116 protein-coding genes and 1 tRNA gene (2 of these 117 cut by a window edge) are annotated in these 111209 nt (G+C 67.1%); 46 read left to right on the top strand and 71 right to left on the bottom strand.

Translation table 11 applies throughout. The annotated features are described in order from the left end of the window. On the top strand, positions 1-1140 hold the 3' portion of the coding sequence (locus KUV65_RS00845; protein WP_222186975.1) for a hypothetical protein. Its footprint begins 468 nt before the window's first position; only the last 1140 of its 1608 coding nucleotides appear in the window; the start codon falls outside the window, past its left edge; it ends in the stop codon at positions 1138-1140. Positions 1141-1240: 100 nt separating this feature from the next. Further along, positions 1241-2131, top strand: coding sequence for a fructose bisphosphate aldolase (locus tag KUV65_RS00840; protein ID WP_261331557.1), 891 nt, complete (start codon positions 1241-1243; stop codon positions 2129-2131). A gap of 68 nt (positions 2132-2199) precedes the next feature. Here KUV65_RS00840 and KUV65_RS00835 read toward each other — a convergent pair whose 3' ends face one another. Together KUV65_RS00835 and KUV65_RS00830 are read right to left on the bottom strand one after the other, a co-directional pair. Next, positions 2200-2682 carry a bacterioferritin gene (locus tag KUV65_RS00835; RefSeq protein ID WP_222186974.1) on the bottom strand — a complete coding sequence of 161 codons (483 nt, stop codon included), beginning with the start codon at positions 2680-2682 and terminating at the stop codon, positions 2200-2202. Positions 2683-2769: 87 nt separating this feature from the next. After that, entirely contained in the window at positions 2770-2907 is a 138-nt protein-coding gene (locus KUV65_RS00830; RefSeq protein WP_222186973.1) for a hypothetical protein, read from the bottom strand. Positions 2908-3046: 139 nt separating this feature from the next. Here KUV65_RS00830 and KUV65_RS00825 point away from each other — a divergent pair, with 139 nt between their 5' ends. The 5 genes from KUV65_RS00825 (at position 3047) to KUV65_RS00805 (ending at position 7696) form a co-directional block, all read left to right on the top strand. Further along, a complete protein-coding gene (locus KUV65_RS00825; RefSeq protein WP_222186972.1) occupies positions 3047-3337 on the top strand; it encodes an FtsB family cell division protein in 291 nt (96 codons plus the stop codon). 163 nt (positions 3338-3500) lie between these two features. Further along, positions 3501-4523, top strand: coding sequence for a pyruvate dehydrogenase (acetyl-transferring) E1 component subunit alpha (gene pdhA, locus KUV65_RS00820; protein WP_222186971.1), 1023 nt, complete (start codon positions 3501-3503; stop codon positions 4521-4523). An 18-nt stretch (positions 4524-4541) separates the two neighbouring features. Next, positions 4542-5927 carry a pyruvate dehydrogenase complex E1 component subunit beta gene (locus KUV65_RS00815; RefSeq protein ID WP_222186970.1) on the top strand — a complete coding sequence of 462 codons (1386 nt, stop codon included), beginning with the start codon at positions 4542-4544 and terminating at the stop codon, positions 5925-5927. A 12-nt stretch (positions 5928-5939) separates the two neighbouring features. Further along, entirely contained in the window at positions 5940-7298 is a 1359-nt protein-coding gene (locus tag KUV65_RS00810) for a pyruvate dehydrogenase complex dihydrolipoamide acetyltransferase (protein ID WP_222186969.1), read from the top strand. 59 nt (positions 7299-7357) lie between these two features. Continuing rightward, the gene (locus KUV65_RS00805) at positions 7358-7696 is read left to right on the top strand and encodes a carboxymuconolactone decarboxylase family protein (RefSeq protein WP_222186968.1); all 339 of its coding nucleotides are present in this window, start codon (positions 7358-7360) and stop codon (positions 7694-7696) included. A 190-nt stretch (positions 7697-7886) separates the two neighbouring features. On the opposite strand, the gene KUV65_RS00800 is transcribed toward KUV65_RS00805, so the two are convergent. Continuing rightward, complete coding sequence (locus tag KUV65_RS00800) at positions 7887-8480, bottom strand: pseudouridine synthase (RefSeq protein WP_222186967.1); 594 nt, start codon at positions 8478-8480, stop codon at positions 7887-7889. Between the two features lie 80 nt (positions 8481-8560). Here KUV65_RS00800 and KUV65_RS00795 point away from each other — a divergent pair, with 80 nt between their 5' ends. Next, on the top strand, positions 8561-8797 hold the full coding sequence (locus tag KUV65_RS00795; RefSeq protein ID WP_222186966.1) for a DUF2798 domain-containing protein: 237 nt from the start codon (positions 8561-8563) through the stop codon (positions 8795-8797). A 77-nt stretch (positions 8798-8874) separates the two neighbouring features. On the opposite strand, the gene polA is transcribed toward KUV65_RS00795, so the two are convergent. Beyond that, positions 8875-11688 carry a DNA polymerase I gene (gene polA / locus KUV65_RS00790; RefSeq protein WP_222186965.1) on the bottom strand — a complete coding sequence of 938 codons (2814 nt, stop codon included), beginning with the start codon at positions 11686-11688 and terminating at the stop codon, positions 8875-8877. Positions 11689-11773: 85 nt separating this feature from the next. Next, positions 11774-11977, bottom strand: a complete 204-nt coding sequence (locus tag KUV65_RS00785) for a zinc-finger domain-containing protein (RefSeq protein WP_222186964.1) — start codon at positions 11975-11977, stop codon at positions 11774-11776. A 104-nt stretch (positions 11978-12081) separates the two neighbouring features. Here KUV65_RS00785 and KUV65_RS00780 point away from each other — a divergent pair, with 104 nt between their 5' ends. Beyond that, positions 12082-13029, top strand: coding sequence for an ABC transporter ATP-binding protein (locus KUV65_RS00780; RefSeq protein ID WP_222186962.1), 948 nt, complete (start codon positions 12082-12084; stop codon positions 13027-13029). Between the two features lie 145 nt (positions 13030-13174). On the opposite strand, the gene KUV65_RS00775 is transcribed toward KUV65_RS00780, so the two are convergent. Both KUV65_RS00775 and KUV65_RS00770 read right to left on the bottom strand, forming a co-directional pair. Then, positions 13175-13558, bottom strand: a complete 384-nt coding sequence (locus KUV65_RS00775) for a histidine triad nucleotide-binding protein (RefSeq protein WP_222186961.1) — start codon at positions 13556-13558, stop codon at positions 13175-13177. 13 nt (positions 13559-13571) lie between these two features. Then, a complete protein-coding gene (locus KUV65_RS00770) occupies positions 13572-15146 on the bottom strand; it encodes a DUF5928 domain-containing protein (RefSeq protein WP_222186959.1) in 1575 nt (524 codons plus the stop codon). Positions 15147-15319: 173 nt separating this feature from the next. Between KUV65_RS00770 and KUV65_RS00765 the strand changes: the two genes are divergently transcribed. The 3 genes from KUV65_RS00765 to KUV65_RS00755 all read left to right on the top strand — a co-directional run bounded on the left by KUV65_RS00765 (position 15320) and on the right by KUV65_RS00755 (position 18313). Then, positions 15320-16117: a sulfotransferase family protein gene (locus tag KUV65_RS00765; protein WP_222186958.1), complete on the top strand. Its 798-nt coding sequence runs from the start codon at positions 15320-15322 to the stop codon at positions 16115-16117. Between the two features lie 152 nt (positions 16118-16269). After that, positions 16270-17520, top strand: coding sequence for a tetratricopeptide repeat protein (locus KUV65_RS00760; RefSeq protein WP_222186956.1), 1251 nt, complete (start codon positions 16270-16272; stop codon positions 17518-17520). A gap of 1 nt (position 17521) precedes the next feature. Further along, a complete protein-coding gene (locus KUV65_RS00755; protein ID WP_222186955.1) occupies positions 17522-18313 on the top strand; it encodes a FecR family protein in 792 nt (263 codons plus the stop codon). A gap of 56 nt (positions 18314-18369) precedes the next feature. Here KUV65_RS00755 and KUV65_RS00750 read toward each other — a convergent pair whose 3' ends face one another. The 4 genes from KUV65_RS00750 to nth form a co-directional block, all read right to left on the bottom strand. Next, positions 18370-20574 (bottom strand): CHASE2 domain-containing protein, encoded by a 2205-nt coding sequence (locus KUV65_RS00750; RefSeq protein ID WP_222186954.1) that lies wholly within the window; start codon positions 20572-20574, stop codon positions 18370-18372. Positions 20575-20710: 136 nt separating this feature from the next. Further along, complete coding sequence (locus tag KUV65_RS00745; protein ID WP_222186953.1) at positions 20711-21457, bottom strand: Crp/Fnr family transcriptional regulator; 747 nt, start codon at positions 21455-21457, stop codon at positions 20711-20713. Positions 21458-21691: 234 nt separating this feature from the next. Next, positions 21692-22684 carry an adenosine kinase gene (locus KUV65_RS00740; RefSeq protein WP_222186951.1) on the bottom strand — a complete coding sequence of 331 codons (993 nt, stop codon included), beginning with the start codon at positions 22682-22684 and terminating at the stop codon, positions 21692-21694. Then, complete coding sequence (gene nth / locus KUV65_RS00735; protein WP_222186950.1) at positions 22681-23373, bottom strand: endonuclease III; 693 nt, start codon at positions 23371-23373, stop codon at positions 22681-22683. Before nth ends, KUV65_RS00740 begins: the two co-directional genes overlap by 4 nt. Before the next feature lie 110 nt (positions 23374-23483). Between nth and KUV65_RS00730 the strand changes: the two genes are divergently transcribed. The 3 genes from KUV65_RS00730 to KUV65_RS00720 all read left to right on the top strand — a co-directional run bounded on the left by KUV65_RS00730 (position 23484) and on the right by KUV65_RS00720 (position 26034). Then, positions 23484-24353 (top strand): methylated-DNA--[protein]-cysteine S-methyltransferase, encoded by an 870-nt coding sequence (locus tag KUV65_RS00730; protein WP_222186949.1) that lies wholly within the window; start codon positions 23484-23486, stop codon positions 24351-24353. Between the two features lie 145 nt (positions 24354-24498). Further along, positions 24499-25158 carry an OmpA family protein gene (locus KUV65_RS00725; protein WP_222186947.1) on the top strand — a complete coding sequence of 220 codons (660 nt, stop codon included), beginning with the start codon at positions 24499-24501 and terminating at the stop codon, positions 25156-25158. A gap of 105 nt (positions 25159-25263) precedes the next feature. After that, positions 25264-26034 carry a FadR/GntR family transcriptional regulator gene (locus KUV65_RS00720; RefSeq protein ID WP_222186946.1) on the top strand — a complete coding sequence of 257 codons (771 nt, stop codon included), beginning with the start codon at positions 25264-25266 and terminating at the stop codon, positions 26032-26034. A 59-nt stretch (positions 26035-26093) separates the two neighbouring features. Here the strand turns inward: KUV65_RS00720 and KUV65_RS00715 are convergent, their stop codons facing one another. Next, on the bottom strand, positions 26094-27314 hold the full coding sequence (locus tag KUV65_RS00715) for a mandelate racemase/muconate lactonizing enzyme family protein (RefSeq protein WP_222186944.1): 1221 nt from the start codon (positions 27312-27314) through the stop codon (positions 26094-26096). 98 nt (positions 27315-27412) lie between these two features. Continuing rightward, entirely contained in the window at positions 27413-28501 is a 1089-nt protein-coding gene (locus KUV65_RS00710; protein WP_308124470.1) for an alcohol dehydrogenase catalytic domain-containing protein, read from the bottom strand. 154 nt (positions 28502-28655) lie between these two features. On the opposite strand from KUV65_RS00710, the gene pcaD reads away from it, so the two are divergent. From pcaD to KUV65_RS00695, 3 genes are all read left to right on the top strand, one after another. After that, positions 28656-29459, top strand: a complete 804-nt coding sequence (gene pcaD / locus KUV65_RS00705; RefSeq protein WP_222186941.1) for a 3-oxoadipate enol-lactonase — start codon at positions 28656-28658, stop codon at positions 29457-29459. Continuing rightward, positions 29456-30499: a hypothetical protein gene (locus KUV65_RS00700; RefSeq protein ID WP_222186940.1), complete on the top strand. Its 1044-nt coding sequence runs from the start codon at positions 29456-29458 to the stop codon at positions 30497-30499. The genes pcaD and KUV65_RS00700 overlap by 4 nt, the downstream gene beginning before the upstream one ends. Positions 30500-30667: 168 nt before the next feature. Then, positions 30668-31885: a TCR/Tet family MFS transporter gene (locus KUV65_RS00695; RefSeq protein ID WP_222186939.1), complete on the top strand. Its 1218-nt coding sequence runs from the start codon at positions 30668-30670 to the stop codon at positions 31883-31885. A 150-nt stretch (positions 31886-32035) separates the two neighbouring features. Here the strand turns inward: KUV65_RS00695 and KUV65_RS00690 are convergent, their stop codons facing one another. The 3 genes from KUV65_RS00690 to KUV65_RS00680 are packed head-to-tail and all read right to left on the bottom strand — an operon-like array spanning position 32036 to position 34538. Continuing rightward, positions 32036-33019, bottom strand: coding sequence for a threonine ammonia-lyase (locus KUV65_RS00690; protein WP_222186938.1), 984 nt, complete (start codon positions 33017-33019; stop codon positions 32036-32038). Beyond that, the gene (locus KUV65_RS00685; protein ID WP_222186937.1) at positions 33016-33849 is read right to left on the bottom strand and encodes an alpha/beta fold hydrolase; all 834 of its coding nucleotides are present in this window, start codon (positions 33847-33849) and stop codon (positions 33016-33018) included. Before KUV65_RS00685 ends, KUV65_RS00690 begins: the two co-directional genes overlap by 4 nt. Then, on the bottom strand, positions 33849-34538 hold the full coding sequence (locus KUV65_RS00680; protein ID WP_222186936.1) for a haloacid dehalogenase type II: 690 nt from the start codon (positions 34536-34538) through the stop codon (positions 33849-33851). Before KUV65_RS00680 ends, KUV65_RS00685 begins: the two co-directional genes overlap by 1 nt. A 182-nt stretch (positions 34539-34720) precedes the next feature. On the opposite strand from KUV65_RS00680, the gene KUV65_RS00675 reads away from it, so the two are divergent. Further along, the gene (locus KUV65_RS00675; protein WP_222189521.1) at positions 34721-35149 is read left to right on the top strand and encodes an FKBP-type peptidyl-prolyl cis-trans isomerase; all 429 of its coding nucleotides are present in this window, start codon (positions 34721-34723) and stop codon (positions 35147-35149) included. A 136-nt stretch (positions 35150-35285) separates the two neighbouring features. Continuing rightward, on the top strand, positions 35286-35879 hold the full coding sequence (locus KUV65_RS00670) for a hypothetical protein (RefSeq protein WP_222186935.1): 594 nt from the start codon (positions 35286-35288) through the stop codon (positions 35877-35879). On the opposite strand, the gene KUV65_RS00665 is transcribed toward KUV65_RS00670, so the two are convergent. From KUV65_RS00665 to fabA, 5 genes are all read right to left on the bottom strand, one after another. After that, complete coding sequence (locus KUV65_RS00665) at positions 35876-36535, bottom strand: dimethylsulfonioproprionate lyase family protein (RefSeq protein ID WP_222186934.1); 660 nt, start codon at positions 36533-36535, stop codon at positions 35876-35878. The genes KUV65_RS00670 and KUV65_RS00665 overlap by 4 nt on opposite strands. A 45-nt stretch (positions 36536-36580) precedes the next feature. Further along, the gene (locus tag KUV65_RS00660) at positions 36581-37369 is read right to left on the bottom strand and encodes an enoyl-ACP reductase FabI (RefSeq protein WP_222186932.1); all 789 of its coding nucleotides are present in this window, start codon (positions 37367-37369) and stop codon (positions 36581-36583) included. Positions 37370-37376: 7 nt separating this feature from the next. Continuing rightward, positions 37377-38606: a beta-ketoacyl-ACP synthase II gene (locus KUV65_RS00655; RefSeq protein WP_222186931.1), complete on the bottom strand. Its 1230-nt coding sequence runs from the start codon at positions 38604-38606 to the stop codon at positions 37377-37379. 96 nt (positions 38607-38702) lie between these two features. After that, positions 38703-39401, bottom strand: coding sequence for a M50 family metallopeptidase (locus tag KUV65_RS00650; RefSeq protein WP_308124469.1), 699 nt, complete (start codon positions 39399-39401; stop codon positions 38703-38705). A gap of 64 nt (positions 39402-39465) precedes the next feature. Then, entirely contained in the window at positions 39466-39975 is a 510-nt protein-coding gene (gene fabA / locus KUV65_RS00645) for a bifunctional 3-hydroxydecanoyl-ACP dehydratase/trans-2-decenoyl-ACP isomerase (protein ID WP_222186928.1), read from the bottom strand. Between the two features lie 200 nt (positions 39976-40175). On the opposite strand from fabA, the gene irrA reads away from it, so the two are divergent. The 3 genes from irrA to KUV65_RS00630 all read left to right on the top strand — a co-directional run bounded on the left by irrA (position 40176) and on the right by KUV65_RS00630 (position 43338). Beyond that, a complete protein-coding gene (irrA, locus tag KUV65_RS00640) occupies positions 40176-40595 on the top strand; it encodes an iron response transcriptional regulator IrrA (protein ID WP_259552334.1) in 420 nt (139 codons plus the stop codon). 156 nt (positions 40596-40751) lie between these two features. Next, positions 40752-42572 (top strand): translational GTPase TypA, encoded by a 1821-nt coding sequence (gene typA, locus KUV65_RS00635; RefSeq protein WP_222186926.1) that lies wholly within the window; start codon positions 40752-40754, stop codon positions 42570-42572. Positions 42573-42633: 61 nt separating this feature from the next. Then, entirely contained in the window at positions 42634-43338 is a 705-nt protein-coding gene (locus KUV65_RS00630) for a hypothetical protein (protein WP_222186925.1), read from the top strand. 86 nt (positions 43339-43424) lie between these two features. Here KUV65_RS00630 and cysE read toward each other — a convergent pair whose 3' ends face one another. The 27 genes from cysE to KUV65_RS00495 form a co-directional block, all read right to left on the bottom strand. Beyond that, positions 43425-44243, bottom strand: a complete 819-nt coding sequence (cysE, locus tag KUV65_RS00625) for a serine O-acetyltransferase (protein WP_222186924.1) — start codon at positions 44241-44243, stop codon at positions 43425-43427. Between the two features lie 205 nt (positions 44244-44448). Then, positions 44449-45159 carry a DUF2793 domain-containing protein gene (locus KUV65_RS00620; RefSeq protein WP_222186923.1) on the bottom strand — a complete coding sequence of 237 codons (711 nt, stop codon included), beginning with the start codon at positions 45157-45159 and terminating at the stop codon, positions 44449-44451. Next, positions 45152-49462, bottom strand: coding sequence for a baseplate multidomain protein megatron (locus KUV65_RS00615; protein WP_222186922.1), 4311 nt, complete (start codon positions 49460-49462; stop codon positions 45152-45154). The genes KUV65_RS00620 and KUV65_RS00615 overlap by 8 nt, the downstream gene beginning before the upstream one ends. A gap of 3 nt (positions 49463-49465) precedes the next feature. Then, positions 49466-49906: an NlpC/P60 family protein gene (locus KUV65_RS00610; protein WP_222186921.1), complete on the bottom strand. Its 441-nt coding sequence runs from the start codon at positions 49904-49906 to the stop codon at positions 49466-49468. Further along, positions 49903-50790 (bottom strand): DUF2163 domain-containing protein, encoded by an 888-nt coding sequence (locus tag KUV65_RS00605; RefSeq protein WP_222186920.1) that lies wholly within the window; start codon positions 50788-50790, stop codon positions 49903-49905. Before KUV65_RS00605 ends, KUV65_RS00610 begins: the two co-directional genes overlap by 4 nt. Then, positions 50787-51419, bottom strand: a complete 633-nt coding sequence (locus KUV65_RS00600) for a DUF2460 domain-containing protein (RefSeq protein WP_222186919.1) — start codon at positions 51417-51419, stop codon at positions 50787-50789. The genes KUV65_RS00605 and KUV65_RS00600 overlap by 4 nt, the downstream gene beginning before the upstream one ends. Before the next feature lie 15 nt (positions 51420-51434). Then, a complete protein-coding gene (locus KUV65_RS00595) occupies positions 51435-52100 on the bottom strand; it encodes a phage tail tape measure protein (RefSeq protein ID WP_261331556.1) in 666 nt (221 codons plus the stop codon). After that, positions 52084-52311: a rcc01693 family protein gene (locus KUV65_RS00590; RefSeq protein ID WP_222186918.1), complete on the bottom strand. Its 228-nt coding sequence runs from the start codon at positions 52309-52311 to the stop codon at positions 52084-52086. Before KUV65_RS00590 ends, KUV65_RS00595 begins: the two co-directional genes overlap by 17 nt. Beyond that, positions 52308-52622 carry a gene transfer agent family protein gene (locus tag KUV65_RS00585; protein WP_222186917.1) on the bottom strand — a complete coding sequence of 105 codons (315 nt, stop codon included), beginning with the start codon at positions 52620-52622 and terminating at the stop codon, positions 52308-52310. Before KUV65_RS00585 ends, KUV65_RS00590 begins: the two co-directional genes overlap by 4 nt. Before the next feature lie 11 nt (positions 52623-52633). Further along, positions 52634-53047 carry a phage major tail protein, TP901-1 family gene (locus KUV65_RS00580; RefSeq protein WP_222186916.1) on the bottom strand — a complete coding sequence of 138 codons (414 nt, stop codon included), beginning with the start codon at positions 53045-53047 and terminating at the stop codon, positions 52634-52636. Between the two features lie 46 nt (positions 53048-53093). Then, the gene (locus KUV65_RS00575) at positions 53094-53498 is read right to left on the bottom strand and encodes a DUF3168 domain-containing protein (protein ID WP_222186915.1); all 405 of its coding nucleotides are present in this window, start codon (positions 53496-53498) and stop codon (positions 53094-53096) included. Then, entirely contained in the window at positions 53495-53824 is a 330-nt protein-coding gene (locus tag KUV65_RS00570; protein WP_222186914.1) for a phage head closure protein, read from the bottom strand. The genes KUV65_RS00575 and KUV65_RS00570 overlap by 4 nt, the downstream gene beginning before the upstream one ends. Continuing rightward, positions 53821-54417 (bottom strand): head-tail connector protein, encoded by a 597-nt coding sequence (locus KUV65_RS00565; RefSeq protein WP_222186913.1) that lies wholly within the window; start codon positions 54415-54417, stop codon positions 53821-53823. The genes KUV65_RS00570 and KUV65_RS00565 overlap by 4 nt, the downstream gene beginning before the upstream one ends. Positions 54418-54632: 215 nt before the next feature. Continuing rightward, positions 54633-55802 (bottom strand): phage major capsid protein, encoded by a 1170-nt coding sequence (locus tag KUV65_RS00560; RefSeq protein ID WP_222186912.1) that lies wholly within the window; start codon positions 55800-55802, stop codon positions 54633-54635. A gap of 25 nt (positions 55803-55827) precedes the next feature. Beyond that, positions 55828-56388: an HK97 family phage prohead protease gene (locus tag KUV65_RS00555; protein WP_222186911.1), complete on the bottom strand. Its 561-nt coding sequence runs from the start codon at positions 56386-56388 to the stop codon at positions 55828-55830. Between the two features lie 9 nt (positions 56389-56397). Then, on the bottom strand, positions 56398-56646 hold the full coding sequence (locus tag KUV65_RS00550; protein ID WP_025312495.1) for a GTA head formation protein, RCAP_rcc01685 family: 249 nt from the start codon (positions 56644-56646) through the stop codon (positions 56398-56400). Continuing rightward, entirely contained in the window at positions 56643-57806 is a 1164-nt protein-coding gene (locus tag KUV65_RS00545; protein WP_222186910.1) for a phage portal protein, read from the bottom strand. Before KUV65_RS00545 ends, KUV65_RS00550 begins: the two co-directional genes overlap by 4 nt. Positions 57807-57896: 90 nt before the next feature. Further along, on the bottom strand, positions 57897-59150 hold the full coding sequence (locus KUV65_RS00540) for a DNA-packaging protein (protein ID WP_261331635.1): 1254 nt from the start codon (positions 59148-59150) through the stop codon (positions 57897-57899). Between the two features lie 16 nt (positions 59151-59166). Further along, positions 59167-59523: a hypothetical protein gene (locus tag KUV65_RS00535; RefSeq protein ID WP_222186909.1), complete on the bottom strand. Its 357-nt coding sequence runs from the start codon at positions 59521-59523 to the stop codon at positions 59167-59169. A 311-nt stretch (positions 59524-59834) separates the two neighbouring features. Then, positions 59835-60992, bottom strand: a complete 1158-nt coding sequence (mltG, locus tag KUV65_RS00530; protein ID WP_222186908.1) for an endolytic transglycosylase MltG — start codon at positions 60990-60992, stop codon at positions 59835-59837. A 6-nt stretch (positions 60993-60998) separates the two neighbouring features. After that, positions 60999-62255 (bottom strand): beta-ketoacyl-ACP synthase II, encoded by a 1257-nt coding sequence (gene fabF, locus KUV65_RS00525; RefSeq protein WP_222186906.1) that lies wholly within the window; start codon positions 62253-62255, stop codon positions 60999-61001. Positions 62256-62437: 182 nt separating this feature from the next. After that, positions 62438-62671: an acyl carrier protein gene (locus tag KUV65_RS00520; RefSeq protein ID WP_222186905.1), complete on the bottom strand. Its 234-nt coding sequence runs from the start codon at positions 62669-62671 to the stop codon at positions 62438-62440. A gap of 211 nt (positions 62672-62882) precedes the next feature. Further along, positions 62883-63620, bottom strand: a complete 738-nt coding sequence (gene fabG, locus KUV65_RS00515; RefSeq protein WP_222186904.1) for a 3-oxoacyl-ACP reductase FabG — start codon at positions 63618-63620, stop codon at positions 62883-62885. 79 nt (positions 63621-63699) lie between these two features. Continuing rightward, positions 63700-64275: a hypothetical protein gene (locus KUV65_RS00510; RefSeq protein WP_222186902.1), complete on the bottom strand. Its 576-nt coding sequence runs from the start codon at positions 64273-64275 to the stop codon at positions 63700-63702. Then, positions 64268-65209, bottom strand: a complete 942-nt coding sequence (gene fabD, locus KUV65_RS00505; RefSeq protein ID WP_222186901.1) for an ACP S-malonyltransferase — start codon at positions 65207-65209, stop codon at positions 64268-64270. Before fabD ends, KUV65_RS00510 begins: the two co-directional genes overlap by 8 nt. Positions 65210-65318: 109 nt before the next feature. Continuing rightward, positions 65319-66305 (bottom strand): hypothetical protein, encoded by a 987-nt coding sequence (locus tag KUV65_RS00500; protein ID WP_222186900.1) that lies wholly within the window; start codon positions 66303-66305, stop codon positions 65319-65321. Between the two features lie 207 nt (positions 66306-66512). Further along, positions 66513-66716 carry a hypothetical protein gene (locus KUV65_RS00495; protein ID WP_222186898.1) on the bottom strand — a complete coding sequence of 68 codons (204 nt, stop codon included), beginning with the start codon at positions 66714-66716 and terminating at the stop codon, positions 66513-66515. A gap of 377 nt (positions 66717-67093) precedes the next feature. Here KUV65_RS00495 and rpsF point away from each other — a divergent pair, with 377 nt between their 5' ends. The 5 genes from rpsF to KUV65_RS00470 all read left to right on the top strand — a co-directional run bounded on the left by rpsF (position 67094) and on the right by KUV65_RS00470 (position 72007). Further along, positions 67094-67447, top strand: a complete 354-nt coding sequence (gene rpsF, locus KUV65_RS00490) for a 30S ribosomal protein S6 (protein ID WP_222186897.1) — start codon at positions 67094-67096, stop codon at positions 67445-67447. A gap of 15 nt (positions 67448-67462) precedes the next feature. Continuing rightward, positions 67463-67690, top strand: coding sequence for a 30S ribosomal protein S18 (gene rpsR, locus KUV65_RS00485; RefSeq protein ID WP_222186896.1), 228 nt, complete (start codon positions 67463-67465; stop codon positions 67688-67690). 12 nt (positions 67691-67702) lie between these two features. After that, complete coding sequence (gene rplI, locus KUV65_RS00480) at positions 67703-68332, top strand: 50S ribosomal protein L9 (protein WP_222186895.1); 630 nt, start codon at positions 67703-67705, stop codon at positions 68330-68332. Between the two features lie 617 nt (positions 68333-68949). Further along, a complete protein-coding gene (locus KUV65_RS00475) occupies positions 68950-70596 on the top strand; it encodes an Ig-like domain-containing protein (RefSeq protein WP_222186894.1) in 1647 nt (548 codons plus the stop codon). A 187-nt stretch (positions 70597-70783) separates the two neighbouring features. Further along, entirely contained in the window at positions 70784-72007 is a 1224-nt protein-coding gene (locus KUV65_RS00470) for a PQQ-dependent sugar dehydrogenase (RefSeq protein ID WP_261331555.1), read from the top strand. A 67-nt stretch (positions 72008-72074) separates the two neighbouring features. On the opposite strand, the gene KUV65_RS00465 is transcribed toward KUV65_RS00470, so the two are convergent. The 7 genes from KUV65_RS00465 to KUV65_RS00440 form a co-directional block, all read right to left on the bottom strand. Further along, on the bottom strand, positions 72075-72530 hold the full coding sequence (locus KUV65_RS00465) for a hypothetical protein (RefSeq protein WP_222186893.1): 456 nt from the start codon (positions 72528-72530) through the stop codon (positions 72075-72077). Positions 72531-72649: 119 nt separating this feature from the next. After that, complete coding sequence (locus KUV65_RS00460) at positions 72650-74593, bottom strand: hypothetical protein (RefSeq protein WP_222186891.1); 1944 nt, start codon at positions 74591-74593, stop codon at positions 72650-72652. A 385-nt stretch (positions 74594-74978) separates the two neighbouring features. Further along, positions 74979-75389, bottom strand: coding sequence for a hypothetical protein (locus KUV65_RS00455; RefSeq protein ID WP_222186890.1), 411 nt, complete (start codon positions 75387-75389; stop codon positions 74979-74981). 42 nt (positions 75390-75431) lie between these two features. Next, positions 75432-75566, bottom strand: coding sequence for a hypothetical protein (locus tag KUV65_RS18020; protein ID WP_261331554.1), 135 nt, complete (start codon positions 75564-75566; stop codon positions 75432-75434). A 263-nt stretch (positions 75567-75829) separates the two neighbouring features. Beyond that, entirely contained in the window at positions 75830-77158 is a 1329-nt protein-coding gene (tig, locus tag KUV65_RS00450) for a trigger factor (protein WP_222186888.1), read from the bottom strand. A gap of 137 nt (positions 77159-77295) precedes the next feature. Then, positions 77296-78231 (bottom strand): lysophospholipid acyltransferase family protein, encoded by a 936-nt coding sequence (locus KUV65_RS00445; RefSeq protein ID WP_222186887.1) that lies wholly within the window; start codon positions 78229-78231, stop codon positions 77296-77298. 122 nt (positions 78232-78353) lie between these two features. Beyond that, positions 78354-78438 (bottom strand) — tRNA-Leu (locus KUV65_RS00440). A 286-nt stretch (positions 78439-78724) separates the two neighbouring features. On the opposite strand from KUV65_RS00440, the gene KUV65_RS00435 reads away from it, so the two are divergent. Beyond that, entirely contained in the window at positions 78725-79252 is a 528-nt protein-coding gene (locus tag KUV65_RS00435; RefSeq protein ID WP_222186886.1) for a Hint domain-containing protein, read from the top strand. A gap of 6 nt (positions 79253-79258) precedes the next feature. Here the strand turns inward: KUV65_RS00435 and KUV65_RS00430 are convergent, their stop codons facing one another. Next, a complete protein-coding gene (locus tag KUV65_RS00430; RefSeq protein ID WP_222189516.1) occupies positions 79259-80776 on the bottom strand; it encodes an NAD(P)H-hydrate dehydratase in 1518 nt (505 codons plus the stop codon). Between the two features lie 218 nt (positions 80777-80994). Here KUV65_RS00430 and KUV65_RS00425 point away from each other — a divergent pair, with 218 nt between their 5' ends. After that, on the top strand, positions 80995-81333 hold the full coding sequence (locus KUV65_RS00425) for a P-II family nitrogen regulator (protein WP_222186883.1): 339 nt from the start codon (positions 80995-80997) through the stop codon (positions 81331-81333). A 100-nt stretch (positions 81334-81433) separates the two neighbouring features. Next, a complete protein-coding gene (glnA, locus tag KUV65_RS00420) occupies positions 81434-82840 on the top strand; it encodes a type I glutamate--ammonia ligase (RefSeq protein ID WP_222186882.1) in 1407 nt (468 codons plus the stop codon). A gap of 70 nt (positions 82841-82910) precedes the next feature. Here the strand turns inward: glnA and KUV65_RS00415 are convergent, their stop codons facing one another. From KUV65_RS00415 to KUV65_RS00360, 12 genes are all read right to left on the bottom strand, one after another. Continuing rightward, complete coding sequence (locus KUV65_RS00415) at positions 82911-83495, bottom strand: MliC family protein (protein WP_222186881.1); 585 nt, start codon at positions 83493-83495, stop codon at positions 82911-82913. An 86-nt stretch (positions 83496-83581) separates the two neighbouring features. Further along, on the bottom strand, positions 83582-83791 hold the full coding sequence (locus KUV65_RS00410; protein ID WP_222186880.1) for a hypothetical protein: 210 nt from the start codon (positions 83789-83791) through the stop codon (positions 83582-83584). Positions 83792-83897: 106 nt separating this feature from the next. Further along, the gene (gene scpB / locus KUV65_RS00405) at positions 83898-84584 is read right to left on the bottom strand and encodes an SMC-Scp complex subunit ScpB (RefSeq protein WP_222186879.1); all 687 of its coding nucleotides are present in this window, start codon (positions 84582-84584) and stop codon (positions 83898-83900) included. Next, complete coding sequence (locus tag KUV65_RS00400) at positions 84581-85378, bottom strand: segregation and condensation protein A (RefSeq protein ID WP_222186878.1); 798 nt, start codon at positions 85376-85378, stop codon at positions 84581-84583. The genes scpB and KUV65_RS00400 overlap by 4 nt, the downstream gene beginning before the upstream one ends. Continuing rightward, positions 85371-86375, bottom strand: coding sequence for a glycoside hydrolase family 3 N-terminal domain-containing protein (locus KUV65_RS00395; protein ID WP_222189515.1), 1005 nt, complete (start codon positions 86373-86375; stop codon positions 85371-85373). The genes KUV65_RS00400 and KUV65_RS00395 overlap by 8 nt, the downstream gene beginning before the upstream one ends. Positions 86376-86388: 13 nt before the next feature. Then, positions 86389-87471 carry an SPOR domain-containing protein gene (locus KUV65_RS00390; RefSeq protein ID WP_222186877.1) on the bottom strand — a complete coding sequence of 361 codons (1083 nt, stop codon included), beginning with the start codon at positions 87469-87471 and terminating at the stop codon, positions 86389-86391. A 99-nt stretch (positions 87472-87570) separates the two neighbouring features. Beyond that, positions 87571-89301 carry an arginine--tRNA ligase gene (gene argS / locus KUV65_RS00385; RefSeq protein ID WP_222186876.1) on the bottom strand — a complete coding sequence of 577 codons (1731 nt, stop codon included), beginning with the start codon at positions 89299-89301 and terminating at the stop codon, positions 87571-87573. Between the two features lie 89 nt (positions 89302-89390). Next, a complete protein-coding gene (locus tag KUV65_RS00380) occupies positions 89391-89738 on the bottom strand; it encodes a hypothetical protein (RefSeq protein ID WP_222186875.1) in 348 nt (115 codons plus the stop codon). After that, positions 89735-90178 carry a hypothetical protein gene (locus tag KUV65_RS00375; RefSeq protein WP_222186874.1) on the bottom strand — a complete coding sequence of 148 codons (444 nt, stop codon included), beginning with the start codon at positions 90176-90178 and terminating at the stop codon, positions 89735-89737. The genes KUV65_RS00380 and KUV65_RS00375 overlap by 4 nt, the downstream gene beginning before the upstream one ends. Before the next feature lie 59 nt (positions 90179-90237). Then, on the bottom strand, positions 90238-92094 hold the full coding sequence (locus KUV65_RS00370; protein ID WP_222186873.1) for a cation:proton antiporter: 1857 nt from the start codon (positions 92092-92094) through the stop codon (positions 90238-90240). A gap of 199 nt (positions 92095-92293) precedes the next feature. Next, entirely contained in the window at positions 92294-92641 is a 348-nt protein-coding gene (locus KUV65_RS00365; protein ID WP_222186872.1) for a hypothetical protein, read from the bottom strand. A 59-nt stretch (positions 92642-92700) separates the two neighbouring features. Next, positions 92701-93879: a deoxyguanosinetriphosphate triphosphohydrolase gene (locus tag KUV65_RS00360; protein ID WP_222186871.1), complete on the bottom strand. Its 1179-nt coding sequence runs from the start codon at positions 93877-93879 to the stop codon at positions 92701-92703. A 125-nt stretch (positions 93880-94004) separates the two neighbouring features. On the opposite strand from KUV65_RS00360, the gene KUV65_RS00355 reads away from it, so the two are divergent. Together KUV65_RS00355 and KUV65_RS00350 are read left to right on the top strand one after the other, a co-directional pair. Beyond that, complete coding sequence (locus KUV65_RS00355) at positions 94005-94343, top strand: HesB/IscA family protein (RefSeq protein WP_222186870.1); 339 nt, start codon at positions 94005-94007, stop codon at positions 94341-94343. Positions 94344-94420: 77 nt separating this feature from the next. Next, complete coding sequence (locus KUV65_RS00350; protein WP_222186869.1) at positions 94421-94822, top strand: SpoIIAA family protein; 402 nt, start codon at positions 94421-94423, stop codon at positions 94820-94822. 3 nt (positions 94823-94825) lie between these two features. Here KUV65_RS00350 and KUV65_RS00345 read toward each other — a convergent pair whose 3' ends face one another. Then, a complete protein-coding gene (locus KUV65_RS00345) occupies positions 94826-95182 on the bottom strand; it encodes a hypothetical protein (protein WP_222186868.1) in 357 nt (118 codons plus the stop codon). Positions 95183-95349: 167 nt separating this feature from the next. Here KUV65_RS00345 and xth point away from each other — a divergent pair, with 167 nt between their 5' ends. Beyond that, positions 95350-96132 carry an exodeoxyribonuclease III gene (gene xth, locus KUV65_RS00340; RefSeq protein ID WP_222186867.1) on the top strand — a complete coding sequence of 261 codons (783 nt, stop codon included), beginning with the start codon at positions 95350-95352 and terminating at the stop codon, positions 96130-96132. On the opposite strand, the gene KUV65_RS00335 is transcribed toward xth, so the two are convergent. Continuing rightward, the gene (locus tag KUV65_RS00335) at positions 96129-97139 is read right to left on the bottom strand and encodes an AbrB family transcriptional regulator (RefSeq protein ID WP_222186866.1); all 1011 of its coding nucleotides are present in this window, start codon (positions 97137-97139) and stop codon (positions 96129-96131) included. The genes xth and KUV65_RS00335 overlap by 4 nt on opposite strands. Before the next feature lie 537 nt (positions 97140-97676). Here KUV65_RS00335 and ugpB point away from each other — a divergent pair. The 11 genes from ugpB (at position 97677) to KUV65_RS00280 (ending at position 109048) form a co-directional block, all read left to right on the top strand. Then, positions 97677-98999 carry a sn-glycerol-3-phosphate ABC transporter substrate-binding protein UgpB gene (gene ugpB, locus KUV65_RS00330; RefSeq protein WP_222186865.1) on the top strand — a complete coding sequence of 441 codons (1323 nt, stop codon included), beginning with the start codon at positions 97677-97679 and terminating at the stop codon, positions 98997-98999. 79 nt (positions 99000-99078) lie between these two features. Then, a complete protein-coding gene (gene ugpA, locus KUV65_RS00325) occupies positions 99079-99960 on the top strand; it encodes a sn-glycerol-3-phosphate ABC transporter permease UgpA (RefSeq protein ID WP_222186864.1) in 882 nt (293 codons plus the stop codon). After that, positions 99960-100808, top strand: coding sequence for a sn-glycerol-3-phosphate ABC transporter permease UgpE (ugpE, locus tag KUV65_RS00320; RefSeq protein WP_222186863.1), 849 nt, complete (start codon positions 99960-99962; stop codon positions 100806-100808). Before ugpA ends, ugpE begins: the two co-directional genes overlap by 1 nt. 3 nt (positions 100809-100811) lie before the next feature. Next, positions 100812-101864, top strand: a complete 1053-nt coding sequence (locus KUV65_RS00315) for an ABC transporter ATP-binding protein (protein ID WP_222186862.1) — start codon at positions 100812-100814, stop codon at positions 101862-101864. 151 nt (positions 101865-102015) lie between these two features. Beyond that, positions 102016-102681, top strand: coding sequence for a Crp/Fnr family transcriptional regulator (locus KUV65_RS00310; protein WP_222186861.1), 666 nt, complete (start codon positions 102016-102018; stop codon positions 102679-102681). Positions 102682-102796: 115 nt separating this feature from the next. After that, complete coding sequence (locus tag KUV65_RS00305) at positions 102797-103282, top strand: YeeE/YedE family protein (protein ID WP_259552226.1); 486 nt, start codon at positions 102797-102799, stop codon at positions 103280-103282. A 14-nt stretch (positions 103283-103296) separates the two neighbouring features. Continuing rightward, positions 103297-103746, top strand: coding sequence for a DUF6691 family protein (locus tag KUV65_RS00300; RefSeq protein WP_222189514.1), 450 nt, complete (start codon positions 103297-103299; stop codon positions 103744-103746). A gap of 30 nt (positions 103747-103776) precedes the next feature. Then, positions 103777-104661: an MBL fold metallo-hydrolase gene (locus KUV65_RS00295; protein ID WP_222186859.1), complete on the top strand. Its 885-nt coding sequence runs from the start codon at positions 103777-103779 to the stop codon at positions 104659-104661. Between the two features lie 124 nt (positions 104662-104785). Next, on the top strand, positions 104786-106459 hold the full coding sequence (locus KUV65_RS00290; RefSeq protein ID WP_222186858.1) for a bifunctional protein tyrosine phosphatase family protein/NAD(P)/FAD-dependent oxidoreductase: 1674 nt from the start codon (positions 104786-104788) through the stop codon (positions 106457-106459). Positions 106460-106600: 141 nt separating this feature from the next. Then, a complete protein-coding gene (locus KUV65_RS00285; RefSeq protein ID WP_222186857.1) occupies positions 106601-108349 on the top strand; it encodes a SulP family inorganic anion transporter in 1749 nt (582 codons plus the stop codon). A 123-nt stretch (positions 108350-108472) separates the two neighbouring features. Beyond that, complete coding sequence (locus KUV65_RS00280; RefSeq protein WP_222186856.1) at positions 108473-109048, top strand: peroxidase-related enzyme; 576 nt, start codon at positions 108473-108475, stop codon at positions 109046-109048. A gap of 7 nt (positions 109049-109055) precedes the next feature. On the opposite strand, the gene KUV65_RS00275 is transcribed toward KUV65_RS00280, so the two are convergent. Then, positions 109056-110660, bottom strand: coding sequence for a tetratricopeptide repeat protein (locus KUV65_RS00275; RefSeq protein WP_222186855.1), 1605 nt, complete (start codon positions 110658-110660; stop codon positions 109056-109058). An 84-nt stretch (positions 110661-110744) separates the two neighbouring features. On the opposite strand from KUV65_RS00275, the gene KUV65_RS00270 reads away from it, so the two are divergent. Next, positions 110745-111209, top strand: partial view of a UbiA family prenyltransferase gene (locus KUV65_RS00270; RefSeq protein ID WP_222186854.1) — the 5' end (the start) only. Its footprint extends 1104 nt past the window's final position; 465 of the gene's 1569 nt are visible here — the first part of the coding sequence; the start codon lies at positions 110745-110747; its stop codon lies beyond the right edge, outside the window.

Here is a 111209-nt window from a genome sequence, read left to right as displayed (position 1 = left end):
GTCGAATACGTCACCCCGACGGGCGAAATGCTGATCGACGCGACGATGGCGCTGAACGGCGTCGGCGTGCTCGACCTGTCGGCGGCGGGCACCATCCTGCCCCGCCCCGGTGAGAACGGCATGCCCGGTGACCCGGCCATCCGGCTGACCCGCGCCGTGCTGAGCTTCCAGGATCGCGGCGGCTGGGACGCGGCGGGGGCCATCATGCCCCCTGCCCTGCGCCAGCCCGACGCGGTGGTGCAACTGGGCACCGAGGGGCTGATCGACGTACTGACCGAGGGCGGAACCCAGGCCATCGGCGCGGCGGAACGCGACTTCGTCGATGACCTGATGGCCGAGGTTGCGCGGTTCATGCAGGACCCGGGTGAACTCACGCTGGAGGCGGACCTGCCGGCGGGCGGGCTGACGATCGAGCCCGAGGCCTATGAAAAACCCGCGCGGCTGATCTCGCTGCTTGCGCTCGACGCGCGCAGTGCGCCGTCCGCCCGCTCCGCCCTGATCGACACCGCCCTTCTGTCCCGGCTGGGGGCCGAGGACCTGAGCGACGAGGAGCGCCTGACGCTGGGGGCGGCGTTGCTGTCCGGCGAAGGCGTGCCGCGCGCGCCCTCCCGTGCGCTGGACGTGCTGGCGCCGCTGGTGGCGTCCGGCGACCCGGCCTATGCCGAGGCGACATTGCTCTCGGCCCGCGCCATGGCCGACCGCGACCCGGTTCAGGCCTACGCGCTGGCCCTTCAGGCCTCGGGGGCGCCCGGCGTCGTCAGCCTGCTCGACGGGCTGGAGGCGCGGTTGACCACGCCCGAGGTGCTGGACCTGCAGGAGGGCAATGGCTGGACCGCCGAGACGCTGGCGGCGAACCTGCCCGAGGGGGGCGACCCGCGCGCCCTGCGGGATCTATCGGTTGCCTTCTTCACCGGCATGGACCGGCCCCGCAACTACGCCAACGCCTACCTCCTGGCGATCCTGGCCGAGGCGGCAGGCGATGTCGGCGCACCGCAGCTTCTGACCGAGATCACCGGCCGGTTCGAGGCCCGCGGCCCCGAGGTGCGGGCCGCCTGGGCCGCGCTTTCCTCTGACATCGAGGCGATCGCGCTATCCGCGTGGATCGAGGGCGATCTGGCAGGCCGATACCGCGTCGAATGACAAATCCGGCGCATGTTTGCGCCACCATGATTTACAGGCCATCGGCCCCGGCTTAGACCCGGGGGCGATCCCTTATCAACGACCAAGGAGTGCATGACAGATGGCCAGCGACGCGATGAAAGAACAGATGAAAACCGGTCAGGGCTTCATCGCCGCGCTTGACCAGTCGGGCGGCTCCACCCCCAAGGCGCTGCGGCTCTATGGCATCGAGGAAGACGCCTATTCCTCGGAAGACGAGATGTTCGACCTGATCCACGAGATGCGCGCGCGGATCGCAACGGCCCCCGCCTTCAACGGCGAGAAGGTCATCGGCGCGATCCTGTTCGAGATGACGATGGATCGCGAGATCGGCGGCATGCCCTCGGCCACCTATCTGTGGAAAGAGCGCGGCGTCGTCCCCTTCCTCAAGATCGACAAGGGGCTGGAGGACGAGGCCGATGGCGTGCGCCGGATGAAGCCGATCCCCGGCCTTGACGCGCTGCTCGACCGCGCCGTCGCCGCCGGCATCTTCGGCACCAAGGAACGCTCGGTCATCGATGCGGCCAACGCCAAGGGCATCGCCGACGTGGTGGCGCAGCAGTTCAAGCTGGGCGCCGAGGTGCTGGCCAAGGGCCTGGTGCCGATCATCGAACCCGAGGTGACGATCTCGATCCCCGACAAGGAGGCCGCCGAGGAGATCCTGCTGGCCGAGATCCAGAAGAACCTCGACAGCGTGCCGGACGGCCAGCAGGTGATGCTGAAGCTGACCCTGCCGACCCGGGCCAACCTCTACGCCCCGCTGATCGCACATCCCAAGGTGCTGCGTGTCGTGGCGCTGTCGGGCGGCTATGCCCGCGACGAGGCGAACGCGAAACTGGCCGAGAACACCGGCATGATCGCCAGCTTCAGCCGCGCCCTGACCGAAGGCCTTTCCGCGCAACAGTCCGACGAGAAGTTCAACGCCACCCTGTCCGACGCCATCGACGCGATCCACGCCGCCTCGATCACCTGAGGCGACGCCTGCGCGCAACGAAAAAGGCCGGGGCATGCCCCGGCCTTTCTGCACTCGGTCACGGCGTGTCAGCCCTCGGCATCGCCCGAGAAATAGGTCTGGATGAAGGTCGGCTCGCCCATCCGCTCCAGCAGGTCGAGTTGCTGGTCCAGCCAGCCCCAATGCCCTTCCTCGTCCATGACGATGGACTCGAACAGCATCCGGCTGCCGATATCGTTCGCCTCGAACGCCTCCTTCGCGGATTTCGAGTAGAACTCGATCGCCTCTTCCTCGTCCTTGCGGTCGGCCTCGAACATCTCTTTCAGGCTGTTGGCCTTCACCGGCTCGGCCGCGGGCACGACACGCGGCGTCCCGCCGAGATAGATGATCCGCTCGATGAACTTGCCGGCATGGCCCAGCTCTTCCTGCATCTCTTCGCGCATCTTCGCGGCCAGCTTGTCGAGGCCCCAATCCTCGAGCACATGCGCATGCAGCAGGTATTGCTGCGACGCGGTCAGTTCCATCGAAAGCGCCTGTTGCAGGGAGGCTATGCTGGATTGGTTGCGGGGCATGAGAAATCTCCTTTTGCGAAGTCGCGCCTGTCGTCTGCCTCAGACGTAAGGATTGGCTGACAGGCTGCAAGGGGGCGAATTGCCCGCTCAGTCACCGTCTCCCAGCCGGGAAATCAGGGGCGCCGGGTCGATCCCCGGCCGGCTGCCCGCGACAGGGCCGACGTCGCCCCGCGCGGGCGGCTGGTTCGTCACGCCATGTCCGGTCAGGTCGGTCCTCGCGTCCATGCGCGTCCCCCCCCTTGTCGCCTCAGGATCGCCGCGCGGTCACGGCCGCGTCAGGGGGGATTCCCATTTGATTCGGAATGTGCGATTCTCTGTCCCGAGCCACCCGACAGAGGCGGCCATCCGAGGCAGAAAGAAACCGATGCTGCGTTCCATCTCACCCACAGGGCTGATCCTGCCCGTGCTTCTGATCGTGGGGGCGTATTTCACCTTCACCGCGGTGCAGGGGAACCACGGGCTGTTTCGCCGTATCCAGATCGAAGCCGAGGTGGACCGCCTGTCGCTGGAGCTTGCCCGGCTGGAGGCCGAGACCGAGCGGATGGAAATCCTGACCCGGCGGCTGTCGGACGATTACCTCGATCTCGACCTGCTGGACGAGCGCGTGCGCGCCGTTCTGGGCTACGCTAGGCCTGACGAGCTGATCCTGCCCTGACCGTCCGGCCCCGCGCCTGACCTTGCGTCATTCGTCTGGCGCATGGCGGCCCTGCGTCGCTTTCGCGCCGTTGCGTCACCATGGGGGGTGCAATCGCGCGCGGCCTTTGCTAAGGATAGTTCAACGTTAAACTATTCCCGCCCAGAGGGAGGAGCCGAGGCCCATGGCGACCCGGAAAACAGCCGCAAAATCAACGTCAAAACCCAATGTCTCGGCCGATGAGCTCAAGACCTATTACCGCGAGATGCTGCTGATCCGGCGATTCGAGGAAAAGGCCGGCCAGCTTTACGGCATGGGCCTGATCGGGGGCTTCTGCCACCTCTATATCGGGCAGGAGGCCGTCGTGGTCGGGCTCGAAGCCGCGGCAGAGGACGGCGACAAGCGCGTCACCTCCTATCGCGACCACGGGCACATGCTGGCCTGCGGCATGGACCCCAAGGGCGTCATGGCCGAGTTGACAGGCCGCGAGGGCGGCTATTCCAAGGGCAAGGGCGGCTCGATGCACATGTTCTCGAAAGAGAAGCATTTCTACGGCGGCCATGGCATCGTCGGCGCACAGGTGCCGATCGGCGCCGGCCTCGCCTTCTCGGACATGTACAAGGGCAATGACCGCGTGACCTTCGCCTATTTCGGCGACGGCGCGGCCAACCAGGGCCAGGTGGCCGAGACCTACAACATGGCCGAGCTTTGGGACCTGCCGGTCATCTTCGTGATCGAGAACAACCAGTACGCCATGGGCACCTCGACCGCCCGCGCCTCGAAATCCCCCAACCTCTGGAAGCGGGGCGAGGCCTACGGTATCCAGGGCGAGGAAGTCGATGGCATGGACGTGCTGGCCGTGAAGGCCGCCGGCGAAAAGGCCGTCGCCCACTGCCGCGCAGGCAAGGGCCCCTACATCCTCGAAGTGAAGACCTACCGCTACCGCGGCCACTCCATGTCGGACCCGGCCAAGTACCGGACCCGCGAGGAGGTGCAGGAAATGCGCGAGAAGCGCGACGCCATCGAACATGTGCGCCAGCTTCTCTTGCAGGGCGATCACGCGACCGAAGACGACCTCAAGGCGATCGACAAAGAGATCAAGGAGATCGTCAACGAATCCGCCGAATTCTCGAAAGAAAGCCCCGAGCCCGCGCTCGAGGAGCTTTGGACCGACATCTACGCCGACGCGGCGCCGCAGAACGCCTGAGCGGGGGAGAACAAAAAGATGGCAACCGAAATCCTGATGCCCGCGCTGTCGCCGACCATGGAGGAAGGCACGCTCGCCAAATGGCTGGTGAAAGAGGGCGATACCGTTTCCGCCGGTGACATTCTTGCGGAAATCGAAACCGACAAGGCCACGATGGAATTCGAGGCCGTGGACGAGGGCGTGATCGGCAAGATCCTCGTCCCAGAGGGGACCGAAGGCGTGAAGGTCAACACCGCCATCGCCATCATCGGCGAAGAGGGTGAGGACATAAGCGACGCCTCTGCCGCCCCGGCCCAGAGCACCGCCGTGCCCACCGCGCTGGAAGGCGAGGAAGGCAAGCTGGCCGCCTCGTCGCCCGCGACCCCGGCGCAGGCTGCCGCGCCCATGGCCGACACCAGCCCCGATTGGCCGGCAGATGCCGAGATGAAAAAGCAGACCGTGCGCGAGGCGCTGCGCGATGCCATGGCCGAAGAGATGCGTCGCGACGACACCGTCTTCGTCATGGGCGAGGAAGTGGCCGAGTACCAGGGCGCCTACAAGGTGACCCAGGGCCTGCTGGACGAGTTCGGATCGAAGCGCGTCATCGACACGCCGATCACCGAGCACGGCTTCGCCGGTCTCGGCGTCGGCGCGGCCTTTGGCGGCCTGCGTCCCATCGTCGAGTTCATGACCTTCAACTTCGCCATGCAGGCGATCGACCAGATCATCAACTCGGCGGCCAAAACGCTCTACATGTCCGGCGGCCAGATGGGCGCGCCCATGGTGTTCCGCGGCCCCAACGGCGCCGCCGCGCGCGTCGGCGCCCAGCACAGCCAGGATTACGCCGCGTGGTATTCCCACATCCCCGGCCTCAAGGTGGTGCAGCCCTATTCCGCCGCCGACGCCAAGGGCCTGCTGAAAACCGCGATCCGCGACCCCAACCCGGTCATCTTCCTCGAAAACGAGATCCTCTACGGACGCTCCTTCGACGTGCCGCAGGTCGATGACCTGACCATCCCCTTCGGCAAGGCGCGCATCTGGCGCGAGGGGTCCGACGTGACCATCGTCAGCTTCGGCATCGGCATGACCTATGCGCTCGAAGCTGCCGACCAACTGGCCAAGGACGGGATCGAGGCCGAGGTGATCGACCTGCGCACCCTGCGCCCCATCGACTATGACACGGTCATCGCCTCGGTGATGAAGACCAACCGCTGCGTCACCGTCGAAGAGGGCTTCCCGGTCTGCTCCATCGGCAACCACATCGCGGCCTACGTGATGCAGAATGCCTTCGACTACCTCGATGCGCCGGTTCTGAACTGCACGGGCAAGGACGTGCCCATGCCCTATGCCGCGAACCTCGAAAAGCACGCCCTGACCTCGGTTCCCGAGGTGATCGAGGCCGTGCGCGCCGTGACCTATCGCTGAGGAGAGCCGGACATGCCCACAGAGATCCTGATGCCCGCCCTCTCCCCCACGATGGAGGAAGGCACGCTTGCCAAATGGCTGGTGAAAGAGGGGGACACCGTGTCCGCCGGCGATATCCTGGCCGAGATCGAAACCGACAAGGCCACGATGGAATTCGAGGCCGTGGACGAAGGCACCATTGGCAAGATCCTTGTCGCCGAAGGCAGCGAAGGGGTGAAGGTCAACAGCCCCATCGCCGTTCTTCTGGAAGAAGGTGAAAGCGCCGACGACATTGGCGATGCCGATGCCGCCGCGCCGTCAGCGCCGCAGGCGTCTGACGCGGGCAAGAAGGCGGCCGCCACCGGCGGCTCCGACGCGCCCGCCGCCCCCGCTCCTGCCGCAGCCGCCGCCACCCCGGCGCCCGCCGCGTCCACGGGCGGCGACGGGACCCGCATCTTCGCTTCGCCGCTGGCGCGCCGCATCGCCGCCGACAAGGGGCTCGACCTCGCCCAGATCAAGGGCTCCGGCCCGCGCGGCCGCATCGTCAAGGCCGATGTCGAGAACGCCCAAGCCGGCGCCGCCCCCGCCCCGGCACAAGCCGCCGCGTCCGAGGCCCCGGCTGCTGCCGCATCGAAACCCGCCGCTGCGGCGATGCCCACCGGCCCCGATGCCGCGCAGGTCATCAAGATGTACGAGGGCCGCGACTACGAAGAGGTCAAGCTCGACGGGATGCGCCGCACGGTCGCCTCGCGCCTGACCGAAGCCAAGCAGACCATCCCGCATTTTTACCTGCGCCGCGACATCAAGCTCGACGCGCTGCTCAAGTTCCGCAGCCAGCTCAACAAGCAGCTGGAAGCGCGCGGCGTGAAGCTGTCGGTCAACGACTTCATCATCAAGGCCTGTGCCCTGGCCCTGCAAGCCGTTCCGGCGGCCAATGCCGTCTGGGCCGGTGACCGGATGCTGAAGCTCAAGCCCTCGGATGTCGCCGTGGCCGTGGCGGTCGATGGCGGCCTCTTCACCCCGGTCCTGAAAGATGCCGAGATGAAATCGCTCTCGGCGCTTTCGGCCGAGATGAAGGATCTCGCCACCCGTGCCCGCGACCGCAAGCTGGCGCCCCATGAATATGTCGGCGGCTCCTTCGCGATCTCGAACCTCGGCATGTTCGGCGTCGACAATTTCGACGCGGTCATCAACCCGCCGCATGGCGCGATCCTCGCCGTCGGCGCGGGCGTGAAGAAACCCGTCGTGGGCGCGGATGGCGAACTGGCCGTGGCCACCGTCATGTCCGTGACCCTCTCGGTCGATCACCGGGTCATCGACGGCGCGCTCGGGGCGGAACTTTTGCAACAAATCGTGGACAACCTCGAGAACCCCATGGTCATGTTGGCCTGAGGGCGGGGTCATGCTGGCCCCCTCCTGACCAACCCGGAACCATGAGGGGGTGCAGACCCATGAACTGGAACGATGTCGTGGCCGAGGGCCAGGTTCACATCGAGGATTACTGCGGCAAGCAGGAAGAGGCCGCGAACGGGTTTTTCGCGTTGCACGAGGCGACGCTGAAACCCGGCGCGCTCGACACCAAGCACAAGGAACTGATGGCGCTGGCCATCGGGATCGCCAAGCAATGTGTCGATTGCATCGGCTTTCACACCAAGGCCGCGAAAGAGGCCGGGGCCAGCCGGGCCGAGATCGAGGAAACCGTTTCGGTCTGCGTCATGATGGGCGGCGGACCGTCGCTGATGTACGGCACCAAGGCGCTGGAAGCCTACGACCAGATGGACGGCGTATAAGGCCCCCGCCCCGCCGTGCCAGATTGTTCAAAATGCAGGGCTGATTTGCACACGCGTGGGTTGACAGTAAGGGCCGATCCGGGGCCATATATCGTCTCGGATACAACGGTATACGCGGCCCTGCCGGAGGAGACAGGGACGCGACCGGAAGGGGCAGAGCCGCACCAGGCCTGCCCCTTCTTCAATTCTTCTACATGATCTTGTCCGGCGTCACGTCGCGCCATGCGCCGGGGGCCAGCCCCTCCAGCGTGATGTCGCCCACCGACCAGCGGACCAGGCGCAGCACCGGCAGGCCGACATGCGCACACATACGCCGCACTTGCCGATTCTTTCCCTCGGTGATGGTCAGGCGCAGCCACGCATCGGGCACGGATTTGCGGAACCGCACCGGCGGGTCGCGCGGCCAGAGCCATGCGGGCTCGACCACCTGCTCGACCAACGCGGGGCGGGTCAACCCGTCCTTCAACTCGACCCCCGCGCGCAGGGCCTCCAGCGCCGCGTCGTCCGGCACGCCCTCGACCATCGCGAAATAGGTCTTGGGCGTGCGGGATCTGGGCGAGGTGATCCGCGCCTGCAACTTGCCGTCATTGGTCAGCAGCAGCAGCCCCTCGCTGTCACGATCAAGCCGGCCCGCCGGGTACATCCCCGGCATATCCAGATGCGCCGACAGGCCCGGCCAATGCCCATCGCCCGTGAACTGGCTCAGCACGTCCATCGGCTTGTTGAAGGCGACAAGACGCGTTGGCCCGGACGGGCGGCGCGGACGGGGACGCGGGCGGCTCATGCACAGGCCCCTGTGCAGGCTTGCTGATTGACGCCGCCAATCAGTTCGCGCATTTGCAGCCGAACACCAAAGGAGCCCCCATGATCCCCCATCGCTATGCCCATATCCTGTTCTCGTTCATCCTGTCCGGCCTGATGTCGGCCATCGTATCGGCCATCGCGACCTTCCGCACCGTCGGCCTCCCGGCCGATTTCCCATCGATCTGGTTCGGGTCCTGGCTGACCTCCTGGGCCATCGCCTTTCCCGCCGTCCTGATCGTGGCCCCCATCGCGCGGCGTCTCGTGGCGCTGCTGACGACCAGCCCGCAGCAGGGCTGAGGCGCATCGACCAAACCGCACCCCGCGTATGTACGGGGTGTGTACGCCTTGTGCACAGGGTGTGACATGGGCCGCGCCTAGTGCGCCTCGGCCCAGTTCGCCCCCTGCCCCGCATCGACGACCAGCGGCACGTCGAGATGGACCGCCGGGTGCGCCGCCCCCTCCATCACCTCGCGGGCGCGGTCGATCAGGGTGTCCACGGCCCCCTCGTCCACCTCGAAGATCAGTTCGTCATGCACCTGCAGCAGCATGGTCGCGGGCAGATCCGCGATGGCGTCGTCCATCCGGATCATGGCGCGGCGGATGATGTCGGCGGCCGTCCCCTGGATCGGCGCGTTGATCGCGGCCCGCGCGGCAAAACCGGCGGTCGGCCCCTTGGCCCCGATCTCGGGCGTGTTGATCTTCCGGCCAAAGAGCGTCTGCACGAACTTGTGCTCCTTCGCGAAGCTCTTGGTCGCGTCCATGTAATCCTTGATGCCGGGGAAGCGTTCGAAATACCGGTCGATGAAGCCCTGCGCCTCGGCCCGCGGGATGCGCAGGTTGCGCGCAAGGCCGAAGCCCGAGATCCCGTAGATCACGCCGAAATTGATCGCCTTGGCCTGCCGCCGCACGTCCGGCGTCATCTCGTCCAGCGGCACGCCGAACATCTCGGACGCGGTCGCGGCGTGAATGTCCTGCCCCTCGCGGAAGGCCTGTTTCAGCGCGTCGATCCCGGCGATATGGGCGAGAATCCGCAGCTCGATCTGCGAATAGTCGAGCGAGACCAGCACCTTGCCCGGCTCGGCGACAAAGGCCTCGCGGATGCGGCGCCCTTCCTCGGAGCGCACGGGAATATTCTGCAGGTTCGGATCGGTCGAGGCCAGCCGCCCCGTATTCGCCCCAGCGATCGAGTAGGAGGTATGCACCCGCCCCGTCTCGGGGTTGATGTGGTCCTGCAACGCGTCGGTATAGGTCGATTTCAGCTTGGACAGCTGCCGCCAGTCCAGCACCCGCGCGGGCAGGTCATGCTCGGTCGCCAGGTCCTCCAGCACATCGGCCGGGGTGGAATACTTGCCGGTCTTGCCCTTCTTGCCACCCTCGAGGCCCATCTTCTCGAACAGGATCTCGCCCAGTTGCGCGGGCGAGCCGACGTTGAACCGTTCGCCCGCTAGCTCGTGGATCTCGTCCTCCAGCGCGGCCATCTTCTGCGAGAAGGCGTTGGACATGCGCGACAGCGTGTCGCGGTCCACCTTGATGCCAGACCGTTCCATCCGCGCCAGAACCGGCACAAGCGGACGTTCCAGCGTCTCGTACACGGTCGTCACGTGCGTGCGGTGCAGTTGCGGCTTGAACAGCAGGCCAAGGCGCAGCGTCACGTCCGCATCCTCGGCGGCATAGGGCGCGGCCTTGTCGATCTCGACGCGGTCAAAGGTGATGGCCGACTTGCCCGAGCCGATCAGGTCCTTGATCGGGATGCAATGATGCGACAGGTAGCGCTCGGCCAGCGTGTCCATCCCGTGCCCATGCAGCCCTGCGTTCATCGCGTAGGACATCAGCATCGTGTCGTCGATGGGCGCGACGTCGATGCCGTAGCGCGCCAGCACCTTGACGTCATACTTGGCGTTCTGCGCCAGTTTCACCACCGCGTCGTTCTCCAACAGCGGCTTGAGCATCTCCAGCGCCTGGTCGAGGTCCATCTGCCCCTCGGCCAGCGCGTCGTCCGAGAAAAGGTCCCCGCCCGCCCCGCCGCCGCGATGCTGCAAGGGGATGTAGCAGGCCTTCCCCGGCTCCACGGCCAGCGAGACACCCACCAGCTCCGCCCGCATCTCGTTGAGCGACGTGGTTTCCGTGTCGAACGCCACCGTGCCGCGCGCATGGGCGGCGTCGATCCATTTCTGCAACGCCTCGGCGTCGCGGACGATCTCGTAGCCCTCGGGCTTGATCGGCGGGAACTCCGGCGCGCGCTCGGCCTCTTCGCCCGAGGCCGCCCCGCCGGGATCGGTGTCGGGGATGGTCGGCGGCTCGACGCCCATCTCCTCGGCGATGCGGCGGGTCAGCGTGCGGAACTCCATCTGCGACAGGAACTCCAACAGCTTGTCCGCCTCGGGTTCGCGCACCTCCAGATCATCGAGGGTCTCGTCCAGCGGCACCTGGTCATCCAGCGTAACCAGCTTCTTGGACAGCTCGATCTGGTCGCGCTTCTCGATCAGGGTCTGGCGGCGCTTGGGCTGCTTGATCTGCTCGGCGCTGTCGAGCAGCGTTTCCAGATCGCCGTATTCATTGATCAAAAGCGCGGCGGTCTTGATCCCGATCCCCGGCGCGCCGGGGATGTTGTCCACGCTGTCACCGGCCAAGGCCTGCACGTCGATCACACGGTCGGGGCCCACGCCGAACTTGGCCTCGACCCCCTCGGCATCGATGCGGGTGTTCTTCATCGCGTCGAACATCTCGACCCCGCCGCCCACCAGCTGCATCAGGTCCTTGTCCGACGAGATGATGGTCACGCGTCCGCCCGCCTCGCGCGCCTGGCGGGCCAGCGTGGCGATGATGTCATCGGCCTCGAACCCCTCCAACTCGATACAGGCGAGGTTGAAGGCCCGCGTCGCCTCGCGCGTCAGCGGGATCTGCGGACGCAGATCCTCGGGCATGGCGTCGCGATTGGCCTTGTATTGATCATAGAGGTCATTGCGAAACGTATGACTGCCCTTGTCGAAGATCACAGCGGCATGGGTCGGCGCATCGGGGCCGGTATTGGCCTCGATCATCTTGTGGATCATGTTGCAAAAGCCCGAGACCGCCCCGATGGGCAGCCCGTCGGATTTCCGCGTCAGCGGCGGCAGCGCGTGATAGGCCCGAAAGATAAAGGCCGACCCGTCCACCAGGTGCAGGTGATGTCCCTTGCCAAATGCCATGATCCCTCCGCGCGCGCCTCTTGCCCCGGTGTCCAAACGTCAGGGCGCGCCCCGCAACCGGGAAGGACCAGCGCCCCGGAAGGTGTCAGGCCTTTTGCCCGTCCTCGCCCAGCACCTTGTCGGCAAAATCGGCATGGACGAACAGCTTGTCGCAATAGCCGCACTCGACAAAGCCCTCGTCGCGATCCAGCGACAGCCAGACACGCGGGTGTCCCAGCGCGCCTTCGCCGCCGTCGCAGGATACGCGCCAGGCGTTCACGATCTCGGTTTCGGGGGCTTTGGGGGTCATGCTCGGTCGTCCTCCTGCTTGTCCCACGCGGGACCGCGCCTTAAGTCGCCACTCGGTATCGCAGCTTGCACGCGGCCCGACAAGGCCCGGAAAGGACCAACCGCATGACCGACACGCCAACCCGGAACGCCATCGAGATCCGCGGCCTGAAAAAGACCTACGCCGCCTCGGGCCGCGCGCCTGCGAAGGACGCGCTCAAGGGCGTCGACCTCGACGTGCCAGCGGGGTCCATCTTCGGCCTGCTGGGGCCGAACGGGGCGGGAAAATCGACGCTGATCAACATCATGGCGGGTCTGGTTCTGAAATCCTCGGGCACGGTGAAGATCTGGGGCTTCGACCAGGACGTGAACCCACGCCAGTCGCGCGCCGCCATCGGGGTCATGCCGCAGGAGTTGAACCTCGACCCGTTCTTCACCCCGCGCGCCGCGCTCGAAGTGCAGGCAGGCCTCTACGGCGTGCCGAAATCCGAGCGCCGCTCGGACGAAATTCTGGAACTCGTCGGCCTCGAGGACAAGGCCGAGGCCTATGCCCGCACGCTCTCGGGCGGCATGCGCCGCCGGCTCCTCCTCGGCAAGGCGCTGGTCCATGCGCCGCAGATCCTCGTCCTCGACGAACCCACCGCCGGCGTCGATATCGAGCTGCGCCAGATGCTCTGGCAGAATGTCCGCCGCCTCAACGAGACGGGCATGACCATCATCCTGACGACCCATTACCTGGAAGAAGCCGAGGAGATGTGCGACGAGATCGCCATCATCAACCACGGCGAAGTGATCGCGCGCGACCGAACCGAAGACCTGCTGGCCCGGATGGACCGCAAGACGCTGCTGATCTGGCCCGAGGGCGATCCGGGCGAGATCGCCCTGCCCGGGGGCGTCACGCTGGAGCGCCGCCGCGACGGCGCGCTCGCCTTCTCCTACCGCACGACCGACACCAAACCGGGCGCCATTCTCGACGCGCTGCGCGCCACCGGCGCCTCGATCCGCGACATCCGCACCGAGGATCCTGACCTCGAAGATGTCTTCGTGGCCCTGACCTCCAACCGCGCGGCCTGAAAACAGACCCGACCGCCCCTTCATCTTGGCTGAAAAACTCCGGGGTCCGGGGCAGCGCCCCGGAACCTGAGCCGTCCCGACCAGGGACGGCGAGGCAAGGACAACGCGGCGTCAGCCGCTCCTTTTCCCTGACGGGCGCGCGGCCTCAGCTTGCGCGGGCCAGCATCCGTCCCAGCGGGCGACCGGCCAGGATATGCAGGTGGTAATGCGGCACCTCCTGCACACCGTCGACGCCCGCGTTCGAGATCACCCGGAACCCGTCGCCGCCCGCGCCCGGGCAGATCCCCTTCTCGGCGCAGATGCGCGCCACGGTGCGGTGGAAATCCACGATCTCCGCCTCCGAGGCTTCGGCGCAGAAATGATCGAAGGTGACATAGGCCCCTTTCGGGATCACCAACACATGCACCGGCGCCTGCGGGGCGATGTCGTTGAAGGCCAGCGTGTGCTCGGTCTCCATCACCGTGTCATTCGGGATCTCGCCACGCAGGATTTTCGCAAAGATGTTCTGATCGTCATAGGCATAGGCCATCGGGGCGCCTCCTTCAGTCGGCAAAGAGATAAGGGGTTTCGGCCAGCGCAAGGCCGGTCTCGGCATCTATGTTGAACACATCCGACAACACGGCGGCATTCGCCTTGGCATCGCGGTCCTCGCGCACGCGCCAGTGGTCGCTGAACTCGGCCTCGCGGATGCGGATGGATTCGTATTGGAACTCGTGGCGCAGCGTCGGCAGCATGCGCTGGATCACGTCCGAGGGCGTATCGTCGGTGGCCAGCCCGACGCGGCGCGCATGGCCCACGAGGTACTGGTCATCGAAGGTGCATTGCAGCTCCAGCAAGCGTGTCGAGGCCCGGTCGGTCATGAAATCGCGCATCAGGTCGATATTCGCCGGGTCGAGGCAGATCATCAGCCGGTCCGTCTCGTAATAGTCGAAAAGCATGCGCATCAGGGCGCGGCGGTGGCGGTTGCGCTTTTCCAACGTGCGTTCGATTCCGCCCAGATGCGGCACCGGGCAGGAGGCCTCGTCGAACAGGTACTCCACCCCCGAGATCCCCACACGGTCCTCGGCGGCATGCAGCATGCGCTTGGCCACGTGCCATTTCTTGCACACGATCATCACCAGCTCGCGGTCCGGCCCGAGCGTGCTTTCCCGTTCCCAGAACCGCGTGCCAAAGCGACGGCCGATCCGCCCGCGCCCGGTCAGGAAGGCATGCAGCCTCGGCCCCTCGTCGCTGACCGCGAAATCCGTGCGGCCCGATTCCCACAACATCCCGAGACGCTCTTTCAGATGCGTCGCCTCGGGGCTGATCTTGCGGGCAAACAGGTAATTCTGGCTGACCAGCAGGTCATACTGGTCGTTGTAGAACGAGACCGGCATGCCGTAATCCGAGAACATCTTGAAGGTCAGCGTGCGGCTTTCGATCTCGCGCTCGGGCACGAGGTGGCGCACCAGGGTCTGGAAAAAGGTCTCGTCCGGAATCCAGGTCGTGCGGAAGAACCGCACCACGTCGCGCCGGGCCTTGCAGAATTCCAGAACCGCCTCGATCGTGCGCCGGCGCAGGCACCACCACTGGCTGCCGATCATCACCTGGATGTCGCGCGGGATGCGCCGTTCGAGGCCCAGTCGCTTCTGGATCTCGAACATGGTGTAGAAGCGCCATTTCTGCCTGCGCTCGTTGAACCAGTGCCGATAGACGAGCCGTTCGCGCTTGAACCCCGTCTTGATCCAGTCCGAATTGAAGAAATCGAAGCTTTCGATATAGTCGCGGTCGGCCGCGTCGAGAAAGCGATGGGCATAGGCCGCCGATTTCACCGACCCGCAATCGCCCGACAGCATGTAGAAATGGCTGGCGCGGGGAAAGGCCTCGACCGCCGCCTCGACCGCGTTCAGCGTGGCCTGCACAAGGCTCCACTCCCCCCAGCCGCACTTGATGCGCTTGGCGAAGGTGACGTTCTTGTTGTCCGACAGCGCCGCGGTGATCTGCGCAAACGCCTCGGCCTTGGCGCGTGCGTCGAAGTGGATCGACACGAAATCCCCCGTGGCCGTCAGCCGCTCGGCCTGACGAATGATCGACGGGGCGTCCTTGTGGCAAAGCAAAATGAAGGCGATTTTTGCCATTTCGGAAACGGTTAGCCTCAAACTTTCCTTATTGTTGTGCCATTACTAGCCGACGAAGATTGATAAAACACGACTTCTTTGCTTTTTTCGGGCACGCATCCTTGGCGGGATAACGACCCCGCCCAAAAGCGACAAGATACGAGGCACACAGAATGGGTTTTCCGGGCACCTGGATGACAACGAGCGAGAGCGTCGTCTATCGCGTCGTTCCCAAATGCGCCTGCTCGACCATCGGGCAAATCATGTATTTCACGGACAACGGCGCATTCTTCGACGGGGACATCCACGATGCCACCGAGGGGATGCACAAATGGGCCTTCGACGACAGCCAGCCGATCATCACACGGAACGTGAAGGCGCATGACTCCTTTGCCTTCACCTGCGTGCGCAATCCCTACACGCGCATCCTGTCGTCCTTTTTCGACAAGATCTGCGGTATCCAGCGCAATGGCCGCCGCTACCGTGGCAACCTCGTGCCGCTCCTGATCCAGAAATACGGGATCGAGGTGGGCGGCGACGACGGTAAGGGCGAGTTCGACCAGATCGCAAGCTTCCGCCGCTTCCTTCTGTTCGCCCGCGATACGATCCGCTGGCGCAAGCCGATGGACCCGGACATCCACTGGTCGGCCATGTCGGGGCATGTCGGCACCTTCGTGGCCAATGGCGGCAGGTACGACCACATCTTCTGGACGGAGAAGTTCAACGACGGCATGCAGACCGTGCTCGACAATATCGAGATGGCGTATCCGGTCGACCTCAAGGACGTGCCGCGCTTCAACGAAAGCGAAGGCCACGGGCCGAAACGCGCCCACCCGGTCGAGGAGTATTTCGACGATCTGTCGATGCACCTCGTCTACGAGATCTACAAACGCGATTTCGAGCTTTTCAAATACGACTTCGAGAATCCCGCGAACAAGATGCCCGTGGGAGAGATCGACCTCGACGAGGTGCACGCCAAGCTCGGCGATTGAGCCGCGCGCCCGCGCTGCCCCTCTACCGTTGCGTCAATGCCGCATTGCCGCGCCAAGCTGCCCCGGCGGACCAGCCCGGCGTTGCAATGCGCAGCGGCGCGGGCCTAGCTTGTCGGAATTGATTTCTTCTCGTTATTGGCAAGGGGCTCGGAATGTCCAATCCCACCAAGGCCGCCGCGCTCAGGGGAACCGTCGCCGCACTGGCCTGCGCCGCTGCCGTCGCGCTGACGTCTGCGCCGGCCACGGCCCAGACCACCAGCCTCGCCGCCCAACGCGACGCTGTCTTCGCACGAATGCTGGCCGATCCGGCGAACCGCGACCTGATGCGGGACTATGCGCGCCTTTCCGTCGAGATGCGCGAGTTCGAGGCCGCGGTCGCCACGCTGGAGCGCTTGGTCGATCTCGAACCGACCAACTCCGCGGCGCGCATGGAACTGGGCATCGCGTATTTCTCGCTCGGAAATTACGACCTCGCCGAATATCACCTTGCCGCAGCGCAGGCTGGCGGGGCGCTGACGCCCGCGCAAAGCGCGCAGGTCGCGCGCTACCGCGCGGAAAGCGCCGCCCGGGATGAGCCAAGCACATGGTCGGGCCATGTCGCGCTTGGCTATGCGTGGAACGACCAGGATTTCGGCGAGAACGAAGGGTTCTTCGGCACCGCCAGCCTCGATTGGCGGCTGGACCTCGGCGGTCCCTTCGTGGCGCAATGGGTGACCGAGGCCGAGTTGGCGACCTACGAGCCCGAAGCCGACGATTTCTTCTTCTCCGCCCTGTCACGCCAGGAGTTGCGCATCCGCACCGGCCCCGAGTTCCGCCTGACCGGCGACACCTACGGCCCGCGCCTGCAACCCTATTTCGAGCTTGGCGCGATCCGTTTCCCGGACGCATCGTTCCAGGATGAAGACCGCTTCATCGTCGGTGTCGCGTACCAGAACCCGCACAACGAGGTATGGACCACCTTTGCAGACCTGTCCTATGGCGAAGCGGAACTGATCGAGAGCGGCGGCGAATACACATTCCACGACCTCGAATTCGGCGTCGTCTACCGCCCGTCTCGCGACACGCGACTTCGCATGACACTGTCAGCCGGTGGCGAGGACTGGGATTTCGTCGATATTTCGACCACCGGCGCCCGGCTGGAAGCGCAGCACGAGTTCGACGCGCCATTCGATCTTTCCAGACGCTGGGTGGTCGGAAGTTTCCTGGACGTCGACTGGATCGACTCCGAGTTCAGCTTTAACGATTCCACCCGAATCATGACGGGTCTGATGGTGCGCACATTCTTCACCGATGCGCTCTACCTTGAAACCAGCGCCACGCACGGGATCACGGTCTTTGACACACCGTTCCTCGACGATGCCGAAGAAACCGTCGTCTCGATGATGGTCGGGTGGGAGTTCTGAGATGAGCATCTTCACACGCCTCACCCGCCCCGCCCTGACCGCAGCTTTCGCCGCTTCGCTGGCGCTTCCCGCAGTGGCGCAACAGATCGGCACGGTTGCCTCCTCCGAACCGACGCTGCGCGGCACGCCGCCGGGCGCCGCGACCCGCACCCTGGCGCTCGGCAGCGGCCTTGTCGCCGACGAGACGGTCCAGAGTTCCGCCACCGGGCGTGGCCAGCTTCTGTTCGCGGATCAATCCACCCTGTCGCTGGCACCCAATACGACCATCGTGCTGGACCGGTTCGTGTTCGACCCCATCCAGGGCGCGGGCGAGATGGGGCTGCAACTGACCGAAGGCGCGCTGCGTTTCATCGGCGGCGCGCTCAGCCGCGAGGAGCCCGCCACCATCGTCACGCCGTCGGCCACCATCGGCGTGCGCGGATCGTCGGTTCTCGTCTTCGCATCGGGGGGGACAACCTATGCCGTGTTCATCGCCGGCGAGCGCCTGTGCCTTGCCACCGCCTCGGGCGGGACGAGTTGCACCAGCCGTCAAGGCGGCGTTCTCGGGACCGAAGGATATCTTGGCGAGGTCGCGCCCGAGTTCCTGGCCTTCCTCCTGCAACTGATCGACGGCGCGCCGCGTGGTGGCAGCGGGTCGCCACTGGGAAGCGGCGTGAACGATCCCAACCCGTCCGACCGTGGCCCCGTTTCCACGGGGGGCGAGGAGTTCGACCTCGAGATCTTCGACGATGATTTCGACATCGACGTGATCATGGAATTCTTCGAAGGCGGCGGCTACTTCCTCGAAGGCTGATCGCCGGACCCGACCCAAGGAAAGCAACGCCCGCCATCCGGCGGGCGTTCGTCGTTTCAGCGTTTCGCCGTGGCCACCGCCTCGCCCGCCCAATCGGCTGGCGGCGGCGCGCGGTAGAACCCCTCGATCCGGTCGAGGTAGAGCCGCGCCAGCAGGGTCGTGTCGCAGAACGCGACCTGCATTTCGGCCAGCGCGGCAAAGCTTTCCTCGGCCCGCGCCCAGTTGCGCGCCAGGTAATCGCCGCGCGCCTCCTGCAGCGTGCGGGCAAAGGCCTCCACCTCCGCCGACCCGGCCGGCAGGATGGTCGAGACCTCGACCGCATTGGCGAACCCCTTGACCGCGATCAGGTCGAGCGGGATGGCCACCAGCCCCGCGGCCGCCCCCTGCCTTGCCGCCGCCGCCGTATCCGGCCCGACGCAAGCGGCCACCCCGTATTGCCGGGTCAACCCCTCCAGCCGCGCGGCCAACGTCACGCTGTCCCCGATGCAGGTATAGGAAAGCCGGTCGCGCGAACCCATCAGCCCGACCGAGGCGGGGCCGGTATTCACCCCGATCCCCACCGACACGGGCGGCAACCCCTCGGCGTGCAACACCGCGTTCGCCTCGGCAGCGGCCTCCTCCACGGCGAAGATCGCGCCAAGCGCCGCCTCGGCGTGATCCTCGCGCGCGATGGGGGCGTTCCAGAAGGCCATGACCGCGTCGCCCATGAACTTGTCGATGGTCGCGCCGCGATCGACCAGCGCCTCGGCGACGGCTGACAGGTAGGTGTTGACCAGCGTCACGACGCGGGCGGGGTCCATGCCCTCGGTCACGGTCGAGAAGCCGCGCATGTCCACGAACATCACCGACAGGTCGCGCTCGGCGCCTTCCGGGGTCAGGGCCGCCTCGGGGTTGGCCTCGATCCGGCCGATCAGTTCGGGCGGCAGGAAATAGGCAAAGCGGCTGCGGATCGTGCGCCGCGCCCGCTCCTTCGCCATGAAGCCCAGGGTCGTGCCCGGCACGTAGACAGCCGCCGCCGTCAGGACCGGCAAGACCGGGTTGAACAGGTAGCCCGCCGAAAACGCCCAAAGCCCTCCAAGGATCGCCGCCGCCGCCAGCCCCATCGCCGCGAACAGCCCCGCCACCGGGTGTTCGCGCAATTGCAGCAGCGTCAGCGCCGCGCCGATCAGCACGATCACCACGATCTCAAGGCCGAACATCCAGTCGGGCCGCGTCAGGAACCGGCCCGACACGATCTGTTCGATGATCTCGGCATGAAGGGTCACCCCGGCAATCTGCCCGTCCAGCGGCGTGGTGCGGATGTCGAACAACCCCTGCGCCGAGGAGCCGACCAGCACGATCCGCCCCGCCAGCCGCGCCTGCAAATCCGGGTCCAGCCCCTCCGCCTCCAACAGCTCGGCGGCGGGGGTCACGCGTTCGGCCTGACGCCCGGCGAAATGGATGCGGAACCGGCCATCGGCCTCGACCGGGTAGATCAAGGCCCCGGTCCGCATCTCGGTCGCGGCCACCGTGCCGCCCGACACCTCGCCCGAAGCCTCGGTCGTACGCAGGATATGACCGCCCGCGCCTTGCGCGACCCGCAGGAGTTCCGCCGAAAGCGAGGGGATGAGCGCCTCGCCCACCCGCGTGACCATCGGCACGCTGCGGGTGATCCCGTCCTCGTTGCGCCCAAGGCTGACCATGCCGAGCCCGGTCGCGGCCTCGGTCAGCGCGGGCAGGTTCTCGACCGCCGCCGGATAGCTGGCCAGCCCCGGCGGCACCTCGCCCGTCACGGCGACCCCGGCCTTGGCGGCAGGCAGCCCCCCGTCCACCGCGCCCGCGATGGAGAGGACCACCGGACGCCCCGCGATGGCCGCGGCAAAGCGGTCGTCATGCGGCGCAAGACCGAGGTCTGGCAGGATCGGCGGAATACCCTCGGCAAACCGGCCCCAGCTTTCGGCGATCCGCTCGGGCGAGGTGCGGTCCGGTTCGGGGAACAGCACGTCGAACCCGACCGCCGCCGCGCCATGCTCGAACAGCCGGTCGGTCAGCGCGGCCATGTAGCTGCGCGGCCAGGGCCATTGTCCGTAGAGGTCGAGGGCGGCCTCGTCGATATCCACGATATGAACCGGGGCCTGCGGATCATAGGCGCGCGGGCTGGCACGCTGGTAGCCGTCGAACACCGCGTCGCGCGCGCGGTCGAGGATCAGGGGCGACACGGCGGCCAGAAGCAGCATCAACGCCGTCAGGCCAAGCCCGAGAAGAAGGGTCGCGCGCCTCATGGCGGGGACGCGCCCGTGGCAAGACATTCCTCGGATCGCGGCACGCGCGGGCCCTCTCGACTACCTGTACTGGTCTGGATCGTCGTCGATTTTCGGAACGCGCGCAATTGCTGCGCGCCCCACAGGCTTGCGCTGATCAACTCGTGCCGGCTTGGCTTTCGGGATCGATCGCCGGAATGGTGTCATGCGTGGGGCCCTGTCCGACCACCGAGCGGGTCTGTGACGCGCGATCCATAGGCACGCTGTCGGCGACCTTGCGCGCCAATTCCTGCCCGAACAGCGCCACCATCGCGTTGTTCAGCGCGGGTTTGCGGGCCATCATCGCCTTCAGTGGCTCGATCGGCAGGCGAATGACGGTTCCGCCCTCGGGCAAACGCACATCGGCCGAGGACGGGTTACCGGTCAGGAACGCGATCTCGCCCACGAAGGCCGGGCCGCCGATGGGAAAGCTCCGGCCCTGTTTGGAGATCTCGATCCGGTCGGAGAAGACCAGCATCAGGTTCTCGACCGGCTTGCCCTCCAGCGCCAGCGGCGTGTCACGCCCCACGGTCTCGCGCTCCATGATCCTGGCGATGCGGCGGAACTGCCCCGGTGTCAGCGTCGGGAAATGCCGCAACAGCGCCCGGTCTTCGGCGCTCATGCGCCAAGTCGTGCGCTCGATCAGGATCAGCAGGATCAGGATCACGTTGACGGTGACAAGCGACAGGTTGGCCAGCACCGATTGCAGGATCGGCTCGGGTCGCAGCGCGTAGAACAGGACATCGCAGCAGATCCCCGTCGCGACAAGGATACGCAGCACCAGCTCGTCGCGCACCGCGAAACCCGCGATCTTGAGCATGAGGCCACAGCCAAGGATAGCCGTCAGGTAAAAGGGATCGGTCATGAAATGGTGAAAGGCGCTCGAAAAAATGCAAAACGGGGTGGCGGTCCTGCGACCGCCTGCACCTTGTTAGCGAAGCGCGCCCCGTCCGGAAAGGGTTGGATTGTGCGCCCCCGTTTGACCGAGGCCCGTGAACCTTTCGTGACAGATCCGGCAACCGGCCCCGGACCGAGGCCGGATCTCCCCAGCAATCCGGGGCGGATCCTTGCGGAAACCGGACCGCAGCGCGGCGCTACGTCAGATCAGACCTTGCGCCGCGAAGACCTCGCTCAGCGGGCGCTTGGGGCGTGGGCCGACATGGCGGATCACCTCGGAGGCGGCAGCGACGCCCATGCGGCCCGCCATCTCGATCTCCTGCCCCGTGGCCATGCCGTAGAGGAACCCGGCGGCGAACTGGTCGCCCGCGCCGGTCGCGTCGACCGGGGTGATCGTCTCGACCGGGATCTCGACGCGGGCCGCCCCGCGCAGGATCTTCACCGGCTCGCCGGAATGGGTGCAGACGACGATGTCACAGATCGTGGCGGCCTGCGCCAGCGCGGCGTCCAGATCGTCGGTTTCATAGAGCGCCAGCCATTCCTGGTGATTGCCGATCACGTAATCCATCTGCCCCTCGATCAGGTGCAGGAAATCGGCGCGGTGGCGGTCGACGCAGAACGGATCGCTGAGCGTGATGCCCACCTTGCCCCCGCCCTTGCGGCAATGATCGGCGGCGGCGGTGAAGGCGGTTTTCCCCTCGGGCTTGTCGTAGAGATACCCCTCCAGGAACAGCCAGCGGGCATTCGCGGCCACGCTTGCATCCACGTCCCCCTCGTCGAAATCCGCGCCCGCGCCGAGATAGGTGTTCATCGACCGCTCGCCATCGGGCGACACGAAAATCATCGAACGCGAGGTGGGTGCCTCCGCCTCGGGGGCCGGCGGGTTCGGGAACGCGGTGCCGCCCTCTTCCATCCCTGTCGCGTAGAAACGGCCAAGCGCGTCGTCCTTGACCTTGCCAAGAAAGGCAGTCTTCAGCCCCAGCGTACCCGCGCCCGCGACCGTGTTGGCCACCGACCCGCCCGGGGCCTGCACCCGGTCATTCATCGACGCGTACAGCAGTTCCGCCCGCTCGCGGTCGACCAGCTGCATGATCCCCTTCTGGATGCCCATGTTCTCGAGGAAACTGTCATCGCCATGGGAAATCACGTCGACAATGGCGTTTCCGATGCCGACGAGGTCGTAGTCTTGGGTCATGTCAGGTCTTGTCCTTTTTTCGCACGCGGGCGTTTCGGGGCGGGTTCGACCGTCTTCTCCTCGAAGGGGCAGAGGTCGCGGATCAGGCAGGCGGGGCATTTCGGCTTGCGCGCGACGCAGGTGTAGCGCCCGTGCAGGATCAGCCAGTGATGGGCGTGAAGCTGGAACTCGGCCGGGACGTTATCCTCGATGGCGCGCTCGACGGCGTCCACGTCCTTGCCCGGCGCGATCCCGGTGCGGTTGCCGACGCGGAAGATATGCGTATCGACGGCCTGCGCGGGGTAGTGCCACCACATGTTCAGCACCACGTTGGCGGTCTTGCGCCCCACCCCCGGCAGCGATTGCAGCGCCGCGCGGCTCGACGGCACCTCGCCGCCGTAATCCTCGACGAGGATACGGCTCAGCTTGATGACGTTCTTGGCCTTGTTGCGGAACAGGCCAATCGTCTTGATATGCTCGATCAGCCCCTCTTCGCCCAATTCCAGCATCTTTTCCGGTGTGTCGGCGATCTGGAACAGCTTTTCGGTGGCCTTGTTCACGCCCGCATCCGTCGCCTGCGCGCTGAGTGCCACGGCCACGACCAGCGTGTAAGCGTTGACGTGGTTGAGCTCTCCCTTCGGTTCCGGCTCGGCGGCGTGGAACCGGGTGAAGATCTCGTGCATCGTGCGGTAGGGCAGTTGCTTGGCCATGCCCCCTAATGCCGCTTGCCGGGACGAGCTACAAGGGACGCTTTGGCGCAAGAAGCGGGTCGCGGGCGGGACGGGCCGCGCCTAGATTGGGGCAAGACAGGAGAGACGCAATGACCGAGCTTGCCCCCGACGCCCCCGAGATGGCCTATCATTTCCACATCGTGCGCCGTGCGCTGGACGCCATCGACGCCGCCCCGCCCCCCGGCCCGACGCTGGAGGAGTTGGCGCGAGAGATCGGCCTAAGCCCCGCGCATTTGCAGCGGGTGTTTTCGCGCTTTGCCGGGGTCAGCCCCAAGCGTTACCAGCAATACCTGACGCTGGACCATGCCAAGCGCCTGCTGGCCGAGCGTCACACGGTGCTGGATACGGTCGCGGAAACGGGCCTTTCGGGCGGCGGGCGGCTGCATGACCTGTTCCTGACATGGGAGGCGATGAGCCCCGGCACCTATGCCGCCAGGGGCGCGGGCCTGACGATCCGTTGGGGCCTGTTCGACAGCCCCTTCGGTCCGGCCATCGTCATGGGCACGGAGCGCGGGATCTGCGGCATCGGCTTCACCGCCGAGACGGGCGAGGCCGCCGCGCTGGCCGACCTGATGTCGCGCTGGCCCGAAGCGACCTATCTCAAGGACCCTGCCGTCCTCGCGCCGTGGGCCGAGGCCGCCTTCGGCGCCACGGGGGGCGACGTGAAGCTGGCCCTGATCGGCGCGCCCTTCCAGATCAAGGTGTGGGAGGCGCTGCTGTCGGTTCCCTCGGGCCATGTCACCACCTATTCCGAGATCGCCCGCGCCATCGGGCGGCCCAAGGCGGTGCGTGCCGTGGGCACGGCGGTGGGGCGCAACCCGATCAGCTGGCTGATCCCCTGCCACCGCGCGCTGCGCAAATCAGGCGGTTTGGGCGGCTATCACTGGGGCCTGCCGGTCAAACGCGCCATGCTGGCGTGGGAGACGGCGAGCGCGGAAGCGGGCAGTGCACCGGACTGATCCCGCGCCCGGACCGCTTGCGCGGGTTTTCGCCAAACACGTTTTTCCCCCTGCGCAGCCGCCCGAGCGATGTTATATCTGAAGCCAATCCGGCCGCGCGACACCGCTGCGGCCCCAAAATAACGTGCCAGAGCAGGATTTTCGCATGACCCTTCTGTCCAAGACCCCGATTGCCGTCTTCACCGCCGCGACGCTGGTGCTGACCGGCTGCGTCTCCAACACCGTGCAGGACCCCAATGCCAACCGCACCCGCGACGGGGCAGTGATCGGCGGCATGCTGGGCGCCTTCTTCGGCGCGACCGCCGATGACGACAACCGTGGCCGCAATGCCGTCATCGGCGCCGCCGCCGGTGCGCTGGCGGGCGGGGCCATCGGCGCGGCCCTCGACCGTCAGGCGCGCGACCTGCGCGCGGCCATGGCCAATGACCGCATCGCCATCGAGAATACCGGCGAGGAACTGATCGTGACGATGCCCGAGGGCATCCTCTTCGACATCGACTCGGCGGCGATCCGGGCCGGGCTTCAGGCCGATCTGCGCGCACTGGCCCGCAACCTGCAGCAATATCCCGACACGACCGTGGATGTGGTCGGCCATACCGACAACACCGGGTCGGCCGAATACAACCAGGACCTTTCGGCCCGGCGCGCCAGCGCGGTGGCCGGCGTCCTGCTCGAAGAAGGCGTCGCGCCCGCACGGGTCCGCAGCTATGGCCGTGGCGAGAGCGAGCCTGTCGCGTCGAACCTCACCCCCGAGGGCCGGCAGCAGAACCGCCGGGTCGAGGTCATCATCCGCCCGCGCGGCTGAGAGGCGCAGGTCGGAATTCCAACCGCGCAGGCCCGGTGAACGCTGGACTTGCGCGGCAATGCGGTCATAATCCCTGACCAATACGAGGGAGGGAGGGGCCGCGTCATGCCGTTTCAGCGCATCGAGGCCGAGAAACTGTCGCACAGCGTCGTGCGCCAGATCGAGCAACTGATCCTGCGCGGCATCCTGCGCCCGGGTGAACGCCTGCCGTCCGAGCGGGAACTGTCGGAACGCCTCGGCGTATCGCGTCCGTCCCTGCGCGAGGCCATCGCGGAGTTGCAGGACCGCGGGCTTCTGTCGACGCGCGCGGGCGCGGGCATCTACGTGGCCGATGTGCTCGGCTCGGCCTTCTCCCCCGCCCTGATCCGGCTGTTCGCGCAGCACGAAGAGGCGGTCTTCGACTACATCGCCTTTCGCCGCGACCTCGAATCCATCGCGGCCGAACGCGCCGCGATCCACGGCTCGGACACCGACCTCAAGGTGATCGACACGATCTTTCGCAAGATGGAAGCCGCCCATTCCAAGCGGAACCCGTCGGACGAGGCCGAGCTGGATGCCGAGTTCCACCTCGCCATCCTCGAGGCCTCGCATAACGTGATCCTGCTGCACATGATGCGCTCGATCTTCGACCTCCTGCGCGAGGGCGTGTTCTTCAACCGTCAGGTCATGTTCAAGAACCGCACCACGCGCGACCTGCTGCTGGAACATCACCGCGCGATCAACGCCGCGCTTCAGGCGCGCGATCCACAGGCCGCCCGCGCCGCCGTGGTGGAACATCTCAGCTTCGTCGAAGAGGCGCTGCAGGCACAGCGCAAGTCGGAGAAGAACGAGGAGATCGCCCGCCTGCGCTACGAGCACGAGCAGGCGCGCGGGTAAGGCGCCGTTTTCCTATAGGAAAACGGACCGGATTTCTCGAGAAATCCGCCCGCCCCGGCTCAGTCGGCGGCGCCCCCGGCGAAGGCGTTGCCATTCTGCCAGTCGCAAGGCGCGTCGCGCATTTCCAGGTGCAGCCGGTCGGTCGTGACCGGGTGGGCGCGGGCCAGATCCTCGTTCAACGCGATCCCCAGCCCCGGCGCGTCCGGGGCCGCGACGAAGCCGTTTTCCACCCGCGGCCGCCCCGTGACCAGCGCGTCATGGAACGGGCTTTCTATGGCTTCGACCATCAGGAGGTTCGGGCAGGTCACGCCCAGATGCACATTCGCCGCCCATTCCACCGGACCGGCATAGAGATGCGGGGCCAGTTGCGCCCCCGCCGCCTCGGCCAGCGTGGCGATCTTCTTGCCTTCCCACAGCCCCCCCGCCCTCCCAAGCGCCGGTTGCAGGATCCTTGCGCCATGGGCCAGCGCGGCGGCGAATTCCGCCTTGGTGGTCAGGCGCTCGCCGGTCGCCACCGGGATCGTCGTGGCGCGGGCCACCGCCGCGAGGGCGGGAAAATCGTCGGGCGGCACGGGCTCCTCGAACCACAGGGGATCATGCGGGGCGATGGCCTGCGCCAGCCGGATCGCGCCCGCTGGCGTGAACTGCCCATGCGTGCCGAAAAGCAGGTCCGCCCGGTCGCCCACCGCCGCCCGGATCGCGGCGCAGAACGCGGCGGAGCGGGTGATGTCGGACATGGCCGGCATATGCCCGCCGCGCATCGTGTAGGGGCCGGCCGGGTCGAATTTCACCGCCGTCCAGCCCTCGGCCACCCGCGCGCTGGCGGCCTCGGCGGCCATGTGGGCGTCGATCCAGAACCGGTCGGGGTCGTGGTGCGGCTCGGGGTAGAGGTAGGTATAGGCGCGCAGCCGGTCGTTCATCCGCCCGCCCATGAGCGCCCAGACTGGCCGGTCGCGCATCTTGCCCAGGATATCCCAGCAGGCCATTTCCATGCCCGAGAACGCGCCCATGACGGTGGGATCAGGTCGCTGCGTGAAGCCCGAGGAATAGGCGCGGCGGAACATCGTCTCGATGTTTTCGGGCGCGTTCCCCGCCACGTGGCGGGCGAAGACATCCGCGATCACCGCCGCCATGGCCTTGGGGCCGACGGCGCTGGCATAGACCTCGCCGAGGCCGGTGATGCCGTCTGCGGTGGTCAGACGCAGGATCAGCCAATAGCGCCCGCCCCAACCGGGCGGCGGCGGGGCGACAGGGAAGATCTCCAGGTCGGTCAGGCGCATGATCGGCGGTCCTCGCTGTGGCAGGTGGCGGGCCGGCGGGGGGCTGTCTGCCCCCCACACCCCCCGAGAGGTTTTTTGGCCAAGATGAAGGGGCGGGCCTAGTCGAAGAGGATGACGTTGCGCCTGGCCTGCCCCGTGTTGGTGTCGGCGATGGCCTCGTTGATCTGGTCGAGGCGCCAGCGGTTCGAGATCAGCTCGTCCAGTTTCAGACGGCCTTGCCGGTAGAGCTCGACCATCCACGGAATATCGCGACCCAACACCACCTCGCCCATCAGCGAGCCGCGCATCCCCTGCCCCGTGGCGGCCAGGATCACCGGCTCGTAGGCCGAGGTGCCGCCGGAATGGGGCATGCCGACCGCGTAGACCGTGCCACCCGGCGCGAGGAAGCGGTTGGCCATATCATAGGCCGGGATCGCGCCGACCGAGACGAAGACATGGTCGGCCGCGCGCCCGCCGGCGGCGGATTTGGCCGCGCGCCAGGGCGTCTCGCCCGAGGCCAGCAAGGCCGCCGTCGCCCCGAATTCCAGCGCAACGTCGAGCTTGGTCTCTTCGAGGTCGAGCGCGATGATATGCGCCGCGCCCGCGATGCGCGCGCCCTGGATCGCGTTCAGCCCCACGCCGCCCGCGCCGATCACAACGACCACGTCACCCGGGCGCACGCTCGCCGTGTTGACGGCCGCGCCGACGCCCGTGGGTACGCCGCAGGCCAGCAGGCAGGCGACCTCCCCGGGGATGTCCTCGCCGATGGGGGCGGTCTGGCTGACATGGACGGTCACCCTCTCGGCGAAAGCGCCGCAATTCATCGCCTTGTTCACCTCGGTGCCATCGGACAGCGTCAGTTCCGGCGGCAGCGGCTGGTTCCCGGTGCAGTAGACCGGTTTGGCCGTGGTGCAGGAGGGGCAATGTCCGCAGGACCGGATCAGCGTGACGAGGACGCGCTCCCCCTCGGCCAGTGCCGTCACGCCGGGGCCAAGGGCCGTGACGCGGCCCGCCGCTTCGTGCCCGTAGACCGCGGGCAAGGCGCCGCCCCAGGCCCCTTCCATGTAGGAGATGTCGGAATGGCATATGGCCACGGCTTCGAGCGTGACCTGCACCTCGCCCGGCCCGGGATCGCGAAGCTGCAGCGTTTCGATCTTGAGCGGCGTGTTGAACGCATGGCACACGGCGGCGCGGATTTCACTCGGCACTGGACCCCTCCCTCGTTTGTCGTTGGGACCAGCCTGCGCGGCCATCCCCGGGCGTGCAAGGCAAAACGCGGCGGCCGATGGCCTATGCGCGACCTGCTTGCACGCGCGCGCCGTCTGGCCGACAAGCAAGGCAAGCCGACAGGAGGATCCGCCGATGGACTGCATCACGCTCGACGATGTGACCTTGCATGTGAAACTGGAGGGGCCCGAGGACGGGCCGCCGGTTCTGTTCGCCAACTCGCTCGGGACCGACCTGCGCCTCTGGGACGACGTGGTGGCGCGCCTGCCCGAGGGGCTGCGCCTGATCCGCTATGACAAGCGCGGCCATGGCCTGTCGACCTGCCCGCAGGCGCCCTACACGATGGGGGCGCTGGTGCGCGATGCCGAAGGGCTGCTCGATGCGCTGGAGGTGAAAGAGGCCGTGGTCGTCGGCTTGTCCATCGGGGGGATGATCGCGCAGGGGCTGGCGGCCAAGCGGCTGGACCTGGTGCGCGCGGTGGTGCTGTCGAACACCGCCCCCAAGATCGGCACGCGCCAGATGTGGGCCGACCGCATCGCACAGATCCATTCCGGGGGGCTGACCTCCATGTCGGACGCGATCATGGAGCGGTGGTTTTCGAAACCCTTCCGCGACAGCCCCGCCGTCACCCCGTGGAAGCGCATGGTCGAGGTCACGCCCGAGGCCGGCTACGCGGGTTGTTCGGCGGCCATCGCGGGGACCGATTTCTACACGACCACGGCGGCGCTGCGCCTGCCCGCGCTGGTCATCGCGGGGGACCAGGACGGATCGACCCCGCCCGACCTCGTGCGCGAGATGGCCGACTTGATCCCCGGTGCGCGCTACGAGCTGATGCGCGGCGCGGGCCACCTGCCCTGCGTCGAGGATCCCGAGACCTACGCCGCGCATCTGACCGCGTTCCTCGCCGGGATCGGCCACCTGCCCGGAGGGGCCGGATGAGCGTCACGCCCTTCGACAGCGCGCTCTATCGCGACCTCTTCGGCGATGCCGAGATCGCGCGGCTGTTCTCGGACACGGCCGAAGTACGGGCGATGATGCTGGTGATGGGCACGCTCGCCAAGGTGCAGGGACAGGCGGGCGACATTCCCGAGATCAGCGGCGCCTTCCTGCACCGCGCCGCGATGGAGGTGCAGGTCGACCCCGCCGCGCTGTCGCGCCCCGCATGGGAGGCGGGCACACCCGTCCCCGCCCTGGTCGAGGCCGTCCGCGCCGCGCTCAACGCGCCGGAACATGCGCCCTACCTGTTCCGCGGGGCCACCGAGCACGACATCCGCGACACGGCCCGCGCCCTGCGCCTGCGCCAGGCGCTCATGCTGGTCGAGGCGCGGCTTGGCACGGCCCTCGGGGGGCTGGCGGCTGTATGCGGCCGGAAAGAGACGGGATCCGCGCCACAGCTGCGCGTCCCGGCGCAAGCGGTGTTGGACTGGGGCAAAGCCCTGCTGCGTTTGCACGACCAGTTGAAGACGCTGCGCCCCGCCTGCCTTTGCGTGAGCCTCGGTGCGGGCGAGCAGACGCCCGCCAGACGCAGCGCCCTTGCAACGGCCCTCGGGCTTGGCGACCCGGGCGACGCCACTCCGCGGGATCTCAGCCCCCTTGCAGACTGGCTGTCCGAGCTTGCAGCGAGCGGTGGCAAGATCGCCAGCGCGCTTCAGGCGCATAGCCCCGCCGAAACCGCCATCGCCATTCTCGGCCCGTCCCCCCTTCCGGCGCTGATGGCCTTGTCCGGCCATGCCACGGCGCTTGCCTCCGCGATGGCCCACTCGCAGCCCGCCCAATCGGAGGCCCTGAGGCTGGCCGAGTACCTCGCCCTGCCGCAACTCGTCGCCACCGCGGCCCGCTCGGCGACGCTGATCTCGGCCATCGCCAGCGCCCCACTCACCCTCACCCCCGATCCGGCCCTCGACGAGGATCTGGCCGGTTTGGCCCAGGCCGCACGGGACAGGGCAAGGCGCATCGCCGAGACGCACGCGCCAGGCTGACCCCATCTTTATCCTTCAAATATGCAGGCGCGGAACGCGCCGGCGCGGCAAGGGGCTCGATGCCCCTTGCCGCGCCCGCCCGGGCGACGCGCACGGGCGCGGCGCAATTGATTGGACAGGACGGAACTGTCAATCTACCTTGACACCTACCCGACACCGAGCCTCTTCATGCGTTTGCCCGTCCTTTTCATTCTCGTAACCGTCATGCTCGACGCGATGGGCATCGGCTTGATCCTTCCGGTCATGCCGGACCTGATCGCCGAAGTGCGGGGCACGGGGCTGAACGATGCGGCCCTTTGGGGCGGCATCCTGTCGGCGGCCTACGCGATCATGCAATTCGGCTTCGCCCCCACGATCGGCAACCTGTCGGACCGGTTCGGACGGCGGCCGGTCCTGTTGGTCTCGATGAGTGTCATGGCGCTCGATTACGTGGTGATGGCCCTGGCCGGGTCGATCTGGCTGCTGCTGGCCGGCCGGATCGTGGCAGGCATCACGGCGGCGACCCACTCTACCGCTTTCGCCTTCATGGCCGATATCACCGAGCCCGAGACCCGCGCGAAAAGCTTCGGGCTGATCTCGGCAGGCTTCGGCATGGGCTTCATCTTCGGCCCGCTTCTGGGGGGGCTTCTGGGCGATCTCGATCCGCGCGCGCCTTTCGTCGCGGCGGCCCTCCTCGCCGCGCTGAATGTCGTGTTCGGCCTGTTCGTTCTGCCCGAAAGCCTGCCCAGGGCGCGGCGGCGCCGTTTCGACTGGCGTCGCGCCAACCCGGCGGGCGGGTTGATGCAGATGGGGCAACTGCCCGGTGTGCGCCCACTTCTGGCGGTGATGCTTGCCTACCAGGTGTCGAATTTCGTCTATCCCGCGATCTGGGCCTACTGGACGCAAGGCGTTTTCGGCTGGGACGCGGCGATGGTCGGAACCTCGCTGGCCGCCTACGGGGTTGCCATGGCGATCGTGCAGGGCGGGCTGGTCCAGCCGGTCCTGCGGCGATTGGGCGAGGTACGGGCCGTCACCTGGGGCCTGATCCTGAACACCGGCTGCCTGGTGGCCTATGCGCTGATCGGACAGGGCTGGATGATCTGGGCGATGATCCCGATCTCGGCGCTTGGCGCGATGGTGGCCCCGGCCCTGCAGGGGGTGCTCAGCCGTGCGGCGGGGGCGGACCAGCAGGGCGAGTTGCAAGGGGTCCTGGCCTCGCTCTCGGCGCTGTCGATGATCCTGTCACCCCTGATGATGACGCAGGCCTTTTTCTGGGCCACGCGCGAGGGCGGCGCGATCTGGTGGCCCGGCGCGCCCTTTGCCCTTGCGGCCGTGTTGATGGGGCTGTCGCTGCTGCTGTTTCTCGGCATCCAGGCGCGGGCGGCGACGGCCACACCGGCCGAGTAATTCCCACAAAGGGTTGCGCCGGCCTTGCCGTCGCCCGGTGTCGCGGGACAGGGGGCATCGAGCCCCCTGTCCCGCGGCGCGCGATCCGCGCGCTGCATATTTGAAGGATAAAGATGCAGGTCCGGGAACGCGGGCTGTCGGGGACGGGGCCTAGAGTTTCGGGGCGGCGGACAAGGCCTCGGTGAACGTGTCCGCATCGACATTGCCGCCAGAGGCCGTGGCGATCACCGGCCCGTCGGCAAGTGCTGCGCCATGGAAGAGCGCCGCGGCCAGCGCCACCGCGCCGCCCGGTTCGATCACCAGCTTGAGGCGCTCGAAGGCGGCGCGCATCGCGGCGCGTACCTCGTCCTCGGTCACGACGAGGCCGGGGCCGCACAGGCGCTGCAGGATGGGGAAGGTCAGATCGCCCGGCGCCGGGGTCAGGATGGCATCGCAATAGCCCGCTTCGGGGCCGCTGTTGCGCTGGATCTGGCCGCTGGCCAGCGAGCGCGCGGTGTCGTCGAACCCCACAGGCTCGACCGGGCGCACCTGCATGCCCGGCGCCCGCGCCTCGAGGGCCAGCGCGATCCCCGCCGTCAGGCCCCCGCCCCCGCAACAGGTGAGCACGGTGGCCTCCGTCACGCCCTCTGCCGCGGCCTGCGCGGCGATCTCCAGCCCGCAGGTGCCCTGCCCCGCGATCACCTGCGGCTCGTCGAAGGGTTTGATGAGGGTGAGGCCGCGCGCGTCGCGCAACTCCGCCCCAAGCACGTTACGATCCTCGCCCCCGGCGCGGTCATAAAGCACCACCTCGGCCCCGTAGGCGCGGGTGTTCTCGATCTTGAGCCGCGGCGCATCGGCGGGCATCAGGATCGTGGCCGGGATGCCATGCAGCTGCGCCGCCCGCGCCACGCCCTGCGCGTGGTTGCCCGAGGAATAGGCCAGCACGCCCCGCGCGCGCAGCTCCGGGTCCAGCGCCGAGATGGCCGACCACGCGCCGCGGAACTTGAAGCTGCCGGTGTGCTGCAACACCTCGGCCTTCACCCAGACGGTACGGCCCGCGACCTCGTCCAGGAAGGGCGAATTCAACAGCGGCGTCTCGCGCACCACCCCCTTGGCGCGCGCGGCGGCGGCCTCGATCATCGCGATATCGGTCATGCGACTTGCTCCAGCACGGTTTCAATGACGCGGACCGCGCCGGGTTCGTCGAGAAAGGGCACATGTCCGCGGTCGCCCAGCTCGACAAAGGCCATGTCGGGGCGGCGGCGGCGCATCTCGGCGGCTGTGTCCGCGGACAGGATGTTGGAATGGGCCCCGCGGATCAGGCCGAGGGGCAGCCCCTCGAAGGCGTCGAAGAGCGGCCAGAGATCGACCGCGGGCGCATCCGGGTCGAAGGAGGCCGCCACCGCGTCGCGCAAGCGGGGATCGTAGCGCAGGTCCAGCGCCCCCTCGCCTTGCGTGTAAAGGCGGCGCGCGAAATCGGCCCATGTGGCGGCGGGGACGTTCTGGAAACTCTCGGCATAATAGGTCGGGAAGGCCGCCGCGGCCTCCTCCAGCGTGCGGAAGCGGGGCGGTCGGCCGATATAGTCCATGATCATCGCCAGCCCCTCGGGCATGATCTCGGGACCGATATCGTTGAGGATCACGCCCGACAGCCGCTGTTTCGCGGTCGCCGCCAGCATCATCGCCACCAGCCCGCCGCGCGAGGTGCCGAGGATTGCCACGCGCTTAAGCCCCAGATGGTCGAGCAGGGTCAGAACATCCTCGGCCTCTTGCGGGATGGCGTAGGTGGCGGGGTCGCCATGGTCGGAGGCCCCGCGCCCGCGGAAATCCATGCGGATGATGCGCGCGCGGTCGGCGAAGCGGTCCACCACCGGCTCGAAATCCTCCATGTTGCGGGTCAGCCCCGGCAGGCAGAGGAGCGGCGTGCCCGCGCCCCGGTCGTCATAGGCCAGCTTCACCCCGTCTTTCGCCGTCACGAACTGCATTACAGGTCCGCCACCAGATGCGGCACGTTGCGCAGGTCGGGCGCGACATGGTGCGGGCGGGCCGGCAGGCGGTCCACCGGCTCTCCGGCGCGGTTCACCCATAGCGTGACGAACCCGTAAGCCGCCGCTGCCGCCGCGTCCCAGCCGTTGGAGGAGACGAACAGCACCTCGTCGCGCGCGCAGGAAAAGCGCTCTCCCACAAGGTCATAGACCCGCGCATCGGGTTTGAAGATGCCGACGTCCTCGACAGACAGCACCGCGTCGAGCAGATCGCCCACGCCCGCGCTGTCCACCGCGCCCGCCAGCATGTCGGGTGAGCCGTTGGACAGGATCGCCGTCTGCAGCCCCGCCCCCTTCAACCCGCCCAGCATCTCGGGCACCTCGGGGAAAGCGGCAAGCTGCCAGTAGAGGCCCAGGAGCGCCTCGCGCAGGCTGGCGTCATGGTCCTGGCCCGCGCGCTCCAGCGCCCAGTCGAGACCGTCCTGCGTCACCTGCCAGAAATCGCAATGATGCCCGGTGATCGCGCGCAGCCACGAGTATTGCAACTGCTTCAACCGCCAGTCCGTGGCCACCTGCGCCCAGACCTCGGCAAAGCCCTCGCGCCCCGGCTGCCCCGCCAGTTCGCGCGCCGCCGCGGAAACGTCGAACAACGTGCCGTAGGCGTCGAATACGCAGACGCTGATCACCATGCCATCCCCCTTCGCTCTTGTCCGCCCGACACTGGCACAGCAATCGGGCGGCGACAATTGCGGGTGCAGGGGTTTCATTACGCGACCGCAACCCTTACCTTGCTGCGCGAGCCACCGCGGTAGTCCTGCGTCACCGACGCTTTTCCGCGAAATTCACGCCTTTCCCAACCAAAGAGATGCATATGACCCAGGCCAAGCCGGGCACCACCGTGTCCATTCATTACACCGGCACCCTTGCAGACGGGACCACCTTCGACAGTTCCGAAGGGCGCGACCCGCTGACCTTCCAGATGGGCGAAGGCCAGATCATCCCCGGTCTGGAAAACGCGCTGTCGGGCATGTCCGAGGGCGACAAGAAGACGGTCACCATCCCCGCCGCCGAGGCCTATGGCCCGCACCGCGAGGACGCGATGCAGCAGGTCCCGCGCGAGGCGGTGCCCGATCACATCCCGCTCGACCTTGGCACGCAGTTGCAGGTGCAGACGCCCGAGGGCCAGACCCTGCCCGTGACCGTGGCCGAGGTGACGGACGAGACCGTGACGCTGGATGCCAACCATCCGCTGGCGGGCAAGGACCTGACCTTTGCCGTGGAACTGGTCAAGGTCGCCTGAGCCACCCCCTGAGCGACAGCTATCGAGCGGCGCCCTTCGCGGGCGCCGTTTTCGTTTCAAACGCCCCGCTTTCGTTGCGCGCGCGCCCGCCGCGTGCTTGGATCATGTCATCCGCATCCGGCAAGGGGGCCTGCCCATGTCCAGCCGCATCGACAAGCTTCGCGACCAGATCAGCGCGGCGAGAGCCGACCTGCTCGACGAGATCGAGGAGCGCCGCGCCCGGTTCAGCTACACCATCTCGGGCCGCCGCATCCGCTTCGAGGACGAGATGCGCGCCCGCCACCGCGCCGCGCGCGAAAACCTTCTCAGCTTCCTGTCGCGCACACGGCTTCTGGTCCTGCTGACCGCGCCCGTGATCTACGCGCTGATCATCCCCTTCGTGCTGCTCGACCTGTTCGTCACCGTGTACCAGGCGATTTGCTTCCCGGTCTATGGCATCCCCAAGGTGCGCCGCGGCGATCACATCGCCATCGACCGGCACCACCTCGCCTATCTGAACGGGCTGCAGAAACTGAACTGCGTGTATTGCGGCTACTGCAACGGGCTGATCGGCTACGTGCGCGAGATCGCCGGCCGGACCGAGGCCTATTGGTGCCCGATCAAGCACGCCCGCCGCATCGCCGACCCGCATGATCACTACCCCGGCTTTGCCGATTTCGGCGATCCCGTCGATTTCCAGGCCCATGTCGAGGCGCAGCGCGCGACCCTCGCCGCCGCGCGCGACGACTAGGCCTGCCGCCGCCCGGCCGTGAATTTCATCTTGGGATCACCGAGTTTCTCTGGCGGGCCGGCCCAGGCATAGGCCAGCAGGCACGGCTCATGGTCGCCGGTGGTGATCCGGTGCTCGTCGCCCGGGCGGTTCAGGATCAGCGAGCCCGGCGAATAGACCGCGGCGTTGTTTTCCGACCATGCGCCAGAGACGGAGATATAGCTTTCCTCGATCTCGGAATGGCTGTGCTGCGGATAGGTGGTGCGCGGCGCGAACAGCACGAAACCCAGGATCAGCCGATCCCACAGGATCGGACCGCGCGGCCCAAGGATTTCGCAATAGGCGTATTTCCGCGCCAGGGCGGGTGGCACCTTTTCATAGCCATATTCCCAGGTCAGCCGGTCGCGTTGTTCACGCAACGCCCGCGCCATGCCCTGCATCGAGCCACGCTCGCCCGTGTCCAGCGCGCGGGAAAAATGCGCGGTCACCGGCTTGCCGGCCGGCTCGCGTTCGGCGAGCGGCGGGTTGCCCCCGATGATGCGCGACAACTCTTCGCGCACCTTCTTGCGGTGGCTGCGGATGGCGGGGCTGCCCCCGGCGGACCCATAGCGATAGAGTGTTTCGAATTCTCGAAGCAGGTAGATCCAGTTGGGCTGGTCGATCAGACGTTCCGACATGTCCAGATTTCCCACCATTTGGCCCGACCGTAGCCCGCAATGCGCCTAGAGGTTTTCCGGCTGCGCCATACCCAGCACGTGATACCCGCCATCGACCGTGATGATCTCGCCGGTCGTGCAGGCGCCATAGTCCGAGGCCAGGTACACGGCGGTGCCGCCCACGGCCTGAAGCGTTGCGTTGGCCCGCAGGGGTGCGTTCGCCTCGGTCGTCTTGAAGGTCTTGCGCGCGCCCCCGATGGCCGCGCCCGCCAGCGTTTTCATCGGCCCCGGCGAGATCGCGTTGACGCGGATCTGCTGCGGCCCGAGGTCGTTGGCGAGGTAGCGCACCGAGCTTTCCAGCGCCGCCTTGGCCACACCCATCACGTTGTAGAACGGCGTCACCCGGTTCGACCCCTGGTAGGTCAGCGTCAGCAGCGTGCCGCCCTCGGGCATCAACTCGGACGCGCGCTTGGCCACGTCGATGAAGGAATAACAGCTGATGGTCAGCGAGTTGCGGAAGTTCTCGCGCGTCGTGTCGATGAAGCGCCCGGCCAGTTCCGCCTTGTCGGAATAGGCGATGGCATGGACCACGAAATCCAGGCTGCCCCATTCCTCCTTGATGCGGGCGAAACAGGCATCCATCGAGGCATCGTCGGTCACGTCCACATCGACCATCAGGCTGGCGCCCACGGACGCGGCCAGCGGTTCCACGCGCTTGCCGAACGCTTCACCTTGATAGGAAAACGCCAGTTCGGCCCCCTCGTCGGCCAGCGCCTTGGCAATGCCCCACGCGATCGAGCGGTCATTCGCGACCCCCATCACGAGGCCGCGTTTGCCCTTCATCAAATCCGTCATCTTGAAATCACCCGTCAAAACGCGAGAGCAGCATCGATCCGTTGGTGCCCCCGAAGCCAAAGGAATTGGTCATAACAGTATCCAGCCCCGCGCCTTCGACCAGCGCCGTGGCGATCTCGGCGGCGTCCAGATCGGGGTCGAGCGTTTCGACATTGATCGAGGGCGCGATGAAATCATGCTCCAGCATCAGAAGGCAGAACACCGCCTCGAGCGCGCCGGCAGCCCCTTGGGCGTGGCCCGTCATCGACTTGGTCGAGGAAATCGGCGGCGTGGAGCCTTGCCCAAAGACGCGGCGCACGGCCTCGACCTCGCCCACGTCGCCCACCTTGGTGGAGGTGCCGTGCGCGTTGATGTAATCGACCTTGCGCGCCTCTGGCAGCGTTTGCAGGGCCAGCCGCATCGCGCGCTCGCCACCCTCGCCCGATGGCGCGACCATGTCATGCCCGTCAGAGGTGGCGGCAAATCCCGTCACCTCGGCATAGATCTTGGCGCCGCGCGCCTTGGCCCGCTCCAACTCCTCCAGCACGAGGATGGCACCGCCGCCGCCGATCACGAACCCGTCGCGATCCGCGTCAAAGGCGCGGCTGGCGCGCTGCGGCGTGTCGTTGAATTTCGACGACATCGCCCCCATTGCGTCGAACAGGCACGAGAGCGTCCAGTCCAGTTCTTCCGCACCGCCAGCGAACATCACGTCCTGCTTGCCCATCATGATCTGCTCGGCCGCGTTGCCGATACAATGCAAGGATGTCGAGCAGGCCGAGGTGATCGAGTAGTTGATCCCCTTGATCTGGTAGGCGGTGGCGAGGTTGGCGGAAATCGTGCTGCTCATGCATTTCGGCACGGCAAAGGGGCCGATCCGCTTGGTCCCGCCCGATTTCAGCACCGTCTGGTGCGCGGCGAACATGGCGCTGGTCGACGGCCCGCCCGAGCCCGCGATCAGCCCGGTGCGCGGATTGACGATGTCGCCCTCCTCCAGCCCCGCATCGGCGATGGCCTGGCCCATGGCGATATGGGCATAGGCCGCGCCCGGCCCCATGAAGCGCAGCGCGCGCTTGTCGATATGCTCGGACGGGTCGATCTTGAGCGTGCCGGCGACCTGGCTGCGAAAGCCATGCTCGGCCATCTCTGCACTGGCCTCGATCCCCGAGCGGCCCGTCTTCAGGCTGTCGACAACCTCGGCTGCGGTGTTTCCGATGGGCGAGACGATCCCAAGCCCTGTGACGACGACGCGGCGCATGTTTGCTGCTCCTCCGTTTGCTTTCGGCTGTGTAGGACAGGCGGGCGTTCAGGGGCAAGCCGTTACCTTGCCTCGGGGCACCGATGGCGCGCCCCGTCACCCCTTGCCGAAATGCAGGTTACTGTCCCGCCCGAGAATCCGGCGCGCGGCAAAGGAGATCACGGCGAGGCTGATGATCAGCCATAGCGCGCCCCACATCATCGTGGTGCCCCCGACCTCTTCGGCCAGCATCCGCGCGTCCGAGCGCAGCGCGGATCGGCGCAGCGTGTCGTCGAAAATGTCATAAGGCACGTAGAGCAGAGAGCTGAGCCCGATCACCCGAAGGGCAAGGTCGCAGCCCTGCCGCGGCAGGTAGCGCGCCGCGGCCAGCAGCGCCGCCCCGGTGCCAAGACAGATCAGCGCGGCGGGGAGGTCGCGGACATAAAGGACCAGGACGACCAGCATCAGCGCCCCCAGCCCGCCGAGAACGGCCCGGTCCGCCGTGGATCGCAGCGCCACCCACAACAGGCCGACCCCGATCAGGAGCGAGCCGAGATACCCCGCCGTCAGGATGGCAAAACGCGACCCGCCCCGCGTCCACGCTTCGCCGCCTTGCTGAAAATTGACCGAGATCGTCTCGATCGACCCGCCGGTCAGGATCGCCGCCAGCCCGTGCGACAGTTCGTGAAAGAACACCACCAGCAGTTTCAGCGGCAGGATGACAGGCGTGGACCACAGCACGAAGACCACCGCAAGGATGGCCAGAAGCTGCCAGTGATGGTGCAAGACCCGCATGCGCGCCGACCCGTTGTCCACGGCGCAGGGTGCCACGACCCCGCGCCTGCGGGAAAGCCCGATCTCGCGTCAGGCGGCGGCGCCGTCAGCTCTCGCTGAGCGCCACTTTCATGTCCTTGACCTGGTAGATCACCTCGCCATCGGCCTCGACCCGGCCATCGGCCACGCCCATGGTCAGGCGGCGGGTCTGCACGGCCTTGGTGAAATCGACGTGATAGGTCAGCATCTTGCGGTCGGGGCGCACCATGCCGGTCAACTTCACTTCGCCGACGCCAAGCGCATAGCCTCGCCCCTGCCAGCCGCGCCAGCCGAGGTTGAAACCGGTCAACTGCCACAGCCCGTCAAGGCCAAGGCAGCCCGGCATGATCGGGTTGCCGGGGAAATGACACTCGAAGAACCACAGCTCCGGCGTGATGTCGAACTCGGCCACCACGTGCCCCTTGCCATGGGCGCCCCCGTCTTCCGAGATGTCGGTGATCCGGTCCATCATCAGCATGGGCGGCTCGGGCAGTTGGGCGTTGCCGGGGCCGAACAGCTCCCCGCGCGCGCATGCCAGAAGGTCGTCCTTGTCGAAACTCGTGGGGTAGTTGGCCATGGCCTCCGCCTGTGCTGTAATCCCGCCCGGTTGATCGCGGGCGTCAAAGTTTGCCCCGTCTATCATCGCCGCCGAAGAGGTGGCAAGGCCATGCCCCCTGCGGCAGATTCGGTTTTGCGATTGAAACCTTGCGTCAACAGGCCTTATATATATGACCAAGAACGAATTTGCAGGAAAGTGACCGCCGGATGACTCCCGCGATGACCCCCGAAGCGCTTGAGCGCGGACGCACTTGGCTGGTGGATGGCGAGTTGCGCCCGACCCGCCAGCGCCTGACGCTGGCCGCGTTGCTGATCGGGGACGGGCAGGATCGCCACGTCACCGCCGAAAGCCTGCACGACGCCGCGATTGCCTCGGGCGACCGGGTCTCGCTGGCCACGGTCTACAACACGCTTCGCGCCTTTTGCGATGCGGGCCTGATGCAGGAAGTCACCGTGGACGGCACCCGCAGCTATTTCGACACCCGCATGGACGAGCATCCGCATTTCTTCATGGAAGACGCGGGCCACCTGACCGATGCGCCCAAGGCAGGCATCGAGATCAAGACCTTGCCCGAGGTGCCCGAGGGCTACGAAGTGTCCAAGGTCGACGTCGTCATCCGCCTGCGCAAGAAGGCCTGACCCCGGCCACCGGCCGGGGCAGAAAATCTCGAGATTTTCTGACAGGAAAAGCCGGCTTTTCCTGCACGGCATCCGTGGCGACGCTTTTGCCCTAGCCAAGCGCGGCGCAAGCGGCTAACGCCCTGCCAACCCTGACATGACCAAAGGCCCCCCTTCATGGACCTGCGCAATATTGCGATCATCGCCCACGTCGACCACGGCAAGACCACGCTGGTGGACAACCTCCTGAAACAATCCGGCGCCTTCCGCGAGAACCAGGCCGTGGCCGAACGCGCGATGGACAGCAACGACCTCGAACGCGAACGCGGGATCACCATCCTGGCCAAGGCCACCTCGGTGGAATGGCACGGCACGCGCATCAACATCGTCGACACCCCCGGCCACGCCGATTTCGGCGGCGAGGTCGAGCGCATCCTGTCGATGGTCGATGGCGTGGTCCTGCTGGTCGACGCCGCCGAGGGCCCGATGCCCCAGACCAAGTTCGTCACCGCCAAGGCGCTGGCACTCGGGCTGCGCCCCATCGTGGTCCTGAACAAGGTGGACAAGCCCGACGCCGAACCCGACCGCGCGCTGGATGAGGTGTTCGACCTGTTCGCCGCGCTCGACGCGAACGAGGATCAGCTCGACTTCCCGCATCTCTACGCCTCGGGCCGTGCCGGCTGGTGCGACGCCGATCTCGACGGGCCGCGCAAGGACCTGCACGCGCTGTTCAACCTGATCGTCAACCACGTCGCCCCGCCCAAGCAGCTCAAGCACGTGGACGAGGATTTCCGCATGCTGGCCACCACGCTCGGCTCGGACCCGTTCGTCGGCCGCCTGCTGACCGGTCGCGTTGAATCGGGCCGCCTGAAGGCCGGCGCGACGGTCCACGCCCTCAGCCGCCATGGCGAACAGATCGAACGCTTCCGCGTCTCCAAGATCCAGGCCTTCCGCGGCCTCTCGCTGCAGGAAATCGACGAGGCGCAGGCGGGCGATATCGTCACGCTCTCGGGCATGGCCAAGGCGACCGTGTCCGACACCATCTGCGCGCTGGCCGTCGAAGACCCGATCCCGGCCCAGCCCATCGACCCGCCGACCATCTCGGTCACCTTCGGCATCAATGACAGCCCGCTGGCGGGCCGCGACGGCAAGAAGGTGCAATCGCGCGTCATCCGCGAACGCCTTATGAAAGAGGCGGAATCGAACGTCGCCATCAAGGTCACCGACACGCCCGGCGGCGAGGCCTTCGAGGTCGCGGGCCGCGGCGAATTGCAGATGGGCGTTCTGATCGAGAACATGCGCCGCGAAGGGTTCGAACTGTCGATCTCCCGCCCACAGGTCATCCTGCGCGAGGAAAACGGCGTCACGGTCGAGCCCATCGAAGAGGTCACGATCGACGTCGACGACGACTACACCGGCGCGGTGATCGAGAAACTGACCGGCCCCCGCAAGGGCGAACTGATCGAGATGAAGCCGGCCGGCGCGGGCAAGACCCGCATTGTGGCGCTGGTCCCCTCGCGCGGTCTCATCGGCTACCATGGCGAGTTTCTGACCGACACGCGCGGCTCGGGCGTGCTGAACCGCGTGTTCCATTCCTGGGCGCCGCACAAGGGCGCCATCCCGGGCCGTCGCGCGGGCGTTCTGATCTCGATGGAAAACGGCACCTCGGTGGCCTACGCGCTCTTCAACCTCGAGGATCGCGGGCGCTTCTTCATCGGCCCGCAGGAGGATGTCTACCAGGGCATGATCCTGGGCGAGCACTCGCGCGAGAACGACCTCGAGGTGAACCCGCTCAAGGGCAAGAAGCTGACCAACGTGCGCGCGTCGGGCAAGGATGATGCCGTCACCCTCACCCCGCCGGTCCGCATGTCGCTGGAAGAAGCCATCGCCTATATCGACGATGACGAACTGGTCGAGGTCACGCCCAACGCCATCCGCCTGCGCAAACGCTATCTCGACCCGCACGAGCGCAAGCGCCAGGCCCGCGCGACGGTCTGATCCGCGACGATTTCGCCAAGGGCCGCTTGACCCAACCCAAGCGGCCCCGCAATCTGCGTGCATGAGGAAACGCGGCACTCCGGACAGGCAGACGCGCGCCGCGGTGGCGGCTTGCGCGTTTTTCCTGGCCACGCCGGCGCAGCCGCAGCCCCTCGCCTGCCCGGACAGCAATGTGCTGGTCGAGGGCGCGGGGGAGGATACCGGGCGGATCTGCGCCATCGTCGCGGCCACGCAACGGCAGTTCGACCAATGCGGCGGCCTCACGATCCCCGAGGACATCGAGATCGCGATCAATCCCGATCTGGGCCTCAATTGCGTCGGCCTTTACCATTGTGGCGAGCACCGGATCGAGCTTCTGCCGCCCGACACCTATAATAACGACACGGCCATGTCGGCCACGGGCGAGTTTTCCATGATCACCCCGGGCGCCTATTTCGAAAGCGTCCTGCGCCATGAACTGGCCCATGCCGCGATGGACGACCTGATGGAGTGTCCCCTGCCGAATTGCCTGGTGGGACAGGAATACGTGGCCTACGCCCTCCAGATCGAGTTCCTGCCCGCGTCCGATCGCGACGCCTTTCTCGCCACACAACCCGAGGTCGCGCGCCCGATCTCGCGCGACGAGTTGCACCCGATGATCCTGTTCATGGCGCCGGGCCTCTTTGCGCGCAAAGCCTGGCTGCATTTCCGCGACCGCCCCGATCCCTGCGGCTTCCTGGGCCAGGTCGCGCGCGGCGAGGTGTTGCTCGACTACGAGCATTTCTGAGCCCAGAAACGCGAAAAAGCCGCAGGCATCCCCGCAGCTTTTTTATTCCAGGTCAGATGCTTGCGCGGCGACGCTCGGGCATCGCCTCAACTCTTCTTCGCCCCTCCGGCAAAGAGATGATCCATGTTCAACGACGGCTGATCGCAGCCCGCCTCGCCCACGATCCTGGCTGGAACGCCCGCCACCGTGGTGCAGGGCGGCACCTCGTGCAACACCACCGACCCGGCGGCCACGCGGCTGCAATGACCCACGTGGATATTGCCCAGAACCTTCGCACCCGCCCCGATCAGAACGCCATCGCCGATCTTGGGGTGGCGGTCTTCCTCTTCCTTTCCGGTCCCGCCCAGCGTCACGGAATGCAGCATCGAGACATTGTCGCCCACCACGGCCGTTTCACCGATGACGATGGAATGGGCATGGTCGATCATGATGCCCTTGCCGACCCGCGCGGCCGGGTGGATGTCGACCGAAAAGATCTCGGACATGCGCATCTGGATGAAATAGGCCATGTCCGCGCGCCCCTGCCGCCACAGCCAATTGGCCACGCGATAGGCCTGCACGGCCTGGAACCCTTTGAAGAACAACAAGGGCTGGATGTAACGGTGGCAGGCCGGGTCGCGGTCGTAGACGGCGGTGATATCCGCCCGCGCCGCCTGCCCAAGGCTGGGGTCGGCCGCGTAGGCGTCGTCCGCGATCTCGCGCAACAACTGCTCCGACATGTCGCCCGAGGCCAGCTTCTGCGCGAGGCGATAGGCCAGGGCGTCCTCGAGGCTTGCGTGATGCAGGATGCAGGCATGCACCAACCCGCCCAGAAGCGGCTCGGCCGCGATCGCGGCCTCGGCTTCGTCGGTGATCCGGCGCCAGACCGGGTCGAGTTCCATCGGGTGGCTGCGTGTCCGGGCCATGGTGCCCTCCTGTCATTCTCGCGCCCGACGCCATATAGCGCATCCCCGCTCTGCGGTCCAAGGTTGAATGGACAGAATGACGCAGAGGTGACCCGCCCTCTTCATCTTGGCTGAAAAACTCCCGCCGGAGGCATAAGCACCGCAAGGGGCTCGATGCCCCTTGCGGTGCTTCCCCCGGACGACGCGTGATACGCGGCGCAATCCCTCAGACCGGGTCCGGCAGCGACAATTCCGCGAAATGGGCCACCAGCCGCAGGGTGCCGCCCGTGAACTCGCCGCCCGTGGCGGTGATCTCCAATGCCGCGGGCGCCCAATAGACCTGCGGCGCGCCGGGTCCGTTGACCCACGAGTTCTGCGCCAATCCCAGCCCCGAGCCATAGCGCGCCAGGTCGCCCGCCACGCCGAGCGTCCAACTCGTCGCCGTCCCGGCGATCTCGGCCACGACCCGCCCGGTGACGCCGAAGGCAATGGCGCGGGCCGGGAAGGCGATGGGCGTCGTGACGGACGCCCCGGGCGTCAGCGCCACCTCCATCTCCACCGCCCGCATCGCCAGCGCCGCCCCCCCGGGCGAAAGCGTCAGCGCCCCCATCCGCCAGCCCGCCCCGTCGAACATCGCGGGTTCGCCCGCATCCAGCACCATCGCGCGCCAGCCCCGCCGGGCCGGTGCAAAGACCCAGCCGCCGCCCAGCGCGATGGCCACCGTCCCCGCCTGCCCGGCCCAGTCGTTCACCGCACCAACCGGCACGCCATAGCATGTCCCTTCGGGCGCCGAGGCCGGCGGCGTCACCTCGCTGACCGAGGCCAGCACCAGCTGCGTCAGCCCGTCCAGACGGCCCAGCGCCTCGTTCACGGTCACATGTTTCTGCGCCTGCGCGGGCGCCAGCATCGGAAGGCTCAGGTTGGGCGTGTCAGTCATTGATCTCGATCCTTGCAAACGGGCCCGGTCCGAACCGGTCGGAGACCTGGGCAACCTCGATGGAATAGGCGGGCGCGGTGCCATCGGCCCCGCGCATCGCGTCGGTATAGGTGAAGGCGCGGCTGCCCAGCGTCGCCTCACGGCGCAGCCCCCCGGCATCCACGATCCGCACCAGGTACATCTCGCTCGCCTCGCCCAGCGGCACGTCCAGCCCTTCCCAGCTGTCGGCGTCGATGCGCGAGCGGCGGATCCACGTGACCTCGCGCGCGGCCCCCACCCGCCGACTGCGCAGATGCGCGGGGCTGTAGGGTCTGAGGCCCACGCCCTCGAAGGCCAGCACCTTCTCGGTATAGCTGGCATCGTCGAGCGCGCGGCGCGCCGGCCCCACGCGCCAGTAGCGCGCCAGCCCACGGGCCGAGGCGGGCAGATCGACCTGCCCCACCGCCCCGTCGAGCAGGACGAAAAGGCTCCCCTCCGGCCAGATCGGGGGCATGTCGGCATCTGTGCCCTGCTGACCGCGCAGGCGCAGCCCGATCTCCCACAACTCGGGGCCGACCAGCGTCGCGTCGCGGAACTGGATCACCTCCCAGCCCGCGCCGTCCCCCGCCCCGATCGCGGCGAGGTTCGCGCCGTTGAGCACCGCCTCCGCCTCGGCCGAGGACAGCGCGCCGGTGGCGATCCGCACGCGCACCGCGCCCGAGCGGTCCCAGATGCCGGGTTTCACCGCGAAAAGCGGGGTCTCCAGCGTGCCCGCAACCGCCCCCTGTTCGACCAGCTTGTTCAACTCGAACCCGTCCGGGCCGGGCGCAGCGTAAACCGCCGCCGACCCGGGCCAGGGATCGGCCGCGACCGCGATATGGGGCGCGTGCGCGACCTCGTCGCCGGTCAAGTGCGGCAGGTCGAGGAAGATGGAGGAAACCGGCAGCGGCGGCACGAACAGTGATTGGCTGATCGCCTCTTCGACCTCGTCGGAGGGGTCGGTCGTCGTCGGTTCCACCCGCACGGCCTCGATCTGCCGCAGCGCCCCCGCCTCGACCCGGTCGATGCGCCATGTGCTGCCGTCCTCCAGCGCCACCATGTCGCCCGCGCCGAGCGACCGGCGCGAGGGCGGCAGCGCCAGTTTCACCACGTCGCGTGCCACCCGCGCCTCGGCCAGCCAGCGTTCGGCGATGGCCTGCCCCTCGGGGCCGGTCAGCGCCATGGGCAGGTTGGAGTCGTTGACCACGTCCGCCCCGTCGCCGGGATGCACGGCCTCGGAGACGCGTGCCTCGTAAGCCGCCTCGGCCTCGGTATAGCCGATGCGCAGGCGGCCCAAGGTCTCGGCCTCGGGGGCACGGATGCGGGTAAGCCCGCTTTTTCCGTCCTCGTCGATGGCGGTGCTCTCCCCCTCGATCACCGCGGCGGGGCGCGATGGCAGGGGCAGGAAAACCAGCTTGCCCTCCCGCTCCACCGCGTGGAAGCCGTGCGCCAGCATCAGCGATTGCAGCCGCGCGCGGGCCGGTTCGGTTTCCCCCGACAGGTGCCCGCGGACAAGGCCATGCAGGCGCGAGACGTCATAGTCCTCGGCCCCCAGCCCGGCGCTTTCGCAGATCTCGGCCACCACCAGGTCCAGCGGCGCGGCATCGAGCCGCCCGGTCAGCCAATGACCCCGGCGCCAGTTCTCGCCATCCGACCAGCGCGCGCGGTCGTTCGGGAAGGCCGGCCAGGGTCTCGCGTCCCAGGCCCAGGCATGGGCATGGTCCATCTCCAGCATCGGGCCGCCATAGATCTCGGAGACCGGATTGGTCGCCAGATCGTCCCAGTAGGACAGGACCGCACGCAGGTATTGCGCCTGCATCAGATCATCCCGCCGCCCGTTGGAGTGGCGCGGCATCGCGCTTTCGGCGCTCTTGGCGTCGAGAAAGGCGTTGGGCTGGTTCGCACCCTTGTCGATGGCCGCGCAGCCGAACTCGGTGAAACGGATGGGTTTCGAGCGCGGCACCCAGGGGGTCGAGGACGCATCGCTGATGAGCGCGACATCCGCGATCAGCAACGCTTCGGCATCGGTTCCGGGCGCGCGCATGTCGACCGGGTAGAGGTTGACCGTGTCGCGATCCGGCCGAAAGGTAAGCTGAACCTCCTGCCACGTGCCGTCGGCGGTAAAGAGCTGCCGGTGATGGGCGCCGTCGAAATAGTTCAGGCTCGCGGTTTCCGGCGCCCCCGAGGCCGACTTGACCAGCAGGCGGAAGGTATAGAGCGCCCCGGGAACGACATCGAGATTGGCGTAGCAGTAGGACGCGCCGGACAGGCCGAAGACGCGCGAGGCAAAGCGTCCGGCATCGTTGACGGCGACGCGATCCTCAATGCCCATGGCGGTTGCGCGAAAGGTGTCCGACAGGGCGTCGCCCGCGTCGAGGATGTCGCCCTCGACACCGCGACGGCGGTCGTAGTGGCGCTGCTCCCACCAATCGCGCAATGCCTTGACCCGGAACACCCAATCCTTGCCGAAAAGCCCATCGGTGATCGGCACCCGGCGCTGCGCGGCGCGGGCCTCGGCGCTCGGGTAGTACCAGTCGCCGCCCTCGCCGCCCTCGATATTGGCGCGCAGGTAGGCAAGGTCGTGGATCGTGTTCCACTCGGCCGCATCGGCATGGTCGTGCCCGTCGCGCCAGTCGGCCACGGGCATGTAATTGTCGATCCCGATGAAATCGATGTTCTCGTCCGCCCAGAGCGGATCGAGATGGAAATACACGTCGCCCGAGCCGTCCTGCGGGTGGTAGCCGAAATATTCCGACCAATCGGCGGCATAGGTCAGCCTGGCCTCTGGCAGAAGCGTGCGCACCTCGGCGGCAAGATCGCGGAGCCGGTCCACCGCCGGAAAGCCCAGGGCGTCGCGCATCTGGGTCAGGCTGCGCATCTCGGAACCGATGCAGAAGGCCTCGACGCCGCCCGCCGCCGCACAGAGCGCGGCGCAGTGCAGGATGAAGCGCGAATAGGACCATTCGTCAGGGCCGTGATAAGCGACCCTGCCCTCGGTCACCGTGAAATCGGCAGCCGTGACCGTGCCGAAGAAGAACGCGGTGGCGACGGCGTTGGCGGCGGTGCCATCGGGGCCGCCCGGCTGGCCGGGGGCAAGATCGCCGGTGATGCGCCCGCGCCACGGCAGATGCGCCTGCTCGGCCCCGCCCCACGGGTCGGGCATGCCGTTGCCTTCGAGGATTTCCATCAGCAGGAAGGGGTAGAACATCACCTCCTGCCCGCCGTCGCGAACGGCGGTGATGGCCTCGATCACGCTTTCATCCGCGGGCGTGCCGCCGTAGATCGGCCGCCCCTCGGCGTCGCGGGCGATCTCTTCGGCTTGCCTGCGCTCCAGCGAACCGACGGTCCAGGGATGTTTCTTCGTCTTGCGGTCGCGGTCCTCGGCCTTGGGTTTCACCGTGCAGGCCCCCGCGCGCAGGTCGTCGCCGAACCACGAATAGATCAGCGAGACCGATGTGAGGTTGGGCAGCGTGTCGCGCAGCGTGGCCAGCGATTGCGAAAAATCCGACAAGCCGCCCTCGGCTGAGACATTGGCCGCCCCGCCCGACCCGAGCGCGCCGTCATAGGCGACGCGGCTGGTGGAGAGCGCGTATTCCCCCGTGCCCGGCATCATCGCCACGGCCCGGATCATCTCGGCGGCTTGCGGGGTGTGGGGGGCCTCGACCCGCGGGTTGCGCACCACCTCGAAGGCGAATTGCGGCACGCGGTTGCCATAGGGCGAGAGGTCCAGGTCCTCGAACACGACATAGGCGATGCCGCGATAGGCCGGCACCTCGCCCGCGCCTTCGACCGCCTCGATCAGCGGGTCGGGCAGCTGGTCCTCGCCGCCCTTGTGCAGGCGCATGGTGACGGTCTCGCGGTCGATCTCGACCCCGTCGGCCCAGATCCGGCCCACGCGCGCGATCTCGCCCTCGCAGAGCGCGACGGCAAGGCTGACGGAATAGGAATAGCGGACGGTCTTGGGCTGCGGGGCCGCGCCCTTGCTGCCGCCCGATTTCTTGCGGTGCTCGACGAATTGCGTGGCCCAGATCACCTGACCGCCTAGGCGCATCCGCCCGAAAAGCCGCGCGACGGGCGCGCCCTCGCCCGCGCCGGTGATGCGAAAGCGCTCGACGCGGCCCTGTTCGATCGCCTCGGAGCCCGCGCCCATCAGGCGTTGGTCGATCACGCGGCCGATCGTGGCGCCAACGGCGCGGCCCAGAACCGCGCCCGTCAGGCCGAAGACCGAGGCCTGCGTCATGCCGCCAAGGGCCGCGCCCGCCGCCGAGAGGAGGAGTGTCGCCATGTCTCAGATCCTTTCAGGAAAGGCGAAGCGCGCCACGACGCGCCGCGCCCAGGGGCCGGTCAGGCGCGTCTCGACGACGCCATGGCCCGACCAGGCGTGGATGAAGCTGGCCCGGCCCGGTGCGGCCTCGGCCTGAACGCCCATGTGTTTCGCGACGCAGCCCGCCCGCATCCGGAACAGGAGCACGTCGCCGGGTGCGGCCTCGGCCGCGGGTTTCTCGGTCATGTGCCGCCGCGCGGCCTGCCAGAGCCGTTCCTCGCGGCCTGCCTCGGACCAGTCTTGCGTGTAACCGGGCACCGGTTCGGGCAGCGCGCCGAAGCGGTCGCGCCAAAGCCCGAGGATCAGGCCCAGGCAATCCGTCCCCGCCCCCCGGCACGAGGCCTGGTGCAGGTAGGGCGTGCCCAGCCAGCCGCGCGCGGCGGTGACGATCTCGGGCGCGCTCATCTGCGAGAGCCGCCGAAACTGTCGGAGCGCCGCGAGGGGTGCGCGGCCATCCAATCCTCGCCGGGAATGTCGGGAAAGCCGCGGAAATTCAGCAAGTTCGCGAATTTCAGCTTGCAGGTCTCCATCCGCTTGTCGCAGCCGGCGCTCAGACGCAGGGGCGTGCCCGGTGTCACCTCGGCGCGCAGGCTGTCCCAAAGTTCCACCCGGCGGTTCCCGTCTTCGTCCAGCCGATCCCGCTTGATCGCCCCGCCAAGGCCCGCGCCGGGGCCGTCCTGAACGCGCAGAAGGCCCCGTTCGAACCAACGCGGCTCGAAGGGCAGCGCGCCGTCGAAGGTGAAGACGCGCGCGTTCTCGACGGCGATGGGCGCGGCCTCGGTCCCGTAGCCGGGGGTGGACAGGTCGAAGCGGCAGGCCGCGTCGCCCAGAACGGCGGAACAGGCGCGCTGGTAGACGCGCCCCTGCGGCCGGTTCAGCGCCTCGGACAGGCCCCGCAACTCGGCGGTGAAGGCACCCTCGCCCCGGCTGATCTCGCCCAGCGTGCCACGAAATGTCAGCGCGCGGTTCTCGGGCGCGGCCCATTGTACCAGCCACGCCTCGATCCGCGCGCCGTCGAAGCGGCCCGCCTTGATGTCCTCTTCGGTGACGGCGGCATCCGACAGCGCGCCGACGGCCTCGGTATTGTCGACCGCAAGGCCCGTGGTCTGGCTCAGCGCCGCCGCCGACAGGCCCGTGCCCGCGCGAAAGGTGACCCCGTCGAAGCTCAGGTCGCGGTCATGGTCGGTGAAGCCGTAGCTGACGCCATCGGCGCGGGTCAGCTTCCAGCAGCGCGCGACGCCGGTCGTGCCGGTCGCCAGATGCGCGTCGAGCCCCTCGACCCCGCTCATAGCCGGATCTCCACCACGGGCACGCTCAAGGCCTCGCCCGCCTGGAAGGAGGCGACGCTGGCCTGGATCGTGTCGGTGTCGAAGCGCACGGGCACGTCGAATTCGAAGCCAGCCGTCACCTCTTCGCCGGCCTCGGGGGCGTCGGCGAAGGTGAGGATCCCTGCCGCGTGATCGACGGTGTAATGGACGCCCTGCACCAGTTCCTCGGCCGAGACACCGGCAAGCACCGTGCCTTGCACCGGCTTGGCGATGGGGCGGTCATAATGGATGTCGCCCGATGCATAGCGTTTCGACAGGGGAAAGGTCGTCGTCACCCCGTCGCCCGTGCCGATCCGCTGGTCGCGGAAGGCCGGCGTTTCCGAGGGCAGGCAGGATTTGAAATCCGACCAATCCTTCCAGCGGAACCCGTAAAGCTGCCCGCGCCGCGCCTCGAAAAACGCGATCAGCCGCGCGATATCGTCGAGCGAGCGCATCGCCACGCCCGCGTCATAGCGGCGGCGCGACTGCGCCCAGGGGGTGTTGCGTTCCTCGAACCCGTTGGTCAGCGTCACCACCTCGGTGCGCCGCTCGGGCCCGCCGACCGAGCCGAAGCTCAGGTTGGCGGGAAAGCGAACCTCGTGAAATCCCATGTTTCCTGGCCTTTCTCAGCGATTGCGCTGGCCACGCGCCAGCGCGCGGCCCATCTCGGCGGCGATCTGGCTCTGGCTGCGGCGGAAGCCCTGCACATCGGGCGTGGTGATGTTCATGGTGACGGAAACGGCCCCGCCGCCACCCGCCGCCTGCACGCCGAGCCGCCCGTCCGGGCCGCGCGTCAGCGGCATGATCGCCTCGGGTCCGGCCTCGCCCATAAGGCCCAGGCCGCCACGCATGGCGAAGGGCGTCGGCCCGCTGACCACGCCGCCGCGCGCAAAGGGCGTGACGCGACCGCCGGAAAAGGCGCCGCCTTTCTCGAAGGGCAGGATCGAGGACATCAACCCGTTGATCCCGTTGGAAATCACCCCGCCGATCGCGGTCTGAACCGGGCGCATCGCGGCGTTGTAGGCGGCGTCGATCATGCTGGTCGCGACGGTGCGCAGCGCGTCCGACAGGCGCATCCCGTCGAACACCAGCCCGTCGAAGGCGCGCCGCAGCCCGCCGCCGATGGCGCGGCTCATGCTCTGCACCTCGCGGTTGGTGTAGAGCATCGCGCCCTGCATCCCCTCCAGCTCCGCCTGGAAGGCCGCGGCGATGGAGGTCGCGCCGGACAGCGTCGTCTCCAACTCCGCGATCTGCGCCTCGAACCCGTCGAGGTCGTCACTCATGTCGGCCATCGGCCCTCTCCTTTTCGGTTGGCTGGTCGGGGAAGCGCGCCAGCAGCGCGTCCAGCGTGTCGCGGCGCATCGGCGCGGCGCCGGTCCCCTCGCCCAGCATCAGAAGCAGTTCCGCGGGGGTCAGCGCCCAGAACTCGGCCGGGCGCAGGCCGAGGCCCTGGATGCCCGCCCGCATCAGGGCGGGCCAGTCGAAGCCGGCCCGCGCCCTCATTCCGCCCCCCGGAAGGCCAGCGCCAGAAGCCGCGCGGCGACCCGCGCAGCCTCGATCACGCCGCCTTCGATCTCGGCATGGGCGAGGTCACGCAGATCGCCCTGCCAGCCGCCGCCGCGCAGCCCCGCGCAGATCAGCGCAAGGACATCGCCCGCGCGCGGTCCCTCGCCCTCGAAGCGTTCGACCAGCGCCGGCAGGCTGCCCGCGCCAAGACGGTCCTCCAACTCGGCCAGCGCGCCGAGGGTCAGGCGCGCAACATGGCGCTGGCCGTCGATGACCAGCGCGACCTCACCGGCATGGGGGTTGGCCATGGTCCCGCGCCTCAGATCGCGGTGAAGGTCAGCGCGCCGGCCGAGGCCATGGCCATCTCGTAGCTGGCCTCGCCGTCATGCGACCCGGCATATTCGATCGAGGTGATCTGGAACGGCCCCTCGATGATGCCGAAATCGGGGATGACGACCTGGAAATCGGGCAATTCGCCCGACCAGAAGATCGCCCGCGCGCGTTCGTCCGTCGTCGCGTCGCGAAACACGCCCGAGCCCGAGATCGCCGCCGTACGGACACCCGCGCCGGACAGCAACTCGCGCCAGCCGCCGGTGGATTCCAGGCTGGTCACATCCACCGTTTCGGCGTTGAAGCTGAGCCGCGTGGCGCGCAGCCCGGCGATGGTCTCGAACTGGCCCGAGCCGTCCATGTCGACCTTGACCAGCAGATCCTTGCCGCTTTGAGCAGTCATATCTTTCTCCAATTTTGAAAATGGGTTGTAATGCGTTCTTCAAGCATCACGCGAGGTCGATTCTGGCGCGAAACCAGATCTCGATCTCGCGCCGTTCGCCCGAGTGGCGGGCCCGCGCCCGCAGGAAATCGAGGCTGACGAGATGCCCGCGCGAAAGGCTCAACGCGGCCCCGTCCAGCGCGTCGGAAATCGCCACGGCAAGCGTCTTGGCGGTGGCGAAGCCCGCCCCGTCGGTGATGACCGAAACGGGCAGATCGTGGACCGCCCCGGCCCCGGTCTTGTCGGCCCGCGCCCGCGCGCGTTCGGGCCCGAGGCTCACGTAGAGCGAGGGCACGGGACCGGGCGGCAGCGCGTCATGGATCGCGCCGTTCGACAGCGCGACGACGGTCGGATCGCCCGAAAGCGCGGTGAAAATGGCCGTTTGAAGGGCCTCGCTGGCGGCATAGCTCATGCGCCCGTCTCCTCCTTGGCGAAACACAAAAGGTGGCGGCCCGTGGCGTCGGCCTCGGTCACCGCCTCGATGCGGAAGATCCGCGCGCCCTCGCGAAAGCGCATCTCTGCCGTGGGGCGCGACGGCGCGCCGGGCGGGGCTGCGCGAATGGTGATCTTCAACGCCAGTTCCGAGGCCGCGTCGGCCTCGCGCCCGGCGCCGCGGGGCACGACCTCGGCCCAGAGCTTGCCAAGCGCCGCCCAGCTTTCGGTGAAACCGCCCGCGCCGTCGGGCACCCGGTTGGGCGCCTCCAGCGTCAGGCGGCGCGACAGGACAGGCGCGCTCATGCCCCCGCCCCCCGCAGCCGGACCGAGCGATGCGGCTCGATCAGGACGGAGACGGCAAAGGGGATGCCCGCGTCGGTGTTGATGTTCTGGCCATAGAACTCGCCCGCCAGCAGGATCAGCGCCTGCATCAGGTCGGCGGGCATAAGCGGCCAGTCATCGGCGTAACCGGCCATGAACTCGATCTCGGCCGACCCACCCAGCGAGATCGTGGGCAGGCGCGCGGCCGTCGCGGTCAGTTGCGGGCGGTGCGCGTCCTCGACAAGGTGATAGGCGGCGGGGTCGACCACCGTCTCGGACCCGTTGCGCCCGACCAGCCGCACCTCCTCGATGGAGGAGACGGGCGCGATCGGCAGCCGGTGCAGCCCGTCCTCGGACCAATGCATCACGGTCAGGAGAAAGCGACGGGAAAACAGTGCCTTGCCGGTGCGCGCCTCGATGGCCGAGGCCGCCGCGCGCAGGCAGCTTTCCAGCCGCGCATCCTGGTCCGCGTCATCGGTGAAGCCGCGTGAAAGGCGCAGGTGATCTGCCAGGGCGGCAATGGGTAGGATGCCACTTTGCACCGTGGTCAGTTCGACCATCATCATGGGAATCATCTCCGGGATATCCTGCTCGGGGCCATGGGGCGCCGGGAATTGGTGTTGTTATGCGGGGACTTGGCCTCGCGATGCGGGGATCGTCTTGGGGTGACGGCGACGGCGTGCGCTGCTCATGCGGGGAGACGCGCAGCTGGATCGCCCCCCGTCGCCGCCGTCCCCGCCCCGGCCGGAAATGGCGCGGGGCGAGGAACCTTGGGGGCAAGCCCGAGGGGTTACGACGCGCCGAACTTCATCAGCTTGATCGCGGCAAAGTCGGTCACGTCGCCGCCGACACGCTTGGTGGCGTAGAACAGGACATGCGGCTTGGCCGAGAACGGGTCGCGCAGCACGCGCAGGTCGGGGCGTTCGGCGATGGTGTAGCCCGCGCCGAAATCACCGAAGGCGATGGCGGTGGCGTCGGACGCGATATCGGGCATGTCCTCGGCGATCAGCACCGGGTAGCCCATCAGCCGGGCCGGTTCGCCCTGCGCGAGGCCGTCGGACCACAGGAAGCGGCCGTCGGCATCCTTCATCTTGCGCACGGCGCCTGCGGTCTTGGAATTCATCACGAAGCTCGCATTGGCGCGGTAGCGGGCCCCGAGCGCATAGACCAGATCGACGATCGCATCCGCGGGGTTGGTGGCGTCGAAATCGCCGTCCGTGCCGGTCGCGACATAGCCAAGGCTGCCCCAGGCCCAGCTGGCATTGGCGACCATCGGGTGGGTCAGAAGGCCGGTGGGCTTGCCCGAGCCGTTGCCGTTGATGAAGGCGTCGGCCTCGGCGCGGGCGAACTTGTCGGCGATGCGGGCGGCGAGCCAGCCCTCGATGTCGAAGGCCGCATCGTCCAGCAGGCGCTGGCTGGCCTTGGGAAGCGCCGAAAGCTCGTGCAGCGGGATCGAGATGCGCTCGATCTGCGGCGTGCCGGTCTCGCCCGTGGCGGTGGCCTCGTCGGCCCAGCCGGCCCCGGCCTCGGTGGTGTCGATCAGCACGTCGAAGCTGCTGGCCTCGACGGCCACGACATTGGCGATGGCGCGCAGGCTGGAGGCCGAGCGCAGGACCGACTGGATCGTTTCGGCCGTCTGCGGGTCGACGAGGTAGCCGCCCTCGGCATTGACGGCGGTGTTCATCGACTTGCCCTCAAGCTCGAGGCCGCGCAGCGCGTCATCTTCGCCGCAGCGCAGGTAGGTCGACAGCGCCTTCTTGTGCGGCGCGCCGGTGTCGATCTCGGTGGCCAACGCGGGGCGGGCATGGCTCATGGTCTTGGTGGTCAGCATGGAAATCCGCTCTTCCTGTTTTTGAAGCTTCACTTGCATTTCATCTTGAAACTGGCTGATTTCATTCATGAAACCGGCAATCGCCGATTTCACCTCAGCCAGCGAGGCCGAAGGTTCCGTCTCGGTCATCACGAACACCTCTCTTACGGTGGGATCAGCGGGCCGTACGCGCCGCCAGTTTGCGGCGGGCGTCCTCGAACACCGTCGCCAGGTCACGCAGGTCGCTGGCCTTGGCGGCGGGCGCCGTGGCCGCGGCAACCCGCGCCTCGGGGAGCATGGGGAAGGTCACGAGCGACACCTCCCACAGCTCCACTTCCGACAGGAGACGCTGCCCCTTGTCGTTCTTGTGGGCGCGCACCGTGCGATAGCCGATGCTCAGCCCGTCAATCGCGCCTGCCTCGATCAGGGCCGCGGCCTCGCGGGCGCGGGCGACGTCATCCAGCAGGCGGCCCGTCACGAACAGGCCCTTGGCGTCCTCGGCGACCGTGTCCCAGATGCCGATGGGTTCGCGCGGGTCATGCTGCCAGAGCATCTTGACCCGGCGATCGGCGCTCAGGCTGCGGGCGTAGGCGCCGGGCTCCACCACGTCGCCGCCCTGGTCCGCCGCCCCGAAAAGCGAGGCGTAGCCTTCGATCCGCACGCCGTCCTTCAGGGTCAGATCCGCGTCGAAGCGGCAGAACTTGGTCTCAAGCCCTGTTTCGAAAAGTCCATTCATTTCCGTCTCCTATCCGCCGACATTGAGGTTCAGCAGGTGGTTGATGCCCTGGGCGAGGATCACGCTGACGACGCCGAACACCGCCAGCCAGAGCCGCTTTTCCAGCCGCTCCAGCGCGGTTTCGATGCCCTGAAGGCGAAAGCTCAGCGCCTGCCAGCGTTCTTCCAGAACCCGTTCATTCGCCTCGATCCGGGCGTTGGCGGCGTCGAAAGGCGCGTAGAGATAGCGCGAGCCGCCCGTCGCCTCGCGGCCACTCATGCCTCCTCCGGGCGCTCGGGCAGGCCGAGCATGCGGCGTTTCTCTCCCTCCGTCAGGAAATCGGCCTCGGCCACGCGGCGCCATTGCGCCTCGCGCTCGACCGAGAGCGCCGGGACCTGGTCGAGGTCGGGCTTGAGGTCGATCGGCTCGCCCCCCAGCCCCGAAAGCCAGAAGGACAGCGTCGCCAGCACCTTCTGCGCCAAGGGCAGCACCGTGAGGCGGTAGAAGGCGCGGTTGGCCTCGGCGTAATTGGCGTAGGTCGCATCGCCGGGGATGCCGAGTAGCATGGGCGGCACGCCGAAGGCCAGCGCGATGTCGCGGGCGGCGGCCTCTTTCGTTTTCTGGAACTCCATGTCCGAGGGGCTGAACCCCATCGGCTTCCAATCCAGCCCCCCCTCCAGCAGCATCGGACGGCCCGCGTTGCGCGCGCCCTGGTGGTGGCTTTCCAACTCCATCTGCAGGCGGTCGAACTGGTCCTGCGTCATCGACCCGGCCCCATCCACGCCGCGATAGACGATGGCGCCCGAGGGGCGGGCAGCGTTGTCGAGCAGCGCCTTGGACCAGCGCGCGGCGGCGTTGTGGACGTCGATGGCGGTGGCGGCGGCCTGGATCGGGGCGAGACCGTAATGGTCGTCCTGCGGGTGGAAGCCCTTGATATGGCAGATCACCTCGGGCGCGTAGCGGTGCTTGCGGCTGCCGACGGTGTAATCATAGGCCATGGGCCAGCCATCGGCGCCGGGGACCAGCGCCATGCGGTCCGAGCGCAGGACATGCAGCTCGACCGGCCAGCCGGGTTCGGGCGTGACGGCCTCAATGTAGGCGTTGCCCGACAGCATCAGTTGGGCGAAGGCGGCCTCGAGCAACTCGGCCCGGCCCTGGCCCGCATTGGGCCGCGCGATGAGGCCCAGCGCGGGGTGGGTGTCGTAGCGGCGCATGCTGTCCTGCGCCACGATGGGCAGGGCAGCGGCAGCCTCGGCGATCAGGCGGACGGCGCGGTAGCCGACCGGGTTGCCGAGAAAGCCGTTCTTCGTCAGCGAAACCGTGTCGCGCGGGGACCAGGCGACGCGGCCCGCGCTGCCCCAGACGGCGACGCGCGCGCTGGCCGAGGCCTTGCGCTCGGGCGTCTGGGGTTCGTTTTTCCTCAGGAAATCCAAAACCATGCGCTTACTCTCCTCAAGCCATGCGAATAGGCGCGGCGACCGGGTGGTGCCGCGTGACGGGCGCCGGGGCGCCGTCGGGTCAAATGTGGGTCAGAGCCCGCGGATCGCGGGGGTCAACTGGCGGGCGGCGGGCGCGATCAGCCCATCGGTCAGCGCCCAGACGAGCGCATCGAGCCGGTCAGGGCTGCGCCCGCCCTGGTAGCCGGTCAGCGTCATGCGGCACATCTCGTCTTCCAACTCGGGCAGGCTGCCCAGATGCGCGACGCGCCCCTGTTCGTAGAGCGCGGCGACGGGCTCGGCGCGGGCGGCCTTGCCACGGGCGGCACGCACGGCGCGGTAATTCACCAGCGGGTCCACCTGCCGCATCAGCGTTTCGACGAGATCGCCGCCCTGGTTCACCTCGGCCACCATGCGGGCGGCGTCGTGGCGGTGATAGGCGGCGCTGGCGGCCTCGGCCCATTCCGTCGGGCTGACGGCGCGCAGGCTGCAGTCCTCCAGCACCACGGCGCGCCAGTCCCGCACCGGCCCCTGTTCGACGATCCCGACCACGACGATGCCGCAGGCGTCCGAGGCATCGTGGCCCGTGACCGGCGGGTCGACGGCGACGATCACGCGCATGCCCTCGGGGTAGACCCCGGTGCGTGTGCGGTCGATCTGCGCCCGTTGCCACAGCGCGCCCTCGACATCGTCCAGAAGCTCGCCCGCCAGTTCCTGCCGCCCCAGCCGGGTGCCGGCATAGCGCGCCTGCACTTCCTCCAGGAAGGAGGGGGCGAGGAAGGCGCGGTTGGCCTCGGTCGGCGCGTGGGTCATCACCGTCGAGGGCCGCGCCAGCAGGTCCTTCAGCGCGGGCACGTTGCGCGGCGTGGTGGTGACCACGGCCTGCGGGTGCTGGCCGAGGCGAAGGCCGAATTGCAGCATGTCCCAAGTCTCCTGCGCGTTGGGCCACTTGGCCAGTTCATCGGCCCAGGCGGCGTCGAATTGCGGGCCGCGAAGGGCCTCGGGGTCGTGGGCCGAAAACAGCCGCGCCTCGGCCCCGTTCGGCCAGAGCAGCATCCGTTCGGACGCCACCCAGCGCGGTTTGCGGTCGGGGGGAGAGCAGGCGAGGATCCCGCTCTCCCCTTTCACCATCACGGCCAGCGCCTGATCGTAGGTTTCACCAATCAGCGCCACGCGGCGGGCGCGGCCCGGGTCGCGCGGGCCCGAGCCCTCGACCATGGACCGCACCCATTCGGAGCCGGCGCGGGTCTTGCCCGCGCCGCGCCCGCCCATGACAACCCAGCTGCGCCAGTCCCCGTCCGGCGCCAGCTGGTGCGGCAGCGCCCAGAACTCGAAGAGCCAAGGCAGCGCCGCCAGCGCGTTGTCACTCAGGCTGTCCAGAAACGCCGCCTGCGCCTCCTGCGTCGCGGAGGCAAGCGAGCCGAAAGTCGATCTCGGCGCGCGCCCCGTCGAGGTCGAGCATGCATCCGTTTCGGTCGGCGCCGAATCTCTTGCTTCCTGCAGCACGGGCTTTCTCCTGCATCTCCATGGTGAACATCAGGGCGTTGTTCATCGCCTTGACGTCCTTCATGACTTCCTTTTCCCCGGTCTCCGGCATGCTCTTGAGCACGCGGACGGTGTCCCTGAGCGCTTCGATCGTGGTTTCGAACGCCTCCATGGCGTAGGCGACGACCTTCTCCGCCTGGTCCAGGGTGAGTTCGAGTTGAATGTTTTCGGTCATTGAAATGTCCCCGTGGGTTGAAACCGCCTCCCGGGAACGAACAGGACATGAAAAAACGGCCCCAAGGGTTTCCCCCGGGCCGTTCACCCACGTCATCCAGCGTGCCTAAAGAGGTGCCATGGACCGTGCGCAGGGTCAAGAGTTTTTGTGTTTTCAAATGGTTAACACACGCACCGCACGGTAACGACTTGTTAACCCGGCCCCTGCTTCATCTTGGCAAGAAAACTCGAAAAGCGGCCACAGGCCGCCGCGCGCGGGCGGGGGTCAAGACCCCGCGCGCGCGCGACCCGTCCAGGGCCAAGCCCTTGATTTCACTGGTTGGCGCGTTCGGCCTCGATCTGCCGCCAGCGGGCGACATTCTCGTTATGCTCGGCCAATGTCTCGGCAAAGGCATGCCCGCCCGTGCCATCGGCGACGAAGAACACGTAGGGCGTTTCGTCGGGGTCAAGCGCCGCCTCGATCGCCGCGCGGCCCGGATTGGCGATGGGCGTGGGCGGCAGACCGTCGATGACATAGGTGTTGTAGGGCGTCTCGGCCCGCAGTTCCGAGGCGCGAATCCCCCGTCCCAGCACGCCCTGCCCGTTCGTGATTCCATAGATCACCGTCGGGTCGGTCTGCAGGCGCATGCCGCGGTTCAGGCGGTTGACGAAGACGCTGGCCACCTGCCGCCGTTCCTCGGGCACGCCGGTTTCCTTCTCGATGATCGAGGCGAGGATCAGCGCCTCTTCCGGGCTGGCCAGCGGCAGGCCGTCGACGCGGTTCTCCCATGCCTCGGCCAGGATCGCCGCCTGCGCCTCCTGCATCTGGGCCAGCAACTCGTTGCGGTCGGCCCCGCGGCGCATCTCGTAGGTGTCGGGGGCCAGCATCCCCTCGGGCGGGATCTCGGTCACCTCGCCGGTCAGGAAATCGGCGCGGTTCAACCCCTCGACGATCTGCCAGCTGGTCAGGCCCTCGGGGATCGCCACGCGGTAGAAATTGATCGAGTCGCTCTCGACCAGTTCGCGGTAGATCGCGGGGATCTCGTCGTCATAGGAGAAATCGGCCAGTTCGCGCAGCGCCTCTTCCCCCGGCACGCGTTCGCGCAGGCGCAACTCGCCCGTGCCGTCGATGCGCAGGACATAGGTGGCGAGGTAGCGGAAGGTCGAGGGGCCGCCGGTGGTCACGATATCGAGGATCTCGGCCATGGAGGCACCGGCCGGGATCTCGTAATTGCCGAAGCGCAAATCGCCCGCGCGGTCGGCATACTCGGTGCCGAGGCGGAAGATCATGGCGTTGGTGATGGCGCCCGCCTCTTCCAGCCCGGCCGAGACCTCGGACAGCGAGGCGCCGCGCGGCACCTCGTAGAAGACCGGCTGATCGAGCGGGCCCTCGGCCTCGAACTGGTGCTGTCCCCAGCCGATGACGCCCGCCAGCGCGATCAGCGCCACGATCAGAAAGCTCATCCCGTTCGCGGCAACGGATTTCCACATGGCCGGTTACACCTTGCCCATGATGAGGCAGGCATTGGTGCCGCCGAAGCCGAAGCTGTTGGATTGCACCGTGTTGATCTCGGCCTTGACCGCCGCATTGGCGCAGAGGTTGATCGACGTCTCGGCGGCGGGGTTGTCGAGGTTGATGGTGGGCGGGGCCACCTGGTCGCGCAGGGCGAGGATCGAGAAGATCGCCTCGATCGCGCCGGCAGCCCCCAGAAGGTGGCCGGTCATCGACTTGGTCGAGGACATCAGCACCTTGGAGGCGTGATCGCCCATCACACGCTCGACGGCGGCCAGTTCGATCGTGTCGGCCATGGTCGAGGTGCCATGCGCGTTGACATAGTCGATATCGGAGGCCTGTAGCCCCGCGCGTTTCAGCGCCGCGCGCATGGCGCGCTCGGCGCCTTCGTGATCGGGCGGCGGGGCGGTGATGTGATAGGCATCGCCCGACAGGCCGTAGCCGAGGATCTCGCCGTAGATCCTGGCGCCGCGCGCCTTGGCGTGTTCGTATTCCTCCAGCACGACGATGCCCGCGCCCTCGCCCATGACGAAGCCGTCGCTATCGGCATCCCAGGGGCGCGAGGCCTTGGTCGGATCGTCGGCGCGTTTGGTCGAGAGCGCCTTGCAGGCGTTGAACCCCGCGATGCCGATGCCGCAGATCGGCGATTCCGCGCCGCCCGCGACCATCACGTCGGCATCGCCCCACTGGATCAGGCGGGCCGCGTCGCCGATGGCATGCGCCCCGGTCGAGCAGGCGGTGACGACGGCGTGGTTCGGTCCCTTGAAACCGTAGCGGATCGAGACCTGACCCGAGACAAGGTTGATCAGCGCGCCCGGCACGAAGAAGGGCGACACGCGGCGCGGCCCCTTTTCGTTCAGGGTGATTGAGGTGTCGGCGATGGAACTCAAGCCCCCGATGCCCGAGCCGATCAGGACGCCGGTGCGCTCCAGCGCGTCGGTGTCTTCGGGCGTCCAGCCCGCATCCTTGATCGCCTGGTCGGCGGCGGCGAGGCCGTAGAGGATGAACTCATCGACCTTGCGCTGCTCCTTGGGCTCCATCCAGTCGTCGGGATTGAAGGTGCCGTTCGACCCGTCCCCGCGCGGCAATTCGCAGGCATAGGTGGTGCCATAGCCCGTCGTATCGAACCGCGTGATCGGGCCTGCGCCCGACTCTCCGGCCAACAGACGCGACCAGGTTTCCTCGACCCCGCAGGCCAGCGGCGTCACCAGCCCCAGCCCCGTCACAACCACTCGACGCATGTTTCTCGCCCCTTCGTTCGAAACTCCGCGTCCTGATACCGTCAGAGGGGGACCGGGGGCAATCCCCTGCCCGACCTGACCTCGGCAAGGATGCGCTTGCCCTGCAAACGAAATCCGGTCGGAAACGAAAAACGGCGCCCCGGGCGGGACGCCGTTTTCCGAACTTCGATCAGGACAGGCGCTTACTGCGCTTCCTTGATGAACTTGACCGCGTCGCCGAAGGTCTGGATCGTCTCGGCGGCGTCATCGGGGATCTCGATGCCGAACTCTTCCTCGAAGGCCATGACCAGCTCGACCGTATCCAGCGAGTCGGCACCCAGGTCGTCGATGAACGAGGCGTTCTCGGTCACCTTGTCCTCTTCCACGCTCAGGTGCTCGACAACGATTTTCTTCACGCGATCTGCGACGTCGCTCATCTTGATGTCCTCATTCCTTGGTCGCGCCCCTCGTCTCTTCGGGCGCTCTAGGTTTGCGTTCTGCCTCTCCGGCCGCTCACTCGCCCCCGAGGGGGCCGACCGGGAGACAACATGCCCCCGGCAAATCTGCGCCGCTCATATCACAGATTTTTTCGAAGGCAATGGGGAGAGCCGGGCAAAATGACGCCGCGTCAGGCCCCCATCCCTCGGCTCAGATCATCGCCATGCCGCCGTTGACATGCAGCGTGGCGCCCGTGACGTAGCCCGCCTCGGCGCTGGCGAGGTAGAGCACGGCCGAGGCGATCTCGGCGGGGCTGCCCATGCGGCCCGCCGGGATCTGCGACAGGATCTTGCCCTTCTGGTCGTCGTTGAGCTTGTCCGTCATCGCCGTTTCGATGAAGCCCGGCGCGACGCAGTTCACCGTGATGCCGCGGCTGGCGACCTCGTAGGCGAGCGACTTGGACATGCCGACCATGCCCGCCTTGGCGGCGGCGTAGTTGCCCTGCCCCGGATTGCCGGTGGCGCCCACGACCGAGGTGATGTTCACGATGCGGCCCCAGCGGGCCTTCATCATACCGCGCAACGCGCCGCGGCACAGGCGCATGGCGGCGGTCAGGTTCACGTCGAGCACCTGCGCCCATTCCTCGTCGGACATGCGCATGAACAGGTTGTCGCGGGTGATCCCGGCGTTGTTCACGAGGATATCGAGCGATCCCATCGCCTCGACGGCCTGTTTCGGCAGCGCCTCGACGGCTTCGGGGTCGGAGAGGTTGCAGGGCAGGACATGGGCGCGCTCGGCCAGATCGGCGGCCAGCGCCTCCAGCGGTTCGACCCGCGTGCCCGACAGGCCGACCGTTGCGCCCGCCGCGTGCAGCGCGCGCGCCACCTCGGCCCCGATGCCGCCCGATGCGCCGGTGACCAGCGCCGTTTTCCCATTCAGCTCGAACATACCCGTGCCTCCGCTCCGTGGATTTGCGGCTTTCCCTAGCAGGTCGCGGCGCGGCGTTCCATAGCCCGGGCTGCCGCGCCTAGTCAGCCGACAGAAGCGGGCGGATCAGGGCGCTGTCCGGCTCCAGAAGGTGAAGACCGCCCTCGGCCCGCAGCGCCTCGATGGCGAGGGCGACCCCCTCGTCGCCGAGCATCGCGGTGGAAAAGCGCCGCCGTTCGGCCGCCGCGACCGGGCTGCGGTCGAATGGAAGGCCAAGCTCACGCGCGCTTTCGGCATCGGTGACGCGCAGGGTGCCGCCGTCGATCCGCCGTTCAACACCTGCCAGCCACAGCAGGATCGCGTCATTGTCCAGCGTGCCGACCGCCCGCGTCGTCAGCCCGGCATTGCGAAAGTGGTAGCCGATGGCCAGCAGCCAGTTGGCGTCATCGGTGCCGATGATGTCGCCCAGAACCACCTCGGTCAGGCCGGGGTGCTGCTCCAGCAGGTTGGTGACACGCTCCGTACTGGCACCGGTGATCTTGCCCTCGACATGGAGCCGCGTGCCATCCTCGACGCGGAATGTCGTCGCCCCCGCCATGGCAAGCACCAGCAACGCGGCGGTGCCGCCCACGGCCACGACAAGGCCGAGCGCCCAGTATAGGAGTCTTTTACGCATCGAGCGCGGCGGCGGCGGCCTTAACCTCGTCGGGGGTGCTGACGGCGCGGGTCGCGACGGCGCGGTCGATGCGCTTGACCATGCCCGACAGCGCCTTGCCTGCGCCGATCTCCCACATCTCGGTCACGCCATGGGCGGCCATCCACATCACGCTTTCGCGCCAACGGACACGGCCCGTCACCTGCGCGACGAGGTTGGTGCGGATCACTGTGGGCGAGCTTTCGGCCTGCGCGGTGACATTGCCGACCAGCGGCACAACCGGGGCGTTCATGTCGACCTCGGCCAGCGCCTTGGCCATGGCGTCGGCGGCGGGCTGCATCAGGGCGCAATGGAACGGGGCGGAGACGGGCAGCATCACGGCGCGCTTGGCGCCGCGCTCCTTGGCGATCTCGGTCGCGCGGGCAACGGCCTCGCGGTGGCCCGAGATCACGACCTGCGCCGGGTCGTTGTCATTGGCGGCTTCGCAGATCTCGCCTTGCGCGGCCTCGGCGGCGACCGCGGTCGCGGTGTCGAAATCGAGGCCCAGAAGCGCGGCCATCGCGCCCTCGCCCGCCGGAACGGCCTGTTGCATCGCCTCGCCCCGGACGCGCAGAAGCCGCGCGGCATCGCCGATGCTGAGTGCGCCCGCGGCGGCCAGCGCGGAATATTCGCCCAGCGAGTGACCCGCGACATAGGCCGCGCGGCCGACCTCGACCCCTTCGGCCCTGAGCGCGGCCATCGCGGCCATCGAGGTCGCCATCAGCGCGGGCTGGGCGTTGCGCGTGAGGGTCAGGTCGTCCTGCTCGCCCTCCCAGATCAGGGTCGAGAGTTTCTCGCCCAGCGCGGCGTCCACCTCGTCGAAAACGGCGCGGGCCTCGGGATAGGCCTCGGCCAGGTCGCGTCCCATACCGATGGTCTGGGCCCCCTGGCCGGGAAAGATGAAGGCGCGGGTCATGGTATGCTCTCCCTCGGGCGGTCAATCACTTGACCGAGGGGGCTATCGCAAAGCCTGCGCCGGGGCAATCGGCAAGCGGCGCCGCTTGCTGCCGCGCGGGGCGGCCGGCTCAGTCCTTGAGGCGGATGCGGATATCCACGTCGTCGCAGGTGTCCCCACCGTAGGTGCCGATGTAGATATCGACCTGCCCGTTCAGCGCCAGCATATCGTAGAGGCGCAGGCGGGAGTTGAGGCCAGAGCCGCTGTCGTCGTCGAAGTAGTAGGTGCCGTTGGCATCGCGGATCAGCAGGGTCGTGTCGCAGTCGCTATAGAGGCGCACCTCGAAACGGCTGAAATCATCCATGTCGGACAGGGTCAGCGAGATGGTGGGATCGGCGTAGACATAACCGGTTCCGTCGATCCCGGGGCATTGGCTGAGATGGGTGCCGCCGCCGGCGCTGACATCTCGGATCCACATCTGGTCGTCTTCGAGATCGGGACCGTTATTGGCATAGGGATCGCCAAGGTAATTGGTGCTCGGGCAGCCGACGACGGGGGTGGCCGGGTTGTAGGGGTCGGGGTCTGTCACCGGGTCGGGGTCTGTCACCGGGTCTGGATCGGAGGTGCCGTCGCCAGCGCCCGGGTCTGTGACGGGGTCGGTGGTCGGATCGGGGTCCGTCACCGGATCGGGGTCCGTCACCGGGTCTGGATCCGTCACAGGGTCGGGATCCGTGACGGGATCGACAACCACGACATCGGTCCCACCGTCATCCTGCCCCGGAGGAGCCCCGTCATCATCCGTGAAATCCCCCCAGCACCAATGCGCGTTGCCGGGGTTCGACGCGTCGCAATGGTCAGAATCGTTGCCGTGACCGTTGTTGCCGTTGCCCGACTGGGAGCCGTCATCCACCGGATCGGCAGCAACGGGAATGTACTCATCCCAGTCCGAGACGAATTCCTCTGCCTGGATCTCGTCACGCACGTTGCCGGTGTGCTCGGTCATGGAGCCGATGCCCATGTCGAACACAATCAGGCCCGAGGTGGTCAAGGCGCCCAGCAGCACCAGCCAGTCGATGGTGGCGACGCCGCCATCTTCGGCTTGGATGAAACGGGTCATGGTGCTGAGCCGGCGTGTCACGGGCAATACCTCCAGAATCGCGCCCGACGATCACCTGTCGTGGACGCACGTAGTCATGGAGGCGAAAATCTCCGGGAAATCGGGCTGAATTGCGGCAGGGGTGGGGAGACGTCATGGTTTCCGCCCCGAACGGCGGCGCGACACGGACAGGAAACCGGTCCGGAGGCCGGCACAGGCTTCGTGGCGTCAGTCGCTTTCGGCCGGCAAGGTCCAGGTCGTGTTGAAATGGGGGTCCTGCAATTCACTGGCCACGGTGGTCGAGTGATCACCGAGTGAGCCAGTCATCATGCTGAGCACCAACAAACCGGCCACCGTGAGCGCGCCCAGAAGAACGACCCAATCGACCGTGACGACGCCATCCTGGCGCCAGATGAACTGCGCAACGCGCATGGGGGCATCTCCTTTCCCAGGTAACGCAGCACTACGGCTGCAGACTTGAGACGCGAAACGGTCGGGTTGGCAGACCCGATTTGGGCAATATAGGGGCAGATCACGGCGCGAATTGGGCCGGCTGGCGGCAAAAGAATGGCATCTATGGGGAAGCCGCCGGTACGACCCCAAGATGTGGCCCGCACGCGCCGGGCCGGCCCACCAGGGCCACGGGCGACGCAGCGGTGCCGCGCGGGACTTGCCATCCTGCCTGCACGCGCGTATACGCGGCGCAATCTCCGCCAAGTCAATCTGAACGGCGTGCTCCCTCGTGGCCGGGGGGCGGAGATGGAAGCATCCGGCCTTTGAAAGACGCCCGAAACAGCACTGGAGATGACATGGCTCTCTATGAGCATGTGTTCATTGCGCGTCAGGACCTGTCGAACGCGCAAGCCGAAGGCCTGATCGAGCATTTCGGCACCGTCCTCAAGGACAATGGCGGCGAAGTGGTCGGCACCGAGTACTGGGGTGTCAAGACCATGGCCTACAAGATCAACAAGAACCGCAAGGGCCACTATGCCTACATGCGCACCGACGCCCCGGCGACGGCCGTGCAGGAGATGGAGCGCCTGATGCGCCTGCATGATGACGTGATGCGCGTCATGACCATCAAGGTCGACGAGCACGACGAGGGCCCCTCGGTTCAGATGCAGAAACGCGACGAGCGCGAAACGCGCCGCGAACGCCGCTAAGGAGAGGACAGGACAATGGCAGCCAAACCGTTTTTCCGTCGCCGCAAGACCGATCCGTTCGAGGGCGAGAACGCCCCCAAGATCGACTACAAGGACACCCGCCTCCTGCAGCGCTACATTTCCGAGCGCGGCAAGATCGTGCCTGCCCGCATCACCGCCGTGGGTGCCAAGAACCAGCGCAAGCTCGCCAAGGCGATCAAGCGTGCCCGGTTCCTGGCGCTCCTGCCCTACAGCGTGAAATAAGGAGCCCAAGTCATGGACGTTATCCTTCTGGAACGCGTGGCCAAGCTGGGCCAGATGGGCGAGGTCGTCTCGGTCAAGGACGGCTACGCCCGCAACTACCTTCTGCCGCAGAAGAAGGCCCTGCGCGCGAACGAGATGAACCTCGCCGCGTTCGAGCAGCAGAAAGCCCAGCTCGAGGCCCGCAACCTCGAAAGCAAGAAAGAGGCCGAAAGCCTCGCCGAGAAGCTGGACGGTCAGCAGTTCGTCATCATCCGCTCGGCATCGGACGCCGGTGCGCTCTACGGGTCGGTCTCGACCCGTGACGCCGCCGACGCCGCAACCGAGGCCGGCTTCAGCGTCGACCGCAAGCAGGTCGTCCTGTCGCGCCCGATCAAGGAACTGGGCCTGCACACCGTGCATGTCGTCCTGCACCCCGAGGTCGAGGCGAATATCGAACTGAACGTCGCCCGCTCGCCCGAAGAGGCCGAGCTGCAGGCGTCGGGCAAGTCGATCCAGGAACTGGCCGCCGAGGAAGAAGCCGCCGCGGAATTCGAGATCGCGGAACTCTTCGACGATATAGGCGCCGCGCAGCTGGACGATATGGACGAGGGCGCCGAAGCCCCGGCCGCAGAGACGACCGAGACCGAGGGCGACGAGGACTGATCCTCAGCCCCTCCACGCGACACGATCAGGCCGCTCCCTCGGGGGCGGCCTTTTTCTATGTTCGGGATCTGGCCCGGGGGCCGCTCGCCCGCCCGTCACCTGGTTGTGTGACCGGACGACAACCGCACTTCAAAATAGTTACACGAAACAATTTTCTCGCTTGCCCCAATTGCATCGAGCGATCTTTTCTCAGGCACACTGGGTCACGACAGATGGCGTGGGACGCATCGCGAGTCGTGACACTGATCGACAGATGTGTGGGGGACACGATGCGCGTTGCGATGAATTTGGGGCTGTTCGGGCGGATCTTGCTTTTGGCAATGGCCGTTGCCGTGTTTGGCGGTGCAGATCGGGCGCAGGCCGAAACGCCAGGTGATGTCATTGCATCGTATACTTTATTTCGATTCCTTGACGGCGTGAACGAGGCCGTGAACTTCGTCAGCACCCTACCCGCCGGGACGGTCGACACGATAAGGGTCAATGGCCACGTGACCCATTATCCCGGCTCGCTTGCCAGTGAAACGTACATTGTAATTCAAGCCTCTTCAGGGGAATCGATTCGAATAGACAATACGGCACTCGGACTACCAGCTAGCGATGGAAGGCATGAGTTTGATGTGTCCGTCCCGTTCCCGCCCACCCCGGCAACAGTCAGTTGGACAACGCGGCTCGGTGACAGCCGGGACAGCCGTCCTGGGGATGACGCAAACATTTACGTCACGGTTTCGTATATCGGCGACACTGGGGACGGCACGCCGCCGACTGCGACCGCGGTCACCCTCGCCTCGGACAATACCAACCCGGCCCTTGCGACCGAGGGCGACACGATCACCCTGTCCTTGACCTTTGACGAGGACGTGGTGGCGCCGAGTGTAACGATCCAGGGACAAACCGCACAAGTCACCGGCGCCGGCACCAGTTGGACCGCCAGCCTGACGGTCGGGGCGACAACGCCCGAGGGCAACGTCACCTTCGAGGTGAGCGGAATCGAGGACACCGCCGGCAACACGGCAGCCCCCGTCACTTCGACCACGGACACGAGCGCGGTCAGTGTAGATCGGACAGGCCCGGCGCTTAGCATCACGGGGGTTCCGGCCAGTTTCCAGCCAGGCGACGTGTTCAACGTGAGCTTCAATTTTGGCGAGGCCGTAAGCGGCTTCGATGCCTCCGACGTCGTCATCACCGGGGCGACGGCCGGGCCGCTAACCGGGGGGCTCGATGTCTATACCATGACCCTGACTGCCGATGGCACTGGCAATATCAGCGTCAGCGTTCCCGATGGTGCGGCGCAGGATGGGGCAGGCAACCCGTCGACCGCTGCAACGGTGACGGCGGCGCTCGACAGCGTCCCAGTCGCAAGCGAGATGATCGCCGATTTCATGGAAACCCGGGCGCGTAACCTGATCGCCAACCAGCCCGGTCTGACGCGGTTCCTGAATGGTCAGGATGGCGGCCAGTTCAACGCACAGGTCACCCGCGGCTTCGGCGATATCGACATCCATACCGGGGCAGGCCCCGTCTGGTTCAGCCTCAGCGGCTCGGCCACCGAATTCGACGACGGCGGCGACAGCGCCTATGCGCTGGCCACGCTCGGCGGTCATGTGGAGGTGAGTGATGGGCTGATCGTGGGTGGCATGCTGCAGTTCGACCATGCCGAGGACGACATGGGGGGCGGCGTGGAAACGCGCGGCACGGGCTGGCTGATTGGCCCCTACGTGGTGGCGCAACTGGGCGACCAGCCGCTCTTTTTCGAGGGGCGCCTGCTCTACGGCGAAAGCGACAACGAGGTCTCGCCCTTTGGCACCTTCACCGACGATTTCGAAAGCGAGCGCTGGCTGACCATGCTGGCCATCGAGGGCTCCTACGAGACCGAGGTGCTCCGGTATTTCCCCCGTCTGCAGCTCAGCCACGCCGTCGACACGCAACTGGCCTATGTCGACGGACTGGCGAACCTTGTGCCCGAACAGACCGTCCGCCTGAGCGAGGTGTCGGCAGGGGTCGATTTCGAGGCCCCGCTCTTTGGCGAGGACAGCGGTCACCTGCTGACCTGGGGCCTGTCGGGCATCTGGTCGCGGGTCGAAGGCGACGGCGCGGCCTCGGCCTATATCGACGACAGCGAAGGCGGCCGTGCGAGGCTGGACCTCGGCTACCGCTTCATGGGCGATGCCGGGCTGATGCTGAGCGGCGATCTGTTCGTCGACGGGATCGGCTCGGGCGACTTCATGACCTACGGCGCCGAGATCGGCCTGTCGATGGAGTTCTGAAACAGACGAGCCCATGGTTTGACGGCAAAGTCACAGGCCGCTCCCTCAGGGGCGGCCTTGTCCGTTGCGCAAGGCGCCCGGATCCTCGCGCCGATCCAACGATTGCGTGAGCGGCGGGAACTGGCCCATGCTGGGGCGTGTTGGGCTGTGGAAGAATACGACCACTTGCAGAAAGGACATGCCGTTTATGCGCACGCGCACGACCCTCTTTCGCCCGATCTTCTCGCTCTCCATGGCCGGGCTGATGGCCCTGCCCGCCCTGGCTCAGACCCCGGTGGTGGAAGGCGGCGAGAACCTGCCCTCGGCCGAGCCGGCCTTTGCCGAACAGACCGACGCGCCCGAACAGATCAGCGACCTGACGCTGGCGCGGCAGGACGTGGCGACGGGGCTGGAGCACCCCTGGGCGGTGGCGGTGCTGCCGAACGGAGCGGGCTATCTCGTGACCGAGCGCCCGGGCCGGTTGCGCCACATCACCCGCGACGGCGAGATCTCGGACCCGATCAGCGGCGTGCCCGAGGTGGACGCCCGCAGCCAGGGCGGCTTGCTGGACGTGGCCATCGCGCCGGATTTCGAAGACAGCCGGGTGATCTACCTGACCTATGCGCGCCCGATGGGCGACGGCATGACGGCCACCGCCGCCGCCCGCGCCCGCTTGTCCGAGGACATGACGGCCCTGAGCGGGGTCGAGGACATCTTCGTGCAATCGCCCCCCTCCCCCTCGCCCATGCATTTCGGTAGCCGCGTGGTGCCGACCGGGGACGGCCACCTCTTCATCACCACGGGCGAGCATTTCACCCGCGCCGAGCGGGACCTCGCGCAGGCGGTTTCGACCACCTATGGCAAGGTGGTGCGCGTGACGCCCGAGGGAGACGTGCCCGGTGACAACCCCTTCGTCGAAGCGGATGCGGCCCTCGGCGAGATCTGGACGCTGGGCCATCGCAACGTGCAGGGCGCGGCGTTGCACCCCGAGACGGGCGCGTTGTGGACCATTGAGCATGGCCCAGCGGGCGGCGACGAACTGAACCTGATCGAGGCGGGGGCGAATTACGGCTGGCCCATCGTGACCTATGGCGTGAACTACGACGGCACGCCCATCGGCGCCGAGCAGACCGCCCACGCGCCGGCCTTCGTCGAACCGCGCTATTACTGGGACCCGGTGATCGCGCCCGGTGGCATGGTGTTCTACGAGGGCGAGATGTTCCCCGAATGGCAGGGCGATATTCTCGCCTCGGGGTTGGTTGCGGCCTCGATCGTGCGGCTGGACCTGAACGGCGACACGGTCGCGGGCGAGGAATGGCTGATGCGGGGGATCGGCCGCGTACGCGACGTGGCCGTGGATGAGGATGGCGCGATCGTGACCGTGCTGGACTTGCCCGATGCGCCGCTGGTGCGCCTGGTGCGCGAGGACTGATCCGCTTGTCCGAAACGCAAAACGGCCCGCCAACTGGCGGGCCGTTCGCATGTCTGACCGTCTTGGATCAGAAGGTTTCCAGCGTCAGCGTGGCCGAGCAGTAGCCCGTGCCATAGGTGCCGACCCAGATGTCCCACACGCCATTGACCGGGTTGTAGACGTCGATCGAGGGGTTCAGGTTGCCCAGCCCGTCATCGTTGAACCACCAGCCGCCGGTCGAGTCATTGACCAGCAGGACGGTGTCGCAGCTGCCCACGGCGCGGATGTTCAGGCGGTTGTAGCCCTGCAGACCGTCGATGCGGAACTCAAAATCAGGGCGCGAGATGACATAACCCGAGTAGTTGAACCCACAGTTGCGCAGGTACTGGTCGCCACCGGCGGTGACCGAGTAGCTGTTCGGCGTCCAGAGGTCCTGGCCGGTGGTGTAATAGGATTGCACACCGGGAAGCTGATAGTTCGGGCAAGCGGCCGCGATGCCGGTCATGCCGATGAGGAACAGGACGGCGGCGAGAAGACGTTTCATGGGAAGATATCCTTGGACTTAGACGTGTTTTTCGTTGGTGGACCCAGGCTCAGGTCCGGTTCGGGGGTGGCCGGGGCCGCTGTTGCGGCGGCCCAGGCCGTTTTGTCGAGGAATCTTCCTTAGAAGTTCCAGGTTTCGAACTCGACACTGGCCGGGCAGCTGGTCCCGCCATAGGTGCCGACCCAGACATCCACCCGGCCGTTCAGGGCCTGCGTGTTGGTCAAGTTCAGCTCCGGGGTGAGGTTGCCGCCCGAGTCGTCGTCAAAATGCCACTGACCAAAGGCGTCACGGACCAGAAGGGTGGTGTCGCAGTCGGAATTCACCTCGATCTCGAGCCGCCCGTAAGAGGCCATATCGCTGAGATACATGGTGAAGTTCGGCGCTGCGTTGGCGTAGCCACGCCCCGGCAGACCGGCACAGTTGGAAAGCGGCGTGCTGCCTCCGGCCATGGTCTGGAACGTGTCGGGGCCATAGAGGTCCGACCCGGTCGACGAGATGACCATGCCCTGAAGCTGCGGGTTGGGGCATCCGCCGATGGGCTGCGGCATCGGCTGCGGGATCGGCTGCGGCTGCACGGTCGGCATGGCCTGCAGGGTGAAGGTCGCCGGGCAGCTTTGGCCGCCGAAGGTTCCGACCCAGACATCGACCCGTCCGTTCAGCGCCTGCTGGGGGACGTTGAGGCGGGGCTGAAGGCTGCCGGCACCGTCGTCGTTGTAATACCACTGGCCGTCGGCGCCATGCACCAGAAGCGTGGTATCGCAGGATCCGTTGGCTTCGAGTTGCAGGCTGTAGCCCTGCATGCCCGACAGGTAGAGGCTCGTCTGCGGGGCGATGGTGGCCGTGCCGCCCCCCTCGACGCCGGGGCAGTCATAGACGCGGGTTTCAGAGCCCATGGCCGTCAGCGTGTAGGCTTGCGGCTGGATCAGTTGGCCCGCGGTGAAGGTCAGCGCCGGGCCCGCGATCGTGGGGTTCGGGCAGCTTTGCGGCGCGGGCGGTGCCAGCGGGATGGCCTGCGCGGTGATCGTCGCCGGGCAGCTCTGTCCACCGCCGAAGGTGCCGACCCAGACATTGAGCTGGCCATTGGCGGCCGAGGCCGGAACGGTCAGGCGGGGCTGAAGGCTGCCTGCGCCATCATCGTTGTAATACCACTGGCCATCTGCGCCATAGGCCAGAAGCGTGGTGTCACAGGACCCGTTGGCTTCGAGTTGCAATTCGTAGCCCTGCATGCCGGACAGGTACATCGTGTATTGCGGCGCCATGGTGGCGGTGCCGCCGCCGGTCACGTTCGGGCAGCTGTTCACGCGGGTTTCCGAGCCCATCGCCATGCCCTGGAAGCTTTGCGGTTGCAGAAGCTGGGCGGCGGCGAAGCTGAGCGGCTGGCCGGTCATGGACGGGTTGGGGCAGACCGCCTGCTGCATCGGCGCGGGGGCCGGGGCGGGCATCGGGGCGGGTGCGGGAGCCGGGGCCGGAACTGGCGCGGGAGCGGGGGCCGGTGCGGGGGCCGGAGCAGGTGCCGGAGCGGGTGCTGGCGCAGGCGCGGGGGCCGGGGCCGGGGCCGGTGCGGGGGCCGGCATCGGAGCGGGCTCGCCGCCGCCTGCCATCTCGTTGGTCAGCGTCAGCGTCGCGTCACATCCGCCACCGAAAAAGGTGCCGACCCAGACATTCACCGTCCCGGTCATCTGGGCGGGGTCCTCGATGGTGATCGCGGGATTCAGGCCGTTGGTGTCATCGTTGAACAGCCACTGGCTGTCCGAGGTGTAGACCAGCATGGCCGGGTCGCAGTCGCTTTCGACCGCGAAGGTGACCGTGCGCCCCTCCATTCCGAAAATATCGAACGAATAATCCGGGGCCGAGCGGAACTGGCCCGTGCCCAGAACGCCAAGGCCGCAGGCATCGAGCGTCTGATCGCCCCCGGCGGTGACGGCAAAGCTCTGCACGCTGCCGGGGGCTGCGGCTTCGCCGGTATAGGGTTGCGCTCCGGTGGCCAGCAGGCCGCTGGGACAGGCCATGGCGGCCCCTCCCATCGCGGCAAAGCCGATCACGCTGAGGGTGAGAAGACGCATGGTTCGGTTCCTTCCTCGCTGCGCGAGAGCCTTCCGGCCAAAATCATGGGCGGCGGACTCACGTCTCTGTTGGATGCTTCAAGTCTATGTGTTCGCAGTTTCTGTCGTAATTGCGGAAACCCTGACCTTTTTGCATGCAACCGTGACGATACTGCGGGGTCCTGGTTTCTCATAGGAAAAACCTTGTCTCCTGATTGGCTTCAGTGGCGTGGCCACCTCAGGTGGGGGGCCGCGCCGAAGGGAACGGCCGAGCACTCCGCGCCGAGTGCGTCACACAGGGCCGACAAGTGCCCCAGCGACTTTAGACCGGGCGAGATCCAGGGCCAATCCGCGCGCGGGGCCGGCTCGAAATTGTAGTCGAAGCGATGCGCCATGCCGGGCGCGCTCAGCGCAGGCGGGCAAACACCTCCGACGGGAGGGGGATGGCGCGGATCATCGCGTCGCGGTCCCCCGAGGGGGCGACCAGCCCGCTGCCATGGCTAATCACCGTGTGGCGCTGTCCGTTCTGCACGATGGTCGCCACATTCGCGCCGAGGGGCGCGGTCTCTGGCAGGGCGGCGATCGCGGCGGGGCGCTCCACCGGGCGCAGCGAGGTCGCGGGCGCAAGGCCGATGGCGATCAGGAGACGCGTGAAGAAGCCGGGTTCTTCTACGGGCTCGACCGGGGCGGTCGCGGGGGCGGCGGCCATGGGCGCGGCCTCGTAGGTGACGATGGTGTCGGCGGCGACCGGCGCGGCCAGAAGGGCCATGGAAGTGGCGGCGGCAAGGACCGGGCGGAGGAGGATGGGGCGGGTCATGGGAGGGTCTTTCTGCTGCTCGATTTTTAGGGCTTGGAGGGCTCAGCGCAGGGGCGCGTGCGCCGGGATGACAGGGGCTTCGGGATGAAAAAGGGTATCGGCCTGGACCGCGGAGACGGACACGCCGAGGGACAGGCCCAGGCCGATACCGATGAAAAAGAGCTTGGTGAACGTCATTTCGCTGCCTCGTGTGTCAATCAGGTGATGAATGGATCGGGTCGAAAGGGTCTTGAGTTCTGAAAGGCACCGCCGGGGGTGGCGGCGATGGGGAAACCCTGCACCCAAGGCGCGCTGTTATCCAATATCGGGGCGGCGCTATCGCCTGACGCGGGGTCGGAACCGCCCTGCCCCGCACAGCGGAGACACCGCACAAGCCCAATGAAAAAAGGCGGCCCGCTGGGGGCCGCCTTTCGAAAAGCGATTGATGTGGCGCCTAGGGCTTACTCGTCTTCGAGCGCGTCCACGGCGGCCTTGAGATCGTCCTTCGAGACCTCTTTCTCGGAGACCTCGGCCAGTTCGAAGACGTAGTCGACGACCTTGTCCTCGAAGAGCGGCGCGCGAAGCTGCTGCTGGGCGGCCTGATTCTGCTGGATGAACTCGAAGAAGGCGCGTTCCTGGCCCGGGTACTGGCGGGCCTGGTTCATGATCGCCTGGGTCATTTCGGCGTCGGTGACCTGCACCTCGTTCTTCTGGCCAAGCTCGGCCAGCAGAAGGCCCAGCTTCACGCGGCGCTCGGCCAGTTTCTTGTGCTCGTCGGTCGGCTCGATCTCGGGGTGATCGTGGCCCTGCACATCGGGGTTTTCCTCGTGCCACAGCTGGTGGGCGATCTGGCCTGCCTCGGCCTCGACGAGGCTGGGGGGCAGCTCGAAGCTCACCTGCTCGTCCAGTTGGTCGAGCAGCTTGCGCTTCATCACCGCACGGGCGGCGCCCGCATATTCCGCCTTCAGGCGCTCGGTGATCTGGCCCTTCAGCGCGTCGAGATCCTCGGCGCCATATTTCTTGGCCAGCTCGTCATCGACCTCGGCCGGGACGGGCTTTTTCACTTCCTTGACGGTCACGTCGAAGACCGCGGCCTTCCCGGCCAGGTGCTCGGCGCCGTATTCCTCGGGGAAGGTGACCTCGACGGCCTTTTCCTCGCCCTTCTTCACGCCGATCAGCTGATCTTCGAAGCCGGGGATGAAGGAGTTGGAGCCCAGCACCAGCGGGTAATCCTCGGCTGCGCCGCCTTCGAAGGCCTCGCCATCGACCTTGCCGACGAAATCGATCACGACCTGGTCGCCATCGGCGGCCTTGCCACCCTTCTTGGTGGCGAAGTTCTGCGCGCTTTCGGCAAGGTTCTTGAGCGCGTCGTCCACATCCTCATCGGCGGGGGCGACGGTCATCCGCTCCAGCTTGAGGGCCTTGTAATCCACCTCGGGGATCTCGGGCAGCTTCTCGTAGGCCATGGACACGACGACATCGTCGCCTTCTTTCCAGTCCTCGTTGACCATCTTGATCTCGGGCTGGGCCGCGGGGCGGTCGCCGGTTTCATCGAGATGGCCCTGCATCGCGCCATCGACGGCTTCCTGCATGGCCTCGCCCATCACGCGGGGACCGAACTGCTTGCGCAGGAGCGCCATGGGCACCTTGCCCTTGCGAAAGCCCTTCATCTGCACCTCGGGCTGCGCCTCGGCCAGTTTCTCGGTCACGCGCGCCTCCAGATCGGAACCGGTGATGGTGATCTGGTATTCGCGCTTGAGGCCTTCGTTCAGGGTCTCGGTGATCTGCATAGGGGTCCTCACGGGATCGGGGCCGCAACCGGGCTTTCCGGCGCGGCACGCGTTGGGTCTTTAAAATCAGGGGCCCTTCTAGGTGCCGTGTGGAAGGTGTGCAAGGGGGAATGGGCACGACGCGCGCGGCTCGGCGGTCAGTAGACGGGCGGTGCGCCCTCGGGCCGGTGCAGGAAGCGTTCGAGGCACCACCAATAGGGGGCGGGATCGTCGCGGATCAGGTCCTCGATGGCGGCATTCACGCGGCGGGTGTCGGCCTCGATATCGTCCGAGGGGAAATCCGCCAGCGGCGGGCGGATGTCATAGACCAGCGCGCCGTCGGGGTCTTCGCGGTAGCGGACGGGCAGAACGATGGCCCGCCCCATGCCGGCCAGGCGCGCGGTGGCCGTGGTGGTCCCCGCCGGAACGCCGAAGAAATCCACGTAGACCGCGCCCTTCCTGGCCTTTTCGAGATCGGGCGCGAACCACGCGACGCTGCCCGAGCGCAATTCGCGCACGATGCTGCGGATGTCCTTGCCGGGGATGATCCCGTCGCAATAACCCGAGCGCGCCCAACGCAGCACCGCGTCGGCGGCGTCCTGCCCTGGCTGACGGTAGACGCCGACAAGGCGACGCCCGCCAAGGGGAAGCTGCCCGGTCAGGCTGCCATGCACCTCGGGCGCGCCGTAATGCCCGGTGAGCAGCAACACCCCCTGCCCCGTCGCCAGCGCGGCGTCGAGATGCTCCCGCCCGTCGATCCGGGCCAACGGGTAGGCCGGGCGCCTGCGATGCTGGCGGATCCAGACCTTGAGGCTTTGCAGAAGCGACAGGGCGAAGCGGCGCGTTGTATCCCGCGCCAGTCGCGCACGGGCCGCGCCGTCTAACTCGGGCAGGCAGACCTCGAGGTTGCGGGTCGTGACATGGCGGAACCGCTTGATGCGCCACAGGCCCCATCCAAACGGACGCGCCAGCGCCCGCCGCGCGCCCTCGGGGAGCCATGCCACAACGAAAGCGCCGCCAAGCAGCAGCAGGATCGGCCAGTTGCGGGGCCGGATCAGCAGGTGCAGGGGAAATCGGGGGGGCGCGACGTTCATGCCGGGTTGCATAGCGGCCCGCGCCGGATGCGTCCATCGCAAGCGCATGGATTGCTGGGGACAGCCGTGTCGCGCGGGTGCTGATAGGACGGCGTCCTGCCCTTATCTGCAACACGGCAGGTTGGTGCGGGTGAAGGGACTCGAACCCCCACGCCTCGCGGCGCCAGAACCTAAATCTGGTGCGTCTACCAGTTCCGCCACACCCGCATCGCGGGCGTCTTTAGCAGAGCCTTCGGGCGGTGGCGAGGCCCATTTCAGCCCCGCCCCTGCCGCGAATTCGGCGCAATTGGCCTGTTCGGTGAATGGACAGGCTTCGCCCCCAATGGTCGAACCGCTGCCCGGAGACGATGTCGCCATGTCGATCCAGTTCCGCCGCTCCTTTCCTGTTTTGCGCCCGGCGCCACAAAACACTGTGCCGAACGGTCCCGATGCCCTATGCTCGCCCCATAAAGAACGAGGCACGGAGTGCCCGCAAAATCGAGCAGGTGGTTCCATGAACCCATCACAGACCGGCGCGGCCTCGGGGTCGCGCGCCGTGTCGGCGTTGCGGATCGGCCAGGGGGCCGGTGGCGTTGCGCCTGACGCGCAGATCATGACGGCGGACGGGATCATCCCCGCCGCCTATCTTTCCGCTGGCGACAGGATCATCACGCGGCGCGGGATACGCCCGCTGCGCGCCATCCTGCGCCGCAGCCTTCGGCCCGGCGCGCCCTGTGTGCTTGTCAGCAAGGACGCGCTTGGCGGCAAGCCCGAGCGCGACGTGGTTCTGCTGCCCGGCCAGCGGGTGCTGATCCGCGACTGGCGGGCCAAGGCGATGTGGGGCCGCGAGGCCGCCGCGCCAGAGTTGCGACAGCTGGTCGACGGCCAGTATATCCGCTGGGTCGAGGATGGGCCGGAGGCGGTTCTGCAGCTCTATTTCGGCCAGCCCGAGATCCTCTATGCCGATGGGCTGGAACTGGCCTCGGCCGATCCGCTGCCGAAGGGCGCACGGCCGACCGGACCGGTCAACGCCAAGGCCTGATCGGGGTCAGAGCGTCGCCAGAACGGACGGCAGTGCCTCGGGCAAATCCTCGGCGATCAGGCCAGGACCGACGGCGCGCGCAGCCTCGACATGCAGCCATGCGGCGGATGCCGCGGCCTCGACGGGCGCGAGACCGCGCGCCAGCAACCCCGTGATCAACCCCGCCAGAACATCGCCGGCCCCTGCCGTCGCCAACCAAGGCGCGGCGCGGTCATAAGCGGCGGCATGGATGGCGGCCCATCCATCGGGTGCGGCGATCACCGTATCCGGCCCCTTGAGCAGAACCACAGCGCCCGCCCGCGCCGCCGCGTCGCGGGCGGCATCCACGCGGGAATAGGCCGGCCCGGTGTCCGGCTCGCCGCGCAATCGCTCGGACAGATCGGGGAACAGCCGTGCGAATTCCCCGTCGTGGGGCGTGAGGACTGCCCGGTCGTGCAGCTGCGTGAAAAGCGCCGACGGGTCCTCGGCGAAGGAGGTCAGCGCATCGGCATCCAGCACGACCGCGCGCCCCGGGTCCTGCAACGCCGCGCCGACCAGCGCGCACGTCCCCTGCCCCACGCCAAGGCCCGGCCCGAGGCAGAGCGCGTTCAGCCGTCCATCCTCCAACAGCGCGGCCAGATCCTCGGCCCCGTCGCAGCGGCGCAGCATGATCGCGGTCAGTTGCGCCGCACATTCCATCATCGCCGATCCGGGCGCGGCCACGGTGACCAGGCCCGCCCCCACCCTCAGCGCCGCGCGCGCCGCCATCCGTGCCGCACCGGTGCGCCCCATCGGACCGGCCAGGACCAGCGCGTGCCCGTGGTCGTATTTGTGACCGGCGCGTTTTTGGACCGGACCGGGGCGTGTCACCAGCCGGATCGCATCGCTCGGCGGTGCAGGCTGGTGCAGGCCGATATCCACGATCTCGACCGCGCCGCACGCCTCGGGGCCATCGGCAAGGTAGTGCCCCGGCTTGGCCGTGTGGAAGGTCACGGTCAGATCGAACGCGTGCGAAAGGCCCATGCGCCGCCCGCTGTCGGAACAGAGGCCCGACGGGATGTCCACCGCGACGGCTGCAAAGCCCGGCTCGTTGTCGCGCAGCCCCAGCATCTGGGCGAAAGCGTGGCTCAACGCGTCGCTCAGCGGGCGTGCGAGGCCGGTTCCGAACACGGCGTCGACAAACAGATCGGGGGGGGCCGCCCGGACCGCGGCGAACTCTGCCTCGGACAGGTCCGCAAGGGACAGGACGCCCCCGCGTTCGATCCATCGGCGGTGGTTTTCGGCGGCATCGGGCGGCAGGTTGGCCGGGTCCCCCAAGGCCCAGACCGACACCTGCCAACCCCAATCGTGCAGCAGGCGGGCGATGACATAGCCATCGCCACCATTGTTACCCGGGCCGCACCAGATCACGGCGCGGCGCGGGGCGGCGGCCAGGTCGGGCCAGCGCGCGAAGATCGCGTCCACCACCCCGCGCCCGGCGCGCTCCATCAAGGCGAGTCCCTCTGCGCGCCCGGCGGCCATCTCGGCGCGCTCGAAATCCCGCATCTGTGCGGCGGTCAGAAGCCCCGTCACAGGACTCGCCCGGGCCTGAGATTCAAAACTGCTGTATTTTTGTGCGCCATGCTCAATCCTTGATCGCCATTCGCGGAATCCCGCGTCGGTTTGCCCAACGAACAGGCTAGCCGATGGACGCCCCGGTCACAAAGTGGTGTCACGGGTCCGCGCGGCCCACGCTGCGGTCAAAGGCGAGGAGACACCCAAAGATGAAAAAGATCGAGGCGATCATCAAACCCTTCAAGCTCGACGAGGTGAAGGAAGCTCTGCAGGAGATCGGCATCCAGGGCCTGTCTGTGACCGAGGTAAAGGGCTTTGGCCGCCAGAAGGGCCACACGGAGCTGTATCGCGGCGCGGAATACGTGGTGGATTTCCTGCCTAAGGTGAAGATCGAGGTCGTTCTGGCCGACGATCAGGCCGATGCCGCGATCGAGGCGATCATCGCGGCAGCCAAGACCGACAAGATCGGCGACGGCAAGATCTTCGTCTCCGACATCAGCCGCGCCATCCGCATCCGCACGGGCGAAACCGACGAGGACGCCCTGTAAGCGATTTTCGCGGTCGGCCCGCGCCAGGGCTGGCCACATGCTGCAACCTGTTCGGGCCCTGCGCCCGGCGATCCGACCAAAACGTCAAGGGAAGGTCACGATGAGCAAAGAAAACGTATTGAAGATGATCAAGGATGAGGATGCGGCCTATGTCGACATCCGCTTCACCGATCCGCGCGGCAAGCTGCAGCACGTCACGGTGATGTCCGATCAGGTCGACGAAGACTTCCTCGAGGAAGGCTTCATGTTCGACGGCTCGTCGATCGCGGGCTGGAAAGGCATCGAGGCATCGGACATGAAACTGATGCCCGACACCGAAAGCGCCTATGTCGATCCCTTCTACGCGGAAAAGACCATCTGCCTGCACTGCTCGGTCGTCGAGCCCGACACGGGCGAACCCTACAACCGCGACCCGCGCGGCACGGCCCAGCTGGCCGAAGCCTACCTGAAGTCCTCGGGCATTGGTGACGCGGCCTATTTCGGCCCCGAAGCCGAGTTCTTCCTGTTCGATGACGTCCGCGTCTCGGTCGAGATGAACAAGGTGTCATACGAGGTCGACGCCCAGGATGCCGCCTGGAACGGCGACACCGAGTACGAGATGGGCAACATGGGCCATCGTCCGGGCATCAAGGGCGGCTACTTCCCGGTCAACCCGACCGACGCGGCGCAGGACCTGCGCTCGGAAATGCTGTCGACAATGAAGCAGATCGGCATGAAGGTCGACAAGCACCACCACGAGGTGGCCTCGTGCCAGCACGAGCTTGGCCTGATCTTCGACAGCCTCACCAAGCAGGCCGACGAGCTGCAGAAGTACAAGTACGTCATCCACAACGTGGCGCATGCCTACGGCAAGTCGGCCACCTTCATGCCCAAGCCCATCTCGGGCGACAACGGCACCGGCATGCACGTCAACATGTCGATCTGGAAGGACGGCAAGCCGCTCTTTGCCGGCGACAAGTATGCCGACCTGTCGGATGAGGCGCTGTACTTCATCGGCGGCATCCTGAAGCACGCCAAGACGCTGAACGCCTTCACCAACCCCTCCACCAACAGCTACAAGCGCCTGATCCCCGGCTTCGAAGCCCCGGTTCTGCGCGCCTACTCGGCCCGCAACCGGTCGGGTTGTGTCCGTATCCCGTGGACGGAATCGCCGAAAGCCAAGCGCGTCGAGGCCCGCTTCCCCGACCCGTCGGCAAACCCCTACCTGTGCTTCGCGGCCCTGCTGATGGCTGGCCTCGACGGCATCCAGAACAAGATCCACCCCGGCGAGCCGTCGGACAAGGACCTGTACGACCTGCCGCCCGAGGAACTGGCCGGCATCCCGACCGTCTGCGCGTCGTTGCGCGAAGCCCTGGAGGCGCTGGAAGCCGATCACGACTTCCTGCTCAAGGGCGACGTGTTCACGAAGGACCAGATCGAGGGCTACATGGAGCTCAAGTGGGAAGAGGTCTACGCCTTCGAACACTGCCCGCACCCGGTCGAGTACAAGATGTACTACTCCTGCTGATCGCGGGTCACGAAACAGGGAAAGGGGCGCCGGTTTGGCGCCCCTTTTCGTTTGTGCGGTTAGGTCGCGATCAGCAACCGTCGTTGAAAACACCCGGCAGATCGAAGCCCGGCGCACACAGGATGCCGCCCCAGTGATAGGCCTGTTGGCCATTGGGCATCTGGATCAGCCAGAAGCTGAAGCCGTTGAAGAACTGGCCCGAATCCTCGATCAGCGTCACCGGCGTGCCTTCGGGCAGGCTGCCCACGTCCTGGAACTGGACGCCCGGCCCCGCCCGCAGGTTGCCGCCGAAGGAGAAGCCCGCGAAGGTCTGAACCGGTACCCCGATCGTGCCGCCGCCGGGGGTGGAGGTCGCCACCACGCGGCAGGACAACTGCACGCCCTCGGCAATGAAGAATGCCTGTCCCTGGTGCTCGATGAATTCGACCCCGGAGCCCGGATCGGCATAGCGGATACCGCTGCCGGACACGGCGGGTTGCAGGATCAGGCGCCGCTGCTGCCCGGTCGCAAGTTGGGTGACGTCGGCGCCGACGACATCCTCTTCCTCGAAATAGGTGGCGCGGATGCCAATGCCGTCATGGCTGCCGCAATCGTATTCCGTGTTCGCCTGCGCCGAAGCCGCAAAGATGAGGCTCCCGAAGGCGGCAAGTATCATGTGTTTCAACAAATCAATTCCCCTGTTCACGCGTAAAACAGGGAAAGCCTACACCGATCCGAGCAGCTTGCGCGCGGAATCTGTCTTCAGAAGCGCGTAAACCGGCGTGCGGTGCGCATCATCTGCCGCGCGTTGCGCTGCGTGTTGCGCAGGCTGGCGCGTTGCTCGGGCGATGGTTCTTCGCCGGGCTGCCCGCCATTGCGGCGGCGGGCGATCTGTTCGACCCCGGCATCGACGCCCTTGTGCACCAGCTTGTTGATCAGCGGGCGCAGGATCATGTGAAGAATGCGGTCCATGGGCGGTGCCCCTTCTGCTCTGGTTGTCGGGGTCTCCCCGGTTCTTGCGAGGCGATATAACACCAATCTGGCGAAATTCAGGCCCCCGCCCCGATACGTTGCGCGGTCAGAGGTCGTCGTCATCCTCGGCCTCGGGGCCGTCTTCGCCGAACATGTCGCCGGTCTGATCCCGCGGCAATTCCGGGCCTTCTGCATCGGGCGGGCGGCTTTCCAGAAGCCCGGCCTCGCGCAGTTCCTTCAGCCCCGGCAGGTCGCGGGCGTTTTCCAGCCCGAAATGGTCGAGGAACCCCTCGGTCACGACATAGGTGACGGGCCGGCCCGGCGTCATGCGGCGGCGGCCGAACCGCACCCAGCCCAGATCGATCAACTGGTCCACCGTGCCGCGGCTGACCGAGACGCCGCGGATCTCTTCGATCTCGGCGCGGGTGACGGGCTGGTGATAGGCGACGATGGCCAAGGTCTCGATCGCGGCGCGCGACAGTTTCCGCGTCTCGACGGTTTCACGCGCCATCAAAAAACCGAGGTCCGGCGCGGTGCGGATCGCCCAGGCATCGCCCACGCGCACCACGCCCACACCCCGCCCCTCGTAGCGGCGGCGCAGCAGTTGCACCGCCTCGGCCGGGTCGCAGCCATGGGGCATGCGCGCGGCCATCTCGGACACAGACAGCGGCTCGGCGGTGGCAAACAGCATCGCCTCGACCATGCGCTCCTGCTCGCCCAGGGGCGGGGCGCGGAACAGGCTTTCCTCGGTCGGCGCGCGGCTGTCCTCGGGCGTTTGCGGTGTTTCGGTCATTCCTCTCTCCGACGGAGGTGAATGGGCGCGAAGGTCTCGGATTGGCGGATCTCGACGCGGCCGGCCTTCACCAGTTCCAGCGACGCGGCGAAATGGGCGGCGGTGGCGGCGCGGCGGCGTTTCGGGTCCATCTGCCAGCCCTCGGGAAGGTAGCTCATCAGGTCGGTCCATTCACCGGCGAAGCCGACCAGCGGGCGCAGGCGGTCCAGCGCCTCCTCCATGGTGAAGACGTCTTCGCGGTCCATCACGTAGGGGCGGAAATCGTCGCGGGTGCGGATACGGGCATAGGCCTGCAACAGGTCGATCAGCCCGGCGGTATAGGTCACGGATTTGGCCGTGGTCATCACCTCGGGCGCACCGCGGGGAAAGCGGTCGCGGCCAAGGCGGTCCCGGGCCATCAGCTTGGCCGCGCAATCGCGCATGGCCGACAGGCGTTCCAGCTGGAAGGCGAGATGGGCCGCCATATCCTCGGCCGAAGGCCCCTCCTCGGTCGGGTCGGGCGGAAGCAGGAGGCGCGATTTCAGGAACGCCAGCCAGGCCGCCATGACCAGGTAATCGGCGGCCAGTTCGATGCGCAGCTTGCGCGCCTTCTCGATGAAGACGAGGTATTGCTCGGTCAACGCGAGGATCGAGATCTTGCGCAGGTCCACCTTCTGCGTGCGCGCCAGCGACAGGAGCAGGTCGAGCGGCCCCTCGAACCCGTCCACGTCGACGATCAGCGCCTCGGCCGCGCGGCGCGAGGCGACGGCATCCCAGTCGGGCGCGTCGTTTGCCGGGGTCGGCGTGTCAGCCATAGACCTCTCCGTCCAGAAGGTCGGCAAGGTCGGCCTCGGCGGCCTCGATGTCAAGCGGCTGGCGGCGGTTGCGCAGCGCCAGCGCGGCCTCGCCCATGGCGATCTCGGCGCTGTCGAGGTCGCCCGCGCCGACCACGACCTGCTCCATCTCGGGCCGGTCGCCATTGCAATGCAGGATCAGGTTGCACCCGGCGGCCCGCGCCCGCGTGGCGCGCTCGCCGATGGGGCCGGGCAAGGCGCCCATGGACAGGTCGTCGGTCATCAGAAGGCCGGTGAAGCCGATCTCGGAGCGGATCAGCTCGATCATGGCGGGCGAGAGGGTGGCGGGCACCTCTTCGTCGAGCGCCTCGTAGACGATATGGGCCGTCATGCCCAAGGGCAGGTCTACCAGCGGTTTGAAGGCCGCGAAATCGGTGCTGCGCAACTCGTCCGCCGAGGCGGTGACGCGCGGCAGGTCGAGATGGCTGTCGACCTCGCCCAAGCCATAGCCCGGCAGGTGTTTGAGCACCGGCAGCACGCCACCGTCGAACAGCCCCTCCGCCACGGCGCGGGCGGCGCCGATCACCGCGTCGGGCGTTGTGCCATAAAGACGGTTCAGCAGGATCGGATGCGTCGTGTCACGCGCCACGTCGGCCAGCGGCATGCAGTTCACGTCGATGCCCACCTCGCGCAGTTCATGCGCGATGAGGCGCGCGCGCAGATACATCGTGCGGGCGGCCTTGCCCGGCCCGGCCTGCGCCATCTGGTCGAGCGCGGGGCGCCATTGCCGCCAATATGGCGGGCGCATGCGCTGCACACGGCCCCCTTCCTGATCGATCAGAACGGGGGCGTCGCGGCCCACGGCCTCTCGCAGATCCTCGGTCAGGGCGCGCAGTTGCGCGGGATCCTCGATGTTGCGGGCGAAAAGGATGAAACCCCAGGGCTGCACCTCGGCGAAAAAGTCGCGTTCACTCGGCCCGAGGGTCGGCCCGGACGGCCCGAGGATCGTGGCCGACATCGCCGTGGTCACGTCAGCGAACCGTCACGGGGATGCAGGCGGCCCCTTGCGCCACAAGCGCGGCGCAGAACCGGCGCGAGGCGGCCAGATCGTCGAACCCAGCCGCGCGCAGGCGGTAGAAGCGCTGCCCGCCGGAGGAGGCCTCCTCGATCACGCGCGGGCGGCCCGCCATGAAATCGGGGAAGCGACTTGAAAGGCGCTCCCATTCCGAGCGCGCGATCTCGGCGGTGTCGAAGGCGCCCAATTGCACCAGCCGCGTGCCTTCGGGCAGGTCGGCGGGGGCGATCTCTCGCACGCCGGTGCCGCCGGGGGTGCTGACCTCCAGCGCCACGTCTGCGCTGGTTCCCTCCAGAACGGCGGGCGCATCGGGGTTCACGGCGCGGGCGAAGCCGGCGGGGCGGATCATCGGGCGCAGCGAGGTGCGCACGCCCGGAACGGAGGCGGGGATGACGGCGAATTGCGGCTCGGCGGGCGTGACAGCCGGGGTTGCGACAGGCTCGGGCGCAGGATCGGCCTGCGGCGCGGCGGCTGCGATCTCGGCTTCGACGCCCTCTTCCGGGGTGACGGCGGCTGCCGGGGGCGTCTCGTCCAGGGGGACGCTCGAGGCCAACAGGCGTTCGATCAGGGCCTGCGTCGCGTCCGGCACGGACGGGTCCGCGGGCTCAGGGGCCGCGGCGGGTTCAGACGCGGGTGCCGCGACGGCCGCGGCGGAGGCATTGTCGAAATCAAGCTCCTGCAACTGGACCGGCGGGGGCGCGAGGACAAGCTGGTCGGGCACCGGCGCGGCCTCCTCCCCTTCGGCAAGGCGATTGACGGCAAGGCCCTGGTGCGGGGCCTGCGTGCCGCCGGGATCCTCGGGGGCGACGCGCATCGGGCCTTGCAGCGCCCGCACGACCGGCACGCCGGACACGTCGCGCATGGTCAACTGCCAGCCCCAGACGCCCAGGCCGACCACGAGGCCGATCGACACAAGCGCCCCGGCCCAGTTGACCAGGGTCCCGATCGTGGACGCGCCACGCTGGGGGTGGTGTTCCCCATAGGCGTCGTAGTCGCGATAAGACTCCGCGTCGTCTTCGAAATAATCGATATCCGCCATGCCTGCCCTCAACTTCGCGCCCCATGCCTCGGGTGTGCAAAGCACGGACCCGGCCGGGGTGACTTGACTGCTCGTCCCGGCCGTCGTGGCGTTTTCGCCTTACATCTTCTCGACCGGAGTTACGCCCAAGATACCAAGACCGTTGGAAATGACAATCGCCACGGCCCGGATAAGGGCCAGTTTCGCGGCGGTTGTTGCCGGATCGTCCTCCTGCATGAAGCGCAGGGCGGGATTGGCGTTGCCCTTGTTCCACAGCGCGTGGAATTCCGACGCGAGGTCATAGAGGTAGAAGGCGATGCGATGGGGTTCATGCGCCTCGGCCGCGATCTCGACCAGGCGGGGCCATTCGGCGAGCTTGGCGACCAGCGCGAACTCGGCCGGATCGGCGATGGCGGACAGGTCGGCGGGCGTGTCGGTGGGCAGCCCCGCCTCCTCGGCCTTGCGCAGGACCGAGTGGATGCGGGCATGGGCGTATTGCACGTACCAGACCGGGTTGTCCTTGGACTGCTCCAGCACCTTGTCCACGTCGAAATCGAGCGGCGCGTCGTTCTTGCGCGTCAGCATGACGAAGCGGGTCACGTCCGCGCCGACCATCTCGACCACGTCGCGCAGGGTGACGAAGGTGCCCGCGCGCTTGGACATTTTCAATTCCTGGTCGCCGCGCTTGAGCTTGACCAGCTGCATCAGCTTGATGTCGAGCGGCACGCGTTCGGCGCTGAGCGCGGCGACGGCGGCCTTCATCCGCTTGACGTAGCCGCCGTGGTCGGCCCCGAAGATGTCGATCAATTCGTCGAAGCCACGGCTGACCTTGTCGTAGTGATAGGCGATGTCGGGGGCGAAATAGGTCCAGCCGCCATCGGATTTCATGATCGGGCGATCCACGTCATCGCCGTACTCGGTGGATTTGAACAGCGTCTGTTCGCGCGGCTCCCAATCCTCGGGGGTCTTGCCCTTGGGCGGCTCCAGCGTGCCGCGATAGATCAGGCCCTTGGCGTCGAGGTCCTTGATCGCGGCCTCGATCTGCCCCGTGCCGTAAAGCGATTTTTCCGAGAAGAACACGTCCATCTCGACGCCGAGCGCCTTCAGGTCGGCGCGGATCAGGTCCATCATCGCGTCGGTGGCGTAGTCGCGGATCTCTTCCAGCCAGACGGCCTCGGGCTGGTCGACCCATTGTTCGCCCACTTCCTTGGCCAGCGCCTCGCCGACGGCGATCAGGTAGTCGCCGGGATAGGTGCCTTCCTCGAAAGCGACGGTCTGGCCCAGCGCTTCGAGATAGCGCAGGTAGACCGACCGCGCGAGGACATCGACCTGCGCGCCGCCATCGTTGATGTAATATTCGCGGGTGACGTCATGGCCCGTGTAGTCCAGCAGGCTGGCCAGCGCGTCGCCGAACACCGCGCCGCGCGTGTGGCCCACATGCATGGGGCCGGTGGGGTTGGCGCTGACGAACTCGACATTGACCTTGCGCCCCTGCCCCAGATCGGACCGGCCATAGCCCGCGCCGGCCTCGAGCGCGGCGCGCACCTGCGCGCGCCAGCTGTCGCCCGACAGGCGCAGGTTCAAAAACCCCGGCCCCGCCACTTCGGCGCTGGCGATGCGGGCGTCGCCGCGCAGCTTCTCGGCCAGCGCCTCGGCGATGTCGCGGGGCTTTTTCTGGGCGGGCTTGGCCAGCACCATCGCGGCGTTCGTGGCCATGTCGCCATGCGCCGCGTCACGGGGCGGTTCGACTGCCACGTTGCGCGTATCCAGCCCCTCGGGCAGCGCGCCCTCGGCGGTCATGGCGTCAAGGCTCTCGATCACGAGCGCACGGATATCGGCGAAGATGTTCATGGCGGAAGATCCCTTGGAGTTGTGCGGGGTTTATCACGCCGCACGGCGGGTTCAACAGGATCGCACGCTCAGGTCGCCCCGCCGCGTCGTTACGGCCCGCACCAGACATAGGTGCGCGACCATTGCTCCCCGACGAGGACCATGCCGCCCTCGAACGAGGGCATGATCATGTAGCGCCGGGTCCAGGTTTGACCTTCGCCGCCGCACTGACCGTCGAACAGGATCGCCCCTGCCATCCCCCGCACCGGGACGGGGTTGGTCAGCTGGCAGGTGGATTCCCAGAACTCAAGCCGACCGGGGCTGACGGTGACCATGCCGTCGCTGATCCCCGCCGGGCAACTGTCGGGATGATACCGCCCCGGGGCCACCTGCTGTGCGCTGGCCATCAGGGTCGAGGACAGGATGGTCGCCATGGCGGCAACGGTCGTCAGTTTCATTGGTCGGTGACCTCCTCTTCAAGCTCTTCGGCGGCATCGTCCGCCCCGTCTTCGGCGGCATCATTCACAGGGACCGGGTCGGCGGCCCCGCCCCCTTCGCAGGAATAGAGCGTCTCGCCCAGGCCGCGCAGGACGACGACCATCGAGTCCGGCTCCGGCCCCTCGCCGAAATAGATGCGCGCCTCGAACGTGCCATCCGCGTCCTCGCAATTGCCGTCATAGAGGAATTCCTCGTCCAGCAGGCGCAGGCGCGTGGGGTTGTAAAGCTCGCAGCAGGCGCCGTCGAAGCACAGTTCGGGAAAGGTGAGCGTGGCCTCGACCGCGCCCTCGGCCGGCCCGCCGCCCTCGGCGCAGACGGAATAATAGGTGCCGTTCGCGGGAAAGGCGGCAGCCGAAAAAGGCATGACGGCAAAGGCGATAGCGGGGATCAGGCGGCGCATGGCGGCACTCCGGCGGCAACAGGGGTGTGGGTCCATGGTGCCGCGCGGGCGGGTTTCGATCAACTGTCGGCTGCAGCCTTTTTGCCATTCACGTCCGGCGGCGGCTGCTCGCCTGCATCCTCGGGTCGCAGCGTCAGCAGGCGCGCGCCCGCCCCGGCCTCGACCTTGTCCTCGGGGCCGACGAGGCGCAGGGCGCCACCCGCCCCGATCACGCCGATCAGCATGGCGTCGGGCCGCTTGGCGCGCCAATCCTCAAGCGTGAATTCCTCGGTCAGGCCGGTCAGGCGGAACTGCCAGCCCTGCCAGACGCGCAACTCCATCTCGCGATAGGTCGCCCCATCCCCCAGGGGCCGCCCGCCCAACGTGGCCGGCAAGGCATGGCGCACCTGTTCGCTTTTCTCGCGCGTGACCTGGAACACCTTTTCGCGCCCCATCTCGGGCGCAAGGTCGGTGGCCACCAGCGTGTTGTAGGCATCGTTGTCGGTGGCCGCGATCAGGGTGGAGTAGCCGACGAAATCGATGCGATGCTCGGCCGCCTCGGACAGGACATCGCCGAAGAAGGTGGGAATGCCCGCCTCGCGCGCGCGGCGCAGGTGGCCGCGGTTCGCGTCGGCGATCAACACGGGCACCTCGGCCTTTTTCAACGCCTCGGCCAGAAGGGTCGTCCAGCGCGAGCCGCCGACGATCAGCACACCGGGTGTGCCCGCAGCGGTCAGGCCCAGCGCCTTGGCGAAGGGGCCGAGCGTGAAGCCGTGCAGCACCACCGTCGCGGCCACCAGCACGAAGGCCAGCGGGCCGATCAGCGCGCCATCCTCGACGCCAAGCTGGACCAGCCGCTCGCCGAACAGGCCCGCGACAGCGACCAGAACCACCCCGCGTGGACCGGTCAGGGCCACCAGCAATTGCTCGCGGTATGGAATGCCAGACCCGATGAGCGAGGCCATCACGGTCAGGGGCCGCGCGACCAAGACCACGGCGGCGACGAATAGCGCCGCGCGCCAGTCCAAGCGTCCAAGGGCCGAGAAATCGAGCGAGGCCGCCAGCAGGATGAACACGCCCGAGACCAGCAGGATCGTCGCGTGTTCCTTGAAGCGGCGCAGTTCCTCGTAGCTGGGCAGGTCGGCATTGGCGATGACAAGGCCCATGATGGTAACGGCGAGAAGGCCACTTTCATGCAAAACCGAGTCCGAGAGCGCGAAGATGGCGATCAACAACACGAACAGGACCGGCACTTTCATATGCTCGGGCACCTGCCCATGGCGGAAGGCGCGGGCAAGGCCATAGCCCGCCGCAACGCCCGTGATGGTGGCCACGGCCACGCCCATCACCAACTCGCCCGCGGCACTGCCGACGGAGGTGGCGCTGTTGAGGACCAGCACGACCTCGAAGGCCAGAACGGCGGCAAGCGCGCCGAGCGGGTCGTTGACGATCGCCTCCCATTGCAGAAGCGCCGCCGGACGGCGCGACAGCCGCGCCTGCCTGAGCAGCGGCGCGATCACGGTCGGGCCGGTGACGATCATGATGCCGCCGAAAACGGCCGAACTTTCCCAACTGAGCCCCGCGCCGTAGCGCAACGCCAGCGTCGACAGGAGCCATCCCAGCGGCGCGCCCACGAAGACGAGGCGCTTGACCCCCACCGCCGCGTCCGACAGCGACCTAAAATTTAGCGTAAGCCCGCCCTCGAACAGGATCACGGCGACCGCGATGGCGATCAGCGGCTGGGTCAGCGGCCCGATATCGCGCGCCGGGTCGAGCACTCCGAAAGCCGGGCCGATCAGAACGCCCGCGACCAGCATCAGCACGATACCGGGCAGGCGCAGTTTCCACGCGATCCATTGCGCACCAACGCCCACGACACCGACAAGGGCCAGCGCCGTGACGGGGGACAAGGCGCCATCCGCCGGGGTGACCGCCATCAGACAGCCCCCTTCGGCATCACGTGAACCACTCGATCAACCATACCCGTTACCCCTTGCCCTACACCGAACGGGCCGAACCTATCGCCCGCCCCGATGCAACCCAACCCCGTGAGAGCGTTGCGGTTCCATGATCTCAAAAAGGTGGCGCTCGCCGCAGGTTGGGCAACTGCGTGGACGCAATGCCGGTTAGACCGGCCTAGTCGCAAGAGACGAAGGTATCTTCCAGATCGCCCGTGCGCATCACGAGGTTTCCGTCAGCGTCGAAGGACAAGACCACCGTCTCGGGGCTGGGGCCGGACCCGTAATCGCAGGTCAAGGTGTATTGCACCGCGCCTTCGGGGGCGTCCTGTGCGACCGGGTCGGTCAGGGTACAGGGCGTCTCGTAATAGGCGACGGTCTCGCCCTCGATCCGCAGCGCCACGGCATCGGCCTCGCCCGAGCAGTAGCCGTATTCATAGCTGCCGTCGAACCCCTCGGCGGCCAAAGCCGTGGGCACCAGAAGGGCCGCCCCGGCCAGGCGCAAAAGAAAAGATCTCGTCATCATGCGAACGCTCCCTGATCTCGTTGGATGCTCAACGATTGCAGATGGGCGCGCGCCTGTAACTAGAGGTTTTCCAGCGGTCGGATGATCTCCACGCCCTTGTCGCCGAAGATCCGCTGATGCGTCTGGAGGGCGAAGCGGTCGGTCATGCCGGCGATGTAATCCGACACGATCCGCGCAAGTTGGGTTTCATCGCCCGCGACGTCTTCGACATCCTTGCGCCATTGCTTGGGCAGTTCCTCGGGATGGGCCATGAAGAACGGAAAAAGCTCCATGACCACGCGCGTGACCTCGACGCGCATCTCGACCACGGCGGGGGCGCGATACATGCGGTGGAACAGGAAGTCCCGGATCACTTTCAGATCGGTGAAGAGCGCGTCGGAGAATTGCACGATGGGGCGGCCCGCCTCGCGGACATCGCGCACCGTCTCGGGGGCCAGATCGGCAAGGGTCGCCTGCGCCTGACCGATCACGTCCTCCACCAGAACGCCGAAGAAGCGCCGGAGCGCCTCGTGCCGTCGGCGATAGTAGTTGAGGCCGGGATAGCGCGCATCGACCTCGGCGAAACAGGCGCCCAGGATCGGCAATTCGGCCAGTTCGTCGGTCGAGAACAGCTCGGCCCGCAGCCCGTCATGCAGGTCGTGGTGGTTGTAGGCCACGTCATCAGCGATCGCGGCAACCTGCGCCTCGGCGCTGGCATGGGTGTCCAGCTCCAGATCATGGCGCGCGGTGTAATGGGCAAGCGCCCATGGCACGGGCGCGGGCACGGGGCCATTGTGTTTGGCGATCCCTTCCAGCGTTTCCCAGGTCAGGTTCAACCCGTCGAATTCGGCATAATGGCGTTCGAGATGGGTGACGATGCGAATGGCCTGCGCGTTGTGATCGAACCCGCCATAGGGGTCCATCACGGCCTGAAGCGCGTCTTCGCCGGTATGGCCGAAGGGCGGATGGCCGAGGTCATGGGCCAGCGCCACGGCTTCGGTCAGTTCCTCGTCGAGGTTGAGGGCGCGGGCCATGGTGCGCGCCACCTGCGCCACCTCGATGGAATGGGTCAGGCGGGTGCGGAAATAATCGCCCTCGTGTTCGACGAAGACCTGCGTCTTGTGCTTGAGCCGCCGAAACGCCGAGGAATGGATGATCCTGTCGCGGTCCCGCTGGAACGGTGTGCGAAACGTGCTCAGATCCTCGGGCATCAGACGCCCGCGGCTTTGAGCCGGATCGCTGGCATAGGGTGCACGCATCCCCTTTGGTCCCCTTGTTCCTGTCGCATCCCCTGCCCGGGCTGCGCCGCCTTGTTTGCGCTTGGGCGTCCTCATATATTCGATTGCAGAGAAATGCGACAGCCGAACGCCCGAGGAGAACGCGCATGACGCTGACCCTGACAGTGCCCCCGAAAGTGACCGACCGCGCCTTTGCCCGGCTGGCCGAGATCAACGATGCCTCGGGCGAGGCGAAGGCCCTACGCGTGGCGGTCGAGGGCGGCGGCTGTTCCGGTTTTCAATACGACATCAAGCTGGACGATCCGGCCGAGGATGATTTGGTGCTGGAACACAATGGGCAGAAGGTCGTGGTCGACAGCGTCTCCCTGCCCTTCCTGGCCGATGCTGTGATCGACTTCACAGAGGAATTGATCGGCGCGCGGTTCACCATCGACAACCCGAACGCGACCTCGTCCTGCGGCTGCGGCACGTCTTTCTCGATGTAAGCGATCTTGACCCCGGTCAAGGCGCCAGCCGCTTGGCCGCGCGACGCTGATCCGTGTCGGACCCAAGGAGAGCGCCCATGACCACGCCGCTGTTTCATTCCACCCGCGAAAGCGACACCCTTCTGGTGATCGAGGCCCATGGCGCGTTGGATGCCCGCGCGATGGAAGTCGCGCTGACCATGCTGGTCGACGAGATGGAGGGGATGCATCACGGCGCCTGCCTTGTGCGGGCGGAAGGCGTCGAATGGCCGAGCCTTGGCGCGATCGGTGTCGAGATCCGGCACTGGGTCCAGATGATGGCGATGGTCGAGAAACTCGACAAGGTCGCGGTACTGACCGACGAGGGCTGGGTGCGCACCATCGCCTCGATCGAGTCGGCGTTGATCCCCAACCTCGTGATCCGGGCCTTTGCCCCGGACCAGGAAGACGCCGCGCGCGCCTGGCTGGCCGAACCGCTCAGCCAGGACGCGACGGCGTAACGCTCAGGCCTCTTCGTTTTCCTTGGCGGCCCCGACGCGGGGCTGGCCCACGCGCGGCTCCGGCACGCGGGCCGCGGGCACGCGCGGCTGCGGCACGTTCGGCTTCAACTCGGTCTTGGCGTCGGGCTTGGCCTCGGGCGCGGTCGCCGCATCGGGCTTGGGCAGGGCCAGCGCCTCGTCCTGGAACTGGTCCGGCACCTCGGGCACGATCCGCCCGGTTTCGAGGTCGATCATCACGCGCGGCTTGGTCGGCATGGCGTCGATCATCTCGTTCAGCTCGCGCACCAGCCGCTTGAACCTGTCGCGCTGGCTTTCGGATTTCGGGGCGGACTTGGCGCCGCCACGGAAGAAGTTGAACATCGGGATTCCCAGTTTTTTGACAAGACGAGAGTTATTCTAGCTTATGCTGCAGCGCGGAAAACCGTTCGCATCGTCTCACGGGGGCAGATCGGCCAAGCCTTGCCGATGACGGGCTTGGCAAGGGCGCGCCGGGCGGGCAGAAAGGGCCAAACGACCGGGGGGCCTCCATGCGCATCGCGACATTCAACATCAACGGCATCAAGGCGCGGGCCGAGGCGCTGTGCGCCTGGCTGGACGAGGCCGCGCCCGACGTCGCGCTGCTGCAGGAGATCAAGTCGGTCGACGAGAATTTCCCGCGCGAGCTGTTCGAGGATCGCGGCTACAACGTCGAAACGCATGGCCAGAAGAGTTTCAACGGCGTCGCGATCCTGTCGAAACTGCCGCTTGAGGATGTGTCGCGCGGCCTGCCCGGCGATGACGAGGACGAACAGGCCCGCTGGATCGAGGCGACGGTGACCGGTGACACCACATCGGTGCGGATCTGCGGCCTTTACCTGCCCAACGGCAACCCGGTGCCGGGGCCGAAATACGACTACAAGCTGGCCTGGATGGAGCGGATGCGCCGCCACGCCGCCGGATTGCTGGAAACCGAGATGCCGATCGTGATGGCGGGCGATTACAACATCATCCCGCAGGACGAGGATGCCGCCAAGCCCGAAGCCTGGACCGAGGATGCGCTGGCCCTGCCGCAAAGCCGCGACGCGTTCCGCCGGATCCTGAACCTCGGCTTCACCGAGGCGATCCGCGCGCGCACCGGCGCGCCGGGGCTCTATTCCTTCTGGGATTACCAGGCAGGCGCGTGGCAGCGGAACAATGGCATCCGCATCGACCACCTGCTTCTCAGCCCGCAGGCGGCGGACCTGATGACGGAGGCCGGCATCGACAAGGATGTGCGCGGGCGGGACAAACCCTCGGATCACGTGCCGGTCTGGATCGACCTCGCCGCCTAGTCCAGCTTGCTGATCTTCGCGATGGCGAGGGGGGCCAGCACCGACAGGAACAACAGCCGGTAGATATGGTGCGCGGCGGTAAAGGCCGGGTCTGCGCCCAGCATGATGCTGAGGGCGGCCATCGTCTCCAAGCCGCCGGGGGCGAAGGCGATCAGCAGGTCGGTCAACGGCAGATCCGTGACCGCCCGCACGAACAGCGCCGCGCCCAGGGTCACGGCAACGGCCAGGCCCGTCAGCACGCCCGAGGCCGCCGCCGCGCGGGCGATCAGGGCGAAGGTCACGCCGTTGAACCGCGTGCCGATCAGGCTGCCCATGATGGTGAAGGTCGGGATTGCGACCCAGGCGGGCGGCGCGCCCGTGACCCAGCCCGCCCCGTGGGCGAGGCCCGAGACCGCCATGCCCGCCATCACCAGCGCGGCGGGCACCTTCAGCCGGAGGAAGACAAGCCCCAGCGCAACGCCCAACACGGTCAGCAGCAGCATGGTGGCGAGCTCCAGCGTCTCGACAATCGGGGCGGTCATGGACAGGTCCGCATCGCTGGCCAGCGCCACCACGACCGGCACGACCAGCGTCAGCAGCAGCACCCGCAGCGACTGGATCACCGTCACCACCCGCACGTCCGAGCGGATCGAGGCCGAGAGCGCGATCACGAAACTCAGGTGCCCGGGCATCGCGGTCAGCCGCGCCGTGGCCGCGTCGAAGCCGAACATCCGCTGCACCAGCGTGCCGCCGCCGAAGACGATCAGCACAAGGCCAAGGGTCAAGGCGGCCAGCGGCACCGGCCATTGCGGGAGGGAGGCGACCACTTCGGGCGTGATCCCCGCACCGAGGCCCAGGCCGATCATCACGAAACAGGTATTGCGCAGCCAGTCAGGGATATGCGTCTCGACGCCCCAGAGGGACACCGCCGTCACCACGGCGGCCGGCCCCGTCAGGAAGGGCGCGGGCACGCCCGAGGCCCACCCCAGTACCGCGCCCACCGCCCCGGCAAAAAGCGCGGCGGCCACGGGCCTGACCTGTGACAAGAGTTTTCGCGGGTGCATGGCGCCGGTTTATCCCCTCTGCCCCCCGCCTTACAGGGGCATCCCCTGTCCCGGTATCTCTGGTTTCGCGACGCCATCGTCGCGTGCGGGCACGGCTGGAGCGCGGCAGACGGGGTCGCCCGGGACCGTGGGCGCACCGCACCGCAAAGCGAACCGGACGCGGCGATCGCGGGTCGCAGCGTGGGAGGCGATGTTGACCGGGCAGACCATGGGCTGCCGCAGCGCTCACACGCCCGGCTCCCCCTATCGGTAATGCTCTGATTTCACGCATGGAAACGGTTACTCAACCCAAGGGCGTGCGCCCCGCCCGGTGCCAGCCCCAAGGTGGAAATCGACCTGACGTAAGGCAAACTCTTGCCAGATCGGGGCGGCTTCGTAACATTACCGTCACATAACAACGATAACCGCCACGTCGGGTGGCCTTCGCGCCGCCCGTCCACCTGATTGAACCCAACAGGAGGGCCGTGTGCCTCTGACGCGCACGGTCTTTAGGAGAGACATATGACCTTCCGTATCCTTGCCGCGGCGTCCGCGGCCAGCGCCGTCGCCCTTTCGGCCGCCCTGCCCGCTTTCGCCCAAGACCGTGCCGAAGTCGACTTCTGGCACGCAATGGGCGGCCAGCTGGGCGAGCGCGTCGACCAGTTCGCGTCGGACTTCAACGCCACGCAGGACAGCTGCACCGTCACCGCCGTCTACCAGGGCAACTATACCGAGACGATGACCTCGGCCATCGCGGCGTTCCGCGCAGGTGAACAGCCCCATATCGTGCAGGTCTTCGAGGTGGGCACCGCCACCATGATGTCGGCGGCCGACAACGGCGCCATCTACCCCGTCCACCAGCTGATGGAAGACGCGGGCATCGAGTTCGACGAAGCCGCCTACCTGCCCGGCGTGATCTCCTACTACTCGGACACCGATGGCAACCTGCTGTCGCTGCCCTTCAACTCGTCCACGCCGGTGATGTGGTACAATGCCACCCTGCTGGAAGAGAACGGCCTCGACGTTCCGACCACCTGGGACGAGGTCTGGGCTGCGGCCCGCGTCCTGCGCGACGCCGGTGTGCCCTCGCCCGTCGGCTTCGGCTGGCAATCCTGGACGCAGATCGAGAACTACTCGGCCTGGCACGACCTGCCCATGGGCACGCAGGAAAACGGCTTTGCCGGCACGGATACCGAGTTCACCTTCAACAACGAAGCGGTCGTGAACCACATCCAGGCCATCGCGGATGCCGGTGAGGAAGGCCTCTTCACCTATGGCGGCCGTCGCGGCGATTCGCGCGGGATGTTCGTGAACGGCGAAACCGCGATGTGGATCAACTCCTCGGCCTATTATGGTGGCTTCGTGAACGACATCACCGAGTTCGAGTTCAGCCAGGCGATGATGCCGCTCGACACCGCGGTTGCCGACGCGCCGCAGAACTCGATCATCGGCGGTGCAACCCTGTGGGTTCTGCGAGGCGGTGAAGAGGCCGAGTACGCCTGCACCGCGCAGTTCCTGTCGTTCCTTTCGACGGCCGAGCAGCAGGCCGACTGGGCAGGGTCGACCGGCTACGTGCCGATCACCACGGCCGCCTATGAACTGATGGGCGAGCAGGGCTTCTTCGAAGAGAACCCGGGCACCGACGTCGCCATCCAGCAGCTGACGCTGAACCAGCCCACGCCGAACAGCCGTGGCGTGCGTTTCGGCAACTTCGTGCAGATCCGCGACGTGATCAACGAAGAGCTCGAAGCCGTCTGGTCCGGTGACAAGACCGCACAGGAAGCCCTCGATGCCGCCGTCGAGCGTGGCAACGAGCTTCTGCGCCGCTTCGAAGCCGCGAACTGATCGCATCACATGAGCGGGCCGGGCGAGAAATGTCGCCCGGCCCTTTTCCAATCCGACGAACCCGGGCACGATCCGACATATGAAACGCGTTGTCTTTCGCAGCTGGTGGCTGCCATACCTTCTGGTCGCGCCACAGATCGCGATCACGCTGATCTTTTTCATCTGGCCCGCCTACCAGGCCCTGGAAAGCTCGCTCTATATCGAGGACGCGTTCGGCTTCTCGCGCAACTTTGTCTGGTTCGAGAATTTCGAACAGCTGTTCAGCGATCCCGGCTACCTGCGGTCGTTCAAGACCACGCTGATTTTCGGCCTGTCGGTCACCTTCCTGTCGATGTCGATGGCGCTTGGCCTGGCCGTCGCCGCCAACCGGGTGATCCGCAGCGCCACCGCCTATCGCACCTTCCTGATCTGGCCCTATGCCGTCGCCCCGGCGCTGGCGGGCGTCTTGTGGTTCTTCATGATGAACCCGACGCTCGGCATCGTCGCCTACTGGCTTGAGGCGATGTTCGGCTATGACTGGAACCATTATACCAGCGGCACCGAGGCGCTGATCATGGTGACCATCGCCGCGGCGTGGAAACAGATCAGCTACAACTTCCTGTTCTTCCTCGCCGGGCTGCAATCCATCCCGAAATCCCTGATCGAGGCGGCGGCCATCGACGCGGCCAGCCCCGCGCGGCGGTTCTGGACCATCGTCTTTCCGCTGCTGTCGCCGACCACCTTCTTCCTGCTGGTCGTGAACCTCGTCTACGCGTTCTTCGACACCTTCGCGATCATCCACGCGACCACCTCGGGCGGGCCCGCGGACGCGACCTCGATCCTCGTCTATCGCGTCTACAACACCGGCTTCGTCGGGCAGGATTACGGGTCGAGCGCTGCGCAATCGGTCGTTCTCATGGCGCTGGTCATCGGGATGACAGTGATCCAGTTCCGCTTTGTCGAACGGAGGGTGAACTACTGATGGTCGAAAATCGTCCCCTCCTGAACATCCTCACCCATCTGGTGCTGATCGCCGGGATCGTCTTCCTGTGCTTCCCGGTCTGGATGGCCCTCGTGGCCTCGACCCACCCTGGCGAGGCGCTGGCCCGCAGCCCCATCCCGATGTGGTTCGGCGACCAGGGCTTCGAGAATTACCGCCAGCTTCTGACCGGGGGCGTGCCCGCCACGGGCGGCGTCCCGGTGGCGCAGATGATGTGGAATTCGCTGATCATGGCGCTGGGCATCACCATCGGGAAGATCGCGATCAGCCTCTTGTCGGCCTACGCGATCGTCTATTTCCGCTTCCCCTTCCGCATGGTGTTCTTCTGGCTGATCTTCATCACCCTGATGCTGCCGGTCGAGGTGCGGATCCTGCCCACCTATGATGTCGTCGCGTCGTTGGGCATGCTGAACAGCCATACCGGCCTGATCCTGCCGCTGATCGCCTCGGCCACCGCGACCTTCCTGTTCCGGCAGTTCTTTTTGACCGTACCGGACGAGCTGGTCGAAGCCGCGCGCATCGACCGCGCCGGGCCGCTGCGGTTCTTCTGGGATATCCTGCTGCCGCTGTCGCGCACGAATATCGCGGCGCTGTTCATCATTCTGTTCATCTACGGCTGGAACCAGTATCTCTGGCCGTTCCTCATCACCACAGACCAGGACCTCTACACCATCGTCATGGGCATTCAGCGCATGGTGAACGTGGGCGAGGGCCTGCCGATCTGGCACCTGACCATGGGCACGGCGATCCTGGCGATGATCCCGCCGGTGATCGTGGTCCTGGCGATGCAGCGGCTCTTCGTGAAGGGCCTTGTGGAAAGCGAGAAGTAAGACATGGCCGAGCTGATCCTGAAAAACGTGGGCAAGACCTATCCGGGCGGAGTGACCGCCGTATCGGGCGCCAATGTCGAGATCGAGGACGGCGAATTCGTCGTGCTGGTCGGGCCCTCGGGCTGCGGCAAGTCCACGATCCTGCGCATGATCGCCGGTCTGGAAGAAATCACCGAGGGTGAGGTGCAGATCGGTGACCGTGTCGTGAACACGCTGGAGCCGGGTGAACGCGACATCGCCATGGTGTTCCAGAACTACGCCCTCTACCCGCACATGTCGGTGCGCAAGAACATGGAATACGGCCTCAAGAACCAGGGCATGCCGCGCGACCAGATCGCCGAGCGCATCGCCAAGGCCGCCGAGACCTTGCAGATCACGCAGTATCTCGACCGCAAGCCGCGCGCTCTGTCGGGCGGGCAGCGCCAGCGCGTCGCCATGGGCCGCGCCATCGTGCGCGAACCGGCGGTGTTCCTGTTCGACGAGCCGCTGTCGAACCTCGACGCCAAGCTGCGCACGCAGCTGCGGGCCGAGTTGAAGGACCTGCATATGCGCCTTGGCGCGACCTTCGTCTTCGTCACCCATGACCAGGTCGAGGCGATGAGCCTTGCCGACCGGATCGTCATCATGTCCGAGGGCAGGATCGAACAGATCGGCACGCCGATGGACCTCTACCGCAACCCGGCCAGCAAATTCGTGGCCGAGTTCATCGGCGCCCCGCCGATGAATGTGTTCGACCTGGGCGCGCCGGCGGGCCGGGCATTGGCCGAACTGGCCAATGACACGCCACCGGGCGCCGCGTTGATCGGCATCCGCCCCGAGTCGCTGCGGCTGGCGCATGACGGACCGGAAGGGACCGTCACGCTGGTCGAGGCGCTTGGCGCGGAAAGCCTGATCCACCTGCGCATGGGCGAAGACCGTGTCATCCTGCGCGCGGGCCACGAAGGCACCCATGTTCAGGAAGGGCAAACGGTGCATCTGGGCGGGGATGCCGACGCGGTGACCTTCTTCAACCGCGAAGAGCGGACCATTTCCCCCGTCATGGCCGCCGCGCAATAGCGCGGCGCAGATTTCCTCGAGGAAATCTGGCCGGAAATCTCGAGATTTCCGCCCGCACCCGGTACGCACGCCGCTTTGAAGACTGCGGGCGATTGACCCGTGGGCCTTGGACCGCCATGTGAAAGGCGAGACAGCACGAAAGACGCGCCGCATGACCGATGAATCCTGGATCACCCGTTTCGACGGCCTGAGCCGGCTGGAGCCGCGCATCCAGGAGATCCTTCTGTCGCGCTCGACCGTCATCGATGTGGAGGCCGGGACGGTCCTGTTCGGGCCGGGACGTGCGCCGCAAAACCTGCTTCTGCTTCTCGAAGGCACCGTGCGCGTCCAGCAGACCTCGGACACCGGGCGCGAGGTGGTGCTCTACCGTGTCACGGCGGGCGAAAGCTGCGTGCTGACCACCGCCTGTCTGCTGGCTTACGAGGATTACTCGGCCGAGGGCGTGGCCGAGACCGACATCCGCGCCGCCGCCATTCCGCGCCACGTGTTCGACGACCTGATCGCGGCCTCCAAAGAGTTTCGCAACTTCGTCTTCTCGGCCTATTCCAAGCGGATCACCGACCTGTTCCACGTGGTCGAGGAGATCGCCTTTCGCCGCATGGATATTCGCCTTGCGCAAAAGCTGCTGGAACGCGCCGAGGGCGACACGGTCAAGGCCACGCACCAGCAGATGGCGGCCGAGCTGGGCACCGCGCGCGAGGTCATCTCGCGCCAGCTCAGCGAGTTTCAGCGCCGCGACTGGATCGAGCAGTCGCGCGGCACGATCCGGCTGACGGACCGCGCCGGACTGGAAAAGCTCGCCGCAACCCAAGGCTGAGCGACACCTTACCCGATCCCCTGGAACGGTCTTGTGTGACTAGATCACTGAACGGCACGCGCCGGTTCGGTATGCATTCGGATGCGAACAGGAGAAACTTTCTGCAAGGGCTTGCTTGCAAAGGAAAACATGCAGCCATGACGCAGAATCACCCAGGAAACGAGGCATGATCGAAACAGCATTCACCCCCTTCCAATCGCTTGCTGGCGGCGTCCTGATCGGGCTGGCCGCCACGCTTCTGATGTGGACCCTTGGCCGCGTGATGGGCGCGACCGGCATCCTGGCCGGTTTGCTGGCCCCCGCGTCGCTTTACGACTTCGGCTGGCGCGCCGCCCTTCTGGCCGGCATGGCCACCGGCCCCATCGCCTATTTCGCCGTCATGGGCGAAATGCCCCCGATCGAGGTTCCGATCTCGACGCCGATGCTGCTGATCGGCGGGTTCATCGTGGGCGTCGGCGTCACCTTCGGGTCGGGCTGCACCAGCGGCCACGGCGTCTGCGGCATGGCCCGCCTGTCGAAGCGCTCCATCGTGGCGACGCTCAGCTTCATGGTGACGACGGCGGCCACCGTCTATGTCGTCCGCCACGTGTTCGGAGGGTAAGCGCGATGAACGTCCTGCGTATCCTTTCGATCTACCTGATCGGCCTTGTGTTCGGCATCGGCATCGTCATCTCGGGCATGGCGAACCCGGCCAAGGTCCTGAACTTCTTTGACTTCTTTGGCATCTGGGACCCGAGCCTGATCTTCGTGATGGGTGGTGCCGTGACCGTGGCCTTCGTGGGCTACCGCCTTGTCCTGCCGCGCCCGCGCCCCTTGTTCGAGGGCCGCTTCCAGTTGCCGACCGCAACCAGGCTCGACGCCAAGCTGATCGGCGGTTCGGCCGTGTTCGGCATCGGCTGGGGCATCGCGGGCTTCTGCCCCGGCGGCGCCCTGCCCGCGCTCGGCACCGGCCGGGTCGAGGTCATCCTGTTCACTGCCGCGCTTCTGGCCGGCATCTTCGCGGCCAAGGGCATCCAGGCCTGGCTGCGCACCCGCACCACGCCGACCGCCACCAGCGGCGCGTAAGACATTCCGGTATCTTGGAGGAGACCACCCATGACCACCTATCCCGTCAACATGAACGTCCACCCCGAGGTCGAGCCCTTCTTCGACCCGGCCACCAACACGATCTCCTATGTCGTGAAGGACCCCAACTCGACGAGCTGCGCCATCGTCGACTCGGTGATGGATATCGACTACGCCGCCGGCCGCATCACCTATGACAACGCCGACGCGATCATCGCCTATGTCAAGGACAAGGGCCTGACCGTCGAGTGGCTGATCGAGACCCATGTCCATGCCGACCACCTGTCGGCCGCGCCCTACATCCAGGAGCAGGTGGGCGGCAAGATCGGCATCGGCAAGAACATCACCGTGGTGCAGGATACGTTCGGCAAGGTCTTCAACGAAGGCACCGAGTTCCAGCGCGACGGCAGCCAGTTCGACGCCCTGTTCGAGGATGGCGACAGCTACGAGATCGGCGGCATGCGCGCCTTCGCGATCTACACGCCCGGCCACACGCCCGCCTGCATGACCCACGTGATGGGCGACGCGGCCTTCGTCGGCGACACGCTGTTCATGCCCGATGGCGGCTCGGCCCGTGCCGACTTCCCCGGCGGCGATGCCGAGACCCTCTATGACTCGATCCAGAAGGTCCTGTCGCTGCCCGACGACATGCGCCTCTTCATGTGCCACGACTACGGCCCGAACGGCCGCGACATCAAGTGGGAGACCACGGTCGCCGAGGAGAAAGAGTTCAACATCCATGTCGGCGGCAGCAAAACGAAAGAGGATTTCGTCAAGTTCCGCACCGAGCGGGACGCGCAACTCGACATGCCCAAACTGATCATCCCCTCGCTGCAGGTGAACATGCGCGCGGGCGAGGTGCCCACCGACAAGGATGGCCGCCCGATGCTGAAAGTGCCGGTCAACGCGCTGTAACCACCCCAAAGGCCCGCCGCCGAAAGAGAGACCCTTCGACCATCCGAAGGTTGAGGGGGCGGGCCAGTTTTACTTTCCCGGGTGCGAACGACCACCCACCGGGATTTCAGGAGGAGCATCCCACATGGACGCCAAGGCCATTTCAGCCAAACTGTCGGTCGCGCCGCAGATCACCGCCGATGACGTCGAGAAAGCCAAGAACCAGGGCTTTCGCGCAATCATCTGCAACCGCCCCGACGGCGAGGGCATGGACCAGCCCAACTTCGAGGAAATCGAAGCCCGCGCCAACGAACTGGGCATGGAAGCCCGCTACCTGCCGATCACCCACGGCAAGGTGACGGAGGCAGACGCCCAGTCGTTCGACGACATGCTGGGCGAATTGCCCGGGCCGGTTCTGGCCTATTGCCGCTCGGGTACGCGGTCGGCGACGCTCTGGTCGCTGAGCCAGGCGCAGCGCCTGTCGGTCGCCGATATCCTCGCCGCGACCAAGGCCGCGGGCTACGACATGGCGGGCGTGGTGCGCCGCATCGTGAACGGCGGCAAGACGCCGACCGACAGCGCGGATGCGGAATACGACGTGGTCATCGTGGGCGCGGGCGCCGCTGGCGTCTCGGTCGCCTCCAGCCTCAAGTCCCGCAAGCCGGGCCAGACCATCGCCATCATCGACCCGGCCGACATCCACTATTACCAGCCGGGCTGGACCATGGTGGGCGGCGGTATCTTCGAGGCCCCCAAGACCGCCAAGACTATGGGCAGCCTGATCCCGCAGGGCGTGCATTGGATCAAGTCCGCCGTCGCGGCCTTTGAACCCGACAAAGACGTGGTCGTCCTCGATGGCTGTCGCGTGGTGAAATACAAGCGCCTCGTCGTCTGCCCCGGCCTCAAGCTCGACTGGCACAAGATCGACGGTCTCGTGGATACGCTCGGCAAGAACGGCGTCACCTCGAACTACCGCTACGACCTTGCCCCCTACACCTGGGAACTGGTCAGCAAGATGCGGCAGGGGCGCGCCATCTTCACCCAGCCGCCGATGCCGATCAAATGCGCCGGCGCGCCGCAGAAGGCGTTGTATCTGTCGGGCGATCACTGGCACCGCACCGGCGTGCTCGACAATATCGACATCCAGTTCATGAATGCCGGGGGCGTGCTGTTCGGGGTCAAGGATTACGTCCCTGCCCTGCAAGGCTACATGAACCGCTACAAGGCCGACCTGAACTTCTTCCACAACCTGACCGCCATCGACGGCGCGGCGAAAAAGGCGTGGTTCGAGGTCAAGGAACCCGATCAGGAGGTACGCACCGTCGAGACGGAGTTCGACATGATCCATGTCGTCCCTCCGCAGACCGCGCCCGATTTCATCCGCGTCTCGCCCCTGGCCGATGCGGCGGGCTGGGTCGATGTCGATCAGGCCACGCTGCGCCACAAGACCTATGAAAACATCTGGTCGCTTGGCGACGTGATGAACGCGCCCAACGCCAAGACCGCCGCCGCCGCCCGCGTTCAGGCCCCGATCGTGGCCGAGAACGTGGCCGACGATATCGACGGCAAATCGCCCACGGCGTTGTATAATGGCTATGGCTCCTGCCCGCTGACCGTCGAGAAAGGCAAGATCGTGCTGGCCGAGTTCGGCTATGGCGGCGCCCTGCTGCCCAGTTTCCCGAAATGGGTGATCGACGGCACGAAACCCACCCGCGCGGCGTGGCTGCTGAAAGAGCAGATCCTGCCGCCCTTCTACTGGAAGGCGATGCTGCGCGGGAAAGAATGGATGGTGAAGCCCGAGAAGGTCTCCGCCTCCTGACGCCTCCCCGGGGCGGTGATCCGCATCGCCCTGGCCCTCGTGAAAGGGCGGCCCGACAGGAAACGCCGGGCCGCCCCCGCCCTTTTCGCCGCGCCTGCCCGCGCCCGCCCGCACTGACAAGAATAAAGACGGCCCAGACCCATGATCTCTTCCCTTCGCAAATACGTTCCCGTGCTGGATTGGGGGCGCCGCTATGACCGCGACGCGCTGCAAAACGACCTGATCGCGGCGGTGATCGTCACGATCATGCTGATCCCGCAATCGCTGGCCTACGCGCTTCTGGCGGGCCTGCCGCCCGAGGCCGGTCTCTACGCCTCGATACTGCCGATCATCCTGTACGCGATTTTCGGCACCTCGCGCGCTCTGGCCGTGGGCCCGGTCGCCGTGGTCTCGTTGATGACCGCCGCCGCCGTGGGGCAAGTGGCCGAACAGGGCACGGCGGGCTATGCCGTCGCCGCGCTGACCCTGGCGCTGTTGTCGGGCGGTATCCTGCTGGCCATGGGCGTGTTCCGGCTGGGTTTCCTTGCGAATTTCCTCAGCCACCCGGTGATCGCGGGGTTCATCACCGCCTCGGGCGTCATCATCGCGGCCAGCCAGCTCAAGCATATCCTCGGGGTGGACGCGAGCGGCCATAACCTGTTCGAACTGGTGGTCTCGCTGATCGAGCATCTGCCCGAGACCAATTTCGTCACGCTGATCATCGGCGTTGCGGCCACGGCTTTTTTGTTCTGGGTCCGCAAGGGGCTGAAGCCGCTGTTGATCTCCAAGGGCGTCAAGCCGCGCCTTGCCGATATCGCGCAGAAGGCCGGGCCGGTGGGCGCGGTCGTGGTCACCACGCTGGCCGTCTGGATCTTCGGCCTGTCCAACTGGGCGGGCGTGTCGATCGTGGGTGAGGTGCCGCAATCGCTGCCGCCCTTCACCATGCCGGACCTGTCGATCGACCTTGTGTCTGCCTTGTTCATCCCCGCGCTGCTGATCTCGATCATCGGCTTCGTCGAGTCGATCTCGGTCGCGCAGACGCTGGCCGCCAAGAAACGCCAGCGCATCGACCCCGACCAGGAGTTGATCGGCCTGGGCGCGGCCAACGTCGCCGCAGGGTTCTCGGGCGGCTACCCGGTGACCGGTGGGTTCGCGCGCTCGGTCGTGAATTTCGACGCGGGCGCCGAGACGCCTGCCGCTGGCGCCTATACCGCCGTGGGCCTTGCTATCGCCGCGCTTGCGCTGACACCGCTGGTCTTTTTCCTGCCCAAGGCAACGCTGGCGGCCACCATCATCGTCGCCGTGCTCAGCCTTGTCGATTTCTCGATCCTGAAAAAGACCTGGACCTATTCCAAGGCCGATTTCGTGGCGGTGGCCGCGACCATCCTGCTGACGCTTGGCTTCGGCGTGGAAACCGGCGTTTCGGCGGGCGTGATCCTGTCCATCGGCCTGCATCTCTACAAGACCTCCAAGCCGCATGTGGCCGAGGTGGGGCTGGTGCCGGGCACCCAGCATTTCCGCAACATCAACCGCCACGAGGTGCTGACCGACCCCAACCTGGTCACGCTGCGCATCGACGAGTCGCTCTACTTCGCCAATGCCCGCTTCCTCGAAGACCTGATCCAGGACCGCGTGACCGAGGATTGCCCGGTCAAGCATGTCGTCCTGATGTGCTCGGCGGTGAACGAGGTGGACATGTCGGCGCTGGAAAGCCTCGAAGCGATCAACGAGCGCCTGCGCTCGATGGATGTGCAACTGCACCTCTCCGAGGTGAAAGGCCCGGTCACCGACCGCCTTAGGCGCTCCCATTTCCTAGATGAGCTGACCGGTCGCGTGTTCCTGTCGCAATACGACGCCTGGGCCGCGCTGTCGGGCAAGGGCCCCCGCTCGGATCTCGCCGCCGCGCAGTAAGGGGCGCGTTTTCCTCGAGGAAAACGGCCCGGAAAACTCGAGTTTTCCGCCCCCTCCCCTGCCCGCTTGCCTCGCGAGAGGCGGGCGGGCACTCTCCGCCGTGACACGAGGGAGGAGAGAACCATGCCGCAACCCGATCACGTCTCGATTTACGACCTGCCCGACCCGTCGGAGCTCGACGAGGACATGCAGCGCTATTTCGAGATCTGCGCCGAGAAATTGGGACTGGTGCCCAACGTGCTGCGCACCTTTTCCTTCAACCAGGAAAAGCTGCGCAACTTCGCCGCCTATTACAACACGCTGATGCTGGCGCCCTCGGGGCTGAGCAAGCTGGAGCGCGAGATGGTGGCCGTGGTCGTGTCCTCGGCCAACCGCTGTTTCTACTGCCTCGTTGCTCACGGTCAGGCGGTGCGCGCGCTTTCAGGCGATCCGCATCTGGGCGAGATGCTGGTGATCAATTACCGCGTCGCCGGTCTGAACGCGCGCCAGCGCGCCATGCTCGATTTCGCGTGGAAGCTGACGACCGCCCCGTGGGAGGTGGATGAACCCGACCGGCAGGCGCTGCGCGATGCGGGCCTCAGCCAGGCCGATATCTTCGACCTGGCCGACGTGATCGGGTTCTTCAACATGTCGAACCGCTTTGCCATCGCGTCCGACATGATGCCGAACGCAGAATACCACGCGATGGATCGCGGCTAGGCCGGGCTTATTGCCCGGCCAGCGCCCGTGCGCCCGCCAGCGTGCCCGGGCCGACCATGGCATCGAGCGCGCCGTCATACAGATCGCGTTCCTGCAGGATGCGCTGGAATTCCAGTGCCGTCTCCCGGTCCCAGGGCGGGGTGCGGCCATTCACGGTGCCGCGCATGGTGACGGGGTCGACCTCGCCGGTTTCCAGGGCGCGCACGTATTCTGCGGCGGCAAGGATCGGGTCGCGCTCGGTCCCGATGCCCTGCTCCAACAGGAAGGCGCGGGCCGCGATGGCCTCGGGCGCGCCATTCTCGGCGGCGAACCCGACCCAGCCGTAGCGGCGCTGCGGGTCCGGCTCGATACCCGGTGCGCCCCGGTCATAGAGTTGGGCCAGGCGCAGCGCGGCCGAGACATCCCCCTCGCGCGCCAGTTCCGTCAGGATCGGCACCGCGCGGCTGGCATCGGGCAGTTGCACGGTGGTGCCGGCAGGCACATCGTCGCCCGTCAGATAGATGTCGAGGAGCGCCGTGCGCGCGCGGTGGTAGCCCGCCTCGGTCGCCATCTCCAGAAGGCGCAGCATCTCGTCGCCGTCGCGCGGCACGCCGCGGCCCAGGCGGTGCATTTGCGCCAGGGTCACCATCGCCTCTGTATCGCCCAGGTCAACGGCTTGGCGGTAGTACTCGACGGCCCGGTCGACATCCTCGTCGATGGGACGGATCCCAAGAAGGTAATAGTCGCCGAGCCGCGAATAGGCCGCGCCGACGCCGGCCTCGGCAGAGCGTTCATAAAGCCGCACGGCCTGCCGGTGTTCGCCGGTCACCTGCGCGATGGTGGCCAGGTGGAAAAGCGGGCCGCCCTCCTCGGGCAGGGCCTCGGCAGCGGCGATGCAGTCGCGCTGCGCGGCGGCCAAGCCCTGGAAGATCTCGCGCTGCGCAGCCTCGGTCTCGGCGATCTCGGCGGACGGCTCCCCGGCGGTGTCCATGCAGGCATCCAGCAGAGCCTGTGCCGCCGCCGCTTCTTCTGCTGCAATGCGGGCGGCTTCTTCTTCGGCAGCGATCCGGGCCGCTTCCTCCTCGGCGGCAATCCGTGCGGCTTCCTCCTCGGCTGCAATCCGGGCCGCCTCCTCCTCAGCAGCGATCCGGGCCGCTTCCTCTTCGGCGGCAATCCGTGCGGCCTCTTCCTCGGCAGCGATCCGCGCCGCCTCCTCTTCGGCGGCAACACGGGCGGCTTCTTCCTCGGCGGCAATCCGGGCGGCCTCTTCGGCAGCGGCTTGCGCCTCGGCCTCTTCCGACGCGGCGGTCTCGGCCGAGGCCGCTTCGCCCAAGGTCATCACCACCGGGTCTCCGGTCATCGCCTCGACCACGGCGGCGGCAGCCGCCTCGGCGCCGGGCAAATCCGGGGCTACTTCGGCCTCGGCGGCGTCTTCTGCCTCCGGGGCCACTATCTCTTCGGCCATCGCCTCCCCGTCGACCGGGTAATAGGGCATCTCGCCGGTCATTGCCTCTTCCACCGCAGTGGCGGCGCGCGCCAGTCCCTCCTCGGTCTGGCCGAGGGCGGGGGCGGCGGTGGCAAGCGCGAGCGCAGAGACGAGCAGGAACGGTCGGGTGGCGGGGGGCAGCGTCACGGCAAATGTCCTCGAAAACTCAAATGGGTCAGCGGCGACGATAGCCGCGCCACCCCAGCCTGTCGATAGCCGTAGGAAAAGCCTATGCGCCAGAAAGCACTGGCAAATCAGCCCCCCTTGGTGCACCTTCCCGACCGGTTTGAAACGCAAGGGGACCCCGCCCTGGACAGCACGCCCGATCCGACCGCGCCTGGCAGCCCTGCCGCAGGCGCCGCCACCCTGCCGCCGGACGCGGTTGCGGGGCGCGTGCTGGTGGTCGATCTGGACGGCACGCTGATCCGGTCGGACATGCTGCACGAAAGCTTCTGGTCGGCGGCAAGCAGCGACTGGCGCGTGCCGGGCCGCGCCATTCTAGGGCTCAGCCGGGGGCGGGCCGCGCTCAAGGCCGATCTTGCAAGCCGCGCCCATATCATTCCCGCCGAATTACCTTACAACCCCGAGGTGCTGGCCCGCATCGACGCCTGGCGCGCCGCAGGCGGGCGCACGGCGCTGGTGACCGCAACGGACGCGCGGCTCGCAAGCCAGATCGCGACGCATCTGGGCATCTTC

The organism is Maritalea mobilis (assembly GCF_019800885.1).
Classification (GTDB): domain Bacteria; phylum Pseudomonadota; class Alphaproteobacteria; order Rhodobacterales; family Rhodobacteraceae; genus Roseibacterium; species Roseibacterium beibuensis.
This window is presented reverse-complemented; position numbering and strand designations above follow the sequence as displayed.

Coding starts and splice junctions, on each gene's coding strand:
- KUV65_RS00840 (WP_261331557.1), top strand. CDS start 1,241: ATGGCCAGCGACGCGATGAAAGAACAGATGAAAACCGGTCAGGGCTTC.
- KUV65_RS00835 (WP_222186974.1), bottom strand. CDS start 2,682: ATGCCCCGCAACCAATCCAGCATAGCCTCCCTGCAACAGGCGCTTTCG.
- KUV65_RS00830 (WP_222186973.1), bottom strand. CDS start 2,907: ATGGACGCGAGGACCGACCTGACCGGACATGGCGTGACGAACCAGCCG.
- KUV65_RS00825 (WP_222186972.1), top strand. CDS start 3,047: ATGCTGCGTTCCATCTCACCCACAGGGCTGATCCTGCCCGTGCTTCTG.
- pdhA (WP_222186971.1), top strand. CDS start 3,501: ATGGCGACCCGGAAAACAGCCGCAAAATCAACGTCAAAACCCAATGTC.
- KUV65_RS00815 (WP_222186970.1), top strand. CDS start 4,542: ATGGCAACCGAAATCCTGATGCCCGCGCTGTCGCCGACCATGGAGGAA.
- KUV65_RS00810 (WP_222186969.1), top strand. CDS start 5,940: ATGCCCACAGAGATCCTGATGCCCGCCCTCTCCCCCACGATGGAGGAA.
- KUV65_RS00805 (WP_222186968.1), top strand. CDS start 7,358: ATGAACTGGAACGATGTCGTGGCCGAGGGCCAGGTTCACATCGAGGAT.
- KUV65_RS00800 (WP_222186967.1), bottom strand. CDS start 8,480: ATGAGCCGCCCGCGTCCCCGTCCGCGCCGCCCGTCCGGGCCAACGCGT.
- KUV65_RS00795 (WP_222186966.1), top strand. CDS start 8,561: ATGATCCCCCATCGCTATGCCCATATCCTGTTCTCGTTCATCCTGTCC.
- polA (WP_222186965.1), bottom strand. CDS start 11,688: ATGGCATTTGGCAAGGGACATCACCTGCACCTGGTGGACGGGTCGGCC.
- KUV65_RS00785 (WP_222186964.1), bottom strand. CDS start 11,977: ATGACCCCCAAAGCCCCCGAAACCGAGATCGTGAACGCCTGGCGCGTA.
- KUV65_RS00780 (WP_222186962.1), top strand. CDS start 12,082: ATGACCGACACGCCAACCCGGAACGCCATCGAGATCCGCGGCCTGAAA.
- KUV65_RS00775 (WP_222186961.1), bottom strand. CDS start 13,558: ATGGCCTATGCCTATGACGATCAGAACATCTTTGCGAAAATCCTGCGT.
- KUV65_RS00770 (WP_222186959.1), bottom strand. CDS start 15,146: ATGGCAAAAATCGCCTTCATTTTGCTTTGCCACAAGGACGCCCCGTCG.
- KUV65_RS00765 (WP_222186958.1), top strand. CDS start 15,320: ATGACAACGAGCGAGAGCGTCGTCTATCGCGTCGTTCCCAAATGCGCC.
- KUV65_RS00760 (WP_222186956.1), top strand. CDS start 16,270: ATGTCCAATCCCACCAAGGCCGCCGCGCTCAGGGGAACCGTCGCCGCA.
- KUV65_RS00755 (WP_222186955.1), top strand. CDS start 17,522: ATGAGCATCTTCACACGCCTCACCCGCCCCGCCCTGACCGCAGCTTTC.
- KUV65_RS00750 (WP_222186954.1), bottom strand. CDS start 20,574: ATGAGGCGCGCGACCCTTCTTCTCGGGCTTGGCCTGACGGCGTTGATG.
- KUV65_RS00745 (WP_222186953.1), bottom strand. CDS start 21,457: ATGACCGATCCCTTTTACCTGACGGCTATCCTTGGCTGTGGCCTCATG.
- KUV65_RS00740 (WP_222186951.1), bottom strand. CDS start 22,684: ATGACCCAAGACTACGACCTCGTCGGCATCGGAAACGCCATTGTCGAC.
- nth (WP_222186950.1), bottom strand. CDS start 23,373: ATGGCCAAGCAACTGCCCTACCGCACGATGCACGAGATCTTCACCCGG.
- KUV65_RS00730 (WP_222186949.1), top strand. CDS start 23,484: ATGACCGAGCTTGCCCCCGACGCCCCCGAGATGGCCTATCATTTCCAC.
- KUV65_RS00725 (WP_222186947.1), top strand. CDS start 24,499: ATGACCCTTCTGTCCAAGACCCCGATTGCCGTCTTCACCGCCGCGACG.
- KUV65_RS00720 (WP_222186946.1), top strand. CDS start 25,264: ATGCCGTTTCAGCGCATCGAGGCCGAGAAACTGTCGCACAGCGTCGTG.
- KUV65_RS00715 (WP_222186944.1), bottom strand. CDS start 27,314: ATGCGCCTGACCGACCTGGAGATCTTCCCTGTCGCCCCGCCGCCGCCC.
- pcaD (WP_222186941.1), top strand. CDS start 28,656: ATGGACTGCATCACGCTCGACGATGTGACCTTGCATGTGAAACTGGAG.
- KUV65_RS00700 (WP_222186940.1), top strand. CDS start 29,456: ATGAGCGTCACGCCCTTCGACAGCGCGCTCTATCGCGACCTCTTCGGC.
- KUV65_RS00695 (WP_222186939.1), top strand. CDS start 30,668: ATGCGTTTGCCCGTCCTTTTCATTCTCGTAACCGTCATGCTCGACGCG.
- KUV65_RS00690 (WP_222186938.1), bottom strand. CDS start 33,019: ATGACCGATATCGCGATGATCGAGGCCGCCGCCGCGCGCGCCAAGGGG.
- KUV65_RS00685 (WP_222186937.1), bottom strand. CDS start 33,849: ATGCAGTTCGTGACGGCGAAAGACGGGGTGAAGCTGGCCTATGACGAC.
- KUV65_RS00680 (WP_222186936.1), bottom strand. CDS start 34,538: ATGGTGATCAGCGTCTGCGTATTCGACGCCTACGGCACGTTGTTCGAC.
- KUV65_RS00675 (WP_222189521.1), top strand. CDS start 34,721: ATGACCCAGGCCAAGCCGGGCACCACCGTGTCCATTCATTACACCGGC.
- KUV65_RS00670 (WP_222186935.1), top strand. CDS start 35,286: ATGTCCAGCCGCATCGACAAGCTTCGCGACCAGATCAGCGCGGCGAGA.
- KUV65_RS00665 (WP_222186934.1), bottom strand. CDS start 36,535: ATGTCGGAACGTCTGATCGACCAGCCCAACTGGATCTACCTGCTTCGA.
- KUV65_RS00660 (WP_222186932.1), bottom strand. CDS start 37,369: ATGACGGATTTGATGAAGGGCAAACGCGGCCTCGTGATGGGGGTCGCG.
- KUV65_RS00655 (WP_222186931.1), bottom strand. CDS start 38,606: ATGCGCCGCGTCGTCGTCACAGGGCTTGGGATCGTCTCGCCCATCGGA.
- fabA (WP_222186928.1), bottom strand. CDS start 39,975: ATGGCCAACTACCCCACGAGTTTCGACAAGGACGACCTTCTGGCATGC.
- irrA (WP_259552334.1), top strand. CDS start 40,176: ATGACCCCCGAAGCGCTTGAGCGCGGACGCACTTGGCTGGTGGATGGC.
- typA (WP_222186926.1), top strand. CDS start 40,752: ATGGACCTGCGCAATATTGCGATCATCGCCCACGTCGACCACGGCAAG.
- KUV65_RS00630 (WP_222186925.1), top strand. CDS start 42,634: ATGAGGAAACGCGGCACTCCGGACAGGCAGACGCGCGCCGCGGTGGCG.
- cysE (WP_222186924.1), bottom strand. CDS start 44,243: ATGGCCCGGACACGCAGCCACCCGATGGAACTCGACCCGGTCTGGCGC.
- KUV65_RS00620 (WP_222186923.1), bottom strand. CDS start 45,159: ATGACTGACACGCCCAACCTGAGCCTTCCGATGCTGGCGCCCGCGCAG.
- KUV65_RS00615 (WP_222186922.1), bottom strand. CDS start 49,462: ATGGCGACACTCCTCCTCTCGGCGGCGGGCGCGGCCCTTGGCGGCATG.
- KUV65_RS00610 (WP_222186921.1), bottom strand. CDS start 49,906: ATGAGCGCGCCCGAGATCGTCACCGCCGCGCGCGGCTGGCTGGGCACG.
- KUV65_RS00605 (WP_222186920.1), bottom strand. CDS start 50,790: ATGAGCGGGGTCGAGGGGCTCGACGCGCATCTGGCGACCGGCACGACC.
- KUV65_RS00600 (WP_222186919.1), bottom strand. CDS start 51,419: ATGGGATTTCACGAGGTTCGCTTTCCCGCCAACCTGAGCTTCGGCTCG.
- KUV65_RS00595 (WP_261331556.1), bottom strand. CDS start 52,100: ATGGCCGACATGAGTGACGACCTCGACGGGTTCGAGGCGCAGATCGCG.
- KUV65_RS00590 (WP_222186918.1), bottom strand. CDS start 52,311: ATGAGGGCGCGGGCCGGCTTCGACTGGCCCGCCCTGATGCGGGCGGGC.
- KUV65_RS00585 (WP_222186917.1), bottom strand. CDS start 52,622: ATGGCCAACCCCCATGCCGGTGAGGTCGCGCTGGTCATCGACGGCCAG.
- KUV65_RS00580 (WP_222186916.1), bottom strand. CDS start 53,047: ATGACTGCTCAAAGCGGCAAGGATCTGCTGGTCAAGGTCGACATGGAC.
- KUV65_RS00575 (WP_222186915.1), bottom strand. CDS start 53,498: ATGAGCTATGCCGCCAGCGAGGCCCTTCAAACGGCCATTTTCACCGCG.
- KUV65_RS00570 (WP_222186914.1), bottom strand. CDS start 53,824: ATGAGCGCGCCTGTCCTGTCGCGCCGCCTGACGCTGGAGGCGCCCAAC.
- KUV65_RS00565 (WP_222186913.1), bottom strand. CDS start 54,417: ATGATTCCCATGATGATGGTCGAACTGACCACGGTGCAAAGTGGCATC.
- KUV65_RS00560 (WP_222186912.1), bottom strand. CDS start 55,802: ATGACCGAGACGGAACCTTCGGCCTCGCTGGCTGAGGTGAAATCGGCG.
- KUV65_RS00555 (WP_222186911.1), bottom strand. CDS start 56,388: ATGAATGGACTTTTCGAAACAGGGCTTGAGACCAAGTTCTGCCGCTTC.
- KUV65_RS00550 (WP_025312495.1), bottom strand. CDS start 56,646: ATGAGTGGCCGCGAGGCGACGGGCGGCTCGCGCTATCTCTACGCGCCT.
- KUV65_RS00545 (WP_222186910.1), bottom strand. CDS start 57,806: ATGGTTTTGGATTTCCTGAGGAAAAACGAACCCCAGACGCCCGAGCGC.
- KUV65_RS00535 (WP_222186909.1), bottom strand. CDS start 59,523: ATGACCGAAAACATTCAACTCGAACTCACCCTGGACCAGGCGGAGAAG.
- mltG (WP_222186908.1), bottom strand. CDS start 60,992: ATGTGGAAATCCGTTGCCGCGAACGGGATGAGCTTTCTGATCGTGGCG.
- fabF (WP_222186906.1), bottom strand. CDS start 62,255: ATGCGTCGAGTGGTTGTGACGGGGCTGGGGCTGGTGACGCCGCTGGCC.
- KUV65_RS00520 (WP_222186905.1), bottom strand. CDS start 62,671: ATGAGCGACGTCGCAGATCGCGTGAAGAAAATCGTTGTCGAGCACCTG.
- fabG (WP_222186904.1), bottom strand. CDS start 63,620: ATGTTCGAGCTGAATGGGAAAACGGCGCTGGTCACCGGCGCATCGGGC.
- KUV65_RS00510 (WP_222186902.1), bottom strand. CDS start 64,275: ATGCGTAAAAGACTCCTATACTGGGCGCTCGGCCTTGTCGTGGCCGTG.
- fabD (WP_222186901.1), bottom strand. CDS start 65,209: ATGACCCGCGCCTTCATCTTTCCCGGCCAGGGGGCCCAGACCATCGGT.
- KUV65_RS00500 (WP_222186900.1), bottom strand. CDS start 66,305: ATGACCCGTTTCATCCAAGCCGAAGATGGCGGCGTCGCCACCATCGAC.
- KUV65_RS00495 (WP_222186898.1), bottom strand. CDS start 66,716: ATGCGCGTTGCGCAGTTCATCTGGCGCCAGGATGGCGTCGTCACGGTC.
- rpsF (WP_222186897.1), top strand. CDS start 67,094: ATGGCTCTCTATGAGCATGTGTTCATTGCGCGTCAGGACCTGTCGAAC.
- rpsR (WP_222186896.1), top strand. CDS start 67,463: ATGGCAGCCAAACCGTTTTTCCGTCGCCGCAAGACCGATCCGTTCGAG.
- rplI (WP_222186895.1), top strand. CDS start 67,703: ATGGACGTTATCCTTCTGGAACGCGTGGCCAAGCTGGGCCAGATGGGC.
- KUV65_RS00470 (WP_261331555.1), top strand. CDS start 70,784: ATGCGCACGCGCACGACCCTCTTTCGCCCGATCTTCTCGCTCTCCATG.
- KUV65_RS00465 (WP_222186893.1), bottom strand. CDS start 72,530: ATGAAACGTCTTCTCGCCGCCGTCCTGTTCCTCATCGGCATGACCGGC.
- KUV65_RS00460 (WP_222186891.1), bottom strand. CDS start 74,593: ATGCGTCTTCTCACCCTCAGCGTGATCGGCTTTGCCGCGATGGGAGGG.
- KUV65_RS00455 (WP_222186890.1), bottom strand. CDS start 75,389: ATGACCCGCCCCATCCTCCTCCGCCCGGTCCTTGCCGCCGCCACTTCC.
- KUV65_RS18020 (WP_261331554.1), bottom strand. CDS start 75,566: ATGACGTTCACCAAGCTCTTTTTCATCGGTATCGGCCTGGGCCTGTCC.
- tig (WP_222186888.1), bottom strand. CDS start 77,158: ATGCAGATCACCGAGACCCTGAACGAAGGCCTCAAGCGCGAATACCAG.
- KUV65_RS00445 (WP_222186887.1), bottom strand. CDS start 78,231: ATGAACGTCGCGCCCCCCCGATTTCCCCTGCACCTGCTGATCCGGCCC.
- KUV65_RS00435 (WP_222186886.1), top strand. CDS start 78,725: ATGAACCCATCACAGACCGGCGCGGCCTCGGGGTCGCGCGCCGTGTCG.
- KUV65_RS00430 (WP_222189516.1), bottom strand. CDS start 80,776: ATGCGGGATTTCGAGCGCGCCGAGATGGCCGCCGGGCGCGCAGAGGGA.
- KUV65_RS00425 (WP_222186883.1), top strand. CDS start 80,995: ATGAAAAAGATCGAGGCGATCATCAAACCCTTCAAGCTCGACGAGGTG.
- glnA (WP_222186882.1), top strand. CDS start 81,434: ATGAGCAAAGAAAACGTATTGAAGATGATCAAGGATGAGGATGCGGCC.
- KUV65_RS00415 (WP_222186881.1), bottom strand. CDS start 83,495: ATGATACTTGCCGCCTTCGGGAGCCTCATCTTTGCGGCTTCGGCGCAG.
- KUV65_RS00410 (WP_222186880.1), bottom strand. CDS start 83,791: ATGGACCGCATTCTTCACATGATCCTGCGCCCGCTGATCAACAAGCTG.
- scpB (WP_222186879.1), bottom strand. CDS start 84,584: ATGACCGAAACACCGCAAACGCCCGAGGACAGCCGCGCGCCGACCGAG.
- KUV65_RS00400 (WP_222186878.1), bottom strand. CDS start 85,378: ATGGCTGACACGCCGACCCCGGCAAACGACGCGCCCGACTGGGATGCC.
- KUV65_RS00395 (WP_222189515.1), bottom strand. CDS start 86,375: ATGTCGGCCACGATCCTCGGGCCGTCCGGGCCGACCCTCGGGCCGAGT.
- KUV65_RS00390 (WP_222186877.1), bottom strand. CDS start 87,471: ATGGCGGATATCGATTATTTCGAAGACGACGCGGAGTCTTATCGCGAC.
- argS (WP_222186876.1), bottom strand. CDS start 89,301: ATGAACATCTTCGCCGATATCCGTGCGCTCGTGATCGAGAGCCTTGAC.
- KUV65_RS00380 (WP_222186875.1), bottom strand. CDS start 89,738: ATGAAACTGACGACCGTTGCCGCCATGGCGACCATCCTGTCCTCGACC.
- KUV65_RS00375 (WP_222186874.1), bottom strand. CDS start 90,178: ATGCGCCGCCTGATCCCCGCTATCGCCTTTGCCGTCATGCCTTTTTCG.
- KUV65_RS00370 (WP_222186873.1), bottom strand. CDS start 92,094: ATGGCGGTCACCCCGGCGGATGGCGCCTTGTCCCCCGTCACGGCGCTG.
- KUV65_RS00365 (WP_222186872.1), bottom strand. CDS start 92,641: ATGATGACGAGATCTTTTCTTTTGCGCCTGGCCGGGGCGGCCCTTCTG.
- KUV65_RS00360 (WP_222186871.1), bottom strand. CDS start 93,879: ATGCGTGCACCCTATGCCAGCGATCCGGCTCAAAGCCGCGGGCGTCTG.
- KUV65_RS00355 (WP_222186870.1), top strand. CDS start 94,005: ATGACGCTGACCCTGACAGTGCCCCCGAAAGTGACCGACCGCGCCTTT.
- KUV65_RS00350 (WP_222186869.1), top strand. CDS start 94,421: ATGACCACGCCGCTGTTTCATTCCACCCGCGAAAGCGACACCCTTCTG.
- KUV65_RS00345 (WP_222186868.1), bottom strand. CDS start 95,182: ATGTTCAACTTCTTCCGTGGCGGCGCCAAGTCCGCCCCGAAATCCGAA.
- xth (WP_222186867.1), top strand. CDS start 95,350: ATGCGCATCGCGACATTCAACATCAACGGCATCAAGGCGCGGGCCGAG.
- ugpB (WP_222186865.1), top strand. CDS start 97,677: ATGACCTTCCGTATCCTTGCCGCGGCGTCCGCGGCCAGCGCCGTCGCC.
- ugpA (WP_222186864.1), top strand. CDS start 99,079: ATGAAACGCGTTGTCTTTCGCAGCTGGTGGCTGCCATACCTTCTGGTC.
- ugpE (WP_222186863.1), top strand. CDS start 99,960: ATGGTCGAAAATCGTCCCCTCCTGAACATCCTCACCCATCTGGTGCTG.
- KUV65_RS00315 (WP_222186862.1), top strand. CDS start 100,812: ATGGCCGAGCTGATCCTGAAAAACGTGGGCAAGACCTATCCGGGCGGA.
- KUV65_RS00310 (WP_222186861.1), top strand. CDS start 102,016: ATGACCGATGAATCCTGGATCACCCGTTTCGACGGCCTGAGCCGGCTG.
- KUV65_RS00295 (WP_222186859.1), top strand. CDS start 103,777: ATGACCACCTATCCCGTCAACATGAACGTCCACCCCGAGGTCGAGCCC.
- KUV65_RS00290 (WP_222186858.1), top strand. CDS start 104,786: ATGGACGCCAAGGCCATTTCAGCCAAACTGTCGGTCGCGCCGCAGATC.
- KUV65_RS00285 (WP_222186857.1), top strand. CDS start 106,601: ATGATCTCTTCCCTTCGCAAATACGTTCCCGTGCTGGATTGGGGGCGC.
- KUV65_RS00280 (WP_222186856.1), top strand. CDS start 108,473: ATGCCGCAACCCGATCACGTCTCGATTTACGACCTGCCCGACCCGTCG.